103 protein-coding genes, 3 rRNA genes and 5 pseudogenes (1 of these 111 cut by a window edge) are annotated in these 113,417 nt (G+C 71.6%); 37 read left to right on the top strand and 74 right to left on the bottom strand.

All coding sequences use genetic code 11. The features are described 5' to 3' along the window. The 3 genes from N5I75_RS07150 to N5I75_RS07160 all read right to left on the bottom strand — a co-directional run. Positions 1–1,046, bottom strand: a 1,046-nt coding sequence (locus N5I75_RS07150; protein ID WP_476675467.1) for a glycosyltransferase family 4 protein, incomplete at its 3' end; no start/stop codon positions are given. A 194-nt stretch (positions 1,047–1,240) separates the two neighbouring features. After that, positions 1,241–2,548 carry an ABC transporter substrate-binding protein gene (locus tag N5I75_RS07155; protein ID WP_476675469.1) on the bottom strand — a complete coding sequence of 436 codons (1,308 nt, stop codon included), beginning with the start codon at positions 2,546–2,548 and terminating at the stop codon, positions 1,241–1,243. Then, the gene (locus N5I75_RS07160; RefSeq protein WP_476675471.1) at positions 2,523–3,083 is read right to left on the bottom strand and encodes an MTB12 C-terminal domain-containing protein; all 561 of its coding nucleotides are present in this window, start codon (positions 3,081–3,083) and stop codon (positions 2,523–2,525) included. The genes N5I75_RS07155 and N5I75_RS07160 overlap by 26 nt, the downstream gene beginning before the upstream one ends. A 141-nt stretch (positions 3,084–3,224) precedes the next feature. On the opposite strand from N5I75_RS07160, the gene N5I75_RS07165 reads away from it, so the two are divergent. The 3 genes from N5I75_RS07165 to N5I75_RS07175 are packed head-to-tail and all read left to right on the top strand — an operon-like array spanning position 3,225 to position 6,993. Further along, on the top strand, positions 3,225–3,686 hold the full coding sequence (locus N5I75_RS07165; RefSeq protein ID WP_476675473.1) for a hypothetical protein: 462 nt from the start codon (positions 3,225–3,227) through the stop codon (positions 3,684–3,686). A gap of 3 nt (positions 3,687–3,689) precedes the next feature. Further along, positions 3,690–6,317, top strand: coding sequence for an ABC transporter permease subunit (locus tag N5I75_RS07170; protein ID WP_476675475.1), 2,628 nt, complete (start codon positions 3,690–3,692; stop codon positions 6,315–6,317). 13 nt (positions 6,318–6,330) lie between these two features. After that, complete coding sequence (locus tag N5I75_RS07175; RefSeq protein ID WP_476675477.1) at positions 6,331–6,993, top strand: ATP-binding cassette domain-containing protein; 663 nt, start codon at positions 6,331–6,333, stop codon at positions 6,991–6,993. Here N5I75_RS07175 and N5I75_RS07180 read toward each other — a convergent pair. Together N5I75_RS07180 and N5I75_RS07185 are read right to left on the bottom strand one after the other, a co-directional pair. Further along, positions 6,980–7,522, bottom strand: coding sequence for a transglycosylase family protein (locus N5I75_RS07180; protein WP_476675479.1), 543 nt, complete (start codon positions 7,520–7,522; stop codon positions 6,980–6,982). The two genes, N5I75_RS07175 and N5I75_RS07180, sit on opposite strands and share 14 nt — an antisense overlap. Before the next feature lie 148 nt (positions 7,523–7,670). Continuing rightward, the gene (locus tag N5I75_RS07185; RefSeq protein ID WP_476675481.1) at positions 7,671–8,303 is read right to left on the bottom strand and encodes a LysM peptidoglycan-binding domain-containing protein; all 633 of its coding nucleotides are present in this window, start codon (positions 8,301–8,303) and stop codon (positions 7,671–7,673) included. A 408-nt stretch (positions 8,304–8,711) separates the two neighbouring features. Between N5I75_RS07185 and N5I75_RS07190 the strand changes: the two genes are divergently transcribed. Together N5I75_RS07190 and N5I75_RS07195 are read left to right on the top strand one after the other, a co-directional pair. Further along, on the top strand, positions 8,712–9,512 hold the full coding sequence (locus N5I75_RS07190) for a hypothetical protein (protein WP_476675483.1): 801 nt from the start codon (positions 8,712–8,714) through the stop codon (positions 9,510–9,512). 184 nt (positions 9,513–9,696) lie between these two features. Next, complete coding sequence (locus N5I75_RS07195; RefSeq protein WP_476675485.1) at positions 9,697–9,972, top strand: hypothetical protein; 276 nt, start codon at positions 9,697–9,699, stop codon at positions 9,970–9,972. Between the two features lie 27 nt (positions 9,973–9,999). Here the strand turns inward: N5I75_RS07195 and der are convergent, their stop codons facing one another. The 4 genes from der to N5I75_RS07215 all read right to left on the bottom strand — a co-directional run bounded on the left by der (position 10,000) and on the right by N5I75_RS07215 (position 14,135). After that, complete coding sequence (gene der / locus N5I75_RS07200; RefSeq protein ID WP_476675487.1) at positions 10,000–11,472, bottom strand: ribosome biogenesis GTPase Der; 1,473 nt, start codon at positions 11,470–11,472, stop codon at positions 10,000–10,002. Positions 11,473–11,554: 82 nt separating this feature from the next. Further along, positions 11,555–12,235, bottom strand: coding sequence for a lysophospholipid acyltransferase family protein (locus N5I75_RS07205; protein WP_476675489.1), 681 nt, complete (start codon positions 12,233–12,235; stop codon positions 11,555–11,557). Then, complete coding sequence (cmk, locus tag N5I75_RS07210) at positions 12,193–12,864, bottom strand: (d)CMP kinase (RefSeq protein ID WP_476676947.1); 672 nt, start codon at positions 12,862–12,864, stop codon at positions 12,193–12,195. Before cmk ends, N5I75_RS07205 begins: the two co-directional genes overlap by 43 nt. A 185-nt stretch (positions 12,865–13,049) precedes the next feature. Continuing rightward, entirely contained in the window at positions 13,050–14,135 is a 1,086-nt protein-coding gene (locus tag N5I75_RS07215; RefSeq protein WP_476675490.1) for a prephenate dehydrogenase, read from the bottom strand. A 142-nt stretch (positions 14,136–14,277) separates the two neighbouring features. Between N5I75_RS07215 and N5I75_RS07220 the strand changes: the two genes are divergently transcribed. From N5I75_RS07220 to N5I75_RS07235, 4 genes are read left to right on the top strand one after another with little or no spacing between them, the layout of a single operon-like run. Next, complete coding sequence (locus tag N5I75_RS07220; protein WP_476675492.1) at positions 14,278–14,934, top strand: hypothetical protein; 657 nt, start codon at positions 14,278–14,280, stop codon at positions 14,932–14,934. A gap of 21 nt (positions 14,935–14,955) precedes the next feature. Next, positions 14,956–15,537: a DUF6529 family protein gene (locus N5I75_RS07225; RefSeq protein WP_476675494.1), complete on the top strand. Its 582-nt coding sequence runs from the start codon at positions 14,956–14,958 to the stop codon at positions 15,535–15,537. Next, entirely contained in the window at positions 15,534–15,995 is a 462-nt protein-coding gene (locus N5I75_RS07230; RefSeq protein ID WP_476675496.1) for a Rieske (2Fe-2S) protein, read from the top strand. The genes N5I75_RS07225 and N5I75_RS07230 overlap by 4 nt, the downstream gene beginning before the upstream one ends. Before the next feature lie 22 nt (positions 15,996–16,017). Further along, the gene (locus tag N5I75_RS07235) at positions 16,018–16,722 is read left to right on the top strand and encodes a nucleotidyltransferase domain-containing protein (protein ID WP_476675497.1); all 705 of its coding nucleotides are present in this window, start codon (positions 16,018–16,020) and stop codon (positions 16,720–16,722) included. Here the strand turns inward: N5I75_RS07235 and N5I75_RS07240 are convergent. The 11 genes from N5I75_RS07240 to N5I75_RS07290 form a co-directional block, all read right to left on the bottom strand. Then, a complete protein-coding gene (locus N5I75_RS07240) occupies positions 16,719–17,750 on the bottom strand; it encodes an ADP-ribosylglycohydrolase family protein (protein ID WP_476675498.1) in 1,032 nt (343 codons plus the stop codon). The genes N5I75_RS07235 and N5I75_RS07240 overlap by 4 nt on opposite strands. Next, positions 17,747–18,496 carry an NUDIX hydrolase gene (locus tag N5I75_RS07245; protein ID WP_476675500.1) on the bottom strand — a complete coding sequence of 250 codons (750 nt, stop codon included), beginning with the start codon at positions 18,494–18,496 and terminating at the stop codon, positions 17,747–17,749. Before N5I75_RS07245 ends, N5I75_RS07240 begins: the two co-directional genes overlap by 4 nt. Before the next feature lie 79 nt (positions 18,497–18,575). After that, positions 18,576–19,733, bottom strand: coding sequence for a pseudouridine synthase (locus N5I75_RS07250; protein ID WP_476675502.1), 1,158 nt, complete (start codon positions 19,731–19,733; stop codon positions 18,576–18,578). Positions 19,734–19,745: 12 nt separating this feature from the next. After that, positions 19,746–20,432, bottom strand: a complete 687-nt coding sequence (gene scpB, locus N5I75_RS07255; RefSeq protein ID WP_476675503.1) for an SMC-Scp complex subunit ScpB — start codon at positions 20,430–20,432, stop codon at positions 19,746–19,748. Beyond that, on the bottom strand, positions 20,429–21,427 hold the full coding sequence (locus N5I75_RS07260) for a segregation and condensation protein A (RefSeq protein WP_476675505.1): 999 nt from the start codon (positions 21,425–21,427) through the stop codon (positions 20,429–20,431). The genes scpB and N5I75_RS07260 overlap by 4 nt, the downstream gene beginning before the upstream one ends. 27 nt (positions 21,428–21,454) lie before the next feature. After that, the gene (locus tag N5I75_RS07265; protein ID WP_476675507.1) at positions 21,455–22,042 is read right to left on the bottom strand and encodes a hypothetical protein; all 588 of its coding nucleotides are present in this window, start codon (positions 22,040–22,042) and stop codon (positions 21,455–21,457) included. Then, positions 22,027–23,229: a ParA family protein gene (locus N5I75_RS07270; RefSeq protein WP_476675509.1), complete on the bottom strand. Its 1,203-nt coding sequence runs from the start codon at positions 23,227–23,229 to the stop codon at positions 22,027–22,029. The genes N5I75_RS07265 and N5I75_RS07270 overlap by 16 nt, the downstream gene beginning before the upstream one ends. A gap of 355 nt (positions 23,230–23,584) precedes the next feature. After that, on the bottom strand, positions 23,585–24,700 hold the full coding sequence (gene ald / locus N5I75_RS07275; RefSeq protein ID WP_476675510.1) for an alanine dehydrogenase: 1,116 nt from the start codon (positions 24,698–24,700) through the stop codon (positions 23,585–23,587). 145 nt (positions 24,701–24,845) lie between these two features. Continuing rightward, positions 24,846–26,939 (bottom strand): tetratricopeptide repeat protein, encoded by a 2,094-nt coding sequence (locus N5I75_RS07280; RefSeq protein ID WP_476675512.1) that lies wholly within the window; start codon positions 26,937–26,939, stop codon positions 24,846–24,848. A 723-nt stretch (positions 26,940–27,662) separates the two neighbouring features. Next, on the bottom strand, positions 27,663–28,292 hold the full coding sequence (locus N5I75_RS07285) for an NUDIX domain-containing protein (protein WP_476675514.1): 630 nt from the start codon (positions 28,290–28,292) through the stop codon (positions 27,663–27,665). A gap of 97 nt (positions 28,293–28,389) precedes the next feature. Beyond that, a complete protein-coding gene (locus N5I75_RS07290; RefSeq protein ID WP_476675516.1) occupies positions 28,390–30,105 on the bottom strand; it encodes a CTP synthase in 1,716 nt (571 codons plus the stop codon). A gap of 580 nt (positions 30,106–30,685) precedes the next feature. Here N5I75_RS07290 and N5I75_RS07295 point away from each other — a divergent pair. Continuing rightward, positions 30,686–32,488 carry a glycoside hydrolase family 15 protein gene (locus tag N5I75_RS07295; protein ID WP_476676949.1) on the top strand — a complete coding sequence of 601 codons (1,803 nt, stop codon included), beginning with the start codon at positions 30,686–30,688 and terminating at the stop codon, positions 32,486–32,488. Between the two features lie 60 nt (positions 32,489–32,548). Then, positions 32,549–34,213: a PucR family transcriptional regulator gene (locus N5I75_RS07300; protein ID WP_476675518.1), complete on the top strand. Its 1,665-nt coding sequence runs from the start codon at positions 32,549–32,551 to the stop codon at positions 34,211–34,213. Positions 34,214–34,295: 82 nt separating this feature from the next. Here N5I75_RS07300 and N5I75_RS07305 read toward each other — a convergent pair whose 3' ends face one another. The 6 genes and pseudogenes from N5I75_RS07305 to N5I75_RS07330 form a co-directional block, all read right to left on the bottom strand. Then, complete coding sequence (locus N5I75_RS07305) at positions 34,296–35,426, bottom strand: glycosyltransferase family 4 protein (protein ID WP_476675520.1); 1,131 nt, start codon at positions 35,424–35,426, stop codon at positions 34,296–34,298. A 209-nt stretch (positions 35,427–35,635) separates the two neighbouring features. Further along, on the bottom strand, positions 35,636–36,397 hold the full coding sequence (locus N5I75_RS07310; protein ID WP_476675522.1) for a hypothetical protein: 762 nt from the start codon (positions 36,395–36,397) through the stop codon (positions 35,636–35,638). Then, positions 36,390–38,114, bottom strand: a complete 1,725-nt coding sequence (gene recN, locus N5I75_RS07315) for a DNA repair protein RecN (protein ID WP_476676951.1) — start codon at positions 38,112–38,114, stop codon at positions 36,390–36,392. The genes N5I75_RS07310 and recN overlap by 8 nt, the downstream gene beginning before the upstream one ends. A gap of 219 nt (positions 38,115–38,333) precedes the next feature. Beyond that, positions 38,334–39,238 (bottom strand): annotated as a pseudogene (locus tag N5I75_RS07320) (NAD kinase). After that, positions 39,235–40,050: a TlyA family RNA methyltransferase gene (locus N5I75_RS07325; protein ID WP_476675524.1), complete on the bottom strand. Its 816-nt coding sequence runs from the start codon at positions 40,048–40,050 to the stop codon at positions 39,235–39,237. Before N5I75_RS07325 ends, N5I75_RS07320 begins: the two are co-directional and overlap by 4 nt. A gap of 7 nt (positions 40,051–40,057) precedes the next feature. Next, positions 40,058–40,345, bottom strand: a complete 288-nt coding sequence (locus N5I75_RS07330; RefSeq protein ID WP_476675526.1) for a hypothetical protein — start codon at positions 40,343–40,345, stop codon at positions 40,058–40,060. A gap of 42 nt (positions 40,346–40,387) precedes the next feature. Here N5I75_RS07330 and N5I75_RS07335 point away from each other — a divergent pair, with 42 nt between their 5' ends. Beyond that, a complete protein-coding gene (locus N5I75_RS07335; protein WP_476675528.1) occupies positions 40,388–40,735 on the top strand; it encodes an SCP2 sterol-binding domain-containing protein in 348 nt (115 codons plus the stop codon). Here N5I75_RS07335 and N5I75_RS07340 read toward each other — a convergent pair. From N5I75_RS07340 to N5I75_RS07355, 4 genes and pseudogenes are all read right to left on the bottom strand, one after another. After that, complete coding sequence (locus N5I75_RS07340; protein ID WP_476675530.1) at positions 40,719–41,639, bottom strand: ABC transporter ATP-binding protein; 921 nt, start codon at positions 41,637–41,639, stop codon at positions 40,719–40,721. The genes N5I75_RS07335 and N5I75_RS07340 overlap by 17 nt on opposite strands. Then, positions 41,636–42,709, bottom strand: coding sequence for a FecCD family ABC transporter permease (locus tag N5I75_RS07345; protein ID WP_476675532.1), 1,074 nt, complete (start codon positions 42,707–42,709; stop codon positions 41,636–41,638). Before N5I75_RS07345 ends, N5I75_RS07340 begins: the two co-directional genes overlap by 4 nt. Continuing rightward, positions 42,706–43,747, bottom strand: a pseudogene (locus N5I75_RS07350) (FecCD family ABC transporter permease). The gene N5I75_RS07345 and the pseudogene N5I75_RS07350 overlap by 4 nt, the downstream one beginning before the upstream one ends. A gap of 230 nt (positions 43,748–43,977) precedes the next feature. After that, positions 43,978–44,976, bottom strand: a pseudogene (locus tag N5I75_RS07355) (HAD hydrolase-like protein). 71 nt (positions 44,977–45,047) lie between these two features. Between N5I75_RS07355 and N5I75_RS07360 the strand changes: the two are divergent. Further along, positions 45,048–46,769: a DUF1015 family protein gene (locus N5I75_RS07360; RefSeq protein ID WP_476675533.1), complete on the top strand. Its 1,722-nt coding sequence runs from the start codon at positions 45,048–45,050 to the stop codon at positions 46,767–46,769. Between the two features lie 72 nt (positions 46,770–46,841). Here the strand turns inward: N5I75_RS07360 and N5I75_RS07365 are convergent, their stop codons facing one another. The 6 genes and pseudogenes from N5I75_RS07365 to N5I75_RS07390 all read right to left on the bottom strand — a co-directional run bounded on the left by N5I75_RS07365 (position 46,842) and on the right by N5I75_RS07390 (position 55,156). Further along, positions 46,842–47,468, bottom strand: coding sequence for a tetratricopeptide repeat protein (locus N5I75_RS07365; RefSeq protein ID WP_476675535.1), 627 nt, complete (start codon positions 47,466–47,468; stop codon positions 46,842–46,844). Next, complete coding sequence (locus N5I75_RS07370) at positions 47,453–48,490, bottom strand: hypothetical protein (protein WP_476675537.1); 1,038 nt, start codon at positions 48,488–48,490, stop codon at positions 47,453–47,455. The genes N5I75_RS07365 and N5I75_RS07370 overlap by 16 nt, the downstream gene beginning before the upstream one ends. 260 nt (positions 48,491–48,750) lie before the next feature. Beyond that, positions 48,751–48,867: ribosomal RNA gene (gene rrf / locus N5I75_RS07375) — 5S ribosomal RNA — on the bottom strand. Between the two features lie 136 nt (positions 48,868–49,003). Then, a 23S ribosomal RNA gene (locus N5I75_RS07380) occupies positions 49,004–52,125 on the bottom strand. A 315-nt stretch (positions 52,126–52,440) separates the two neighbouring features. Then, positions 52,441–53,966: ribosomal RNA gene (locus N5I75_RS07385) — 16S ribosomal RNA — on the bottom strand. The 16S, 23S and 5S rRNA genes sit together here, the layout of an rRNA operon. Positions 53,967–54,515: 549 nt before the next feature. Continuing rightward, positions 54,516–55,156: pseudogene (locus tag N5I75_RS07390) on the bottom strand (DNA-3-methyladenine glycosylase). A 119-nt stretch (positions 55,157–55,275) separates the two neighbouring features. Here N5I75_RS07390 and N5I75_RS07395 point away from each other — a divergent pair. The 3 genes and pseudogenes from N5I75_RS07395 to N5I75_RS07405 all read left to right on the top strand — a co-directional run bounded on the left by N5I75_RS07395 (position 55,276) and on the right by N5I75_RS07405 (position 57,364). Continuing rightward, positions 55,276–56,057: pseudogene (locus N5I75_RS07395) on the top strand (sporulation protein). An 85-nt stretch (positions 56,058–56,142) separates the two neighbouring features. Then, positions 56,143–56,685, top strand: coding sequence for a YbhB/YbcL family Raf kinase inhibitor-like protein (locus N5I75_RS07400; RefSeq protein ID WP_476675539.1), 543 nt, complete (start codon positions 56,143–56,145; stop codon positions 56,683–56,685). 166 nt (positions 56,686–56,851) lie between these two features. Further along, positions 56,852–57,364, top strand: coding sequence for an HNH endonuclease (locus tag N5I75_RS07405; RefSeq protein WP_476675541.1), 513 nt, complete (start codon positions 56,852–56,854; stop codon positions 57,362–57,364). A 26-nt stretch (positions 57,365–57,390) separates the two neighbouring features. On the opposite strand, the gene N5I75_RS07410 is transcribed toward N5I75_RS07405, so the two are convergent. The 3 genes from N5I75_RS07410 to N5I75_RS07420 all read right to left on the bottom strand — a co-directional run bounded on the left by N5I75_RS07410 (position 57,391) and on the right by N5I75_RS07420 (position 59,808). Beyond that, positions 57,391–58,332: an SPFH domain-containing protein gene (locus tag N5I75_RS07410; RefSeq protein WP_476675543.1), complete on the bottom strand. Its 942-nt coding sequence runs from the start codon at positions 58,330–58,332 to the stop codon at positions 57,391–57,393. Between the two features lie 149 nt (positions 58,333–58,481). After that, positions 58,482–58,913, bottom strand: coding sequence for an NfeD family protein (locus tag N5I75_RS07415; RefSeq protein ID WP_476675545.1), 432 nt, complete (start codon positions 58,911–58,913; stop codon positions 58,482–58,484). A 70-nt stretch (positions 58,914–58,983) separates the two neighbouring features. Continuing rightward, a complete protein-coding gene (locus N5I75_RS07420; RefSeq protein WP_476675547.1) occupies positions 58,984–59,808 on the bottom strand; it encodes an ABC transporter ATP-binding protein in 825 nt (274 codons plus the stop codon). Between the two features lie 143 nt (positions 59,809–59,951). On the opposite strand from N5I75_RS07420, the gene N5I75_RS07425 reads away from it, so the two are divergent. After that, positions 59,952–60,734, top strand: coding sequence for a hypothetical protein (locus tag N5I75_RS07425; RefSeq protein ID WP_476675549.1), 783 nt, complete (start codon positions 59,952–59,954; stop codon positions 60,732–60,734). Positions 60,735–60,810: 76 nt separating this feature from the next. Here N5I75_RS07425 and N5I75_RS07430 read toward each other — a convergent pair whose 3' ends face one another. From N5I75_RS07430 to N5I75_RS07445, 4 genes are all read right to left on the bottom strand, one after another. Further along, positions 60,811–61,050, bottom strand: coding sequence for a chaplin (locus N5I75_RS07430; protein WP_476675551.1), 240 nt, complete (start codon positions 61,048–61,050; stop codon positions 60,811–60,813). A 199-nt stretch (positions 61,051–61,249) separates the two neighbouring features. Next, entirely contained in the window at positions 61,250–61,495 is a 246-nt protein-coding gene (locus N5I75_RS07435) for a chaplin (RefSeq protein ID WP_476675553.1), read from the bottom strand. A 175-nt stretch (positions 61,496–61,670) separates the two neighbouring features. Further along, on the bottom strand, positions 61,671–62,312 hold the full coding sequence (locus N5I75_RS07440; protein ID WP_476675555.1) for a response regulator: 642 nt from the start codon (positions 62,310–62,312) through the stop codon (positions 61,671–61,673). Further along, positions 62,305–63,450, bottom strand: coding sequence for a GAF domain-containing sensor histidine kinase (locus N5I75_RS07445; protein ID WP_476675557.1), 1,146 nt, complete (start codon positions 63,448–63,450; stop codon positions 62,305–62,307). The genes N5I75_RS07440 and N5I75_RS07445 overlap by 8 nt, the downstream gene beginning before the upstream one ends. A 188-nt stretch (positions 63,451–63,638) precedes the next feature. Here N5I75_RS07445 and N5I75_RS07450 point away from each other — a divergent pair, with 188 nt between their 5' ends. From N5I75_RS07450 to N5I75_RS07460, 3 genes are all read left to right on the top strand, one after another. Continuing rightward, complete coding sequence (locus N5I75_RS07450) at positions 63,639–64,337, top strand: SDR family NAD(P)-dependent oxidoreductase (RefSeq protein WP_476675559.1); 699 nt, start codon at positions 63,639–63,641, stop codon at positions 64,335–64,337. Next, positions 64,334–65,404, top strand: coding sequence for an S-adenosylmethionine:tRNA ribosyltransferase-isomerase (locus N5I75_RS07455; protein ID WP_476675560.1), 1,071 nt, complete (start codon positions 64,334–64,336; stop codon positions 65,402–65,404). The genes N5I75_RS07450 and N5I75_RS07455 overlap by 4 nt, the downstream gene beginning before the upstream one ends. A gap of 345 nt (positions 65,405–65,749) precedes the next feature. After that, positions 65,750–66,502, top strand: a complete 753-nt coding sequence (locus N5I75_RS07460) for a transglycosylase SLT domain-containing protein (protein WP_476675561.1) — start codon at positions 65,750–65,752, stop codon at positions 66,500–66,502. Positions 66,503–66,608: 106 nt separating this feature from the next. Here the strand turns inward: N5I75_RS07460 and N5I75_RS07465 are convergent, their stop codons facing one another. Then, entirely contained in the window at positions 66,609–69,143 is a 2,535-nt protein-coding gene (locus N5I75_RS07465; RefSeq protein ID WP_476675563.1) for an ABC transporter ATP-binding protein/permease, read from the bottom strand. A 289-nt stretch (positions 69,144–69,432) separates the two neighbouring features. Between N5I75_RS07465 and N5I75_RS07470 the strand changes: the two genes are divergently transcribed. Both N5I75_RS07470 and serB read left to right on the top strand, forming a co-directional pair. Next, positions 69,433–71,205, top strand: coding sequence for a streptophobe family protein (locus tag N5I75_RS07470; RefSeq protein WP_476675565.1), 1,773 nt, complete (start codon positions 69,433–69,435; stop codon positions 71,203–71,205). 89 nt (positions 71,206–71,294) lie between these two features. Further along, a complete protein-coding gene (gene serB, locus N5I75_RS07475) occupies positions 71,295–72,563 on the top strand; it encodes a phosphoserine phosphatase SerB (protein ID WP_476675567.1) in 1,269 nt (422 codons plus the stop codon). 89 nt (positions 72,564–72,652) lie between these two features. Here serB and N5I75_RS07480 read toward each other — a convergent pair whose 3' ends face one another. The 4 genes from N5I75_RS07480 to N5I75_RS07495 form a co-directional block, all read right to left on the bottom strand. Next, the gene (locus N5I75_RS07480; RefSeq protein WP_476675569.1) at positions 72,653–73,171 is read right to left on the bottom strand and encodes a SixA phosphatase family protein; all 519 of its coding nucleotides are present in this window, start codon (positions 73,169–73,171) and stop codon (positions 72,653–72,655) included. Positions 73,172–73,244: 73 nt separating this feature from the next. Then, entirely contained in the window at positions 73,245–73,451 is a 207-nt protein-coding gene (locus tag N5I75_RS07485; protein WP_476675571.1) for a hypothetical protein, read from the bottom strand. Positions 73,452–73,647: 196 nt separating this feature from the next. Beyond that, positions 73,648–73,767 (bottom strand): SGM_5486 family transporter-associated protein, encoded by a 120-nt coding sequence (locus tag N5I75_RS07490; protein ID WP_476675572.1) that lies wholly within the window; start codon positions 73,765–73,767, stop codon positions 73,648–73,650. A 29-nt stretch (positions 73,768–73,796) separates the two neighbouring features. Beyond that, a complete protein-coding gene (locus tag N5I75_RS07495) occupies positions 73,797–75,119 on the bottom strand; it encodes a CynX/NimT family MFS transporter (protein ID WP_476675574.1) in 1,323 nt (440 codons plus the stop codon). 115 nt (positions 75,120–75,234) lie between these two features. Between N5I75_RS07495 and N5I75_RS07500 the strand changes: the two genes are divergently transcribed. Further along, positions 75,235–75,927: a FadR/GntR family transcriptional regulator gene (locus N5I75_RS07500; RefSeq protein ID WP_476675575.1), complete on the top strand. Its 693-nt coding sequence runs from the start codon at positions 75,235–75,237 to the stop codon at positions 75,925–75,927. Here N5I75_RS07500 and N5I75_RS07505 read toward each other — a convergent pair. The 3 genes from N5I75_RS07505 to fabG form a co-directional block, all read right to left on the bottom strand. Next, complete coding sequence (locus N5I75_RS07505) at positions 75,876–76,304, bottom strand: hypothetical protein (protein ID WP_476675576.1); 429 nt, start codon at positions 76,302–76,304, stop codon at positions 75,876–75,878. The two genes, N5I75_RS07500 and N5I75_RS07505, sit on opposite strands and share 52 nt — an antisense overlap. A gap of 114 nt (positions 76,305–76,418) precedes the next feature. Next, complete coding sequence (gene fabI, locus N5I75_RS07510) at positions 76,419–77,204, bottom strand: enoyl-ACP reductase FabI (protein ID WP_476675578.1); 786 nt, start codon at positions 77,202–77,204, stop codon at positions 76,419–76,421. A gap of 5 nt (positions 77,205–77,209) precedes the next feature. Next, a complete protein-coding gene (fabG, locus tag N5I75_RS07515) occupies positions 77,210–77,929 on the bottom strand; it encodes a 3-oxoacyl-[acyl-carrier-protein] reductase (protein ID WP_476675579.1) in 720 nt (239 codons plus the stop codon). A gap of 224 nt (positions 77,930–78,153) precedes the next feature. Between fabG and N5I75_RS07520 the strand changes: the two genes are divergently transcribed. The 3 genes from N5I75_RS07520 to tyrS all read left to right on the top strand — a co-directional run bounded on the left by N5I75_RS07520 (position 78,154) and on the right by tyrS (position 82,404). Next, positions 78,154–79,677 (top strand): TldD/PmbA family protein, encoded by a 1,524-nt coding sequence (locus N5I75_RS07520; protein WP_476675581.1) that lies wholly within the window; start codon positions 78,154–78,156, stop codon positions 79,675–79,677. Beyond that, a complete protein-coding gene (locus tag N5I75_RS07525; RefSeq protein ID WP_476675583.1) occupies positions 79,674–81,068 on the top strand; it encodes a metallopeptidase TldD-related protein in 1,395 nt (464 codons plus the stop codon). Before N5I75_RS07520 ends, N5I75_RS07525 begins: the two co-directional genes overlap by 4 nt. A 64-nt stretch (positions 81,069–81,132) precedes the next feature. Then, a complete protein-coding gene (tyrS, locus tag N5I75_RS07530; RefSeq protein ID WP_476675585.1) occupies positions 81,133–82,404 on the top strand; it encodes a tyrosine--tRNA ligase in 1,272 nt (423 codons plus the stop codon). 60 nt (positions 82,405–82,464) lie between these two features. On the opposite strand, the gene N5I75_RS07535 is transcribed toward tyrS, so the two are convergent. Continuing rightward, a complete protein-coding gene (locus N5I75_RS07535) occupies positions 82,465–82,740 on the bottom strand; it encodes a GlsB/YeaQ/YmgE family stress response membrane protein (RefSeq protein WP_394435150.1) in 276 nt (91 codons plus the stop codon). Positions 82,741–82,966: 226 nt separating this feature from the next. On the opposite strand from N5I75_RS07535, the gene N5I75_RS07540 reads away from it, so the two are divergent. Together N5I75_RS07540 and N5I75_RS07545 are read left to right on the top strand one after the other, a co-directional pair. Next, positions 82,967–83,317 carry a DUF3099 domain-containing protein gene (locus N5I75_RS07540; protein ID WP_476675587.1) on the top strand — a complete coding sequence of 117 codons (351 nt, stop codon included), beginning with the start codon at positions 82,967–82,969 and terminating at the stop codon, positions 83,315–83,317. Between the two features lie 233 nt (positions 83,318–83,550). Next, positions 83,551–83,817, top strand: a complete 267-nt coding sequence (locus N5I75_RS07545; RefSeq protein ID WP_476675588.1) for a hypothetical protein — start codon at positions 83,551–83,553, stop codon at positions 83,815–83,817. 26 nt (positions 83,818–83,843) lie between these two features. Here the strand turns inward: N5I75_RS07545 and moaA are convergent, their stop codons facing one another. The 3 genes from moaA to N5I75_RS07560 all read right to left on the bottom strand — a co-directional run bounded on the left by moaA (position 83,844) and on the right by N5I75_RS07560 (position 87,012). Next, positions 83,844–84,851: a GTP 3',8-cyclase MoaA gene (gene moaA / locus N5I75_RS07550; protein WP_476675590.1), complete on the bottom strand. Its 1,008-nt coding sequence runs from the start codon at positions 84,849–84,851 to the stop codon at positions 83,844–83,846. Positions 84,852–85,018: 167 nt separating this feature from the next. Then, a complete protein-coding gene (locus tag N5I75_RS07555) occupies positions 85,019–86,644 on the bottom strand; it encodes a solute symporter family protein (protein WP_476675592.1) in 1,626 nt (541 codons plus the stop codon). After that, entirely contained in the window at positions 86,641–87,012 is a 372-nt protein-coding gene (locus N5I75_RS07560; RefSeq protein ID WP_476675594.1) for a DUF485 domain-containing protein, read from the bottom strand. Before N5I75_RS07560 ends, N5I75_RS07555 begins: the two co-directional genes overlap by 4 nt. A 297-nt stretch (positions 87,013–87,309) precedes the next feature. Here N5I75_RS07560 and N5I75_RS07565 point away from each other — a divergent pair, with 297 nt between their 5' ends. Then, positions 87,310–88,848 (top strand): S8 family serine peptidase, encoded by a 1,539-nt coding sequence (locus N5I75_RS07565; protein ID WP_476675596.1) that lies wholly within the window; start codon positions 87,310–87,312, stop codon positions 88,846–88,848. A gap of 59 nt (positions 88,849–88,907) precedes the next feature. Then, a complete protein-coding gene (locus tag N5I75_RS07570) occupies positions 88,908–90,365 on the top strand; it encodes a S8 family serine peptidase (protein WP_476676952.1) in 1,458 nt (485 codons plus the stop codon). Positions 90,366–90,438: 73 nt separating this feature from the next. Here N5I75_RS07570 and N5I75_RS07575 read toward each other — a convergent pair whose 3' ends face one another. The 7 genes from N5I75_RS07575 to N5I75_RS07605 form a co-directional block, all read right to left on the bottom strand. Next, positions 90,439–91,482 (bottom strand): zinc-dependent alcohol dehydrogenase family protein, encoded by a 1,044-nt coding sequence (locus N5I75_RS07575; protein ID WP_476675598.1) that lies wholly within the window; start codon positions 91,480–91,482, stop codon positions 90,439–90,441. 21 nt (positions 91,483–91,503) lie between these two features. Beyond that, positions 91,504–92,178: a lysoplasmalogenase gene (locus tag N5I75_RS07580; RefSeq protein WP_476675600.1), complete on the bottom strand. Its 675-nt coding sequence runs from the start codon at positions 92,176–92,178 to the stop codon at positions 91,504–91,506. Continuing rightward, on the bottom strand, positions 92,175–93,059 hold the full coding sequence (locus tag N5I75_RS07585; protein WP_476675602.1) for a sterol desaturase family protein: 885 nt from the start codon (positions 93,057–93,059) through the stop codon (positions 92,175–92,177). The genes N5I75_RS07580 and N5I75_RS07585 overlap by 4 nt, the downstream gene beginning before the upstream one ends. 102 nt (positions 93,060–93,161) lie before the next feature. Then, complete coding sequence (locus N5I75_RS07590; protein WP_476676954.1) at positions 93,162–94,415, bottom strand: amidohydrolase family protein; 1,254 nt, start codon at positions 94,413–94,415, stop codon at positions 93,162–93,164. An 11-nt stretch (positions 94,416–94,426) separates the two neighbouring features. Next, on the bottom strand, positions 94,427–95,719 hold the full coding sequence (locus N5I75_RS07595) for an amidohydrolase family protein (RefSeq protein ID WP_476675604.1): 1,293 nt from the start codon (positions 95,717–95,719) through the stop codon (positions 94,427–94,429). A 22-nt stretch (positions 95,720–95,741) separates the two neighbouring features. Next, positions 95,742–96,626 carry an SDR family NAD(P)-dependent oxidoreductase gene (locus N5I75_RS07600; protein WP_476675606.1) on the bottom strand — a complete coding sequence of 295 codons (885 nt, stop codon included), beginning with the start codon at positions 96,624–96,626 and terminating at the stop codon, positions 95,742–95,744. Then, a complete protein-coding gene (locus tag N5I75_RS07605) occupies positions 96,626–97,423 on the bottom strand; it encodes an acetoacetate decarboxylase family protein (protein ID WP_476675608.1) in 798 nt (265 codons plus the stop codon). The genes N5I75_RS07600 and N5I75_RS07605 overlap by 1 nt, the downstream gene beginning before the upstream one ends. A 165-nt stretch (positions 97,424–97,588) precedes the next feature. Between N5I75_RS07605 and N5I75_RS07610 the strand changes: the two genes are divergently transcribed. From N5I75_RS07610 to N5I75_RS07635, 6 genes are all read left to right on the top strand, one after another. Further along, positions 97,589–98,515, top strand: coding sequence for a TetR/AcrR family transcriptional regulator (locus N5I75_RS07610; protein ID WP_476675610.1), 927 nt, complete (start codon positions 97,589–97,591; stop codon positions 98,513–98,515). 201 nt (positions 98,516–98,716) lie between these two features. Beyond that, on the top strand, positions 98,717–99,208 hold the full coding sequence (locus tag N5I75_RS07615; protein WP_476675612.1) for a BRCT domain-containing protein: 492 nt from the start codon (positions 98,717–98,719) through the stop codon (positions 99,206–99,208). 63 nt (positions 99,209–99,271) lie between these two features. Continuing rightward, on the top strand, positions 99,272–99,505 hold the full coding sequence (locus tag N5I75_RS07620; RefSeq protein WP_476675614.1) for a hypothetical protein: 234 nt from the start codon (positions 99,272–99,274) through the stop codon (positions 99,503–99,505). Positions 99,506–99,589: 84 nt separating this feature from the next. After that, positions 99,590–100,387 carry an SURF1 family cytochrome oxidase biogenesis protein gene (locus N5I75_RS07625; RefSeq protein ID WP_476676955.1) on the top strand — a complete coding sequence of 266 codons (798 nt, stop codon included), beginning with the start codon at positions 99,590–99,592 and terminating at the stop codon, positions 100,385–100,387. Positions 100,388–100,460: 73 nt separating this feature from the next. Then, the gene (locus N5I75_RS07630) at positions 100,461–102,254 is read left to right on the top strand and encodes a glycoside hydrolase family 15 protein (protein WP_476675616.1); all 1,794 of its coding nucleotides are present in this window, start codon (positions 100,461–100,463) and stop codon (positions 102,252–102,254) included. A gap of 5 nt (positions 102,255–102,259) precedes the next feature. Beyond that, positions 102,260–103,015 carry an SDR family oxidoreductase gene (locus N5I75_RS07635; RefSeq protein ID WP_476675618.1) on the top strand — a complete coding sequence of 252 codons (756 nt, stop codon included), beginning with the start codon at positions 102,260–102,262 and terminating at the stop codon, positions 103,013–103,015. 77 nt (positions 103,016–103,092) lie between these two features. Here the strand turns inward: N5I75_RS07635 and amaP are convergent, their stop codons facing one another. Genes amaP through N5I75_RS07660 form a run of 5 tightly spaced genes read right to left on the bottom strand, consistent with a single transcriptional unit; the run spans position 103,093 to position 105,361 of the window. Beyond that, on the bottom strand, positions 103,093–103,671 hold the full coding sequence (amaP, locus tag N5I75_RS07640; protein ID WP_476675620.1) for an alkaline shock response membrane anchor protein AmaP: 579 nt from the start codon (positions 103,669–103,671) through the stop codon (positions 103,093–103,095). A gap of 4 nt (positions 103,672–103,675) precedes the next feature. Further along, positions 103,676–104,320, bottom strand: a complete 645-nt coding sequence (locus N5I75_RS07645) for a DUF6286 domain-containing protein (protein WP_476675622.1) — start codon at positions 104,318–104,320, stop codon at positions 103,676–103,678. Further along, entirely contained in the window at positions 104,317–104,658 is a 342-nt protein-coding gene (locus tag N5I75_RS07650) for an Asp23/Gls24 family envelope stress response protein (protein ID WP_476675624.1), read from the bottom strand. Before N5I75_RS07650 ends, N5I75_RS07645 begins: the two co-directional genes overlap by 4 nt. Positions 104,659–104,661: 3 nt before the next feature. After that, positions 104,662–104,847 (bottom strand): hypothetical protein, encoded by a 186-nt coding sequence (locus N5I75_RS07655; protein ID WP_476675626.1) that lies wholly within the window; start codon positions 104,845–104,847, stop codon positions 104,662–104,664. A 40-nt stretch (positions 104,848–104,887) separates the two neighbouring features. Continuing rightward, on the bottom strand, positions 104,888–105,361 hold the full coding sequence (locus tag N5I75_RS07660; RefSeq protein WP_476675628.1) for an Asp23/Gls24 family envelope stress response protein: 474 nt from the start codon (positions 105,359–105,361) through the stop codon (positions 104,888–104,890). A 112-nt stretch (positions 105,362–105,473) separates the two neighbouring features. Here N5I75_RS07660 and N5I75_RS07665 point away from each other — a divergent pair, with 112 nt between their 5' ends. Then, on the top strand, positions 105,474–106,205 hold the full coding sequence (locus N5I75_RS07665) for a nucleopolyhedrovirus P10 family protein (RefSeq protein WP_476675630.1): 732 nt from the start codon (positions 105,474–105,476) through the stop codon (positions 106,203–106,205). Positions 106,206–106,219: 14 nt separating this feature from the next. Here N5I75_RS07665 and N5I75_RS07670 read toward each other — a convergent pair whose 3' ends face one another. The 7 genes from N5I75_RS07670 to N5I75_RS07700 all read right to left on the bottom strand — a co-directional run. Then, complete coding sequence (locus N5I75_RS07670) at positions 106,220–107,011, bottom strand: enoyl-CoA hydratase/isomerase family protein (protein WP_476675632.1); 792 nt, start codon at positions 107,009–107,011, stop codon at positions 106,220–106,222. Between the two features lie 138 nt (positions 107,012–107,149). Continuing rightward, entirely contained in the window at positions 107,150–107,371 is a 222-nt protein-coding gene (locus N5I75_RS07675) for a helix-turn-helix domain-containing protein (RefSeq protein WP_361068014.1), read from the bottom strand. A gap of 372 nt (positions 107,372–107,743) precedes the next feature. Further along, complete coding sequence (locus N5I75_RS07680) at positions 107,744–109,342, bottom strand: ABC-F family ATP-binding cassette domain-containing protein (RefSeq protein ID WP_476675634.1); 1,599 nt, start codon at positions 109,340–109,342, stop codon at positions 107,744–107,746. 108 nt (positions 109,343–109,450) lie between these two features. Then, on the bottom strand, positions 109,451–110,305 hold the full coding sequence (locus tag N5I75_RS07685; protein WP_476675636.1) for a hypothetical protein: 855 nt from the start codon (positions 110,303–110,305) through the stop codon (positions 109,451–109,453). A gap of 135 nt (positions 110,306–110,440) precedes the next feature. Further along, entirely contained in the window at positions 110,441–111,829 is a 1,389-nt protein-coding gene (locus tag N5I75_RS07690) for a hypothetical protein (RefSeq protein ID WP_476675638.1), read from the bottom strand. Between the two features lie 101 nt (positions 111,830–111,930). Further along, positions 111,931–113,058 carry an alpha/beta hydrolase gene (locus N5I75_RS07695; protein WP_476675640.1) on the bottom strand — a complete coding sequence of 376 codons (1,128 nt, stop codon included), beginning with the start codon at positions 113,056–113,058 and terminating at the stop codon, positions 111,931–111,933. Between the two features lie 119 nt (positions 113,059–113,177). After that, positions 113,178–113,417, bottom strand: the end of a protein-coding gene (locus N5I75_RS07700; RefSeq protein WP_476675642.1) for a class II aldolase/adducin family protein. The gene runs 402 nt beyond the window's last position; the window shows 240 of its 642 coding nt (coding positions 403–642); the start codon falls outside the window, past its right edge; it ends in the stop codon at positions 113,178–113,180.

The following is a 113,417-nucleotide window of genomic DNA, read 5'->3' on the forward strand; positions in this document are numbered from 1 at the left end:
TTGCGCTTCTCGTCGTCGTTGATGAGTTCGAGCAGGCCGGCGGCGATCGCGTCGACGTTGCCGACCTCGACGAGGCGTCCGTCGACACCGTTGTCGATGATCTCGCCGGGGCCGTGCGGGCAGTCGGTGGAGACGACGGGCAGGCCGCACCGCATCGCCTCGACGATCGTCATGCCGAACGACTCGAACGTGGACGTCACCGCGGCGACGGAACCTTTCGCCCACTCCGGTTCGATGGGGTTGGCGGTGCCCATGAGGAAGACGTGGTTGTAGAGGCCGCGCTGGTCGATCAGGCGGCGCAGCTTGTCCTTCTGCTTGCCGTGGCCGTAGATCCGCAGCCGCCAGTCGGGGCGCTCGGCGCGCACCTTGTCGAAGGCCTTGATCAGCAGGTCGTACCGCTTGACCGGGGCGAGCCGGCCTGCGGCGACGACCCATTTGCCGCTGCCGTCGGCGGGCGCGACGCGGGGCGCGGGCACCGGGTTGGGCATGGCCTCGATCCGGACGCCGGGCAGCCGCATCCCGGCGCGGTAGGCGCGGGCGTCGGCCTCGGTGGTCGTCGTGAGCGCGTCGAGGCGCGGGTAGACGCTGCGCAGCTCGCGGCGGAGCCCCGCGGAGTGCGTGTCGAGCGTGAGGTGCTCCTGACCGACGCGGAGCGGGCCGCGCCGGGTCTGCCGCGCGAGGTGCACGTTGAGCCCGGGCCGGGTGCCGACCACGACGTCCGCCTCGACGCCCGCCAGATGCTCGGCGATGCGCCGGTCGGTAAGCGCGCTGTATTGCGCGAGGCGCCCCTCGTGCTTGGGGAAGTCCGCGGCGGGCTTCTTGTACTCGGGGTCGTCGCCCTCGTACGTCGGCGAGTCCTTGCGCAGGTCGACGAGGTGGCGCAGGCGCACGCGCGGGTCGGGCGCGAACGTCGGCTCCTCACGGTGCCGGAAGACGGAGACCACTTCCACGTCGTGGTGCTCGGCCAGTGTGTTGGCCAGGTTGTACGTGGTGCGAATCGTCCCTCCGATCCCGTACGCGTTGTGAATGAGGAAAGAAATCTGCATGCGTCCCCGTATCCCACCATTGCTCGCGGACAGTCCGGACGGTTGTGCTCCGTCCCGGGTGACCCCGCCTACCGATGGTTAGACAGGCGTCCCGTGGCGAGGGTTGTCCATCATCATCATGTTGTTCCTGAACAGTTGCCTTATCGGTACACAAGTCGGGGAACCAGTTGGCCATTTCGTCCATCAGGGTTACGTCATGGCTGGTAGGCGAGTTGCGGTACGTCAAAGCACGTACGGTTCATGTCCCCGTTCCGGGTGACCCAGCCCTGTTCGTCCGTCCACTTGGCGACCGAAAGGCACGTCTTTCGGGTCCTTGGCGGTTCGGGGAGCGTGCGGTATCTCACGGGTAGCAGCAGCCCGTCGGCCGTGTAAGGGGCGGGGCGGTTCATGAAGCGGTCCAGGCACGCGCGCGTGACGGCTCCCCCGGCGCGGGCGCAGGAGCGCGCGGCGTCCGTGAACCACAGGGCGGCGGCCCACCCCTCCAGCTGCCACTGCGCGTGCGTCCGCAGCCCCTTCGTCGCGTCGCGGAAGGCGCGTACGGCCGGGTGCCCGGTGTCCTCGAAGTTGCGGCTCGCCCCGGTCGCCCACAGGGAGGCACGGCAGTGCGGGGCGTCCTTGTAGTCGTCGGCGACGGCAGAGGTCCAGCTCTGCACGGTCATGACCTTCGCGGTGACGCGGGCGCCGACCTGGTCCATGGCCCGGCACAGCCGCGCGTTGCCGTGCGCGTCGATGGCGTCGAGGACGAGATCGGCGCCCTGGTCCTTCAGATCGGCGGCGGCCGCGCGGAAGTTCGGCAGCGCGAAGTCGACCTGCTCGGTGACCACCTTGTAGCCCTCGGCCCTCAGGCCCCGGACCACCAGGCGCGCGTACGCGGCGGAGGCGGCCTGGTTGTAGGAGACGACGGCGGCGGTGCGGGCGCCCTGCTCCCGCTTGAAGTAGCGGTAGACCTCGGTGCCGCCGTACAGCTTGCCGCCCCAGCCGGGCGTGCCGTCGCGGGGCGCGAGGCTGCCGTAGATCCCGTACAGATGCGGATAGGTGTCGTAGACGGCGCCGATCGGCTGGCCGCCGATGTCGGGCACGCCCGCGCGCGACACCTTTTCCGCGCCCGCGTAGTCGAGCGCCGTGGTGGCGACGAGGGCGACGACCTTCTTCTCGTCGATCAGCTCGTGCACGCACGCGTTGTTGCCGACGCCGCTGCCACCGTCGTCGCACAGGTGCACCTCGACGCGGCGCCCGTCGATGCCGCCCCTGCCGTTCAGGCTGCGGAAGTACGCCTGGGCGCCGTCGCGGGTGTCGGTGAAGGTGGCGCCGCCGACCGGGCTCGTGGCGCTGGTCAGGATGCCGACGTGGACCGGCGCGGCCGTGCGGACCGGCGTACGGCGCTGCGCCCCGTCCCCGAAGGCGCTCTCCGGCAGCCGCGAACCACAGCCGGAGAGCGCCAGCAGAGCGCTCAGGGCGAGCGCCGACGCCAGCGCCTCAGCAGCCCGGAGGCGCCGACGCATTGCCGCTCAGCTGCACCAGGGCGCACAGCGTCCGGACCGACACCTTCCACGCGCCGTCCTGCTCGACCGAGGTGCCCTTCGCGCCGGGCAGCACCGTGGCGCCCTTCAGGGCGAGGGAGTACGTGACCTCGGCGCCGGTCGGCGAGGTGAAGCGGACGGTGGCGACCTTCGCCTCGACCTGGCCGCCGCGCTTGTCCCCGTTGAAGCTGCGCAGCACCGGCCGCATCCTGACGCCGTCCTCCAGGAGCTGCTCCTTCTCCTTCTGCGGCACGGCCGGGTCGAAGAACTTCTGCCAGTTCTCCCTGATCTCCTTGCGCGCGGCGGCCGCGTCGGCGGGCGCCGAGCGGGTGGGCGCCGCGGAGGGCTCCTTCGAGGCGGGCTCCTGGCTCGACGGGGTCGGCGGATCGCTCTCGTCGCCGCCGCTGTCGTCGCTGCACGCCGTCGTCGCCGGGCCGAGCGCCAGGGCCGCGGCGAGGGCGAGCGCCGCGCCCCGCGTGCGGCCCGGCCGGACCCTGATCCTGCTCCCGAGAACCATCTGGCTCACCACCGGGTGTCGGTCCGGGCCTCGACTCCGCCCGGAGCTTTCGAGGTTGGCCTGCAGAAGGCATAGTGCAAGCGTTCGGCCGACAAGACCAGACGCGCGCAGGCACACTCCGTCATGACGTGGGGGTCACCGATGCGGACTGCCCGGCTCCGAACCGTGCGCCCCGCCCTGTGGGCCGGGCTCGCCGTCCTCACCGCGGGCGCCGTGCTCTGCGCGGCCGGCTGGTACGGCGTCTCCGGCGAGCGGTTCGCCGAGCGGCAACTGCCCTATCTCGCCTCGTGCACGGTGCCGGGCGCGGCGCTGATCGTCGCGGGCGCGGTCGTGCTCACGTACGGCAGGAGCGCGCTCGCGGCGTCGCGGGTGGAGGAGCTGTACGCGCTTCTGGTCGCCGATGAATCATCCGGGCCGGCGCCCCCGACCGGCCCGGTCGCCAGTGCCGAGGCCCTGCTGATGATCCCGGGCGGCACGCTGTGGCACCGCGCGGACTGCCCGCTCGTCGCGGGCAAGCCCGAGGCCGTGCCCGCCGACGCCCTGGCGCGGGCGGACGGCGGGCTCGGTCCGTGCCCCGTCTGCGAGCCGCTCGCGGAGGGCTGAGGCGTGGCCTCGCTCACGTACGACCTCACGCTCGCGGGGCTCTCGGTGGGCGCGGCGGCGGCGCTCACCGGGACCGGCCTCATCGTCACCCATCGCGCGACGGGCGTCCTCAACTTCGCCCACGGCGCGATCGCGATGGTCTGCGCGTATCTGCTGCGGCAGTGCGTGGTGGAGTGGTCCTGGCCGCTGTGGGCGGGGGCGGCGCTCGTGCTCCTGGTCGTGGCGCCAGGGCTCGGCCTCCTCCTGGAACGCGGCGTGTTCCGCCCGCTCGCGGTGGAGGGCGCGGACCCGGCCCGCACGCTGGTCGCCTCGATCGGGGTCTTCGTGCTCCTGGTCGGGGCGGCGGCGCTGCTCTGGGGCACGGGTGCGCGGGAGGACGCGCCGACGCTGATCGCGGCCGATCCGTGGGGGCAGCTCGTGGTGGCCTGCGCGGTCGCGGTGACGGTGTGGGCGGTGACGCGGTGGACGCGGTTCGGCGGGGAGTTGCGCGCCGTCGTCGACAACCGCCCGCTCGCCGTGCTCGGCGGCATCGACGCGGACCGGGTCGCGGCGGCGGGCTGGGCGTTCGGCTCGTTCACGGCGGGCCTGACGGGAGTGCTGCTCGCGCCGTACGTACGGCTGGACCCGTACGGGCTGCCCCTGCTGGTGATGGAGGTCGTGGCGGTGGCGGTCGCCGCGCGGATGCGGCTGCTCTCGGTGGCGGTGCTCGTCGCCCTCGGCATCGGGGTCGCGCAGAGCCAGCTGACCCGGGTGCACCCCGGGGGTTGGGCGGAGCCGCTGCTCCAGGCGGTCGGGGCGAACCTGTTCGTGGTCGCCCTGCTCGTCGCCGCGCTCGTCCTGCCCGGGGTCGGCGGACGCGGGGCGCTGCCGCGCGCGATGACGCGCCGGGGGCTGCCCGCGCCGCCGGGCGCGTGGCCGGTGGCGGCGGTGCTCTTCCTGCTGCCGCTCGGGTTCGCGGGCGCGGACCTGCACACGTCGGTCCAGGTACCGGCGCTCGCGCTGATCCTGCTGTCGCTGGTGGTGGTGACGGGCCGGGCGGGTCAGCTGGCGCTCGGGCAGGGTGCGTTCGCGGGCCTGGGCGCACTGTTCGCGACGCTGCTGACGCTGGGCCGCTTCCCGCTGCTGCCCGAGGTACCTGGCCTGGCGGCGCTGCTGCTCTCCGTGCTCCTGGTGGCCCCGCTCGGCCTGCTCACGGCGGTCCCCGCGATCGGACGGCACGGCCTGGCCCTGGCGCTCGCGACGTTCGCGGTCGGGGTGGGCGTGAGCCGGTTCGTGTTCGCGCAGCCGTACGCGGCGTCGGGCCTGGCGCCCGGCAGACCGGCGGGCTTCGACGACGACCGCGCGTACTACGTCCTTGAACTGGTGCTGCTGGCCGGGGCGCTGCTCTTCGTCTCCATCCTGCGACGGGGCAGGACCGGCCGGGCGCTCGCCGCGATGCGGGACCACGAGGCGGGCGCCGCGGCGGCCGGAGTACGGGTGCCCGCGCTCAAGGTGGCGGCGTTCGTGGCCGGCGCGGGGGTCGCTGCGCTCGGCGGCGGTCTCCTGGCACTCGGCGCCCGCTCCTTCGACCCCACCGCCTACGACCCGGTCCGCGGCCTCCTCTGGTTCGCGGCCCTGGTCGTCCTCGGCGCGGACAGCCTCCTGGCCGCACTGGCGGGCGCGGCCCTCCTGGTCGGCCTGGACGCGGGCACACGCGGCGGCGTCGCGGCGGCGACCATCGGAATCCTGGCCATCCTGATCGGCCGCTTTCCCGAGGGGCCGCGTGTACGGGGGTGGGGGCGGGGCCGGTTGACGGGGCTGGGGGTTGAAGTGAGGGAACGGGTGCGCCGGGGGGTCGTTCCCGGGGGTGCGGATGCGGTGCGGGGGGAGCGCCGGGGCGCGTCGGGCCGGGCCGCCGAAGGGGACCCCTCCCCTACCCCGCCGAGCGGATCTCCGGCCCCCGGCGCGGAGCCCCTGCTCGTCGCCTCCCGGCTCACCGTCACCTTCGCCGGGCGGCCCGTGCTGCGGAACGTCGACATCGGGGTGCCCGCAGGGCGGATCGTTGCCGTGGTGGGGCCCAACGGGGCCGGGAAGAGCACGCTGTTCCACTGTCTCGCCGGGGCGTTGCGGCCGGGGGCGGGGCGGGTGTGGCTGGGGCGGCGGGAGGTGACCGCGCTTTCCGCGCAGGCGCGGACCCGGCTCGGGGTGGCCCGGACGTTCCAGGAGCTGGCTGTCTTCCCGTCGTTGACCGTGGCCGAGAACGTTCGGGTCGGCGCCGAGCAGGGCCGCGTCATCGATCCGGACGCCGTCCCGCGACTGCTCGCACTGTTCGGGCTGCGCGGCGAGCAACGCACGTCGGAGCTGTCCACCGGCGCCCTGCGCCGCGTCGAGCTGGCCCGTGCGCTCGCGGGGAGCCCGCACGTCCTCCTGCTCGACGAACCCGCCGCCGGGCTCGACGACAGGGAGGTGCGGGACATGGCCCGGCTGCTGCGGGCCCTCGCCGCGGACGGGGCCGGGCTCCTCGTCGTCGAGCACGATCTGGACCTCGTCGCGGACCTGGCCGACATCGTGCACGTCATGAACGCGGGGCGCATCGTCGCGTCCGGGCCCCCGTCCAGCATCCTCGAACACGTCAGCGGGGCAGGCCCATGAGGCGGGCAGAACCGTGAGGCGCGGCATCGAGCTGCGCGGCGCCCGTGTGCGGTACGGCCCGCTGGAGGCCCTGCACGGCGTCGGCCTGGCCGCCCCCGCCGGGACGGTCACCGTGCTGCTCGGCCGCAACGGCTCGGGCCGTACGACCGTCCTGCGCGCCCTCGCCGGCACCGCGCGACTCAGCGCCGGAACGGTCATCTGGGACGGCGCCGACGTCACCCGGCACGCCCCGCACACCCGCGCCGCCGCGGGCCTGTGCTTCGTCCCCGACCGCCAGGCCGTGTTCGCCACCCTGCGGGTCGCCGAGCAGCTGCGGCTCGCCGCCCCGGACGGCGATCACCGCCCGGCCCTCCACGCCTACCCCGGGCTGCGCCCCCTCCTGGACCGGCGCGCGGGCACCCTGTCCGGCGGCGAGCAGCGCATGGTCGCCGTCTCCCGCGCCCTGCTCGCCCGCGCGCGTGTCGTCCTGGTCGACGAACCGGCCCAGGGCATGGCGCCCCGGACCGCCGCCCGTACGTACGCCCTGCTGCGCGAGCTGGACGCCGCCGTGGTCCTCGCCGAGCAACGGCTGCCGCCGGGGCTGCGCACGGGCGGCGCCCCCGTGCTCGTACACGAACTGCGCCGCGGCGCCGTCGTCTTCAGCGGTGAGGCGGGAGAGATCGCTACCTCGGGATGATCGACGTCGTACCGGCCTCCGACCGCGACGGGCGCCGCTCCTTCTCCGGCTTCCGCGGCTTCCGCGCCTCGCTCTGGATCACCCGTCCGGCCAGCCGGTACTGCTTCGAACAGGCGGGCCAGGCGCCCCACCCCTGCGCGTCGAGAACCTTCTCGGCGACCGCGATCTGCTCGGCGCGGGACGCGAGATCGGCGCGCGGCGCGTACTTCAGGCCGCCGTACGCCTCCCAGGTGGACTGCGTGAACTGGAGTCCGCCGTAGAAGGAGTTGCCGGTGTTGGCGTCCCAGCGTCCGCCGCTCTCGCACTCGGCGAGACAGGTCCACAGGCGCTGGTCGCGCGCGCAGTCGCGGGGTTTGGTGACGAGGCCCCCCGCGCCGGACACGGGCGCCGGGGCGGCGGACGCGGCGACCGGGGTGCAGGTCAGGGCGAGCAGCCCGCCGAGGACGACCGTCGCCCGGCCGAACGTCCTCCGCTGCGAAGACCTCAGGGGCTTGCTCGCCTTCACCGGGTTCAGGGGCTTCACTGGCATCAAGCGCTTCAGGTGCATCGCGCCACGCTAAGCACCGACACGCGGCACCCCTCCGATGCCGCGCCGCGCGGCCCGCGGCCCCACCCGGTCGGCTGATCGGACCGACCGGGCGGGGCCGCGCGGCACGTACCACCAACGGATCGGCCCGCTAGCCGATCAGCAGCCGCTGCCCCGGCATGATCAGGTTCGGGTCGGCGCCGATGACCGCCCGGTTGATCGTGTACAGGCGCTGCCAGCCGGTGCCGTGCGCCGCCGCGATCAGGCTGAGGGTGTCGCCGCCGCGGACGACGTAACCGCCGCTGCGGGCGGCACCGCGGTCGGCGCCCGAGGAGTTCCGCTGCGCGGGGGCGGACCTGGGCTGCGCCTGCTGCGGCTGGGCGGGCTTCGCCGCCCTGGGAGCGGACGGGGCGGCAGGTGCCGCCGGTGCGCTGCCGTAGGCGCCGGCCCGCGCCGAGCAGGTGGGCCAGGCGCCCCAGCCCTGGGCGCGCTGCACCCGGGAGGCGACGGCGATCTGCTGCTCTCTCGTCGCCCCGGCGGCCGTCGACGCGTAGGCCCCGCCGCCGTACGCGCGCCAGGTCCCGGCGGAGAACTGCAGTCCGCCGGAGTAGCCGTTGCCGGTGCTGATGTGCCAGTTGCCGCCGCTTTCGCAGCGCGCGATGCGGTCCCAGACGCCGCCGTCCGCGTGCGCGGAGCCGGCGGTGGCGAGGAGGCAGAGGGGGGCGAGCAGAGCCGCCCCGGCGATCACCACTGTCGTTCGAGCCGTACGAATCGGCACGGACATGAGATTCCCTCTCGTGGACCTCGTGGACTGCGGTGTGCAGACGGCGGTGGAATCTAGGCAGCGCACGGAGCCGCATCAACTGACGCCCCGTCACGCCAGGTCGATGTGCCGTTACCTGAAGTAGCGGCGAGTTCCGGCCACCCACTTCATTCACTGATTTCATGATTTGTCGACCTGTCACCACGACGATCTGTGACCCACCTCACCAACTCAACTTGCTTGCAATCCCAACAAGTTGGCGGGGAGTGACAGATTCCGGGCGGCTCTTCACGGTTTGCTGCGGATGGGTGGATTCCGTTCGGTTCCGGGCGTGACTCCGGCCACAGATCGCCCGTTGTCCCTTTATCAGTACGCATCCGCCCCACCCCGCATCGATCCACATCGATACATCGATACAGAGGAGCCCCCGTGCCGCGCTTGCTCGACGTGAGTGACGACGTACGCGCCGAGATCGGCGACGAAGAAGCAGACCGGCTGCTCGCCGGGGAGAACGCCCCCGGCGGGTACGACTGCACCTCCTGCCGCACCCCCGGCGACACCGGACAGGAGCGCACCAGCACGGTCCTGTTCGTCGGGGACGAGACCGCCGTGCTCGCCTTCGCCCACGCCGGCTGCCTGCCCTCGCAGGTCGTGCGGGTCGCGGAGGACCAGCTGCAGGGCGCCGTACAGGCCGTCGCCGCCACGGAGGCGGCGGGCGCGTCCGTGCCCGCGCAGAGCGGCGCGCCGCAGGCCGTGCTCGGTGTGACCAGCGGCCTGGTCCTGATCGAGGGCGAGCTGCACCCGGCCCTCGTCATCGAGCCGACCGGCCCCATCGCCCGCCCCGGGACCACCACCCCGGGCGAGGGCGGCGACGACTTCCTGCCGCTCCTGATCGAGCAGGGCTTCATGCCGGTCACCGCGCTGACCGAGCCGCCGCACGCCCTGCCCGGCTGGTCGGTGCTGCTCGCCATGGGCCAGCTGCACGCCGTGCTCCAGCCCGGTACCGGCGGCGCCCCCTCGCAGGTCGCCTGGTGGCAGGCGCACCAGCCGCTCGTGGTCACCGAGGGCTGGCGGACCGCCGCCAACAAGACGCACACGGTGCTCGTCTTCGCCGCCCCGGTCGGCTCGATCGGCCGTCAGCCCCGCGAGGACCTGCTGCGCGACGCGCTCGACAAGGCCGCGGCGAACGGGCGGCTCGTCGCCGCCGCCATGCCGCTCGCGGGCACCTGAGCCGGCACCACCCGCCCACCCGGACCCCCGCGGATGCGCCGGTCACACCGGCAACACGCAGCAAAAGCCCAGGCCAAGGGCGCATCCGTCGGGGGTCCGGGTCGTTGGCACGTATGTGCACCCATACGACCCCACCTCATCCCAGACCGGACGCCGCCAGACATACCCGAACTACATCCCGGCGATGCGTCCTCCGCAGGACTACTCGGCGGGCCGCTCGGCCACGCCGATCTACGACGCCCTCTACGCGGAGTACCGGCGCTCCTTCAGGACCCTGCCCGGTGACCGCAGCGGAGAGGAGCAGCTGGGCTTCGCGCCCTTCGGGACGGGGACGTACGTGGCCCGGCACCACACCCCGTACTACGCGACGGGCCAGCACTACCCCCAGCAGAACGGGCGGCAGCCCGGCCACGGAGGTCATCTCCCGGCCGCGCTGCCGCCCGCACCGCGTAGGCCCTGACTGTCCGCCAGGGCCAAAGAAGTATCGCTACTTCTTGCGCCCGCGCTTCTCCCGCACCCGCACCGAGATGTGGATCGGCGTGCCCTCGAAGCCGAACTCCTCGCGCAGCCGGCGCTCCACGAAGCGCCGGTAGCCGTGCTCGATGAAGCCGGAGGAGAAGAGCACGAACCGCGGCGGCTTGGTGCCGGCCTGCGTCCCGAAGAGGATGCGGGGCTGCTTGCCGCCGCGGATCGGGTGCGGGTGGGCGGCGACCAGCTCGCCGAGGAAGGCGTTGAGGCGGCCGGTCGGCACGCGGGTCTCCCAGCCGGCGAGGGCGGTCTCGATCGCCGGGACGAGCTTCTCCATGTGGCGGCCCGTGCGCGCTGACACGTTCACCCGGGGCGCCCACGCGATCTGGGCGAGCTCGGTCTCGATCTCGCGCTCCAGGTAGTAGCGGCGCTCCTCGTCGAGGGTGTCCCACTTGTTGAAGGCGACGACGATCGCGCGGCCCGCCTCGACCGCCATCGTCACGATCCGCTGGTCCTGCACCGAGATCGTCTCGGAGGAGTCGATCAGGATGACCGCGACCTCCGCCTTCTCGACGGCGGCGGCGGTGCGCAGCGAGGCGTAGTAGTCGGCGCCCTGCTGGAGGTGGACGCGCTTGCGGATGCCCGCCGTGTCGACGAACTTCCAGGTGACGCCGCCCAGCTCGATCAGCTCGTCGACCGGGTCGCGGGTGGTGCCCGCCAGCTCGTTGACGACGACGCGGTCCTCGTTCGCCACCTTGTTGAGCAGCGAGGACTTGCCGACGTTCGGACGGCCGATGAGCGCGATGCGGCGCGGGCCGCCGATGGCGGTGCCGAAGGTCTGCGGGGGCGCGTCGGGCAGCGCCTCGATGACGGCGTCCAGCATGTCGCCGGTGCCGCGGCCGTGCAGCGAGGAGACGGGGTGCGGCTCGCCGATGCCGAGGGACCACAGGGCGGTGGCGTCGGCCTCGCCGCTCGGACCGTCGACCTTGTTGGCGCACAGGACGACCGGCTTGCCCGCCTTGCGGAGCAGCCGGACGACGGCCTCGTCGGTGTCGGTGACGCCGACCGTGGAGTCGACGACGAAGACGACCGCGTCGGCCGTCTCGATCGCGTACTCGGCCTGCGCGGCCACCGACGCGTCGATGCCGAGCACGTCCTGCTCCCAGCCGCCGGTGTCGACGACCTTGAAGCGGCGGCCCGACCACTCGGCCTCGTAGGTGACGCGGTCGCGGGTGACGCCCGGCTTGTCCTCGACGACGGCTTCGCGGCGGCCGATGATGCGGTTCACCAGGGTCGACTTGCCGACATTCGGGCGGCCGACGACGGCGAGGACGGGCAGCGGGCCGTGGCCCGCCTCCTCGATGGCGCCCTCGACGTCCTCGACGTCGAAGCCCTCCTCGGCGGCGAGCTCCATGAACTCCGCGTACTCCGCGTCGCCGAGCGCCCCGTGCTCATGGTCGGAGCCGCCCTCGGGCTGGATCTGGTCGTTCATGAAGTCCGTACCTCGTCGTTCATTCGTGGTGATCGGTGGGCCGCCGCGTATCTGTACGGCGATCCACTACTGAAAGTCTCGCTCAGCGTCCGGTCAGACGCCTGGCATGGTCCAGGTGCGCGGTGAGCCGTCCCTGGATGCGCACCGTCGCCGCGTCGAGCGCCGTGCGCGTGCGCCGCCCGGTGCCGTCGCCCGCATCGAACGGGTCGCCGAAGACGACGTCGACGCGGCTGCGCAGCGGCGGCAGCTTCTTTATCAACCGTCCGCGCTTCTCCGTGCTTCCCAGTACGGCGACCGGGACGATCGGGGCGCCACTGCGCATCGCGAAGTACGCGAGCCCGGCCCGCAGCGAGGCGAAGTCGCCCTCGCCACGCGTGCCCTCGGGGAAGATGCCGAGCACTCCCCCGCCCGCCAGGACGTCGAGCGCCCGGGTGATGGCCGTGCGGTCCGTGCTGGTCCGGTCGACCTTCACCTGCCCGATGGATTCGAGGAAGGTGCCGAGCGGCCCGATGAACGCCTCCTGCTTGATCAGGAAGTGGGTCGGGCGCGGGGCGACGCCCATGACCATGGGCCCGTCCACGTTGTGCGAGTGGTTCACGGCGAAGATCACCGGGCCGCTCGCGGGGACCCGCCACGCGCCGAGGACGCGCGGCTTCCACAGCCCGTACATCAGCCCTACGCCGATGCGCCGGCCGACTTCGGCCCCGCGTTCCGAGGAACTCACTTCGAGGCCCGCTTCTCCCCGACGAGGGTGACGACGCACTCGATGACCTGCTGGAGCGTGAGGTCGGTGGTGTCCACCTCAACGGCGTCGCCGGCCTTGGCGAGCGGCGACGTCTTCCGGCTGGAGTCCGCCGCGTCCCGCTTGACCAGGGCCTCCTGCGTGGCCTTGACGTCGGCGCCCTTCAGCTCGCCGGAGCGGCGGGCGGCGCGGGCCTCGGGCGAGGCGGTGAGGAAGATCTTCAGGTCGGCGTCGGGCAGCACGGTCGTACCGATGTCGCGGCCCTCGACGACGATGCCCCTGCCGTCCGCGGCGGCCGAGGCGGCGATGGAGCGCTGCAGCTCGGTGATGCGGGCCCGCACCTCGGGGACCGCGCTGACGGCGCTGACCTTGGAGGTGACCTCGCCCGTGCGGATCGGGCCCGCGACGTCCGTGCCGTCGACGGTGATGGTGGGCGCCGCCGGGTCCGTGCCCGAGACGATGTCGGCCTTGCCCGCGACCGCCGCGATGGCGGACGGGTCGGTCAGGTCGATGCCGTTGTTCACCATCCACCAGGTGATCGCCCGGTACTGGGCGCCGGTGTCGAGGTAGCTCAGGCCGAGCTGGGCGGCGACGGCCTTCGAGGTGCTCGACTTGCCCGTACCGGAGGGTCCGTCGATGGCGACGATCACGGCTGCCGGGGCGGCGGTTTCCACGGTGACGGACACCTTTCTGAGTGCACGGGGCAGGAGGGCGGGGCGAGAGAGCGCCCCGCACAAGGTTACTGGCTCCTAGGGGCACCTCTTACGGCGCTCCTGGGGGCGCCTCTCGCGACGCTCCTGGGGGGCACCGCTCGCGGCCGCTCTCCCCGCCGTCTCTACTGCCGCATGGCCCAGCCCCGCTCGCGCAGCGACGCCGCCAGCCTCGGGGCGGCGGCGGGCTGCACCATGAGCTGTACGAAACCGGCCTGCTGCCCGGTGGCGTGCTCGATCCGTACGTCCTCGATGTTGACCCCCGCCGCGCCCGCGTCCGCGAAGATGCGGGCCAGCTCGCCGGGCTGGTCGGAGATGAGGACGGCGACGATCTCGTAGGCGGCCGGGGCCGCGCCGTGCTTGCCGGGGACCCGGCTCTGGCCCGCGTTCCCCCGGCGCAGCATCGTCTCGACGCCGTCGGCGCCCGCGCGGCGCTTGGCGTCGTCGCTGGACTGGAGGGAGCGCAGCGCCTGGACCGTCTCGTCGAGGTCGGCGGAGACGGCGGAGAGCAGGTCGGCGACCGGGCCCGGGTTCGCGGAGAGGATGTCGATCCACATGCCCGGCTCGGAGGCGGCGATCCGCGTCACGTCCCGGATGCCCTGCCCGCACAGCCGTACGGCGCTCTCCTCGGCGTTCTCCAGGCGGGCGGCGACCATGCTGGAGACCAGGTGGGGCATGTGCGAGACGAGCGCGACGGCCCGGTCGTGGGCGTCGGCGTCCATCACGACGGGCACCGCGCGGCACAGGGCGACCAGTTCCAGCGCGACGTTCAGGACCTCGGTGTCGGTGGCCGGGGTCGGGGTCAGCACCCAGGGGCGGCCCTCGAAGAGGTCGGCGGTCGCGGCGAGCGGGCCGCTGCGCTCTCGACCGCTCATCGGGTGCGTCCCGATGTACGCGGTGAGGTCGAGGCCGAGCGCTTCGAGGTCGCGGCGCGGGCCGCCCTTCACGCTGGCGACGTCGAGATAGGCGCGGGCCGCGCCCTTGCGCATCACGTCGGCCAGGGTCGTCGCGACGTGCGCGGGCGGTACGGCGACGACGCACAGGTCGACAGGGCCCTCGGGCGCCTCGTCCGTCCCGGCGCCGAGCGCGGCGGCGGTGCGGGCCTGCGCGGTGTCGTGGTCGGCGAGGTGCACGGTGACGCCGCGCGAGGCGAGGGCCAGGGCGGCGGAGGTGCCGATGAGGCCGGTTCCGATGACGAGTGCGGTTCTCACGGGGCGATGTCCTTGCGCGGGGCGGCGGCGGCAGCGGGGCGGTAAGGGGTCCAGCCTAGTTGGCCCGGACGAGACCCTGTCGCGCTCCCACCGGAGCTGCTTGCATGGAGGGCGGTACCTGCCGCCTCGGGGGAGGCTCGTGATGAAGCGCTCGGGACCGCTCTACACGCTGTACGCCGGGCTCGCCCTGGCCGTGATCATGCTTTCGCTCAACGCGACGACGGGCGAGAAGGGGTCCTCGTACGCGGGCACTCCCCGGGCCACGGTGTCGCCCTCGCCGAGCCTCTCGAAGGCGAGCCCGTCACCCAGTCCCAGCCCGTCGCGGACGGCGGCCCGCGCGAAGACCCAGTACGCGGGCCGCACCGACGACGACGTCGCGGCCGTCTCCGTCTCCGTACGGGGGCAGAAGGCGATCGCGTACTACTGCGACGGCCGCACCAAGGAGTCCTGGCTGAAGGGAGACGTCGCGGACGACGGCTCCATGAAGCTCACCGGGAAGAACGGCGCCACGCTGGCCGGCACCCTCGCCGACGAACGGATCCGGGGCACCGTCCGCGTCCAGGACGGGCCGCAGGACTTCACCGCGAGGAAGGCCGTCAAGGGGTCAGGCCTGTACCGCGCCACCACCGAGGTGCGCGGCGCGGAGATCGACGGCGGCTGGATCGTCCTGCCCGACGGCCGCCAGGTCGGCATCGTCCGCAAGAACGGTGCCCCGTCCGCCGCACCCCCCGTCGACCCGGAGACCGGTGCCGTCACGGTCGACGGCGAGCGGCTCACCGCGCGTCCCGTCGTGCCCTGACCACTGTCGCAAGGGGTAGTCATGACCATCGACCCGAACGCCCCGACCCAGAGCTTCCCGAGCCCCGAACCCGGCCGGGGCCCGGGCGCGGCCCGCTACCTGGTGCCCGCCGTCGTCGCGGCCGTGGTGGCGGTGGCGCTCGGCGTGTACGGCAAGGCCCACGATCCGGAGGGCACGGCGTTCAACCTGGCGGGCTTCTCCAGCACGAGCGCGGTGAAGTCCTGGCTGGCGACGGCGGCGTTCGCCTTCGCACTGGTGCAGGTGGTGTCGGCGTTCATGGTCTACGGGAAGCTGCGCGGCCCGGCGTGGGCGCCCGCGCTGCACCGCTGGTCGGGCCGGATCGCGTTCCTCCTCGCCGTGCCCGTGGCGGTGCACTGCCTGTACGCGCTGGGCTATCAGACGTACTCGACCCGCGTCATGTGGCACTCGTTCCTGGGCTGCTTCTTCTTCGGCGCGTTCAGCGCCAAGATGCTGCTGCTCCGCTCGGAGCGGCTGCCCGGCTGGCTGCTTCCGGTGGTCGGCGGTCTGGCCTTCGCGGTCCTGACGCTGCTCTGGTTCACCTCGGCGCTGTGGTTCTTCCGCACGGTGGGGGTGACGACGTGAAACCGGCGGCGACGCGGCGGAGCGTGCTCGTGGCGGGGGTCGCGGCGCTCGCGGCGGGGTGCAGCAAGTATGGGGAGGACGGCGGCGGGGGCGGCGCGCAGCCGGAGCCATCGGCCCCCGCCGCGTCCTCGGGGTCCGCGGGGTCCTCCGGCGCCGAGTCATCCGCGGCTCCGGACGAACTGGCGAAGACGTCCGACATCCCGGTGGGCGGCGGCAAGGTCTTCGCCGACAAGAAGGTGGTGGTGACACAGCCGTCGCAGGGCGACTTCAAGGCGTTCTCGGCGGTCTGCACGCACCAGGGCTGCACGGTGAACTCGGTGTCGGACGGCACGATCAACTGCCCGTGCCACGGCTCGAAATACAAGATCGCGGACGCGTCGGTGGCGGGCGGCCCGGCGCCGCGCCCGCTGCCGCCGCAGAAGATCACGGTCACCGGAAAATCGATCTCGCTGGGCTGAGCCGACCCCGTACGCTCCCGGAATGGAACGGGACGGGCTGGGACACGAGCTGGTGCGCGACCGCACGATCTACGCCTGCGTGATGGGCTCGCGCGCCTTCGGCCTGGCCACGGAGGCGAGCGACGTGGACCGCCGGGGCGTGTACCTGGCGCCGACCCCGCTGTTCTGGCGGTTCGACAAGCCGCCGGCGCACGTCGAGGGCCCGGCGCCGGAACAGTTCTCCTGGGAGCTGGAGCGCTTCTGCGAACTGGCCCTGCGGGCCAACCCCAACGTCCTGGAGTGCCTGCACTCCCCGCTCGTCGAGCACCTCACGGACACGGGCCGCGAGCTCCTCGCCCTGCGCGACGCGTTCCTCTCCCGGCAGGCCCATGACACGTTCGCCCGCTACGCGGTCGGCCAGCGCCGCAAACTGGAGTCCGACGTGCGCACCCACGGCGCCCCGCGCTGGAAACACGCCATGCACCTGCTCCGCCTCCTCACCTCCTGCCGCGACCTGCTCCGCACGGGTGAGCTGACGATCGACGTGGGCGCGGAGCGCGAGGCACTGCTCGCGGTGAAGCGCGGCGAGGTCCCGTGGCCGGAGATCGACCGCTGGATGACCCGCCTGTCGACACAAACAGAGGAGGCGGCCCACCGCAGCCCCCTCCCCAAGACCCCGGACCGCACCCGCGTCGAGGACTTCCTGATCCGTACGCGCCGCGCTTCAGCCCTCTCGGTACCTGCTTAGAGCGCGTCCCACTCCGCCCCGTACGCCCTCAGCTCGTCCCGGTGCTCGACGCGCCGCACCCACTCCTTCGGCCAGGCGTCCGCGCCGAGGTACGCGCCCGCGAACGCGCCGGTCAGGGCCGCGATCGAGTCGGAGTCGCCGGAGGTGCAGGCGGCGCGGCGCAGGGCGAGGACGGGTTCGTCGACGAAGAGGAGGAAGGAGAGGAGGGCGGTGGCGAGGGCCTCCTCGGCGATCCAGCCGGCGCCGGTGGCGAGGCAGGGGTCGGTCTCCGGGGACGGGGAGCGCAGGGCGTCCCGCAGGCGGTCGAGGACGGCGAGGCACTCGTCCCAGCCCGAGGCGATGAAGGTTTCGGGCGTCGGTGCGTCGCCCCGGCTCCACAGGTCGCCGAGCCAGCGCTCGTGGTACGTCGCGCGGTTCTCGTACGCGTACGAGCGCAGCAGCCCCACGAGGCCGGTCGGTTCGGCGCCCTCGGCGAGGAGGCGTACGGCGTGCGCGGTGAGGTCGGAGGCGGCGAGGGCGGTGGGGTGGCCGTGGGTGAGCCCGGCCTGCAACTGGGCGGCGCCCGCCCGCTGCTCGTCGCTCAGCCCCGGTACGAGGCCGATCGGGGTGACCCGCATGTTGGCGCCGCAGCCCTTGGAGTGGATCTGGCTCGCGTCCTGCCAGGCCCGGCTCTCGGTCTTGAGCCGCTCGCACGCGCGCAGGCAGGTGTTGCCGGGCGCGCGGTTGTTCTCCGGCGACTGGTACCAGTCCACGAACTCCTCGCGCAGCGGCCGCTCGAACCGCTTCGGCCCCAGCAGCCCCCGCCCCATGCCGGTCCGCAGCGCACGCGCGACGGCCAGCGCCATCTGCGTGTCGTCCGTGATGTACGCGACCGGCCCCGGCAGCTCCATCTCGCGCCAGGGGCCGCACTTGGCCAGGATCGCCGGTACGTCGTTGAACTCGGTCGGGAAGCCGAGCGCGTCCCCCAGCGCGAGCCCGAGCAGGGACCCGGTCGCGGGGCTCGTGGTCAGCGGGGTCGTCGCGGTCATGCGCGGGGTCCTTCCGTGGCGTCCGGCGCGGGCTTGAGCAGGGGCGGGAGCAGTGAGGTCGCGCCGCCGGCCCGGTAGAGCGCGGCGGGTTTGCCGCGGCCGCCGGTCAGCCGGGACGCGCCGGGGATCTGCTCGACGAACCCGGGCGTCGCGAGCACCTTGCGGCGGAAGTTCGCCGGGTCGAGCTCGGTCCCCCAGACCACCTCGTAGACCTGGCGCAGCTCGCCGAGCGTGAACTCGGGCGGGCAGAACGCCGTGGCCAGGCAGGTGTACTCGAGCTTGCCGCCGATCCGGTCGTGGGCGTCGGCGAGGATCCGGTCGTGGTCGAAGGCGAGCGGCCCGTACGCGCCGCGCGCCCCGGGCTCGTACGGCAGCCACGCCGCGCGGGCCGCGTCCCCGCCCCCGTGTGCCTGCGGCGCGTCCGGGACGAGCGCGGCGAACGCGACGGAGACGACCCGCATCCGGGGGTCGCGGTCCGGTTCGCTGTAGGTGCGCAACTGCTCCAGGTGCAGCCCGGCCACATCGCTCAGCCCCGTCTCCTCGGCCAGCTCGCGCCGCGCCGCGCTCTCCGCGGACTCGGCGGGCTCCAGGAACCCGCCCGGCAGCGCCCAGTGGCCCGCGTACGGCTCCTGGCCGCGCTCGACGAGCAGGATCTGCAGGCGGCCCGCGCGGAGCGTGAAGACGGCGAGGTCGACGGTGACGGCGAAGGGCTCATAGGCGTGCTTGTCGTAGCCGTGCATGGCCATGCGACAGCCCCCTCCCTTATTGGTCTAAGCGACTCTAAAGGGAGGGGGCTGTCGCGGACAAGCCCCAGGGCCGGGGTTCCTACAGGTCGACTTCCTTCATCAACATGCCGACCTCGGTGTTCGACAGCCGCCGCAGCCAGCCCGACTTCTGGTCGCCGAGCGTGATCGGGCCGAACGCGACCCGGACCAGCTTGTCGACCGGGAACCCGGCCTCCGCGAGCATCCGCCGCACGATGTGCTTGCGCCCCTCGTGCAGGGTCACCTCGACCAGGTAGTTCTTGCCGGTCTGCTCGACGACCCGGAAGTGGTCCGCCTTCGCGTACCCGTCCTCCAGCTGGATGCCGTCCTTGAGCTGCTTGCCCAGGTCACGCGGGATCGGGCCCACGATGTGCGCGAGGTAGACCTTCTTCACGCCGTACTTGGGGTGGGTCAGGCGGTGCGCCAGCTCGCCGTGGTTGGTGAGCAGGATGACGCCCTCGGTCTCGGTGTCGAGCCGCCCGACGTGGAACAGCCGCGTCTCACGGTTGTTCGTGTAGTCGCCGAGGCACTGCCGCCCCTCGTTGTCCTCCATGGTGGAGACGACACCGGCCGGCTTGTTCAGGGCGAAGAACTGGTACGACTGCGTGGCCACCGTCAGGCCGTCGACCTTGATCTCGTCCTTCTCCGGGTCGACGCGCAGGCCCTGCTCGAGCACGATCTCGCCGTTGACCTCGACACGGGCCTGCTCCACCAGCTCCTCGCAGGCGCGGCGCGAGCCGTAACCGGCGCGGGCGAGCACCTTCTGCAGCCGCTCGCCCTCCTGCTCGGCGCCGGGGAAGGTCTTGGGGAGGTTCACCTTCGGCTTGCCCGCGTACCGCTCGCGGTTGCGCTCCTCGGCCCGCGCCTCGTACTCGCGCGAGGTCGCCGGAACCCAGCGCCCGCGGCTCTGCGCGGGCTGCTGCCCGCGCTTCGGGCCACCCTTGGCGCCGCCGCGCGCGGACGCGCCGCGCCCCGACTTCGGGCCGTCCTGCGTGCCGCCGGGGCCCACGTCGTAACGCCGCTCCTCCGGACGCGGCTTCTTCGGACGGCCGGCGCCGCCCTGCTTGTCGTCGCGGTCGTTGCCGGCACCGCGGTAGTTGCCGCGGCCGGAGCCGCTCCCACCGCGCGGGCCGCCGCCGCTACCGCCGCGGCCGCCGCTGTTGCCACCACGGCTCCCGCCGTTGTTTCCGCTGCTGTTCCTGCCGCTGCTGCTTCGCATCAAAATTTCCGTCTAGTCGGCTGCGTGCTCGGTGTGACCGGTCCGATCGGTGTATCCGGTCCGATCACGGTGGTCGGGACCCGGCGCATCGGGTGCGTCCGGATCGAACGACGGAACCCCTTCCAGCGTCTCGGCCTCGATCGCGTCCGCCTCGGGGAGGAAGGGCGCGAGTTCCGGCAGCTCGTCCAGGCCGCGCAGGCCCATCCGCTCCAGAAAATAGTTCGTCGTCCTGTACAGGATCGCACCTGTTTCGGGTTCCGCGCCCGCCTCCTCCACCAGCCCCCTCTGCAACAGGGTCCGCATGACCCCGTCACAGTTGACCCCGCGCACGGCGGAGACCCGGGAACGGCTGACCGGCTGGCGGTACGCGACGACGGCCAGGGTCTCGAGCGCGGCCTGCGTCAACCGGGCGACCTGCCCGTCGAGCACGAACCCCTCGACGGCCTCCGCGTACGCGGGCCGCGTGTAGAACCGCCAGCCCCCGGCGACCAGGCGCAGCTCGAAACCGCGCCCCTGCACCGTGTACTCGTCGGCCAGCTCCCGCAACGCGTCGGCGACGGCCCGCTTCGGCCGCTGGAGGATCCTGGCCAGGTGCTCCTCGGTGGCGGGTTCGTCCACGACCATCAGGACGGCTTCGAGGGCGGGCCGCAGCGCGAGCCCGGCCACACCGCCCTCGGGGCTCTCGGTCTCCACACTCACTCCTTCTGCCCGGCCTCTTCTGCCGCAGGCACCTCGGGCGCCCGGTCGAACTCGTCGGTCACCACCGGCTCGGCCGCCTCCTCACCGGTCCAGCGCACGAGCAGCTCCCCGAGCGCGGTCTCCTGCTCCAGGGCGACGGCCTTCTCCCGGTACAGCTCCAGGAGCGCCAGGAAGCGCGCGACGACCGTCAGGGTGTCGTCGGTGTCGGCCACGAGCACCTGGAACGTCGCCTCGCCCATCTCCCGCAGCCGCGCCACGACGAGCCCGGCCTGCTCCTGGACGCTGACCAGCGGCGCGTGGATGTGGTCGACGTACACCTGCGGCTTCGGCCTGGGCTGCATCGCCTTCACGGCCAACTCGGCGAACCCCTCGGCACCGATCTTGATGACGACGTCGGGCAGCAGCTCGGCGTGGTGCGGTTCGAGCCCGACGGTACGCGGGTAACGCCGCGCCTCGTCGTCGAGCCGCTCGCTGAAGATGTCGGCGATCCTTTTGTACGCGCGGTACTGCAGAAGCCGCGCGAACAGCAGGTCACGGGCTTCGAGCAGCGCGAGATCGGCCTCGTCCTCGACCTCGGCGGCGGGCAGCAGCCGGGCGGCCTTCAGATCGAGCAGGGTCGCGGCGACGACGAGGAACTCGGTCGTCTGGTCGAGGTCCCAGTCGGGCCCCATGGCCCGGATGTGCGCCATGAACTCATCGGTGACCTTGGACAGGGCGACCTCGGTGACATCCAGCTTGTGCTTGCTGATGAGCTGGAGCAGCAGATCGAACGGCCCCTCGAAGTTGGCGAGCCGCACCGTGAAGCGCCCGTCATCGGCCTCGGCCTCCGCGGGCACCGCTTCCGGCTCCGCGCCGGACTCGGCCCCGGCCCCGGCGCTCTCCGGTTCCGCCACCGCTTCGTCCGGCTCGACCGGCGGAGCCACCGCTCCATGGCCCAGCGCACGCCGTCGGGCGCCCCGGCCGGGCACAGGAGAGGAGGAATCGTTCACGGGCATCACTGCCGGAGGCTACCGCCGAAGCGACTAACGCCCGCGCAGCCGGCGTACGAGGATGCTCGCGTCCCCGCGGGACTCCAGGTCGGCCAGGACCACGGCGACGGCCTCGCGCACGATGCGGCCGCGGTCGACGGCGAGGCCGTGCTCGCCGCGCAGCACCAGGCGGGCGTGCTCGAGGTCCATCAGCTCCTCGGCGGAGACGTACACGGTGATCTTCTCGTCGTGCCGCTCACGGCCGCTGGGGCGCCGGTTGGCAGCGCGGGAGCGGCGCCGGGCGGCGGCGGTCGACCCACGGCCACCGGTGGACTCCTGCGCGGCGCCGGCGCCACGCCGGGCCGGCTTCTCCCCGGCCTCGGCGGCGGCGCGATTGCGCGAGCCGGCCTCGGACTCGGCCTCCGCGGCCGTGTGCTCGGCGGCGGGTGCGGACGCGGACGCCGTCTCCGGGTCGCCCTCGTCGGCGGAGGGCGAGGCCGCTGCCTCGTCGCTCTCGCCGGCCGGGCCCGGGACCCGCGCCTCACCGTTCGCCGGGCGCCGTGGCGACGACGCCTGCAGTGCCATTCCCCCGGTCGTACGGAACAGTTCGTCGGCCCCCGGCAGACTCACTCGGCGTGACACCGGGCGAGCACCTCCCTGGCGAGCTGGCGGTAGGCCGCGGCACCGACCGAGTTCGAGGCGTACGTGGTGATCGGCTCACCGGCGACCGTGGTCTCCGGGAAGCGGACCGTGCGCCCGATGACCGTGTGGTAGACGTGGTCGTCGAAGGCCTCGACCACGCGCGCGAGCACCTCACGGCTGTGCACCGTGCGGGAGTCGTACATGGTGGCGAGGATGCCGTCGAGCTCGAGCTCGGGGTTGAGCCGCTCCTGGACCTTCTCGATGGTCTCGGTCAGCAGGGCCACACCGCGCAGCGCGAAGAACTCGCACTCCAGCGGCACTATGACCTTGTGCGCTGCGGTCAGCGCGTTGACCGTGAGCAGGCCGAGCGAGGGCTGACAGTCGATCACGATGTAGTCGTAGTCGGCCATGAGCGGTTTCAGGGCGCGCTGGAGCGTGGACTCGCGCGCGACCTCGCTGACGAGCTGCACCTCGGCGGCGGACAGGTCGATGTTGCTCGGCAGCAGGTCCATGTTGGGGACCGCCGTCTTGAGCAGGACCTCGTCGGCGGACATGCCCCGCTCCATGAGCAGGTTGTAGACCGTGAGGTCGAGCTCCATCGGGTTCACACCCAGGCCCACCGAGAGGGCGCCCTGCGGGTCGAAGTCGACGAGCAGGACCCGGCGGCCGTACTCGGCGAGCGCGGCACCCAGGTTGATGGTCGACGTGGTCTTGCCGACGCCGCCCTTCTGGTTGCACATCGCGATGATCTTCGCGGGGCCGTGGTCGGTCAGCGGTCCTGGAATCGGGAAGTACGGCAGCGGGCGCCCGGTGGGGCCGACGCGCTCACGGCGCTGCCGGGCAGCGTCCGGGGCAAGCGTGGCCGCGTACTCGGGGTCCGGCTCGTACTCGGCGTCGGGGTCGTAGAAGTGCCCCTCGGGGGACAGTTCGTCGTAGTCGGCGAAGTGGCTGTGTGTGTCGCCGCTTCGGTCGCCGGCCATGGCGTTCACGTGATGGCCATCCATGCTCTGGTGTGCTGTCTGCGTCGGCTGCTGCTGGGGGCTGCTCGGCTGCTGCGGGGGGCTGCCCCGGAAGCCGCTCTGTTGGGCCGCGAAGGTACGCACAGCTACGGAGCCGACAGCTTGAAGCCCCGCGGGTCCCTGTCCGCCTGGCTGGGCACCTCCGGGAGTAAATGTCGACTCATTCACAAGTCGTCTTACCTCCTTGGATGTGACCAGGAACAATTTATCGATAGGTCAGCGTGGCACCATGCCGACGGTTGGCGACTCTATGGCGTGTCACCGCTCCGCAGCAACACAATCCGCCGTACCCGGCACGATGTGTCGGCGCTTCAGCGACAAAGCAACACCCTCATGTCAAGGGCGTACGGCGGTTCTTCGGCGCGTTTCGCGGGGGCGCGAATCGGCTAAAGGGTTACGTTCAAGGCGAGTTGACCAAGTCCGTACCCATGCGCCTACGGCCGGACCCCTGGCAAGGTCCGGCCGTAAGCGTGAGATTGACGACTTTTGTTGACGCCGCCACTGGACGTCCCCTCGGTCGGTCCTAGCCGAGCAGCGTGTCCAGCTCGACGTGGTCCAGGCCGTGAGCCTCCGCGACCTCCTTGTAAACGACCTTGCCGTCATGCGTGTTGAGGCCCAGCGCGAGGGCGCGGTCGCGGCGCAGCGCCTCGGCCCAGCCGCGGTTGGCCAGCTCGACGATGTACGGGAGCGTGGCGTTGGTCAGCGCGTACGTCGACGTGTTGGGCACGGCGCCGGGCATGTTGGCGACGCAGTAGAAGACCGAGTTGTGGACCGGGAAGGTCGGCTCGGCGTGCGTGGTCGGGTGCGAGTCCTCGAAGCAGCCGCCCTGGTCGATCGCGATGTCGACAATGACACTTCCCGCCTTCATCCGCGAGACCAGCTCGTTGGTGACGAGCTTCGGCGCCTTGGCGCCGGGGATGAGAACGGCGCCGATGACGAGGTCGGCCTCCAGGCACGCCTTCTCCAGCTCGAAGGCGTTGGAGACGACGGTCTGGATCTTCGTGCCGAAGATCTTGTCGGCTTCCTTGAGCTTGTTGATGTCCTTGTCGAGCAGGGTCACGTGAAAGCCCATGCCGATGGCGATCTGCGCGGCGTTCCAGCCGGAGACGCCGCCGCCGATGACGACGGCCTTGCCGGCGAGGACGCCGGGGACGCCGCCGGGCAGCACACCGCGGCCGCCATTGGCCGCCATCAGGTGGTAGGCGCCGACCTGCGGGGCGAGCCGGCCCGCGACCTCGGACATCGGGGCGAGCAGCGGCAGCTGGCGGTTGGCCGTCTCGACCGTCTCGTACGCGATCGCGGTCGTGCCCGACTCCAGGAGCGCGTCGGTGCACTCCTTGGACGCGGCCAGGTGCAGGTAGGTGAAGAGCGTCTGGTCCTTGCGGAGGCGGTGGTACTCCTCCGCGATCGGCTCCTTGACCTTCAGGAGCAGGTCGGCGGTGGCCCACACCTCGTCGGCGGTGTCGAGGATCTGCGCACCCGCGGCGACGTACTCCGCGTCCGGGATCGAGGAACCCACACCGGCGTTCTGTTCGACGAAGACCTGGTGGCCGTGGCGCACGAGCTCGTGCACACCGGCGGGGGTGATGGCCACCCGGAACTCGTTGTTCTTGACCTCGCGGGGGATGCCGACCTTCATCGTCGATCACGGTCCTTGGCTCAGGGGATATACCGGTCATTGCACTGCATACCAGTGCGCCGAAGGACACACCGGGAGACGCCACGGAAGCACGCGGCGGAGCCAGTCTAATGAAGGTTTTCGAGCTGTCTAGCCTTTCGATACATCAATCTTCCGGTGAAGCACTACGGATTTCGCAGGTGTTAGCCGCATGTTCCGAAGGGTTTGCTTCCGGAGCACCGCCTACGGCGGGCCCGGCCGCCTCCTCTCCCAGCATGCGCTCGGCCGCACCCCGGTGCAGCTTGGCGGCGGCCGGGTCGCCGAGCCGTTCGAGGGTGTCGGCGAGCCGCAGTTGGAGCGCCGCCTGCAGCCGTACGTCCTTGGCCCGCCGCGCCCAGTCGGCCGCCTCCTGGCAGGTGCGCAGCGACTCCTCGGGCCGCCCGGCGTACTCCTGCACCCGGGCCAGTTCGCTGAGCGCCCGTGCCTGCGCGGGCACGTCGCCCTCCTTGCGGTACCCGGCGACCGCCGAACGCCAGCCCCGCAGCGCCTCGCCGTAGCGCCCCGCGTACGTGTGGACGGTGGCGATCCGCCCGTGCAGCCGCGCGGCGTCGCCCCGCTCACCCCGCGCGAGCCGCTGCGCGAGGGCCCGCCCGTACCAGTCGGCGGCCCGGTGCCAGTCCTCCAGCTGCTGGTACGCACCGCCTACGGATTCCATCGCGCGGCCGGTGGCGTACGGGTCCTGCGCGGCGCGCCCGGCGTCGAGCGCGGTCCGGTAGCGGGCGAGCGCCTCCCGCGTCCGGCCGGTCCCGGCGTCCAGGTCGCCGAGGTTGAGCAGCGCGGCGGCCTTCTCCCTCGGCAGGTTCCGCCGCTCGGCGACATCGAGGACAAGGCCGTGGATCGCGTACAGCTCGGGGGCGGCGGCCTCGGTGCCCCGGTGCGCGACCAGGGCGCGCACCAGCGCCGCCATCAGCCGCCGGGCCAGGGTGTCGAGGTCGCCGTCGGCCACGGCGAGCCGGGCCGCGGCGAGCAGCGCGGGCAGCCTGGCGTGCAGCCACTCCGCCGCCGCCCCCGGGTCGGGGAAGCGCAGGGCGCTGGGCAGCCCGGCGAGCTTCTTGCGGGCCGGGCTGTCGGCGGGCTCGGTGACGGCGCGGCACGAGGTCAGCAGGCGGACGGTGCGTTCCAGCATGCGGGCGCGGGCCAGCTGGAGTTCGCCGGGCCTGTCCTGGGTCTCGGTGAGCCCGCGCAGCAGCGGGATCAGGCAGACCGGCAGCTCGTACTGCGGCAGCCGGGTGCCGACGGCCCGGACGAGCCCGAGGGCGGTGAAGTCGTCCAGCGTGGCGCGGGCGGCGGAGACCGAGCAGCCCGCGAGCGCGGACGCGGTGTGCGGGTCGACGTAGCCCTCGGGCGCCAGGGACAGGTACCGCAGTATGCGGGCGGCGGGTCCGGGCAGGCCGGCGTAGGCGTGCCGGAAGACGCGGACGAGGGCGGGTCCCTCCCCGGCGTCGTCGGCGGCGTGCAGCTGCCTGGCGAGGTCGGCGACGGACTCCTTGGGCCGCCGGGCGAGCCATCCGCCGGCGATCTGCAGGGCGGCGGGTTCCCCGGCGCACAGCTCCACCAGGGCCTCGGCCGAGCGCGGGTCGCAGGTGACGCGGACGGAGCCGATGTGCGCCGTGAGCAGTTCGAGCGCGGACTTGGTGTCGAGCCCGCCGACCGTGCAGGGCCGTACGTCCGGGATCCCGGTGAGCGGGCCCTCGGCGACGGCGACAACCAGACAGTCCGGTGTGTCCGGGAGCAGGGGGTCCACGTGCTCCGCGTCGCCCGCGTCGTCGAGCAGCAGCACGACACGGCGCACCGAGAGGCCCTCGCGCAGCCGCTCCGCCAGGTCGTCGGCCGACTCTCCCGCGGGGGCGGGCAGTTCGAGCGCGTTCAGCAGGTCGCGGGCGACGCGTTCGGTCGGTACGGGGGTGCCGTCCGGCGCGGTCAGGCGGGTGCGCAGCGCGCCGTCCGGGTACCGGTCGGCGACCTGGCGCAGCAGCTCCTCCGCGAGTGCGGTGCGGCCCGTGCCGGGGCGGCCCGCGATGAGCAGCACTCTTGCGCGGGGTGCTTTTCGGCCGGACAGGGTGTCCAGTCCGGCCCGCTCGATGTCGGCGCGGAGCTCCTTCAATTCCCTGCGGCGCCCCAAGAACTGACGGCCCGTCACGCCACGAGGGGACGGCCCGACCGCCGTCTCGTCGTCCGATTCGACCGCCTGATCCGTCACGGGCCACGCTCCGTCTCACCCTGCCCCTCCGGGGGTCGGCGGGGGCGGTCCCGAGCCTAGTTCAGGGTGCGGGTCCGTCTCCGGCGAGCGCCGCGCCAAGATCGCCCGATCGGATCAGCGGATGGTCGCACTTAGCGGTGGGCTCCGCCGGGTGGGGGGTATGAGGTGTGCGCCGGGCGGGGCGAGCGCGGCGGGTCGTGCCGGGCGGGGCGAACGCGGGTCCGTGGCGGGGTGCGCCGGGGGGGGCGAATGCGGCGGGTCGTGCCGGGCGGGGCGAACGCGGGTACGTGGCGGAGGGCGCCGGGCGGGGGCGAATGCGGGTATGCCGTGGGCTTCATCGCGAGTGGCTGCGTGCGGGTGCGCCGTGGCTGGTCGCGCAGTTCCCCGCGCCCCTGGAATGCGCACTCCGTGCGCCATTCCGTCCGGCCGTCCGCCACGTGCCGCACCATCGTGGTTGCTCGCGCAGTTCCCCGCGCCCCTGAGATGCGCACTCCGTGCGCCATCTCAAGGCGCGTCGCTCGGGGTGCGTCGCTCGGGGAAAGGCGCGGCGTAGCCGCAGGCCTTTCAGGGGCGCGGGGAACTGCGCGAGCAACCACGACGAGAGCCGCACCCGCGAAACCGCAGAAGCCCTACGGCGGCCAGGCGTCGTCAGGGGCGCGGGGAACTGCGCGATCAGCCACGACGAGAGCCGCGCTCGCGAGGCCGCAGAGGCCCCCGCGGCGCCTACACCTCGAACGGCCGGGCAGGCCACTCCGCCTCGGCCGGCCGCAACCCCTCCACCAACCCCTCCGCCCGCGCCGCGCTGAGCGAAAGCACGCCCACCACAAGGCAGTTATTGTGCAGCTCCCCCCGGAGCACCCCGGAGACCAGGTCGGCCAGAGGCACCCGCGCGAGCTCCATGTCCGCCTCCTCGTCCTCCACCTCGAAGCGGGCGCCCTCCGCCTCGGAGAGACCCCGCGCGAGGAAGACGCGGACCGCTTCGGAACAGCCGCCCGGGGTGGTGTACACGTCGGTGAGGACGCGCCAGTCCTCGGCCTTGACGTGCGCCTCCTCGTACAGCTCGCGCTGCGCCGCATGGAGCGGGTTCTCGCCGGGGACGTCAAGCAGACCCGCCGGGATCTCCCACAGCTTCATGCTCACAGGGTGGCGGTACTGCTTCAGGATCAGGACCCGGTCCTCGTCGTCGAGGGCGAGGACGGCGACGGAGCCGGGGTGCACCTGGTAGTCGCGGCGGGCGACCGACCCGTCGGGCATGACCACGTCGTCCGTGCGCACGGAGGTCTTGTTCCCGACGAAGGGGGTCTCGGTGGCCCGGACCTCCCACTGCTCAGGGGTGTCTTCGATCGCAGTCATTCGCCACGTCCTCCCACGTACGCACACAAAAGAAACCGGGGCACGTGCCGCAAATGGCACGCACCCCGGTAACCGTACATCGCTGCTGCGACAGGCCTTACTTGCCCTTCTTGGCCCCCGCAGAACCCGCGGAACCAACGGAACCCGCAGAACCGGCGGAGCCCTGCGCAGCCACCTTGCGCTCCACCGCCGCCTTCACCAGACCGGCGAAGAGCGGGTGCGGACGCGTCGGGCGCGAGCGCAGCTCCGGGTGGGCCTGGGTGGCGACCAGGTAGGGGTGGACCTCGCGCGGGTACTCGACGTACTCGACGAGCTTGCCGTCCGGGGAGAGCCCGGAGAACTGCAGACCGGCCTTCTTCTCCAGTTCGGCGCGGTAGGCGTTGTTCACCTCGTAGCGGTGGCGGTGGCGCTCCTCGACGTACTCCTTGCCGTCGTACACCTCGCGCGCGATGGAACCCTCGGCGAGCTTGGCCGGGTACATGCCCAGGCGCATCGTTCCGCCCATGTCGCCCTCGCCCGCGACGATGTCGAGCTGCTCGGCCATCGTGGCGATGACCGGGTGGCCGGTGGCGGGGTCGAACTCGGTGGAGTTGGCGTCCGGCACGTCGGCCAGGTTGCGCGCGGCCTCGATGACGATGCACTGCAGGCCGAGGCAGAGGCCGAGCAGCGGCACCTTGTTCTCGCGGGCGAACTGGATCGCGCCGACCTTGCCGGACACGCCGCGCTCGCCGAAGCCGCCGGGGATGCAGATGGCGTCGACATCGCCGAGCTGCTTCGCGGCCCCGGCCGGGGTCTTGCAGTCGTCGGACGTGACCCACTTGATCTTGACGCGGGCCTTGTTGGCGAAGCCGCCCGCGCGCAGCGCCTCGGTCACCGAGAGGTAGGCGTCGGGCAGGTCGATGTACTTGCCGACCAGGGCCATGACGATCTCGTGGTCGGGGTTGTGGACGCGGTCGAGCAGGTCGTCCCAGGTCGTCCAGTCCACGTCGCGGAACGGCAGGTCCAGCTTGCGGACGACATAGGCGTCCAGGCCCTCGCCATGCACGGTCTTCGGGATGTCGTAGATCGAGCGCGCGTCGGGGCAGGCCACGACGGCGTCCTCGTCGACGTCGCACATCAGCGAGATCTTGCGCTTGATGGCGGTCGGGACCTCGCGGTCGCAGCGCAGCACGATGGCGTCCGGCTGGATGCCGATGTTGCGCAGGGCGGCGACCGAGTGCTGGGTGGGCTTGGTCTTCAGCTCGCCGGAGGGGCCGATGTAGGGCAGCAGCGAGATGTGCACGACGAAGACGTTGTCGCGGCCGACCTCGTGGCGGACCTGGCGGACGGTCTCCAGGAACGGCAGCGACTCGATGTCACCGACGGTGCCGCCGACCTCGGTGATGACGACGTCGACCTCGTCCGTCGCCATGCGGCGGATGCGGTGCTTGATCTCGTTGGTGATGTGCGGGATGACCTGGACGGTGTCGCCGAGGTACTCGCCGCGCCGCTCCTTGGCGATGACCTGCGAGTAGACCTGGCCGGTGGTGACGTTGGCCGAGCCGTCGAGGTCGACGTCGAGGAAGCGCTCGTAGTGGCCGATGTCCAGGTCGGTCTCGGCGCCGTCGTTGGTGACGAACACCTCACCGTGCTGGAACGGGTTCATCGTCCCGGGGTCGACGTTGAGGTACGGGTCGAGCTTCTGCATGACGACGCGGAGGCCCCGTGCCTTGAGCAGCATCCCGAGGCTGGAGGCGGTGAGGCCCTTGCCGAGGGAGGAAGCGACACCCCCGGTGACGAAGATGTGCTTGGTCGTCGTGGATTTGGGCGTCATGGCCAAGAGGGGGCTCCCGTGGTCGCGGTCTGGAGGTGCGTACCGGCGCGGACTCCGGACTCGTCGAGACGTGTCGGGGAGGGGAGGCGCCGTCGCTGCGGTTCGGGGGTTCGATGACCACCGGCTCACGGGCTACCAGGGTATCAGCGACGCGGGCAGGGTGCTTCCGGCCACGCTCCGCGCACGCGTCACCACGGGTCCACGACATCGTCACCCGGTGGTCACTCTTTCGGCTCAGGCGCGTTGTCGGGAGCGGCAAGCGGATCACTTGGGTGCGTCGTATCCTGCTCGCGACAGTCGGCTTGGCGAGTCACACGAGAAACGGCAGCACAACGGCGCCACCCCCGTCCGTGAAGCAGGTGCCGTCGCCGGAACAACCGGCTGGTCGGTTCGTTTGCGACGACGTGCCCCGACGACGTATCAAGACGATTCGTTGACTTCCGTTTGTGAACCGTTGACCGTTTACCGTTGACCGATCATCTAGACCTATGACCGCTGACCGCTGAGACCGCATTGCGATCGCCCCTCGACCCACTGTCGCGGCCTTGGGGCGTACGTGGCCGTTCGACTGGAGACGCACGTGGCCGGGCGCATCGAGGATTACGCACTTATCGGAGACATGCAGACCGCCGCCCTGGTCTGCCGGGACGGCACAGTCGACTGGCTGTGCCTGCCCCGCTTCGACTCGCATGCCATTTTCGCCGGGTTGCTCGGCACCGAGGATCACGGCTTCTGGCGCCTTGGCCCCGCGCACGCGGCCGACTCCGAACCGCCGGCGGCGACGCGCCGCGGCTACCTCGGGGACTCCCTGATCCTCCAGTCCGAGTGGGACACCCCGCGCGGCACGGTCCGTGTGACCGACTTCATGCCGCCGCGTGACGGCGCGCCGCAGCTCACCCGCATCGTGGAGGGCGTCACCGGGCGCGTCCAGGTGCGGTCGGCGCTGCGGATGCGGTTCTCGTACGGGCGGATCACGCCGTGGGTGCACAAGATCGACGGCCGTACGGTCGCCGTCGCCGGCCCCGACTCCGTGTGGCTGGACTCCGAGGCGGAGACGTACGGCAAGGACCTGACGACGTACTCCGACTTCACGGTGGCGCCCGGCGAGCAGGTCGCGTTCACCATCCAGTGGCAGCCCTCGCACCAGAAGCCGCCGTCGCTGCCGGACCCGCAGGGCGCGCTCACGGCGACCCAGGAGTTCTGGCAGGAGTGGGTCGAGCACTGTACGTACCACGGCCCGTACCGCGAGGCCGTCGTGCGCTCCCTCATCACGCTGAAGGCGCTCACCTACGCGCCGACCGGCGGCATCGTCGCCGCGCCCACCACCTCCCTGCCGGAGGAGATCGGCGGCGTACGCAACTGGGACTACCGCTACACCTGGCTGCGGGACGCGGCGATCACCCTGTCCTCGCTGCTGCGCACCGGTTACCGCGAGGAGGCCCGCGCCTGGCGCGAATGGCTGCTCCGCGCGGTCGCGGGCGACCCGGAGAACCTGCAGATCATGTACGGCATCGCGGGCGAGCGCGAGCTGGGCGAGGCCGAGCTGGACTGGCTCCCCGGCTACGAGAACTCGACGCCCGTACGCGTCGGGAACGGGGCGGCGCACCAGCTCCAGCTCGACGTGTACGGCGAGGTCACCGAGGCGCTGCACCTGGCGCACATGACGGGCCTGGCCCGCAACGACTACGCCTCGCTGCTCCAGCTCAAGCTCATCCAGTACCTGGAGAAGCACTGGGACGAGCCGGACGAGGGCATCTGGGAGGTGCGCGGGCCGCGCCGCCACTTCGTGCACTCCAAGGTGATGGCGTGGGTCGCGGTCGACCGGACCATCAAGCTCCTGGAGTCGGGCGAGGCGGACGGGCCCCTGGAGAGGTGGCGCGAGCTGCGCGACGACATCCACCGGGACGTGTGCGCGCGCGGCTACGACGCCGAGCGCAACACCTTCACGCAGTCCTACGGCTCCAAGGAGCTGGACGCATCGCTGCTGCTCATCCCGCAGATGGGCTTCCTGCCGCCGGACGACAAGCGCGTCATCGGCACCATCGAGGCGATCCAGCGGGAGCTGTCCACGCCGGACGGCTTCATCCTGCGCTACCCGACAGACGGCGACAACGCCGGGCTCGATGGGCTCCCCGGCGACGAGGGCGCGTTCCTGGCCTGCTCGTTCTGGATGGCGGACGACCTCGCGATGATCGGCCGGGTCGACGAGGCCCGCAAGCTCTTCGAGAAGCTGCTCGCCCTCCGCAACGACCTGGGCCTGCTCGCCGAGGAGTGGGACCCGCACCTGCAGCGCCAGGTCGGCAACTTCCCGCAGGCGTTCAGCCACGTGCCCCTGATCGACACGGCGCTGCGCCTCACCTCGTCCGGCGCGTACAGCGGCTGAGCAGCCCTTTTTCCCCATCCGGGATGTCCATGGGGCGGACACGCAGGTAGCGTCCGCCTCATGGACAGCTCCCGCACCCCGCAGAACGCCCCGGCGGGCATCACCGTGCAGCGCGCCCTTGAGCTGCCGGGCCTGCGCAGCGGGCTGCCCGAGGTGGTGGCGGGGCAGGACCGGCTCCAGCGGACCGTGCGCTGGGTCCACGCGGGCGAGGTGCCCAACATCGCCTCCCTGCTCAAGGGCGGCGAACTGCTTCTGAGCACGGGCTACGGGATCGGGACCCGCCCCGCCGAACAGCGGGCCTTCGTCCGCAGGCTGGCCGACCGGGGCATCGCGGCGCTCGTCATAGAGCTGGGCCAGCGCTTCGAGCGGCTGCCCGCCGCGCTCGTCGAGACGGCGCGGGCCGCGAACCTCCCGCTGGTGCAGCTGCACCGCGAGGTGCCGTTCGTGACGGTCACCGAGGAGATCCACACCGAGATCGTCAACGGGCACTACGCGCTCCTCCGCCGCGCCGAGGACGTGCACCGCCGCTGCACCGAGGCCCTGCTCGGCGGCGGCGGTGTCCCGCAAGTCCTCCGCGTCCTGGCCGGGTTCAGCGGCAACCCCGTCTTCCTGGAGACCGTCGACGGACAGCTCCTGTACGCGGCGGGCGCGGCCGGTGACGTCGCCGACCCGCTCCAGGTGTGGGAGGGCATGCGCGCCACCCACCAGGACGAGCCGCCCGGCGGAGCCGTGCTCGTGGACGTGCCGGGCGGCGGGCCCGGCGCCGGTTCCGTGCGGGCGCGGCTCGTGCTCCTGCCGGTCGCGGCGCCGCTCGCGCCGGTCCACCGGATCGCCGCCGAACGGGCCGCGGGCTCCCTCGCCGTGGTGCTCATGCAGGCGCGGCAGGAGGAGGAGCTGGCGGCACGCGGGCGCGGCGACTTCCTCACCGACCTCGCGGAGGGGCGGATCGCCCCGGAGGACGCCCCGGCGCAGGCCCGCGTCCTCGGCTTCAGGCCCACGGGGCAGGGGCCGCTGCTTCCGGTGGTGATGCGGCTGCCGGAGACCCCGGTCGGCTCCTCGCCGGGCGGCGGCTGGGCGGTCCTCGCGCGTGCCGTGGCGGAGGAGCTGGCGTCGGTCGGCGTGCCCGTGCTGCTCGGCGTACGGCCCGTCGAGGGGCGGGTGCCGCTCCTGCTCGGCCTGCGCGCGGAGTCGGAGCGCCCGGCGGTCGCGGAGCGCGTCGCGGCGGCGCTGCGGGCCGGGGTCGAACGGTCCGGGATGCGGCGGGCGGGCGCCCAGGCCCCGGTCGTCGTGGTCGGCGGCGCGGGCGGCTGGGCCGCGGCCGCGGCGGGCCTGCGCCACGCGGCGGAGACGGCGACGGCGGCGCAGGGCCTGGACGGCAAGGCGTGGCACGACGCCCGGCGCCTCGACATCGACCTGCTGCTCTGGCGGCTGCACCGCCACGACGAAGGCGCCCTCGCCGCGTTCGTCGAGCGGGCGATCGGCCCGCTCCAGGACCACGACAAGCGGGCGAAGCCGCCGCTGTTGCCGACGCTCCAGATCTACCTCGCGCACGCGGGCCGCAAGGCGGAGACCGCCCGTGAGCTGCATCTGAACCGGCAGACGCTCTACAACCGCCTGGCCCGGATCGGCGAGTTGCTCGGCACCGACCTGGACGATCCGCAGACGGTGCTCGCGCTGAGCCTGGCGCTGCGGGCTCGCCGCCACGTGCAGCAGCCCGTGCGGTAGAAGCCGCCGGTCGACCGTGCGGCCCGTTCGTCGTACGGCGCAGGTCAACTCGTGTGGCAGAACCCGTAAGTCAGCCCGCGCGTCAGAAGGCGCCGGTCAACTCGTCGTACACGCTGAGGACCTGGGCGATCGTCGCGTCCTCGGTCGGCCAGGACGCGGCCTGCGCCCTCCCCCGGTGCCGGAGTTCGGCGCGGCGCGCGGGGTCGGAGAGCAGCCGCTCGACGGCCCGGGCGAGCGCCGGGGCGTCCCCGTACGGCACCAGTTCCGCGGCCTCTCCGACCAGTTCGGGGATGCCGCCGACCCGGGTCGCCACCAGCGGCACGCCCGCGTGCAGCGCCTCCTGCGCGAGCAGCGAGCGCGACTCCCAGCTGCTGGGCAGCAGCGCGACATCGGCGGCGGGCAGCAGCTCGGCGACGTCGTCACGGCGCCCGGCGAGCCGGACGGGCAGCCCCTCGGTCTCGATCCGCCGCTGCAGCGCGGCCCGTTCGGGCCCCTCGCCCGCGATGACGAGGAGCGGCGCCGGGTCGAGGTCGAGCCAGGCGTGCGCGGCGTCGAGCAGCACGTCGTAGCCGCGGTGCCGCTCCAGGCTGCCGACGGCCATGAGCAACGGGCGGTCGGTGGCGCCCAGTTCGGCCCGTGTCTTGTTGCGGGCCCGCTCGGCGTCCTCCGCGTCGACCCGTTCGGCGCGGCGCGCGGGGAAGGAGACGGCCGCGAGCCGCGCGTCCCGGGCGCCGCGCTCCCGCGCCCGGTCGACCAGCTCCGACGAGGTGCCGAGGACGACGGACGCGGCGCGGGCGACGCGGCGCTCAAGGATGCGCAGCAGATGGGCCCGGGCCCCTTCCGCGTAGCCGCGGGTGTGCCAGGTGACGACGAGCGGGACGCGGCGGCCGTGCAGCGCGAGGGAGGCGCGCAGGGCGGCGTGCAGGCCGTGCGCGTGCACCAGGTCGGCGTCGGCGCAGGCCACGCGGAGCGCGGCGACGGACGCCGGGTCGCTGGAGCGCGGCACCGCGAGGTGGTGGGCGCCGACGTCCCCGAACCCGTAGGCGCGCTCGGCCTCGGACGGGGCGCAGACCGTGACGCGCACGCCCCGGGCCACGAGCCCGGCGGCGAGCGAGCGGACGTGGGCGCTGCTGCCCGCGCTGCCGCCACCCAGTACCTGCACGGTGCGCAGCGGCGACTGTCCGTGCGCTGAGTGGCTGCTCACGTGGCTCACGCGGCGGGGCTCCTGATGCGGTGGTTCGGGTGGTTCCGGGCCGGGGGGTGGTGCGGCCCGGAAGTGGTCCAGGGTGTGGTCCAGGGGTGTGGTCCAGGCCAAGGATGCCAGTCCGTACGGAGTTCCGGCACCGGCCACGGTCCCCCACCCGGCCGTCCCGGGCAACCCGGCGCACCGGACCACTCACACGGGTGAAGTCGGGGCGGGCCTCAGTCGCGTGTTCCCCGGGCCCGAGCGCTCACGTGTTCGCCGCCCGCGACGGCGGCCACGAGGCCGGCGGCGTGCGCGACGAGCCCGGCCCGTCCGTTGCCCGCGACGATGGCGACGCCGAGCGCGGCGCCCAGGGCGTGCGCGCCCGCGTCGCCGAGCACGCCGCGCTCGGCGAGGTCGTCCGGGAGCGCCACGGCGGCGGCGCCCATGGACGCTGCGGCGAGCGATCCGCGCAGCAGCCCGGCGCTGCCGAGCGCGAGTGCCGCCTGGGCCGCGCGTCCGGGCCGTACGTCGACGAGGTTGACGACGTGCGCGGTGCTCGCGACGACGACCCCGGCCAGGGCCTTGTCGGCCCACCGCTCCTTGAGCAGCGCGCCCGCGACGAGCCCGGCCGCCGAGATGCCGAGCAGTTTCACGGCGCCGCTGGTGACTTCGCCGTGGAGCAGGGCGCCGAGGTGGGCGCGGAAGCCGCGCCGCGGGTCGTCCGCGCCCGCCACGTCGTCGTAGGCGCCGCAGGCCCCGGCCGCGAGCGTGGCGATCAGGGCGGCGCCGCGCGTCCCCGGGTCCGAGACGAGCACGCCCGCCGCGGTGCCGAGGGTGACGGCGGGCCCGGCGCACAGATCGACGCCGCGGCCCGCGTAGTTCTTCCGGTCCCACAGCCGCGCGCCGCCCGGCTTCGTACGGCGCAGGGCGCTGCGGGCGACCAGGGTGACGCCCGCGGCGACAGCGGCGGCGCGGAGGCTGCGGGCGGCCTCAGGCATCGGCGCGGGCCGCCTCTAGGAGTTCCTCGGCGTGCGCGCGCGCCGTCTCGGAGTCCTCCTGGCCCGCGAGCATCCGCGACAACTCCCGTACGCGGTCCTCGCCTTCGAGCACGGTGACGCCCGAGCGCGTGACGGTCCCGTCGTTCGTCTTCTCGACGAGGAGCTGGCGGTCGGCGAAGGCCGCGACCTGCGGCAGATGCGTGACCACCACGACCTGCGCGGTCTTCGCGAGCTTCGCGAGGCGCCGGCCGATCTCGACGGCCGCCTTGCCGCCGACACCGGCGTCGACCTCGTCGAAGAGGTAGGTCGGCACGGGGTCGGTGCCCGCGAAGACGACCTCGACCGCCAGCATCACGCGGGACAGCTCACCGCCGGACGCACCCTTGGCGATGGGCCGGGGCGGGGCGCCCGGGTGCGGCGCGAGCAGAAGTTCGACCTCGTCGACACCGCTGGGCCCGCACACCACGGTCCGCCCGCCGACCTCGACGCCGTCGCCCGCCTCGGTCTCGTTCTGCCGGATGTCGAAGGACACGCGCGCGTGCGGCATGGCGAGCGAGGCCAGTTCCTCGGTGACGGCGGCGGCGAACCGCGAGGCGGCCTCGGTACGGGCGCTGGTCAGCTCCTGGGCCAGCGCGCCCAGCTCACCTCGAAGCGACTCGCGCTCGGCGGCCAGCTCCTCGATCCGCTCGTCGTCGCCGTCCAGTTCGAGCAGCCGGGCGGCGCTTCCCTCGGCCCAGGCGAGCACGCCCGCGACGTCCTCGCCGTACTTGCGGGTCAGCTGGGTCAGCGCGGCGCGGCGCTCCTCGACGGCCGAGAGCCGCAGCGGGTCGGCGTCGAGGTCGTCGGCGTACCCGGCGAGTTCGGCGGCGACATCGGTGAGCAGGATCTGCACCTCACCGATCCGCTCGGCGAGCGTGGCGAGGGCCGGATCATGGGCCCGTACGGCGTCCAGGGCGCGGGCGGCGCCCCCGACCAGCGTGGTGGCGTCGACGCCCTCCGGGTCCTCGGGGTTCCCGGCGAGCGCGGCGTGCGCGGCGGCGGCGGCCGAGGCGAGCGCCTCGGCGTGCCCGAGCCGCGAGGCCTCGTCCGCCAGCTCGACGTCCTCACCGGCGCGCGGCTCCACGGCGGCGATCTCGTCGAGCCCGAACCGCAGAAGATCGGCTTCCTGCGCCCGCTCGCGCGCACGCGTGGTGATCTCGTCGAGCTCACCGCTCACGGCCTTGAGCCGCTTGTAGACGGTCGCGTACTTGGCCAGCGGAACAGCGACGGCGTCCCCGGCGTACCGGTCGAGCGCCTGCCGCTGCCGCCCGAGCTTGAGCAGCCCCTGCTGATCGGTCTGCCCGTGCACGGCCACCAGCTCGTCGGCCAGCTCGGCGAGCACGCCCACCGGCACGGATCTCCCGCCCAGATGCGCCCGCGAACGCCCCTCGGCGGAGACGGTACGGCTGACGAGCAGCACCCCGTCCTCCAGCTCGGCCCCGGCCTCCTCGGCCCGCGCCACGGCACCCGAACCGGGGGGCACGGCGACGCGCCCCTCCACCACGGCGTTCTTCGCGCCGATCCGCACGAGCGCGGGGTCGGCCCGCCCGCCGAGCAGCAGCCCGAGGCTGGTGACGACCATGGTCTTGCCCGCGCCGGTCTCGCCGGTCACCGCCGTGAATCCGGGTGACAGCTCGACCACCGCGTCGTCGATGACTCCGAGCGACCGTATCCGCATCTCCTCCAACACGAACACGACCTTACGAGGTGACAGGCAGTCCGTGCGACGGCCCCCTCAACGAGTGCCCCGAAAGGGGCGCGACGAACGACACGACGAGCCCCGCCAGGGGCACGACGAACGGCACGACCAGCCCCGCCAGGGGCGCGGGGAACTGCGCGACCAGCCACGACGAGACGGGCACCCGGCAAATGACGGCCACCCGGCAGCCGGGACCCGTCAGTGAGGCGCCCCGCGCCACCCCGCGACGGGCAACGCGAACTTGGCCACGAGCCGGTCAGTGAACACCGCATGATGCAGCCGAGCCAGCCGCACAGGCACAGCCCCCCGCCGAACCTCCACCCGAGCCCCGGCAGGCAACCCCACCGTCCGCCGCCCGTCACACCACAACACCCCATGCGGCGTATGCGGCTGCACCTCAACCGCCAGCACCGAGTTCGGCGACGTAACCAGCGGCTTGGCGAAAAGCGCATGCGCGCTGATGGGCACCATCAACAACGCCTCCACCTCAGGCCACACCACAGGCCCACCCGCCGAGAACGCATACGCCGTGGACCCCGTAGGAGTCGCACAGACGATCCCGTCACACCCGAACCCGGTCACGGGCCGCCCGTCGATCTCCAGAACGACCTCGAGCATCCGCTCAGGCTCGGTCTTCTGCACGGCGGCCTCATTGAGCGCCCAGTCCCGATGAACCACGTCACCGTTGCGATGCACGACGACGTCGATCGTCATGCGCTCCTCGACCTCGTACTCCTTGGTGACGACCCGGTCGACGACCTTGTCGAGGTCATCGCGCTCGGCCTCCGCGAGGAACCCGACCCGCCCGAGGTTCACCCCGAGCATCGGCACGCCGGACGCCCGCGCGAACTCGGCGCCACGCAGCAGCGTCCCGTCACCCCGAGGACGATCAGCAGCTCGCACCCGTCGAGGCAGGCCGGAGTGGCCTCCTGCACGAGCTGCACGGAGGAGGGCAGCGGCAGATCGGCCGCCTCGGAGGCGAGCACCCGCACCCCGAGGCCGCTCTTCAGCAACCCCTCCACGACGCGCTCGGCACTGCGAATGGCCGCCGGCCGCCCGGTGTGCGCGAGCAGGAAAACAGTACGAGCTCGGGTCTGAGTCAACGCGGCCCCTCCGCCACTGCACGGTCAACGTCGGCCGGGTCCAGTTCGGGCGCCCCGGCACGCAGCCACAGAAAGTACTCGACATTTCCGGAAGGCCCGGGCAGGGGGCTCGCGGTGACGCCCCGCACGCCGAGCCCGAGCGCGTACGCCTGGGCGGCCACACCGCGTACGGCCTCGGCCCGCAGCTCGGGGCTGCGCACGACGCCACCGCTGCCGAGCCGCTCCTTGCCCACCTCGAACTGCGGCTTCACCATGAGGACGAGGTCCGCGCCGGGCGCCGCGCACCGCGCGAGCGCGGGCAGCACGAGCCCGAGCGGGATGAAGGAAAGATCCCCGACCACCACGTCCACCGGCACTCCGTCGATCGCCTCCAGCGTCAATTCGCGTACGTTCGTACGGTCCTTGACGGTGACGCGTTCATCGCTCTGGAGCGACCAGGCGAGCTGCCCGTACCCGACGTCGACGGCGACGACGTGCGCGACCCCGGCCCGCAGCAGGACATCGGTGAACCCGCCCGTCGACGCCCCGGCGTCGAGCGCCCGCCGTCCCTTGACGTCAAGTCCCTGCGGCCCGAACGCGGCGAGCGCGCCCGCGAGCTTGTGCCCGCCGCGCGAGACGTAGTCGGGGTCGCTGTCGTCCGAGGCGACGACGATCGACACCCCGGCCTGCACCTGGGTCGCGGGCTTGGTCGCGACGATCTTGGCCACACTCACCCGCCCGGCGGCGATCAGCTGGCTGGCGTGCTCCCGGGAGCGGGCCAGCTTGCGGTGGACGAGTTCGGCGTCGAGGCGGCGACGTGCCACACCTGCCACGGTCGGTTCAGCTCCTGTGCTCGTACGTCGATGAGGGCGACGCTGGATACGTGGGTGACGGCTGGGGCCTGGCGTCGAGCGCGGTCAGCGCGTTCCGGAGGCCCTGGTGTACATCCTCGTACACCTCGACGTGTCCGTCCGCCGCGAGGTGGTCCACATCGCCGAGCCGCTCGATCTCGGCGTCCACGGCGGCGTTGCCGGTGGGGGTGCGCACGATGCCGAGGGGCGCCGGGGCCGCGGGCTCGAACGGCGCGTTCGGCTGTTCGGCGGGGTGCTCGGCGGGAGTGTCACTCATGCCCAGACGCTACCTCGGAAGCCCGGTGTACCGTCGATCACGATGGCCACTACGGAGGAGTGCCGCGCGGCACTCGACAAACTCTCGGACAGCATGGCGGGCGCGGACGGGGACGTGCGGGCCGCCGCCGCGCTCGACCGCACCCTGAGCTGCCGCATCACGGACCTGGACATGACGTTCTCCGGCCGTCTGCGGGACGGCCGGATCGAGGTCCTCTCCACGTATCCCGGGCCGCCCGCCGAGAAGGCGCAGATCCGCCTCGCGATGACGGGCGACGACCTGGTGGCCCTGGTGGACGGCCGGCTGAACTTCGCGAAGGCGTGGGCCGCGGGCCGGGTCAAGCTGGAGGCCTCGTTCCGCGACCTGCTGCGCCTCAGGACGCTGCTTTAGCCACCTCGGAGTCCACGTCCGCGGCCGCTTCCGGTGCCTTGGGGTGCGCGGGCCTGCGCGCCTTGCGGGCAGCCGGCACGACCAGCGGCGTCCCCGTCTCCGGGTCGTCGATGACCTGGCACTTCATCCCGAACAGCCGCTCGACGAGATCGGCGGTGACGATGTCCTTCGGCGCGCCCTCGGCGATCACCTCACCGCCGCGCAGGGCGATGAGGTGGGTCGCGTACCGGGCGGCGTGGTTGAGGTCGTGCAGGACGGCGACGAGCGTGCGCCCCTGCTCCTCGTGCAGCTCGGCGCAGAGGTCGAGCACGTCGATCTGGTGCTGGATGTCGAGGTACGTCGTCGGCTCGTCGAGGAGGAGCAGCGGCGTCTGCTGGGCGAGCGCCATGGCGATCCACACGCGCTGGCGCTGACCGCCGGACAGCTCGTCCACGTACCGGTCGGCGAGCTCGGCGACGCCGGTCGACTCCATCGACTCCCGTACGACCCGCTCGTCCTCCGGCGACCACTGGCGCAGCAGGCCCTGGTGCGGGTAGCGGCCGCGCGCGACGAGGTCGCCGACGGTGATCCCGTCGGGCGCCACGGACGACTGCGGAAGGAGGCCGAGCGTCTTGGCGACCTTCTTCGCGGGCATCGACTGGATCACGCTGCCGTCGAGCAGGACGCGGCCCGCGCTCGGCTTGAGCATCCGCGACAGGGCGCGCAGCAGGGTGGACTTGCCGCAGGCGTTCGGGCCGACGATCACCGTGAAGGAGTGGTCGGGGATCTCCACGGAGAGCTTCTCGGCGATGACGCGCTGGTCGTAGCCGAGGGTCACGTCGTCGGCTATCAGCCTGTTCACAGCGGTGCTCCTTTGGGGGTGGTGCGGCTGGTCCGCCTGAGGAGTGGGGCGAAGGCGGCTCATATCCGGCCCGCCTTGCGCTCGGTGACGAGGAGCCACAGCAGGTACGCGCCGCCGACGACGCCGGTGACGACGCCGACGGGCAGCTGGTCCGCGCCGAACATCCGCTGCGAGACGAGGTCGGCGACGATGAGCAGCGTCGCGCCCATCCAGGTGGCGGCCAGCAGGTTCGGGCCCGGCGACTTGGTCAGGCGCCGGACGATCTGCGGGGCGGTGAGCGCCACGAAGGTCACCGGTCCCGCGGCGGCGGTCGCGGCGGCGGTGAGGAAGACGGAAGCGGTGAGCAGCAGCAGCCGGGTCCGTTCGACGCGGATGCCGAGCGCGCCGGCCGAGTCGTCGCCCATCTCCAGCATCCGCAGCGGCCGCGCGAACACGGCGACGAGCGGCACGAGGACCGCGAACAGGATGAGCAGCGGCCACACCTGCTCCCAGCCGCGCCCGTTGAGCGAGCCGGTCATCCACACGGTGGCGCGGGCCGCGTCCACGAAGTCGGCCTTGGTCAGCAGATAGCCGTTGACGGCGGTGACGAACGCGGAGACGCCGATGCCGACCAGGACGAGCCGGTACCCGTGCACGCCCCGCTTCCAGGCGAGGAGGTAGATCGCGAGGCCGGTGACGAGCCCGCCGACGAGCGCGCCGATCGCGACCTGCCCGGCGCTGCCGCCGAAGATCACGATCATGACGAGGGCGCCCGCGGTCGAGCCCTGGCCGAGGCCGAGCACGTCGGGGCTGCCGAGCGGGTTGCGCGAGATGGACTGGAAGAGCGCGCCGGACAGCCCGAGCGCGCCGCCGACCAGGAGGCCGACGAGGACCCGCGGAAGGCGCAGGTCGTTGATGATGAACTCCTGCCCGGCGTTGCCGTGCCCGGCGAGGGTGCGCAGGACGTCGAGGGCCGGGATCGGGAAGTCGCCGGTGCCGATGAGGACGACGCTCGCGGCGAGCGCGGCCACGACGAGCAAGGCCACGACGACGGCCGAGCGGACGTCGAGCCGCAGGGAGAGCCCGCCCGGAGTGCGTATCGCCTTCGGGGTACGGAGGGCCTTGGAGGTCCGGGGCGCCTTGGTGGTCTTCACAGCTGGGCCAGCCTCCGGCGTCGTACGAGAAGGATGAAGACCGGGGCGCCGATGACCGCGGTGACGACGCCGACCTGGAGCTCGGCGGGGCGGGCGACGATGCGGCCGACCACATCGGCCCCGAGCAGCAGCACGGGCGAGAGGACCGCCGCGTACGGCAGGATCCAGCGCATGTCGGGCCCGGTGAACGAGCGCACGATGTGCGGCACCATCAGGCCGACGAAGACGATGGGCCCGCAGGCGGCGGTGGCGGCGCCGCAGAGCAGCGTCGCGGCGGCCATGCTGAGGGCGCGGGTGCGGCCGAGGTGGGCGCCGAGGGCGCGGGCGGTGTCGTCGCCCATGGCCATCGCGTTGAGCGGCCGGGCGAGTCCCAGGGCCAGCACGGCACCGACGGCGATGAACGGCAGCACCTGCTCGATCGTGTCCATCTTGGCGCTGGCAAGCGAGCCGACCTGCCAGAACCGCATCCGGTTCAGCGCCACGTCGTCGGTGATCATCACGGCGTAGAGGTAGCCGGAGAGCGCGGCGGTGATCGCGGTACCGGCGAGCGCGAGCCGCACGGGCGTCGCACTGCGCGTGCCGCCGAGCACATACACGAGCACACCCACAGCGGCGGACCCGGCGAACGCGAACCACACATAGCCGCTGAACGAGGCCACGCCGAAGAAGCTGATCGCGGTGACGACGGCGGCGGAGGCGCCCATGTTGATGCCCAGGATGCCGGGGTCGGCGAGCGGATTGCGGGTCAGCGCCTGCAGCACCGCTCCGGCGAGGCCGAGCGCGAGCCCGGCGAGCAGACCGAGCAGCGTCCGGGAGACGCGCTCCCCGACAACAATGTCGGCGTAGTTCCCCGAATCGTGGAACAGCCCGTGCCAGACCTGATCGAGCGAGAGCGGTTTGGCGCCGACGGCGATGCTCGCCACACACACGGCGATCAACACGACGACCGAGGCGAGCACCCGGCCTACGGATCGCCGTACGGCGGCCTGGTGGCGCGGGAGCGGTGTCCGCGCTCGTTTCTGGGGGACTGTCGACCAACACGAGGTTAGGTTAGCCTACCCTCCAATTCGGCCCAATTCCGCTGGCCCGCTGCCCGCTGCCCGCTGCCCGCTGCCCGCTGCCCGCTGCCGCTGCCCGCTGCCCGCGAAAAGCATCCCTCATGCCCGCGCCCTGTCACGCCTCGCGCTCCTGACGACAGAGACGGCTTGCAGTCTCGGGCGAGGAGGCGGCCCGAGGACACTCGTCACCTGCCTGCCCCCCCCGGCGACCTAAAGCTCCAGCCGCCCCAGCGCCTTCTCCGCGTCCAGCTCACACACCCGTCCCCCGCGACCGTCCAGGCCGCCGCGCACAGCGCCCGCAGCCCGTCCATCGCGTCACCGTCCCCCTCGAGCTCCAGCCGCTCCTGCCCCGCGAGGCGGTCCACCCGCCGCACCGGAACCCGTCCCCTCGACCGTCACCTCGGGCTGCCGGTGAGCACTCCGCAGCTGCGCCGCGTCCGTCACCCCGGTGAGCACGAGCAGCGAATCGACCCCCCCGTTGAACGCCCCCTCGATGTCCGTGTCCAGCCGGTCCCCGACCACCAGCGGCGTCCTCGCCCCCGTACGCAGAATGGTCTCCCGGTGCATCGGCGGCAACGGCTCCCGCGACCTGCGGCTCCGCCCCCGTCGCGATCCGGACGACCTCCACGCCGCCCGTTCCCCGGGGCGATGCCGCGCGCCGGCTCGGGATCGTCAGGTCGGTGTTGGACGCGAACCAGGGCACGCCACCACCCGCGATGGCATAACAGGCCTCGGCGAACCGCCCCCACGCCATGTCGGGCCCCCGTACCCCTGCACGACGGCGACCGGCTCATCCTCCGCCGACTCGACCGGCACAAGCCCCCGCTCCCGCAGCGCGACCCGCAGCCCCTCCCCGCCGACGACAAGCACGCGCGCCCCCTCCGGCAACTGCTCACTCACCAGCCGCGCGACAGCCTGCGCCGACGTGATCACGTCATCGGCCTCGGTAGGAATCCCCAGCTCCACGAGGTGCTCGGCAACGGCGTCCGGCGTGCGCAACGCGTTGTTGGTGACGTACGCGAGCCGCATCCCCGCCTCCCGCGCATCCGCCAGCGAGTCCACGGCATGTGCGATGGCGTGCCCACCCGCGTACACCACCCCGTCCAGGTCGAGCAGCGCGGTGTCGTACGCCTCGCTCAGCGCCCGCGCACTGCTCCCCGGCCGCACCCGCGGCTCCGCGCCGGCCGCACCGCTCGCACTCTGGCTCATTCCGTTCCGCCCTTCCTCGATCCCACTCCCCCGATCATCCCCCACGCCACTGACACTCGTACGATGCCCGCATGAACACTGCAGGTGACGGCCTGGATCTGCGCCCCTTCCGCGGGGTGCGCTACGACCCCGAGCGCATCGGCAGCCTCGCGGCCGTCACCTCACCCCCGTACGACGTCGTCGTCCGCCCGGACGGCCTGCTCCACCTGGAGAGCGCGGACCCGCACAACATCGTCCGCCTGATCCTCCCGCAGGCCACGTCCCCGCAGTCCCGCAACGACCAGGCGGCCGCCACCCTGCACCGCTGGCTGGCCGAAGGCATCCTGGCCGCCGACACGGAACCGGCCCTCTACGTCTACGAGCAGCGCAACGGCGAACTCCTCCAGCGCGGCCTCATCGGCGCCCTGCGCCTGTCCGACGCGGCGGAGGGCGTGGTCCTGCCGCACGAGGACGTCATGCCGCACATCGTCGAGGACCGAGCGGGCCTGATGCGCACAACACAGGCAAACTTCGAGCCACTCCTCCTGACCTACCGCGGCACAGACCGGCCCGCCGACGCACTGACTGATGCCACCCCGGCCACCGACGGCCTGCCGGGCGACGCCCCGTCCACGGACGAGACACTCGGCACCAATACGGCGACCGACAGGACACCCGCCACCGGCCCGACGGACGACAGCGCACCCGGCGCCGGCCCGACGGACGACAGGACACCCGGCGCCGGCCCGACGGACGACAGGACACCCGGCGCCGGCCCGACGGACGACAGGACACCCGGCGCCGGCCCGACGGACGACAGGACACCCGGCGCCGGCCCGACGGACGACAGGGCGCCCGCTGCCGGCCCGACCGCCGACCAGACTCCCGACACCAGCCCGACGGACGACAGGACACCCGACACCGGCCCGACGGACGACAGCGCGCCCGCCGCCAGCCCGACGGACGACAGGACACCCGACGCCGCCCCGGCCACGGACGAGGCCCCCGGCGCCGCGGCAGCCCTCATCGAGCGAACCACCCGCCACACCAGGCCCCTCCTCTCCACAACCACCGAGGACGGCTACAGCCACCGCCTGTGGGCGATCACGGACCCGTCGGACATCCGCACGATCCAGGAGGACCTCTCCCACCGCCAGGCCCTCATCGCCGACGGCCACCACCGCTGGGCCACCTACCTGCGGCTGCGCGCCGAGCACCCGTCACCGTCCCCCTGGGACCACGGCCTGGTCCTCCTCGTGGACACGGCCAGCTACCCGCTGCGCGTCCGCGCGATCCACCGCCTCCTGAACAACCTCCCCCTGGACGAGGCCCTGGCAGCGGCGTCCCCCCACTTCCGCATCCGGGAAGTCCCGGGCCCGCTCCCCCGCGCGATGGACGCCCTCGCGGAGGCGGCCCGCGAGGGCAACGCGTTCCTCCTCACCGGCACGGCCGACAGCTACCACCTGCTCGACCGCCCCGACCCGGCCCTCCTCGACCGCACGGTCCCGAAGGACCGCCCCGAGCCCTGGCGCACCCTGGACGCGACGGTCCTGCACTCCACCCTCCTCGCCCACCTGTGGGGCATCGCCGAGGACTCCCCCGCCGACGTCACGTACATCCACGCCACGGACGCGACAGTCGAGAAGGCCCGCCGCGACGGCGGCACAGCGGTCCTGATGCACCCGGTCCGCGAAGAAGTCGTCCGCGACCTGGCCCGCCAAGGCGTGACGATGCCCCGCAAGTCGACATCGTTCGGCCCGAAGCCGGCCACGGGCCTGGTCATGCGCACACTCACGACGGACGGCAACGGCTAACCGCAGAAACGACTGACGGGCGAACCCGAAGGCCCGCCCGTCAGTCGTCACCACACATCCCGCCGCGAACAACTACTTCGCGTCGTCACCGTCACCGGCGTCGGTCTCGGCGTCGCCGTCCTCATCCCCGTCGAACGCGTCGACGAACTCGACCCCGTCCAGTTCGGCAAGCCGGTCCGACGCGTCGGTGCTGCCGTCCTTGTCGGACTCAACAGCCTTGGCGAACCATTCGCGCGCCTCACCCTCACGCCCGACGGCCAGCAGCGCGTCGGCGTACGCGTACCGAAGCCGCGCCGTCCACGGCTGCACGGAGTTCGACGCCAGTTCGGGGCTCTGCAGCGTCACGATGGCGGCGTCCAGCTGCCCCATGTCACGCCGAGCACCGGCCGCGACGAGCCGCATCTCGACCTGCCCGGCCTTGTCGAGCTTCTGCACCTCGGGCGCCCCGGCCATGTCGAGCGCCTTCTCCGGCCGCCCGAGCCCCCGCTCGCAGTCGGCCATGACGGGCCACAGCTCCACACGCCCGGTCATCCGCCGCGCGGCCCGGAACTCGGCGAGGGCATCGCCGTACTCCTGGTTCGCGTACGCGGCGAACCCGGCGGCCTCGCGCACAGCGGCCACACGTGACGCGAGCCGCAGCGCGACCTTCGCGTACCCGTACGCCTTCTCCGGGTCCTCGTCGATCAGCCGAGCGACCATGACGAGGTTCTTGGAGACATCCTCCGCGAGCCCCTTCGGCAGCGACTGAAGCTCCTGCTGCACGTCCCTGTCGAGCTCGAACCCGGAGACGTCCTCCGGAATCGGCAGCCGCTTGATCGGCTCACGATCCCGATCCCGCTCATCCCGGAACCGCCCGCCACCACGCCGGTCGTCCCGCCGGTCATCGCGACGATCGTCCCGCCCACGGTAGCCACCACCGGGCCGCCCACCACGGTCGTCCCGCCCCCGGAACCCACCACCACGGCTGTCATCCCGCCGGAACCCACCACCGCGACTGTCGTCACGCCGGTCATCCCGCCGGTACGAGGGCCGGTCCCCCTCACGACGAGGCCCACGATCCCGATCACGGTCCCGGTCATCACGACGGTACGAGGGCCGGTCGTCCCGCCCCCGGAAGCCACCACCGCGATTGTCGTCGCGCCGCTCATCACGCCGGTCATCGCGACGCTCGTCCCGCCGGAAGGACGGCCGGTCACCATCACGACGAGGCCCGCGATCCCGGTCACGGTCCCGGTCGCCACCACCGTACGAGGGCCGATCATCGCGCCCACGGAACCCACCACCACGGCTGTCGTCCCGCCGGAACCCACCACCGCGACTGTCGTCACGCCGATCGTCCCGCCGGTCATCGCGCCGGTACGAGGGCCGGTCCCCGTCACGACGAGGCCCACGATCCCGGTCACGATCGCCACCGCCGTACGAGGGCCGGTCGTCCCGCCCACGGAAGCCACCACCGCGATTGTCGTCGCGCCGGTCGTCCCGACGCTCGTCCCGCCGGAAGGACGGCCGGTCACCATCACGACGCGGCCCGCGATCCCGGTCGCGGTCCCGGTCGCCACCGCCGTACGAGGGCCGATCATCGCGCCCACGGAACCCACCACCACGGCTGTCATCCCGCCGGAACCCACCACCGCGATTGTCGTCACGCCGATCGTCCCGCCGGTCATCGCGCCGGTACGAGGGCCGGTCCCCCTCACGACGAGGCCCACGATCCCGGTCACCCTGCGGACGCTCACCACGCCGGTCACCGCGCGGAGCGCCCCCGCGGTAACCGCCCCGGTCGCCACTGTCCCGGCGGCGCTGGTCGCGCTCCGGGCGATCGTCGGGAGAGTTGGGGGACATGGGGGGACTCCTGTCTTCGGTACCGCAGTCATTCTCGCGCAGCCGGGGTGCCGGCGCGCTCCGAGAAAAAGCTCTGGAAAAACAAAAAGGACCTTCGGTCCCAGCATGTGTGCCGGGACCGAAGGTCCTCTCAATAATAGTTCGGCGGCGTCCTACTCTCCCACAGGGTCCCCCCTGCAGTACCATCGGCGCTGTGAGGCTTAGCTTCCGGGTTCGGAATGTAACCGGGCGTTTCCCTCACGCTATGACCACCGAAACCCTTTCAGACGCCCCTCATGGAGGGGCATAAGAACAGGGCGGCGAACTAGCACACTCTTCAATTGATAGGTGCAACTGTTCAGCCAGCACAGCCTGTTCGTTGTCTGGGAACAACACAGTGGACGCGAGCAACTGAGGACAAGCCCTCGGCCTATTAGTACCAGTCACCTCCACCCGTTACCGGGCTTCCAGATCTGGCCTATCAACCCAGTCGTCTACTGGGAGCCTTAACCCCTCATGGGGGTGGGAGTCCTCATCTCGAAGCAGGCTTCCCGCTTAGATGCTTTCAGCGGTTATCCTTTCCGAACGTAGCCAACCAGCCATGCCCTTGGCAGGACAACTGGCACACCAGAGGTTCGTCCGTCCCGGTCCTCTCGTACTAGGGACAGCCCTTCTCAAGACTCCTACGCGCACAGCGGATAGGGACCGAACTGTCTCACGACGTTCTAAACCCAGCTCGCGTACCGCTTTAATGGGCGAACAGCCCAACCCTTGGGACCGACTCCAGCCCCAGGATGCGACGAGCCGACATCGAGGTGCCAAACCATCCCGTCGATATGGACTCTTGGGGAAGATCAGCCTGTTATCCCCGGGGTACCTTTTATCCGTTGAGCGACGGCGCTTCCACAAGCCACCGCCGGATCACTAGTCCCGACTTTCGTCCCTGCTCGACCCGTCGGTCTCACAGTCAAGCTCCCTTGTGCACTTACACTCAACACCTGATTACCAACCAGGCTGAGGGAACCTTTGGGCGCCTCCGTTACTCTTTAGGAGGCAACCGCCCCAGTTAAACTACCCATCAGACACTGTCCCTGATCCGGATCACGGACCCAGGTTAGACATCCAGCACGACCAGAGTGGTATTTCAACGACGACTCCCCCTGAACTGGCGTCCAGAGTTCACAGTCTCCCACCTATCCTACACAAGCCGAACCGAACACCAATATCAAACTGTAGTAAAGGTCCCGGGGTCTTTCCGTCCTGCTGCGCGAAACGAGCATCTTTACTCGTAGTGCAATTTCACCGGGCCTATGGTTGAGACAGTCGAGAAGTCGTTACGCCATTCGTGCAGGTCGGAACTTACCCGACAAGGAATTTCGCTACCTTAGGATGGTTATAGTTACCACCGCCGTTTACTGGCGCTTAAGTTCTCAGCTTCGCACACCCGAAAGTGCACTAACCGGTCCCCTTAACGTTCCAGCACCGGGCAGGCGTCAGTCCGTATACATCGCCTTACGGCTTCGCACGGACCTGTGTTTTTAGTAAACAGTCGCTTCTCGCTGGTCTCTGCGGCCACCCCCAGCTCAGACAGTAAATGTCATCACCGGTGATGGCCCCCCTTCTCCCGAAGTTACGGGGGCATTTTGCCGAGTTCCTTAACCATAGTTCACCCGAACGCCTCGGTATTCTCTACCTGACCACCTGAGTCGGTTTAGGGTACGGGCCGCCATGAAACTCGCTAGAGGCTTTTCTCGACAGCATAGGATCATCCACTTCACCACAATCGGCTCGGCATCAGGTCTCACCCTCATGTCATCCGGATTTGCCTAGATGACGGGCTACACCCTTACCCCGGGACAACCACCGCCCGGGCTGGACTACCTTCCTGCGTCACCCCATCACTCACCTACTACCAGATCGGGCCGGCGGCTCCACCACTTTCCATTCCCCGAAGGGTCCGGAACGGCTTCACGGCCTTAGCATCACTGGATTCGATGTTTGACGCTTCACAGCGGGTACCGGAATATCAACCGGTTATCCATCGACTACGCCTGTCGGCCTCGCCTTAGGTCCCGACTTACCCTGGGCAGATCAGCTTGACCCAGGAACCCTTAGTCAATCGGCGCACACGTTTCTCACGTGTGTATCGCTACTCATGCCTGCATTCTCACTCGTGAACCGTCCACCACTAGCTTCCGCTGCGGCTTCACCCGGCACACGACGCTCCCCTACCCATCCATACACCCGTTGGGGCTGTTGCATGAATGACACGACTTCGGCGGTACGCTTGAGCCCCGCTACATTGTCGGCGCGGAATCACTAGACCAGTGAGCTATTACGCACTCTTTCAAGGGTGGCTGCTTCTAAGCCAACCTCCTGGTTGTCTGTGCGACTCCACATCCTTTCCCACTTAGCGTACGCTTAGGGGCCTTAGTCGATGCTCTGGGCTGTTTCCCTCTCGACCATGGAGCTTATCCCCCACAGTCTCACTGCCGCGCTCTCACTTACCGGCATTCGGAGTTTGGCTAAGGTCAGTAACCCGGTAGGGCCCATCGCCTATCCAGTGCTCTACCTCCGGCAAGAAACACACGACGCTGCACCTAAATGCATTTCGGGGAGAACCAGCTATCACGGAGTTTGATTGGCCTTTCACCCCTAACCACAGGTCATCCCCCAGGTTTTCAACCCTGGTGGGTTCGGTCCTCCACGAAGTCTTACCTCCGCTTCAACCTGCCCATGGCTAGATCACTCCGCTTCGGGTCTTGAGCGCGCTACTATGTCGCCCTATTCGGACTCGCTTTCGCTACGGCTTCCCCACACGGGTTAACCTCGCAACACACCGCAAACTCGCAGGCTCATTCTTCAAAAGGCACGCAGTCACGACGCAAGGAACAAGTTCCTTGCGCGACGCTCCCACGGCTTGTAGGCACACGGTTTCAGGTACTATTTCACTCCGCTCCCGCGGTACTTTTCACCATTCCCTCACGGTACTATCCGCTATCGGTCACCAGGGAATATTTAGGCTTAACGGGTGGTCCCGCCAGATTCACACGGGATTTCTCGGGCCCCGTGCTACTTGGGTGTCTCTCAAACGAGCCGCTGACGTTTCGACTACGGGGGTCTTACCCTCTACGCCGGACCTTTCGCATGTCCTTCGCCTACATCAACGGTTTCTGACTCGTCTCACAGCCGGCAGACTGTGAAAGAGAGATCCCACAACCCCCACGACGCAACCCCTGCCGGGTCTCACACGTCGTAGGTTTGGCCTCATCCAGTTTCGCTCGCCACTACTCCCGGAATCACGGTTGTTTTCTCTTCCTGCGGGTACTGAGATGTTTCACTTCCCCGCGTTCCCTCCACACTGCCTATGTGTTCAGCAGCGGGTGACAGCCCATGACGACTGCCGGGTTTCCCCATTCGGAAACCCCCGGATCAAAGCCTGGTTGACGACTCCCCGGGGACTATCGTGGCCTCCCACGTCCTTCATCGGTTCCTGGTGCCAAGGCATCCACCGTGCGCCCTTAAAAACTTGGCCACAGATGCTCGCGTCCACTGTGCAGTTCTCAAACAACGACCAACCACCCGTCACAACCCGCTCACGCAGATCTTCACCGGGGCCGGCATTGAGGTCAGGAACAAGTCCGTACCCTCAGATACCCAACAGCGTGCCCGACCCGGTCCCGTCCGGAGATCATGCTTTCCACGCCCCGAGGGCAGTACTCACAGCCTCCGACCCGACAACCAGGTCGAATAGTCAACGTTCCACCCATGAGCAACCAGCATCGAACGTGCGCCGATGTACTGGCCTCTGGCCTCACCCCGAAGGGTGTCGGTAAGAAGTGCTCCTTAGAAAGGAGGTGATCCAGCCGCACCTTCCGGTACGGCTACCTTGTTACGACTTCGTCCCAATCGCCAGTCCCACCTTCGACAGCTCCCTCCCACAAGGGGTTGGGCCACCGGCTTCGGGTGTTACCGACTTTCGTGACGTGACGGGCGGTGTGTACAAGGCCCGGGAACGTATTCACCGCAGCAATGCTGATCTGCGATTACTAGCAACTCCAACTTCATGGGGTCGAGTTGCAGACCCCAATCCGAACTGAGACCGACTTTTTGAGATTCGCTCCACCTTGCGGTATCGCAGCTCATTGTATCGGCCATTGTAGCACGTGTGCAGCCCAAGACATAAGGGGCATGATGACTTGACGTCGTCCCCACCTTCCTCCGAGTTGACCCCGGCGGTCTCCTGTGAGTCCCCATCACCCCGAAGGGCATGCTGGCAACACAGAACAAGGGTTGCGCTCGTTGCGGGACTTAACCCAACATCTCACGACACGAGCTGACGACAGCCATGCACCACCTGTACACCGACCACAAGGGGGACCCTGTCTCCAGGGTTTTCCGGTGTATGTCAAGCCTTGGTAAGGTTCTTCGCGTTGCGTCGAATTAAGCCACATGCTCCGCTGCTTGTGCGGGCCCCCGTCAATTCCTTTGAGTTTTAGCCTTGCGGCCGTACTCCCCAGGCGGGGAACTTAATGCGTTAGCTGCGGCACCGACGACGTGGAATGTCGCCAACACCTAGTTCCCACCGTTTACGGCGTGGACTACCAGGGTATCTAATCCTGTTCGCTCCCCACGCTTTCGCTCCTCAGCGTCAGTAATGGCCCAGAGATCCGCCTTCGCCACCGGTGTTCCTCCTGATATCTGCGCATTTCACCGCTACACCAGGAATTCCGATCTCCCCTACCACACTCTAGCCTGCCCGTATCGACTGCAGACCCGGGGTTAAGCCCCGGGCTTTCACAACCGACGTGACAAGCCGCCTACGAGCTCTTTACGCCCAATAATTCCGGACAACGCTTGCGCCCTACGTATTACCGCGGCTGCTGGCACGTAGTTAGCCGGCGCTTCTTCTGCAGGTACCGTCACTTTCGCTTCTTCCCTGCTGAAAGAGGTTTACAACCCGAAGGCCGTCATCCCTCACGCGGCGTCGCTGCATCAGGCTTTCGCCCATTGTGCAATATTCCCCACTGCTGCCTCCCGTAGGAGTCTGGGCCGTGTCTCAGTCCCAGTGTGGCCGGTCGCCCTCTCAGGCCGGCTACCCGTCGTCGCCTTGGTGAGCCATTACCTCACCAACAAGCTGATAGGCCGCGGGCTCATCCTTCACCGCCGGAGCTTTTAACCACCGTCCAGGAGGACGGAAGTGTTATCCGGTATTAGACCCCGTTTCCAGGGCTTGTCCCAGAGTGAAGGGCAGATTGCCCACGTGTTACTCACCCGTTCGCCACTAATCCCCACCGAAGTGGTTCATCGTTCGACTTGCATGTGTTAAGCACGCCGCCAGCGTTCGTCCTGAGCCAGGATCAAACTCTCCGTGAATGTTTCCGGGATATCCCGGTGACACCACGAGAGCGGACCGGGCGGGAGGAATAGTCCCGTCCGGTCACAGCGTCCTCGCTGTGTTTTGTTTCAAAGGAACCTCGTCCCAACCATCAGATGACGGCCGGAGACGGGGTAATCAACATATCTGGCGTTGACTTTTGGCACGCTGTTGAGTTCTCAAGGAACGGACGCTTCCTTTGTACTTACCCGAGAGACTCTCTCGTGGCTTTCCTCCGGGCGCTTCCCTTCGGTCTTGCTGTCTTGCGTTTCCAACCTTACCAGATCCGTTTTCCGTTCCGTTTCCGGTTCTGAATTCATTTCCGGTGGCCGTTGGAGGGCCTTTGCCTTTCGGCGCTTCCACTACGTTAACCCATTCCCGCCGCAACTCATAATTGAGTTTCGCGGGTTCGAATTCCGGCGTGCGAGCACGCAGAAAAGTCCCCGTGAAGGAGATCGTAGGTGTGGTTTGGCCGCATCCGGTTGTCGGCTGAACGCCATACCCGGGTCAAGCGGCTCGGACTACCTTACGGATCGCGCAAGAGTGCGTCAAGTTCGGCGGCGGCGCGGCGTATGGGCCCGGTAGGGGCTCACCGTCGGGTCGTCGGCGATCCAGAAGCGCCACGGGTGGACGCCGCCGTCACCGGCGACCCCGGTCCGTGGACCGCTGCGTACCTGGTCAGCGGCGACCGGTGTGCCGTGCAGGACCTCGAAGGGCGCGTCGCCTGGGGCGCAGGCGTCCGCGCCGTCGAGGTCGCGGCCCACCGCCAGCGCCGTGGCGAGGCGTGCCGGGCCTTTGGCCAGTTCTCTGTCGTTCCGGGCCGAAAGTCGACGTTTGCGGGCGAACTCGGCGCCCTCGACGATCTCGCCGGCGCGCAGCAGGACCCCGCTCGCGGTGCCCTCCGGGCCGCACACGAGATTCATGCAGTGCCACATGCCGTAGGTGAAGTAGACGTACACATGTCCGGGCGGGCCGAACATCACGCGGTTGCGGGCGGTCTGTCCTTTGTAGCGTGGGAGCCCGGGTCGTTGGCGCCGTCGTACGCCTCGACCTCGGTGAGGCGGAGTTCGACGGGGCCGTCCGCGGTGTGGTGCACCAGGACGCGTCCCAGGAGGTCAGGGGCGACGTCGAGGACCGGCCGGTCGAAGAACGAGCGGGTCAGGGGCGTACGGTCAGGGGCCGCGATCATGCCGTCCGAGGGTAACGGAACGTGTGGTCGCGGCACGCGCGAACCGGGGGCCCGCCTGATCCTGGTGCCGGTTCTGACGGTGGTTCTGGTTGTGGTTCACCTACGGAGGAGATCGAGTCATGGGCTTCAAGCGACTGCTGGCGAGTCTGGGTGCGGGCGGGGCGTCCGTCGAGACGGTGCTGACCGAGGCCAATGTCGTGCCCGGCGGTGTGGTCCAGGCGAGGTCCGGATCCAGGGCGGCTCCGTGGACCAGGAGATCGAGGGGCTGTCCGTCGGTCTGCAGGCCCGGGTCGAGGTCGAGGGCGGTGACCAGGAGGTCAAGCAGGACATCGAGTTCACGAAGGTGCGGCTCGGCGGCGCCTTCTCCCTCCAGGCGAACGCGGTGCACGCGGTGCCCTTCGGGCTGGAGATCCCGTGGGAGACGCCGGTCACCACGATCGACGGGCAGCAGCTGCGCGGGATGAACATCGGCGTGACGACCGAGCTGGAGATCGCGCGGGCCGTGGACTCCGGGGACCTGGACCCGATCAGCGTGCACCCGCTGCCGTCGCAGCAGGCGATCCTGGACGCCTTCATCCGGCTCGGGTTCCGCTTCAAGAGCGCGGACATGGAGCGGGGGCACATCCGGGGCACGCGCCAGAAGCTGCCGTTCTACCAGGAGATCGAGTTCTTCCCGCCGCAGCAGTACCGCGGGCTGAACCAGGTGGAGCTGAGCTTCGTGGCCGACGACCGGGAGATGGACGTCGTCCTGGAGATGGACAAGAAGGCGGGCCTGTTCAGCGAGGGCAGCGACACGTTCCGCTCGTTCGTCGTCGGGCACCACGACTTCCAGTCCACGGACTGGTCGGCGTATCTGCACCAGTGGCTGTCGGAGGTCGGCAGCCGGAAGAACTGGTTCTAGGGTTTCAGCGTCCGCGTTCCGTAGAACCCGGGACTCTGAGGAGCCTGTGCGCTCCCCGGAACCCGTGAACTCAGGAGGTGTCCCAGTGACCGAGCAGCCCGATCGAGCGCCGCTGCCGCACGACTTCCATCCGCAGGTGCCCTCGTTCACCGTCGTGAGCGAGGACTTCGAGGCGGGCGGGGTGCTCGGCGACGCGCAGGTGCACGCGGCCGGGAACACCTCGCCGCACCTGCGGTGGGAGGGCTTCCCGGCGGAGACCAAGAGCTTCGCCGTCTCGTGCTTCGACCCGGACGCGCCGACGGGCAGCGGGTTCTGGCACTGGTCCGTGTTCGACATCCCGGCCTCGGTGACCGAGCTGCCGACGGGTGCGGGCAGCGGCAAGTTCGAGGGCCTGCCCGAGGGCGCCGTCCAGGTGCGCAACGACTACGGGACGAAGGAGTTCGGCGGCGCGGCGCCGCCGGCCGGTGACCCCGCCCACCGCTACGTCTTCACCGTGTACGCGGTGGACCAGGAGAAGCTCGGGGTCGACTCGGACACCTCGCCCGCCGCCGTCGGGTTCAACCTGCGGTTCCACACGCTGGCGCGCGCCCAGGTCGTCGCCGAGTACGCGGCTCCCGCGGAGCAGTAACCACGGCCGGCCCCCGCCGTAACGTTCATGGAACGTTTGCCCACCTCCAGTCTTGAAAGTGACCGGAGGTGGGCATTTTTTATTGCGTTGTCCATCTCGGCGCGCGCGGCCAGAGTTGACGCACGGACGCCGAGGGGTGATCCGCTGCGTACGGGAGGTGGGCAGGGTGCGGGACACATTGGTGCTGAACGCGAGCTTCGAGCCGCTCTCGACGGTGACGCTGAACCGAGCCGTCGTGCTGGTGCTGCAGGACAAGGCCGTCGTCGAGCAGGCCCATCCCGATCTGCGCATGCGCGGAGCCGCCCTCGACATTCCGGTGCCGCGGGTCATCAGGCTCTGCAGGTACGTACGGGTGCCGTTCCGAAGACGCGCCCCGTGGTCGAGGCGGGGTGTGCTCGTGCGGGACCAGCACCGGTGCGCGTACTGCGGGCGGCGGGCGACGACCGTGGACCACGTGGTGCCGCGCTCGCAGGGCGGGCAGGACACGTGGCTGAACACGGTGGCGTCCTGCGCCGAGGACAATCACCGCAAGGCCGACCGGACACCGGAGCAGGCGGGGATGCCGCTGCTCGTGCAGCCGTTCGAGCCGACGCCCGCCGACGCGATGCTGGCGTCCCTGGCGACGGCCGACCGGGCCGCTCTCCCGGAGTGGCTGGGCGAGCAGATGGCGGCCGCGTAGGCCGCCCTGCCCGCGTACCCGCCCGGCTAGTCGATCGGCGGCTGCTCCCGGCGCTCCTTGCCCACGGCGGACGGGCTGGGGGCGCCGCCGCCCATTCCGCCGAAGTTGCCCATGGCGCCGCTGAGGCCCTTGAGGGCGTCGCCGATCTCGCTGGGGACGATCCAGAGCTTGTTGGCGTCGCCCTCGGCGATCTTCGGGAGCATCTGGAGGTACTGGTAGGAAAGCAGCTTCTGGTCCGGGTCTCCGGCGTGGATCGCCTCGAAGACCGTACGGACGGCCTGGGCCTCGCCCTCGGCCTTCAGGGCCGCGGCCTTGGCCTCACCCTCGGCGCGCAGGATCGCGGACTGCTTCTCACCCTCGGCGGTGAGGATCTGGGACTGGCGGATGCCTTCCGCGGTGAGGATCGCGGCGCGCTTGTCACGGTCGGCGCGCATCTGCTTCTCCATCGAGTCCTGGATGGAGGTGGGCGGCTCGATCGCCTTGAGCTCGACGCGGTTGACGCGGATGCCCCACTTGCCGGTGGCCTCGTCGAGGACGCCGCGCAGCGCCGCGTTGATCTCCTCGCGGGAGGTCAGGGTCCGCTCCAGGTCCATGCCGCCGATGATGTTGCGCAGGGTCGTGACGGTGAGCTGCTCGATGGCCTGGATGTAGCTGGCGACCTCGTAGGTCGCGGCCCTCGCGTCGGTCACCTGGTAGTAGATGACGGTGTCGATGTTGACGACGAGGTTGTCCTGGGTGATCACCGGCTGCGGCGGGAACGGGACGACCTGTTCGCGCAGGTCGATGCGGTTGCGGATGGAGTCGATGAAGGGGACGACGATGTTCAGGCCCGCGTTGAGTGTGCGGGTGTAGCGGCCGAAGCGTTCGACGATCGCCGCGCTCGCCTGCGGGATGACCTGGATGGTCTTGATCAGGGCGATGAAGACCAACACCACCAGAATGATCAGGACGATGATGATCGCTGACATCGCGTCTCCTGTGCTCCTTCGTGCCGTTGTCCCCCGGCGCCGCCCGCCGGAAGGATCATGGGTTCCTGCTGGTCGAGTCTGTCAGAACCACCCATGTGGCGGGGGCAGTTCAGGTCACCCGCGGATACTGACCGAGTGCCCGGCCGGGATCAGATGACGATCGCGGTGGCTCCCTCGATGTCGACCACGTCGACCTGGCGGCCCGGTTCGTACACCGCCTCGCCGTCGAGTGTGCGGGCCGACCAGATCTCGCCGCCGAGCTTGATCCGGCCGCCGCTCGCGTCGACGCGCTCGACGACCACGGCCTGTCTGCCCTTCAGGGCGTCGATGTTGGTGGCCAGCACCGGTTTCTGCGCGCGTTGCCGTACGGCTATGGGGCGTACGACGGCGATCAGCGCGCAGGAGACGACGGCGAAGACCAGGACCTGGAGGACCGGGCCGCCGCCGAGGCCGGCGGTCGCGGCGCCCGCGCAGGCGCCGACGGAGAGCATGCCCAGCTCGGGCATGGCGGTGATGACGAGCGGGATTCCGAGTGCGGCCGCCCCTATCAGCCACCACACCCATGCGTCGATGTCTGCCACCCGGTCATGGTAGATCCGCGGACGGCCGCGCCGACAGGGGACGACCGGTCCGCGGGCGCGCGGCGGGGGATCAGCTCAGCGGGAGGCCGGTCGCGGTCCAGCGGTCGCCGCGCTGCTCGACGACGAGCGGGAGGCCGAAGCAGTGCGACAGGTTGCGGGAGGTCAGCTCCAGCTCCAGCGGGCCCGCGGCGAGCACCTTGCCCTGGCGGATCATCAGGACGTGGGTGAAGCCCGGGGCGATCTCCTCGACGTGGTGCGTCACCATGATCATCGAGGGGGCGATCGGGTCGCGGGCGAGGCGGCCGAGGCGCCGGACGAGGTCCTCGCGGCCGCCCAGGTCGAGACCCGCGGCGGGCTCGTCGAGGAGGAGCAGCTCGGGGTCGGTCATCAGGGCGCGGGCGATCAGGGTGCGCTTGCGCTCGCCCTCGGAGAGCGTGCCGAACTTGCGGTCCAGGTAGCCGCTCATGCCGAGGCGGTCGAGGAAGGCGCGGGCGCGCTGCTCGTCGATGTCCTCGTAGGACTCCTGCCAGCCGGCGGTCATGCCGTACGCGGCGGTGAGCACCGTCTGCAGGACGGTCTGGCGCTTGGGCAGCTTCTCGGCGAGGCCGATGCCGGCGATGCCGATGCGCGGGCGCAGCTCGAAGACGTCCGTGCCGGGCCTGCCCAGCGTCTCGCCGAGGATCGTGGCGGTGCCGCTGCTCGGGAAGAGGTAGCTCGAGGCGATGTTCAGGAGGGTGGTCTTGCCCGCGCCGTTGGGTCCGAGGATGACCCAGCGCTCGCCCTCCTTCACCGACCAGGAGACCTGGTCCACCAGAGCCCGGCCCTCGCGGACCACGGATACGTCCTCCAGCTCCAGTACATCGCTCATGAGCGCGTTGTCTCCCATTGCAGTCATCGGCCGTCTCGCATGCGTCCGTGGAGAGGTTCGGCTTGTTCGGCACTGGACGCAGCCCCCGGGTAAAACCTACGCCACTGCCCAGGTGGCCCATTCCCTCGGTCGGGGTTTTGGCACCGTGCCGGGCTCCTATGGTGGGGCGCATGCTCACAGAACCACGCTCCGGACGCCTCGCCGCATGGGGAAATGCCCTTTTGACCGGTTTTATTGCTCCTGATGACGCGGTGCTCGCGATCGTCGGGGACGACGCGGTGCACCGCGTCGAGGGGATTCCCGGGGAACCGGGACCTGTCGGGCTCTCGCTGGCGCTCGGGCGGCTGCGGGCGCTCGGCGTGAGCGGCCTGCGGGTCGCGCTGCCCGCGCCGGGCCATCCGCTGGGCCTGAGCGGGCCGCCGGAGTTCAACGCGCGGGCGGTCGCCGCCGAGGAGGCCGTCCTCTGCTTCGGCGCGGCGCTCGGGCTGATCCCCGAGGTGTACGAGGCCGGGCCCGAGGGTGATGTCCATGTCCAGGTGATGTGGCACTGCCTGCCGGTGCGGGAGGCCCCGCCGGCCGACGTGCCCTCCCTGGGCGAGGCCGAGCGGGAGCTGGCGGAGGCCCTGCGGGAGGCGACAGAGGTGCTGACCCGGCTCGACGTGGCGGGCTCCGGGCCCGTCGCGGAGGCGGCCGTCGAGGCGTACCGGGCCCGCGCCGAGCGGGGCCGCGAGGTCCTCGCCCCCGGCTATCCCCCGCGGGCCGTACGCGTGCTCGAACTGGCGCAGCGCGTCGGGCTCCTGGTGGAGACGGCGTACGAGAGCGGCCACGGCGGCGCGGTGAGCGCCTCGGAGATGGCGGCCCGCTCGGTGGCGCTGCGGCCGGTGGAGCGTACGGCGCGGCGGGCGCAGGTGGCGGCGTACAACGCGTTCGTGGAGGAGCGGAACCGGGGCTGAGCCGCACGCGGGGCCGCAGGACGTGCCGGAGCCCCGCGCGTGGTGCTGCGCGGGGCTCCGGGGGTGGGGCCGGGCGTCAGTCGTTCTCCGCCGTGTCGCCGAAGGTGGGGTTCAGCAGGCCGATCACGTTGATGCTGTTCGCCACGGCGTTGACCGGGACGTGGATCGGCGCCTCGACCTGGTTGCCCGAGATGACACCCGGGGACGCCGTGGCCGCACCCTGGACCTCCGCGTCGGCGGCGGCGGAGCCGGCCGAGACACCGGCGGCGACACCGGCGACGGCGACGGCCAGGGCGGCCTTCTTGGCGATGTTCATGAGAAGTGTTCCTCCAGATGGTGCGTTTCGGCCCCATGGGCGGGCCGCACCCGGGGCAACGTGACCACCTGTCGGAGGGAACGGTTCGGCACCGCGATACGCCCGAAAGGATCACTCGCGCCGCACACGGGCCGGAAACGCTGTCGGCCTCCCGGGTGCGCCCGGGAGGCCGATCGTCTCGCGGTGAGCCGAGTGTGTGTCAGCCGTTGTAGCTGTCGTTGCCGAAGACCGGGTTCAGCACGCCGATGACGCTCACGCTGTTGCCCGAGGCGTTGACCGGGATGTGGACCGGCGCCTGGACCAGGTTGCCCGAGCCGACGCCCGGCGAGTGGACGGCGTTGCCGTTCGCGTGCGCGCCGTCGGTGGCGGAGGCGAGACCGGCACCGGCCGCGACCAGGCCACCGGCGACGAGGGTGACAGCCGCGGCCTTCTTCAGGTTCTTCACTTCGGGATCCTCCTAGCGATTGCCGCGGCCAGCCGCCGCGGCACGCACTGGAGAACGCGCCCCGGTCCGGAGGGATACGCCGAACGGGGGACGAATACACGACAGTATGAATCTCTCACCGGGCGGGAACCGGCCCCGGCGGGGTGCAGTAGTGCGCCGTCCGTGAGGGGACGTGTCAGCCCGCGGCGCCGTGCCGGACGGCCCACAAGGCGGCCTGGGTCCGGTCGGCGAGGTCGAGCTTCATGAGGATGTTCGAGACGTGGGTCTTCACCGTCTTCTCGGAGAGGACGAGGGCGCGGGCGATCTCCCGGTTGGAGCGGCCGTCGGCGATCAGGCCGAGGACCTCGCGCTCCCGCTCGGTGAGCGAACCGCCTCTGCCCTGCCCGCCGTTCGTCTCCTCCTGGGAGAGCAGCGCGCCCGCCACCTCGGGCTGCAGCAGGATGTGGCCCGCGTGGACGGAGCGGATGGCACCGGCGAGCGCGTCCGGGTCGATGTCCTTGTAGACGTAGCCGGCGGCCCCGGCGCGCAGGGCCGGGACCACGGTGCGCTGCTCGGTGAAGCTGGTGACGATCAGCACGCGCGCGGGGTTGGCGAGTTCGCGGAGCTTGCGCAGCGCGTCGACGCCGTCCATGCCCGGCATCTTGACGTCCATCAGGACGACGTCGGGGCGCAGCTCCTCGGCGCGGGCGACGCCTTCGGCCCCGTCCGCCGCCTCGCCGACGACCTCGATGTCGTCCTGCACCTCCAGGAACGTACGCAGTCCGCGGCGGACGACCTGGTGGTCGTCGACCAGGAGCACCTTGATCGGTTCAACCACCGGGGACCTCCATGTCGATCGTGGTGCCCTTGCCGGGCGCGGATTCCACTGTGAGGCGGCCGCCGACGCCGCTGGTCCGGTCCCGCATGGAGACCAGGCCGAGGTGGCGGCCCGCGCGGCGCACGGTCCTCGGGTCGAAGCCCGTGCCGTCGTCGGTGACGCGCAGTGCGGCGCCCGTGCCCCGCTTCTCGACGGTGACCTGGACGTGCTCCGCGCCGGAGTGGCGCAGCGCGTTGTGCAGCGCTTCCTGGGCGACGCGCAGCATCGCCTCCTCCTGCGCCGCGGGCAGCGCTCTGATGCCGCCGGTCCCGAAGGTGACGTGGGCCGTGTGGGCGCGGTCGAGGACCTGGATCTGCGTACGGAGCGTGGCGACGAGGCCGTCCTCGTCGAGGGCGGCGGGGCGCAGCTCGACGACGGCGGCGCGCAGCTCCTCGGCGGCTTCGGCGGCCAGCTCGACGACGTGGCTCAGCTCGCCCTTCGCGCGCGCGGGGTCGCGGTCGACGAGCTTGGCGGCGGCCTGGGCGGTCAGGCGCAGGGAGAAGAGTTTCTGGCTGACGGCGTCGTGCAGTTCGTGGGCGAGGCGTGAGCGCTCCTCGGCGATGGTGAGTTCGCGGCTGCGCTCGTAGAGCCGGGCGTTGGTGAGGGCGATCGCGGCGTGCTGGGCGAGGATGCCGAGCAGGTCCTCGTCCTCCTCGGTGAAGCCGCAGCCGCCTTGCGGCTTGGGGCACCTCTTGTTGGCGAGGAAGAGCGCGCCGATCGTCTCGTCGCCGTCCTTGATGGGCAGGCCGAGGAAGTCGGACATGTCGGGGTGGGCGGCGGGCCAGCCCTCGAAGCGGGGGTCCTCGCGGACGTCGGCGAGCCGTTCCGTACGGGCTTCGCGCAGCATCGCGGCGAGGATGCCGTGCTGGCGCGGGAGCGGGCCGATGGCCTTCCACTGCTCGTCGCTGACGCCGTCGACGACGAACTGGGCGAAGCCGCCGTGGTCGTCGGGGACCCCGAGCGCCGCGTACTCGGCGTCGAGCAGTTCGCGCGCCGAGGCGACGATCGTCTTGAGGACGTCGCGCACCTCGAGGTGCCTGCTCATGGCCAGCAACGCGGCGCTCACCGCGGCCAGCCCCGTCCGTGGGCCGTGACTCATGATCTCACCGTACCGGCGGGGTGTGACAGTCCGTATCCGCCTTGTGGCGGCGGCCGCGTAGGGCGGTGGGCGTAGGCCGAAGGGCCCTGCGAGGTCGCGACCCGCGTACGAGGTGGCGGGCGTCGTCGCCTTCCTACGGTGGGGGCAGCCGGCTCGCACGGTGCCGGCACGACAAGGGGACGGTCGGCATGGCAGTAGCGATCATCACGGGGGCGTCGCGGGGGTTCGGGCGGGCGCTGGCCACGGCGCTCGCGGGGCGCGGCTGGGATCTCGTCCTGGACGCGCGGTCGGCGGGGCCGCTGGAGGAGGTCGCCGCCGCGCTGCGCGAGCGGGGCGGGGCGGTGACGGCCCTGGCGGGTGACGTGGCGGACGGCGGGCACCGGGCGGAGCTGATCGGGGCGGCCTGGGACCTGGGCGGGCTCGATCTGCTGGTGAACAACGCGGGGGTGCTCGGGGCCGCCCCGCTGGTGCCCCTGGAGCGGCACGCGCTCAACGACTTCCGGGCGGCCCTTGAGGTCAATGTGGTGGCGCCGCTCGGGCTGCTTCAGGAGGCGCTGCCCTTGTTGCGGGAGGCGCCTGCCGGGGCGGTGATCAATCTGAGTTCGGACGCGGGGTCGGAGGCGTACCCCACCTGGGGCGGCTACGGGGCGACGAAGGCGGCGCTCGACCAGCTGTCGGCGGTCCTCGCGGTGGAGGAGCCGGGGCTGCGGGTGTGGGCGGTGGACCCGGGCGGGATGCGGACGGAGATGCTCGCGGCCGCCGAGCCGGACGAGGACCTGAGCGGGGTGCCGCGCCCGGAGGACGTGGTCCCCGCCTTCCTGAGCCTGCTCGACCGGCGGCCCGCGAGCGGGCGGTACGCGGCGCCCTCACTGCTGGTGTCGCGGTGACGCTCGCGCTGCGGATCCCGGAGGACCGGTCGGCGCGGGTGCCGGCCGAGCAGCGGGGTCCTGGCCGGGACAGGTCGTCGGTGCGGCTCCTTGTGTCGCGCGGCATGGACGTGGTCCACCGCGGGTTCGCCGAGCTGCCTGGTGAGCTGCGGGCCGGGGACGTGCTCGTCGTGAACACCTCCCCCACGCTGGCCGCCGCCGTGGACGGAAGGCTCGGGCACGCGCGCGTGGTCGTCCATTTCTCGACGCGGGGCGACGACGGCCGCTGGGCGGTGGAGCTGCGGGAACCGGACGGGCGGGGCACCACGCGCCCGCGCGCGGGCGGGCCCGAGGGGACGGTCGTGTCGCTTCCCGGCGGCATGGAGCTCGTCCATGACGAGCCGGTCGCGGCGGGTTCCGGGCGGCTGTGGTGGGGGCGGACGAGCGGCGACGTTCCCGGGCTGCTGCGGCGGCACGGGCGGCCGATCCGGTACGCGTACACGGAACGGGACCAGCCGCTGTCCGCCTACCAGACCGTGTTCGCGCTGCCGTACGCGGACGGGGCGGGCAGCGCGGAGATGCCGAGTGCGGCGCGGCCGTTCACGGCGCGGATGGTGGCGCGGCTGGTGAGCCGGGGTGTGCAGTTCGCGCCGGTCACGCTGCATACGGGGGTGGCGTCGGCGGAGGCGCACGAGCCGCCCTACCCGGAGCGGTACGAGGTGTCGGACGCCTCGGCGCGGCTCGTCAACGCGGCGCGGGCGGGCGGCGGCCGGGTCGTCGCCGTGGGGACGACCGCCGTACGGGCCGTCGAGTCGGCGGCCGGTGCGGACGGGGTGGTGCGGGCGGCGGGCGGCTGGACCGGTCTGGTCGTGACGCCGGAGCGCGGGGTGCGGGTGGTGGACGGGCTGCTCACCGGGCTGCACGAGCCCGCGGCGTCGCACCTGCTGATGCTGGAGGCGGTCGCGGGGCGGGCCGCGGTGGGCCGTGCGTACGAGGCGGCGGTGCGGGAGCTCTACCTGTGGCACGAGTTCGGCGACGTGCACCTCATCCTTCCGGAGGAGCCACCGGGGAGAACCCTCACGCTGTGAGTTGCAGTGGCAACCTGCTGTGAGATCCGCAGTGAGGTGATGTGACGCCGCGCATAGGGTGCGCGTCACGTACGAAGGTCCGTAGTGGGTCGATGCGGGGGCGGTTTGCCGAGGCGGGGCGGGGGCTGGAGGTCGAATGTCGACTTTCGGCCCCCTTTGGCGTGCCCGTCTCCCACTAGGCGGCTTCGTACGTCACACCTTTGCCACAGATTTTTGCGCCCGCTAACAATGGCCTCCGTCGCTCAACGCCGACCGGTTCTACCCACGGCGTCCGTGTTCGAAACACAAGCCCGTCCGGTTCGGTCGGCGAGCGGCTTCCCGTCCTTCGAGAGGTCCCCGTCTCCCATGCGCAAGTTCACCCTTCCCGGCCATAGTCAGCTGTCCCGCCCCCACAAGGTCTCGATGGCCGGTGTCGCCGCTCTCGGTGCCGCCGCTCTCGCCGTGACCCTCGTGCCGGGTCAGGACACGCAGGCGCAGGCGTCCGAGACGGTCGCCGCCGCCCCCGTCGCGTTCACCACGGACGCCGGTGCGCAGCAGATCAAGGACGTGCAGGCCAGCGTCACCAACCAGCAGGCCACCGCCTCCGAGAAGGCCAAGCAGATCGCCGCGAAGCTGAAGGCGCAGCAGGAGGCCGAGGCCAAGAAGAAGGCCGACGCCGAGGCGAAGGCGAAGGCCGACGCGGACGCCAAGGCGAAGGCCGAGGCCGAGGCGAAGGCGAAGCAGGAGCGCGAGGCCAAGGAGGCCGCCTCCCGTGCCGCCGCCCGCAAGCCGGTCTACGCGAACAACCTGGACGGCTGGATCAGGCAGTCCCTGGACATCATGAAGGCCAAGGGCATCCCGGGCTCCTACGACGGGCTCTACCGCAACATCATGCGGGAGTCCACGGGCAACCCGAACGCCATCAACGGCTGGGACATCAACGCCCAGAACGGCACGCCGTCGATCGGCCTGCTCCAGGTCATCCAGCCGACGTTCGACGCGTACCACGTCGAGGGCACCTCGACGAACATCTACGACCCGGTCGCCAACATCACCGCCGCCGCGAACTACGCGGCCGACAAGTACGGCTCGATGGACAACGTGAACAGCGCGTACTGACACTCATTGACGGGACCTCTGGGTCCGGAACACGCTGAACCCCCATGCCAGTGAAGGGCGGCACCCCGACGAGGGTGCCGCCCTTCACTGGTTCACGGATACACCGCTACTTGCGCATGACCTCGGGCTCGTGGCGGCGCAGCAGGCGGGCGACCGCGAAGCCGCAGGCCACACCGAGCAGGATCAGGATGGTGAGGTTGATGCCCCACTGGCTGACCGAGTGCTCCCACAGCGGGTCGAGGTCGTTCGGCTTCTTCGGGTCCCACGGCGGCATCAGGTGGGAGAGGTCGAGCGTGGCACCGGCCGCGCCGACCGCCCAGCGGGACGGCATCAGCCAGGCGAACTGCTCCAGGCCGATCGATCCGTAGATCTGGAAGAGGACGCCGGTGAAGACCACCTGGACGATCGCGAACATGACCAGCAGCGGCATCGTCTTCTCACTGGTCTTCACCAGCGAGGAGATGACCAGGCCGAACATCATCGACGTGAAACCGAGCGCGATGATCGAGATGCACAGCTCCGCCGCCGGCGGCATGAGCAGGCCCTCCTTGGGCAGCTCACGCGGGGCGAAGCCGATGGCGCAGATGATGACGCCCTGGATGGCCGTGATGAAGCCGAGGACGATGACCTTGGACATCAGGTACGCGGAGCGGGAGAGGCCGGTGGCGCGCTCCCGCTCGTAGATCACCCGCTCCTTGATCAGCTCACGGACCGAGTTGGCCGCCGCCGAGAAGCACATGCCGACCGCGATGATCAGCATGATCGTGCCCGCGTCGCCGTTGAACTTGACCGGCGGTTTGGGCGGAGCAAGACCGAAATCAGCCGGAATGACGACGGAGACGATGCCCAGGACCGCGGGCAGGATCACCATCAGGCCCATGAAGCCCTTGTCCGAGGCGATCACCGAGACGTAGCGGCGCATCAGCGTGATGAGCTGGGCGCCCCACGGCTGCGGCTTGGGCGGTTTGATCGCGGCGGGCGGTGGCATCTGCACCGACTGCGCGGCCACGGCGTCGATGTCGGCCGCGTACATCTGGTAGTGCTGCGAGCCCTTCCAGCGGCCCGCCCAGTCGTAGTCGCGGTAGTTCTCGAACGCGGAGAAGACGTCGGCCCAGGTCTCGTAGCCGAAGAAGTTGAGGGCTTCCTCGGGCGGGCCGAAGTACGCCACCGAACCGCCCGGCGCCATGACGAGCAGCTTGTCGCAGATCGCCAGCTCGGCCACGGAGTGGGTGACGACGAGGACGGTGCGGCCGTCGTCGGCGAGGCCGCGCAGGAGCTGCATGACGTCGCGGTCCATGCCCGGGTCGAGGCCCGAGGTCGGCTCGTCGAGGAATATCAGCGACGGCTTGGTGAGCAGCTCCAGGGCGACGGAGACGCGCTTGCGCTGGCCACCGGAGAGGGAGGTGACCTTCTTCTCCTTGTGGATGTCCAGCTTCAGCTCGCGCAGGACCTCGTCGATGCGCTGCTGGCGCTCCTGCTCGCTGGTGTCCGCCGGGAAGCGGAGCTTGGCGGCGTACTTGAGCGCCTTCTTGACGGTCAGCTCCTTGTGCAGGATGTCGTCCTGCGGGACCAGACCGATGCGCTGGCGCAGCTCGGCGAACTGCTTGTAGAGGTTGCGGTTGTCGTAGAGGACGTCGCCCTCGTTGGCCGGGCGGTAGCCGGTGAGCGCCTTCAGGAGCGTCGACTTGCCGGAGCCCGACGGGCCGATGACGGCGATCAGCGACTTCTCGGGGACGCCGAAGGAGACGTCCTTGAGGATCTGCTTGCCGCCGTCGACGGTGACCGTGAGGTGGCGTGCGGAGAAGGAGACCTCACCGGTGTCGACGAACTCTTCGAGGCGGTCGCCGACGAGGCGGAACGTGGAGTGGCCGACGCCGACGATGTCGTTCGGGCCGAGCAGCGCCGTGCCGCCCTTGGCGATCGGCTGGCCGTTGACGTATGTGCCGTTGTGCGAGCCGAGGTCGCGGATCTCGAAGCGGCCGTCGGGCGTCGCGTGGAACTCCGCGTGCAGGCGCGAGACCTGGAGGTCGGAGACGACCAGCTCGTTCTCCAGGGCGCGGCCGATGCGCATGACGCGGCCGAGCGCGAGCTGGTGGAACGTGGTCGGGCTGCGGTCGCCGTAGACCGGCGGGGCCCCCGCGACGCCGCCGGGTCCCTGCGGTCCTTGCTGGCTCGGCACCTTCCGCACGGACGGCTGCTGCTGTTGCTGCCAGGCCTGCTGCTGCGGTTGCTGCTGGGGCGCCTGTTGCTGCCAAGCGGGCGCGCCGCCCTGCTGCGGCGGCTGCTGCTGCGTGAGCCCCGCGGCCTGCTGCTGCGCCTGGTGCGGGGTGGCGACGGCGGCGGCCTGGGCGCTGCCCTGCACGTTCACCCGCGGGCCGTCGGTCGCGTTGCCGAGGTGCACCGACGAGCCCGGGCCGATCTCCATCTGATGGATCCGCTGGCCCTGGACGTAGGTGCCGTTGGTCGAGCCGTGGTCCTGGATCACCCAGCTCCGGCCGGACCAGCTGATCGTGGCGTGGCGCCAGGACACCCTGGCGTCGTCGAGCACCACGTCTCCCCCCGGATCACGGCCGAGGGTGTACGGCCTGGACGGGTCGAGCGTCCAGGTCCTGCCATTCAGTTCCAGTACGAGTTCAGGCACTCCATGCCCCACTGAGTTGTCCCCCGAAGTTGTGCCCCGTCATGGGGAGTCTAGGGATGTCGAACATCGTGAGGAACTATTTCAGGAACGGCCCCGTGACCGAAAGTCGGGCCTTGCGTCGGAGCTTGTGAAGACTCCCGGGCGCTCCCGGTGCCCGCGCCCGTTGACGTGACTGATGCGGCCCGGAAGGCTGGGAGGCGTCCACAACTCCCTACGGATCATGCCGATCGTGCTGATCATGCACATAAGGGGGCGTCCGGGGCGAGGCGGTGCGGATCGGGGGGTCCTGATGGTGTCCGGCCACGACACGGAGCGGCGCGGCGGCATCCCCGTCGGCGATGTGCTGCTCTCCGCCGTAGCGGCGGTGAGCTGGGCTTTCATCGGGATGACGGGGGTCGCGGCGCTCGGTCTGCACCTCCTCGACGCCGATTCCGCGAGTTCGCTCGGCCCGATGACGGCCGCCGTGGTGGCGCTCGGCGTCGGCGGGCGCGTGACGCCGTCCGGCGACGTGTCGGCGTTCGGTCTGGACAGCGCGCAGGCGAACACCGCCATCGATGTCGCGCCACTGGGCGTGGGGCTCGTGGGCGCGCTCCTGTTGAGCTGGTTCTTCCTACGGGGCCTGCGCGCGCGGGGAGTTGAGGTCTCGCCCGGGGAACTGCTCGCGCGCGCGGGGGCGGTGGTCGTGCTCTTCGTGGCGCTCCTCGGCGGGCTCGTGTGGGCCGGTCACGACATCATCACGATTGACGGTTCGAAGCTCGGGGTGAACGACATTCCGGGCGCCGGGGGGCTGCCCGGCGACATCAAGGACAAGCTGCCCGGCGGGGTCGGGGGGCTGCTGCCGGACCGGCTGAACGACCTGGTGAACGCGGAGGCGTCCGTCGGGTTCACGGTGCGGACGGGGGCGACGCTGCTCGGTGGGGCCGCGTTCGTGATCGGGGTGCTGCTGATCGCGTTGCTCGCGTCCCGGCGCACTCCCCTGCCGCGCGCGCTCGCGCCGGTGCACCGGGTGGTGCGGCCCGCCGTTTCGGCGCTCGTGACGGTGCTCCTGGTGGCTGTTCTCGCGGGGCTCGCGGCGGCGGCGTACGCCATGATCGGCGACGACCATCCGCGCCGGATCGCGGGCGCGGCCCTGCTCGGGGCGCCGAACGGGGTGTGGCTCGGGGTGCCGATCGGGCTGTTCGTGCCCTGGGACGGCAAGGCGACGGGTGAACTGTCGAAGCTGCTCCCCGACCCGCTGGACGATTTGCTGCGGGCGGACGCGGGGCCCGTGACGCTCGGCCGCCTCGCCGAACTGGACGGCCGGGTCTGGCTGTTGGCTGTGGCGATGGCCCTGATGATGCTGTTCGCCGGGGTCCTGACGGCGGCGCGCACGCCCTTCGTCCGGGGCAAGCGCCCGGGCCTGCTCAGTTTCGTGGGGACCTGCGCGTCGCGCCTGGGCGTCGTGACGGCGCTGGCCCTCCCCCTCCTGGTCTGGCTGACGGACGTCTCGGCGAACGCGTCCCTGACGGTGCTCGGCTTCGACGCGTTCGGCGCGGGCATCGAGCTGCACGGGCGGGTGGGCATGGCGCTGCTCCTCGGGGCGGCGTGGGGCTCGGGCGCGGGTGCGCTCGGAGCGGCGCTCGCGTACGTGTCCGGGGCCGCGGGCAGCCGCGCGGCTCCGCTCGCGCCGGCCTCCGGCGCCGCCGCCTCCGGGGACCCGGCCCCGGCGGCGACGCCCTCGGCCGGCCCGTACCGGGAGAGCCGTCCGTACCGCCCGTCCAACGCGGACACGAACCCGTACATGCGGCCGTACGACTACGACTACGACTACGCGGGTGAGCCGGATGCCTCTGGGGGCGAGCGGACCGGGTGGGGCCCCGGCGGCGATCCGGCCCAGGGCGACGACATGACCGGCGCCCCCACGGTCGCGAGCCCGGTCCACCCCGAACCGGACCCCCGCCGCCCCCGGAACAGCGGCGACACCGGCTTGCCGCCCCCTCCCCCACCGGCGCCCCCGCCTCCCCCGGCGCCGGGCCGGACCCGGGACGGACGATGGCGCCGGGGGGACCGGGACGAACCCTGAGCCGCTCGGGCCGGGGTGCCGGGCGGGGGCTGTCCGGTGGTTGGACCCGGGCCGCGATACGTACACGCGCCCGATAACGTAAGGGCATCATGAGCGCCTCGCAGCCCACGCACCCCGCTGATGCCCAGCACGTCGACTCGGACGCGTACGTACCGGCCGACGTCCCGACCCTCCTGGTCAAGATATTCGGCAAGGACCGGCCCGGTATCACCGCCGGGCTCTTCGACACCCTCGCCGCCTACTCCGTCGACGTCGTCGACATCGAGCAGGTCGTCACGCGGGGCCGCATCGTCCTGTGCGCCCTGGTCACCGAGCCTCCGGCCGGTCTGGAGGGCGATCTGCGGGCCACCGTCCACAGCTGGGCGGAGTCCATGCGGATGCAGGCCGAGATCATCTCGGGCATCGGGGACAACCGGCCGCGCGGCGTGGGCCGCTCCCTGGTCACCGTGCTCGGGCACCCGCTCACGGCCGAGTCGACCGCCGCGATCGCCGCGACCATCACCAGGACCGGCGGCAACATCGACCGTATCTTCCGGCTCGCCAAGTACCCGGTGACAGCGGTGGAGTTCGCGGTGTCCGGCACCGGCACGGAGGAGCTGCGCACGGCGCTCGCCATAGAGGCCACGCGGCAGAGCCTGGACGTGGCCGTCGTCGGCTCGGGGCTGCACCGGCGCGCGCAGCGCCTCGTCGTGATGGACGTCGACTCGACGCTCATCCAGGACGAGGTGATCGAGCTGTTCGCGGCGCACGCGGGCTGCGAGGAGGAGGTCGCCGAGGTGACGGCGGCGGCGATGCGCGGCGAGCTGGACTTCGAGCAGTCGCTGCACGCGCGCGTGGCGCTGCTCGCGGGCCTGGACGCGTCGGTCGTGGACAAGGTCAGGAGCGAGGTGCGGCTCACGCCGGGCGCCCGCACCCTGATCCGTACGCTGAAGCGCCTGGGGTACCAAGTGGGCGTCGTCTCGGGCGGGTTCACCCAGGTCACCGATGACCTTCAGGAGCGGCTCGGCCTCGACTTCGCGCAGGCCAACACCCTGGAGATCGTCGACGGCAAGCTGACCGGCAAGGTCACCGGCGAGATCGTGGACCGCGCGGGCAAGGCGCGCCTCCTGCGCCGGTTCGCGGCGGAGGCCGGGGTCCCGCTCGCCCAGACCGTCGCGATCGGCGACGGCGCCAACGACCTGGACATGCTGAACGCGGCCGGTCTCGGCGTCGCCTTCAACGCCAAGCCCCTGGTCCGCGCGGCGGCGCACACCGCGGTGAACGTGCCGTTCCTCGACACGGTCCTGTACCTGCTCGGCATCACGCGCGAGGAGGTCGAGGCGGCCGACGCCCAGGAGGAGGCGGCGAGCACCCGCTGAGAGCACCACGTCGGAGGGCCCGGTACCGGTGATCATCGGTACCGGGCCCTTTCACGTGGGGCGGTCTTCGCGTGGGGCGGTCGCGCGTCTCAGGCGTTCGGCGACCAGTAGTCGACGAGCTTGGCCGCGCCCGGCTCCAGGGACTTCCACGGTCCGGTGAAGGTCAGCACGGCGAACGCCGCGGTGGAGAAGCCCGAGCGGCTCAGGCGCTGGGCCGCGTCCGCCTCGGAGTCGCCGGCGAGGACCTCGGCGAGGCCCTGCATGCCGGGGTTGTGGCCGACCATGACGGCGTTGGTCACGTCGTCCGGCACCTCGTTGAGCACGGCGATCAGTTCGCCGGGGGACGCCTCGTAGACGCGCTCCTCGTAGACGGTCCTGGGGCGCTCGGGCAGCTCGGAGACGGCCAGTTTCCACGTCTCGCGGGTGCGGGTGGCGGTCGAGCAGAGAGCCAGGTCGAGGGCGATGCCGGAGTCGGCGAGCTTGCGGCCGGCGACCGGGGCGTCCTTGCGCCCGCGCTCGGCGAGCGGCCGCTCATGATCGGAGACCTGAGGCCAGTCCGCCTTGGCGTGCCGGAAAAGGACAATCCTGCGGGGTTCTGCGACGCTCATACGTCCCAGCTTCGCACGAAACCGGCCACGGGGCGCAGGGAGTTGGCGGTCCGGCCCGACGGCGGGGTCTGTCCTAGCGGGACACCAGTTCCCTGGCGCGTTCGAGGAGGTGGCCGAGGGTCGGGTCGCCCGCCGCGGCCTGGGCGTCGGCGGGGTTGAGGATCAGCAGCAGGAGCGTCACGAAGGCGACGGCCGGCAGCGCGATCGCCCACCAGGGCAGCCGGATGTCGACGCCGCCCGTGGCTGCCGGGTGGGTCCGGGGGTGCGTGGGGGCCGACATGGTGTCCTCCGTGGTCCGCGGGGCCGTGGTGCCCGTCCGTGCGCCGACGCTGTCGGCGACACTTCGAACCTACGGATCCGGCGGCCCCGGACCCATCCGGTGATCCACCCACTTGACCCTGACACTGGCCCCCTAGGGGATGGTGGTGTTAACCCCACCCCCGGCCGTGGCCGCGGCTCTCAGGCCGCGACGGGTGTCAGGGCGAGGCGATCGTCGCGATGATCGCCACGACCACGGTGACGGCGAGCATCGCGCCGACCACCAGCAAAAGCTTCTTCTGGCCGTTCTGGGGGTTCGGCTCGAGCACAGGCGACATGCGGCAAGTGTCGCACCTGTCCGCGGGCGTCAGGACGCCGGGGCGGCCACGGGCGCGGCGGCCTCGTCCTCGACCGTGCGGTTGCGGCCCGCGAGGACGCCGACGACGATCTGCGGCACCATCAGCGCGGCCATGAGCGCGATCGGTACGCCCCAGCCGCCGCTGCTCTGGTAGAGGACGCCGACGAGCAGCGGCCCGGGGATCGAGATCAGGTAGCCGGTGGACTGCGCGAACGCGGAGAGCTTGGCGACGCCCGCGCCGGTGCGGGCCCGCATGCCGACCATGGTCAGGGCGAGCGGGAAGGCGCAGTTGGAGATGCCGAGCAGGATCGCCCAGGCCCACGCGCCGGAGGAGGGCGCGAAGTACAGGCCCGCGTACCCGGTGAGGCCGCAGACGCCGAGGACGATCACGATGGGGCCCTGCCTCGGCAGCCGGGCGGCGACGCGCGGGATGACGAAGGCGAGCGGGATGCCCATGGCCATGGTGACGGCGAGGAGGACGCCCGCGGTCGACGCGGAGACCCCGGCGTCGCGGAAGATCTGCGCCATCCACCCCATGGTGATGTAGGCGGCGGTGGCCTGGAGCCCGAAGAAGACGGCGAGGGCCCACGCGGTGCGGCTGCGGGTGATGCGCAGCTCGTCGCCCTTGCCGGCCGCGGTGGAACGCGCCGGTTCGGCGGGGCCCGCGCCCTTGGCCCGCACGAGCGGCACCCAGGGCACGACGGCGGCGACGCCGAGGGCGGCCCAGACGGCGAGGCCGGTCTGCCAGCTGCCGCCCAGCGCGTCGGTGACGGGGACGGTCGCGGCGGCCGCGAGGGACGTGCCCATGGCGAGGGCCATCGAGTACAGGCCGGTCATGGAGCCGACGCGGTCGGGGAACCAGCGCTTGACGATCACCGGCATCAGCACGTTGCTGACCGCGATGCCCATGAGCGCGAGGGCGCTGGCGACGAGGAAGCCGACGGTGTTGCCCGCGTAGGGCCGGATGATCAGGCCCGCGGCGATCGCGACCATGCCCGCGCAGACGACCGCGCTCGCGCCGAACCGCCTGGCGAGGCGCGGCGCCATCACGCCGAAGACCGCGAAGCAGAGCGGGGGTACGGAGGTGAGGAGCCCGGCGACGCTGCCGCTCATGCCGAGCCCGTCGCGGACCTCCTCCAGGAGGGCGCCGAGGCTGGTGATCGCGGGGCGGAGGTTGAGGGCGGCAAGGACGATGCCGACGGTGACGAGACGTACGGCCCACGCGCGCGGGGCGGCACGTTCCTCGTCGCGCGGGGTGGATATCGGCGTCTCGGGGGTCGACGGCGGCGGTGCCATCGTCGGGGTCGTCGTCGGGGTTTCCTCACTAGCCATGGGGCCTATCTTAGAATCATGGGATGATTGGCTGTCCAGTCGGCAGTGTGCGGTCGGTACAGTCCGCTCGTCGAGACCGCGCAGCCGGACCGCCGCGACAAGGGATGAAACGTCGATGCCACTGACCTCTCCGCGCCGCTCGGCCCTCTCCGAGCAGGTCATCTCCGCTCTGCGGGCCCAGATCTCCTCGGGCGAGTGGCCGGTGGGCTCCCGCATCCCGACCGAGCCGGAGCTGGTCGAGCAGCTGGGGGTCGCCAGGAACACGGTGCGGGAGGCGGTCCGCGCCCTCGCGCACAACGGGCTGCTCGACATCCGGCAGGGCTCGGGCACGTACGTCGTGGCAACGAGCGAGCTGGCCGGGGTCATGCAGCGGCGGTTCGCGGACGCCGATCCGCGCCACATCGCCGAGCTCCGCTCCACGCTGGAGTCGAGCGCGGCGCGCCTCGCGGCCGAGCGGCGCACCGAGCGCGACCTGAAGCAGCTCGACGCCCTCCACGTACGGCGTGAGGAGGCGTGGGAGGCCGGGGACGCGGAGGCGTTCGTGGCGGCGGACGCGACGTTCCACCTGGCCGTGGTGGCCGCGTCGCACAACGACGTGATGACGGCGATGTACGCGGACCTCGGTGAGGTTTTGCGGGACTGGCTGCGCGAGGACGTGGGCGGGCGGCTCACCGCCGAGAACCACATGGACCACGCCCGTCTGGTCGACGCGATCCGGGCGGGCGACGCGGAGACCGCGGGCGCGGAGGCGGCGTCCTATCCGTTCCTGTGCCGCCCGGGCAGGCTGGAGAGGCCCTCGTCGGACTGACGGGCCTGGTCCGCCTTCTCGTGGCTGACCCACGCCCGCCGCACGCTCTTCCAGCACCGCCCGCTCAGGTGGACCGACTCCGCCGGGCCCACGTCCTTCGCGGCCGTGTCGGTGTCGATGTCCCACCACGGGTCGCACTCGATGTGCAGGGCCACCCGGTCGACGCCGGGGTACGGGTTGTGGCAGTCGGCGCTCACGCGTACGCCCTCGACGAGGGTGCGGCAGCCCGCGCCGAACCGTTCGGGCTTCTTCGCCGCCACGCGCGCGTGGCCGGGGTCGTGGCGGTGGGCGGCGGTGTCGGACACCGCGTCGTAGGGCAGCGCGGCCAGCAGGGCCGCGGCCGCGAGGGCGGGGGCTATGCGAGAGGGCAGACGCACAAAAGGGACCTCCTCACACCAGGGTGCGGGGAGGTCCCTCCACCCCGCCCGGCCGGTGGGCCGAACGGGGGACGCCGGGTTTCGGACGCCGAAGCGGCGTCGGTCAGGCGATGATCAGGCGCCGATGGCGTGCAGGCCGCCGTCCACGTGGACGATCTCGCCCGTCGTCTTCGGGAACCAGTCCGAGAGCAGCGCGACGATGCCCTTGCCGGCCGGCTCCGGGTCCTCGAGCTTCCACTCCAGCGGGGAGCGGCTGTCCCAGACCGAGGCCAGCTCGCTGAAGCCGGGGATCGACTTAGCGGCCATGGAGCCGATCGGGCCCGCCGAGATCAGGTTGCAGCGGATGTTCTGCTTGCCCAGGTCACGCGCCATGTAGCGGCTGGTGGCCTCCAGGGCGGCCTTGGCCGGGCCCATCCAGTCGTACTGCGGCCAGGCGAACTGCGCGTCGAAGGTGAGGCCGACGACGGAGCCGCCCTCGGTCATCAGCGGCAGCAGCGCCATGGTCAGCGACTTCAGGGAGAAGGCGGAGACGTTCATGGCGGTGGCCACGGACTCGAACGGCGTGTTCAGGAAGTTGCCGCCGAGGGCGTCCTGCGGGGCGAAGCCGATGGAGTGCACGATGCCGTCGAGCCGGTCGCCGAGGTGCTCGCGGACCTGGCCCTCCAGGCGGGCGAGGTGCTCGTCGTTGGAGACGTCGAGTTCGAGGACCTTGACCTTGTCGGGGTCGGGCAGCTTCTTGGCGATGCGCTCGGTGAGCGTCGGCCGCGGCCAGGCGGTGAGGATGATCTCCGCGCCCTGCTCCTGCGCCAGCTTCGCGGCGTGGAAGGCGATGGAGGACTCCATCAGCACACCGGTGATGAGGATCTTCTTGCCCTCGAGAATTCCAGCCGTGTTCGTCATCGTGTTCAGTGACCCATTCCCAGTCCGCCGTCAACGGGAATGACGGCACCAGTGATGTACGAAGCGTCGTCGGAGGCGAGGAACCTCACGGCGGAGGCGATCTCGCCGACCTGCGCGTAGCGGCCGAGCGGGACCTGCGACACGATGTTCGCGCGCTGCTCGTCCGTGAGCGCCTGGGTCATGTCGGTGTCGACAAAACCGGGCGCGACGACGTTGAAGGTGATGTTGCGCGACCCCAGCTCACGGGCGAGGGAGCGCGCGAAGCCGACAAGGCCCGCCTTGGACGCGGCGTAGTTCGCCTGTCCCGCCGAACCGAGCAGACCGACGACGGAGGAGATCAGCACGACGCGGCCCTTCTTGGCGCGCAGCATGCCGCGGTTGGCGCGCTTCACGACCCGGAAGGTGCCGGTGAGGTTGGTGTCGAGGACGGACGTGAAGTCCTCCTCCGACATGCGCATGAGGAGCTGGTCCTTGGTGACGCCGGCGTTGGCGACGAGGACCTCGACGTTGCCGTGCTTCTCCTCGATCTCCTTGTAGGCCTGCTCCACCTGCTCCGTGTCCGTGATGTCGCACTTGACGGCCAGGGCGCCGGCGTCGGTGAGCTCCTTGGGGGGCTCTCCGGAGCGGTAGGTGAACGCGACCTTGTCGCCCTGCTCCAGGAAACTGCGGGCGATGGCGAGGCCGATGCCCCGGTTGCCTCCGGTGACGAGAACCGAGCGGCTCAACGGATCACCCTTTCGATCGGCGGTCAGGTACCCGTCGAAACTATCCCGGCCCGGTACCGGGCGCCGAATCCGGGGGTGACAGGGCGATGCGGTGGGAACTGTGGGATCCCCACAGTTCCCACCGCGTACCAGGCGGGTGCGTGGCGCCGGTGGGGCTCTTGGAAAACCCCCGCGGCGCGGCATACGTTGGCTGGCCCGTAGGCGACGACAAGGGAAGGCCGCCCATGGCCCATAACATCGACCCGTCCTTCACCGCACTGCCGCTGCGCGCCCTGGCGGACGCCGCGCTCGCCCGCGCCCGCGCCCTCGGCGCCGACCACGCCGACTTCCGTCTGGAGCGCGTGCGCAACGGCGCGGTGCGGCTGCGGGACGCCAGGCCCGCCGGGTCGTCGGACACCACCGACCTCGGGTACGCGGTGCGTGTCGTGCACGGCGGGACGTGGGGGTTCGCGGCCGGGGTCGATCTGACGATGGACGCGGCGGCGAAGGTGGCGTCGCAGGCCGTCGCGATGGCCAAGCTGAGCGCGCAGGTGATCGAGGCAGCGGGCAGCGACGAGCGCGTCGAACTCGCGGACGAGCCCGTCCACGCCGACCGGACCTGGGTCTCCGCCTACGAGACCGACCCGTTCTCGGTGCCGGAGGAGGAGCGCGCCGGGCTGCTCGCCGACTGGAGCGCACGGCTGCTCGCGGCCCCCGGGGTCAGCCACGTCGACGCGTCCCTCCTGGTCGTGCACGAGAACAAGTTCTACGCGGACACGGCCGGGACCACGACGACGCAGCAGCGCGTCCGGCTGCACCCCTCCCTCAACGCCGTCGCCGTGGACGAGACGAGCGGTGAGTTCGACTCCATGCGCACGCTCGCGCCGCCGGCCGGGCGCGGCTGGGAGTACCTGACCGGGACCGGCTGGGACTGGCAGCGGGAGCTCGACGAGATCCCCGAGCTGCTCGCCGAGAAGATGCGGGCGCCGAGCGTCAGGGCGGGCTCGTACGACCTGGTCGTGGACCCGTCCAACCTGTGGCTGACCATCCACGAGTCCATCGGGCACGCCACCGAGCTGGACCGCGCCCTCGGCTACGAGGCCGCCTACGCGGGCACCTCCTTCGCCACCTTCGACCAGCTCGGCAAGCTCAAGTACGGCTCCGAGCTGATGAACGTCACCGGCGACCGCACCGCCGAGCACGGCCTCGCCACCATCGGCTACGACGACGAGGGCGTGGCCGGGCAGTCCTGGGACCTCGTGAAGGACGGCACGCTCGTCGGCTACCAACTCGACCGGCGCATCGCCAAGCTGACCGGGTTCGAGCGGTCCAACGGCTGCGCCTACGCCGACTCCCCCGGCCATGTACCCGTGCAGCGGATGGCCAACGTGTCGCTGCAGCCCGACCCGGGCGGCCTGTCCACCGAGGACCTCATCGGCGGCGTCGACCACGGGCTCTATCTCGTCGGGGACCGGTCGTGGTCCATCGACATGCAGCGCTACAACTTCCAGTTCACGGCGCAACGCGCGTACGAGATCCGGAACGGGCGGCTCGCCGGGCAGGTGCGGGACTTCGCCTACCAGGCGACCACGACCGACTTCTGGGGTTCGATGGCCGCCGTCGGCGGGCCGCAGACCTATGTGCTCGGTGGCGCCTTCAACTGCGGCAAGGCCCAGCCGGGCCAGGTCGCGGCCGTCTCGCACGGCTGTCCCTCGGCCCTCTTCAAGGGCGTCAACATCCTCAACACGACGCAGGAGGCCGGTCGATGAGCCCGCGCACCACCAAGCCGCACGAGATCGTCGAGCGCGCTCTCGCACTGTCGCGGGCCGACGGCTGTGTCGTGATCGCCGACGAGACGTCCACCGCCAATCTGCGCTGGGCGGGCAACGCGCTGACGACGAACGGGGTCACGCGCGGGCGCAGACTCACCGTCGTCGCCACCGTCGACGGCAAGGAGGGCACCGCCACCGGCGTCGTCTCCCGGTCCGCCGTCACCGCCGACGACCTCGAACCGCTGGTGCGGGCCGCCGAGGAGGCCGCCGCGAAGGCCGGGCCCGCCGAGGACGCGCAGCCGCTCGTCGACGGCGTGCCGCACTCCCCCGCGTTCACGGAGGCGCCCGCCGAGACCTCGTCGGCCGTGTTCGCGGACTTCGCGCCCGCGCTGGGCGAGGCGTTCGCACGGGCCAGGTCCGGCCGGCGCGAGCTGTACGGCTTCGCCAACCACGAGCTGACCAGCACGTATCTCGGTACGTCGACGGGTCTGCGGCTGCGTCACGACCAGCCCGACGGCACGCTTGAGCTGAACGCCAAGTCCACCGACCGCACGCGCTCGGCCTGGGCGGGCCACTCCACCCGGGACTTCAAGGACGTCGACCCGGCGGCGCTCGACGCCGACCTCGCGACCCGGCTCGGCTGGGCCGGGCGCCGCGTGGACCTGCCCGCGGGCCGGTATGAGACGTTGCTGCCGGCGACCGCCGTCGCCGACCTGCTGATCTACATGCTCTGGTCCGCCGGGGCGCGGGACGCCGCCGAGGGCCGGACCGTGTTCTCCAAGGCGGGCGGCGGCACGCGCGTCGGCGACCGGCTGAGCGAGCTGCCGCTGACGCTGCGCAGTGATCCGTACGAGCCGGGGATCGAGTCCGCCCCGTTCGTGATCGCGCACGCCTCCGGGGACGACGCCTCGGTGTTCGACAACGGGCTGCCGGTGGGCGCCACCGAGTGGATCTCCCGGGGTGAGCTGCGCCACCTGTCGACGACCCGGCACAGCGCGGGTCTGACCGGGCTGCCGGTCGCGCCCGCCGCCGACAACCTCGTCCTGGACGGAGGCTCCGGGAAATCCCTGGACGAGATGGTCGCCGCGACGGAGCGCGGGCTGCTCCTCACCTGCCTCTGGTACATCCGCGAGGTCGACCCGGCCACGCTGCTGCTCACCGGGCTCACCCGGGACGGCGTCTACCTGGTGGAGAACGGCGAGGTCGTCGGCGAGGTCAACAACTTCCGGTTCAACGAGTCGCCGGTGGACCTGCTCGGGCGGGCCACCGAGGCCGGGCGCACGGAAAAGACGCTGCCGAGGGAGTGGGGCGACTGGTTCACTAAGGCGGCGATGCCCGCGCTGCGCGTGCCCGACTTCAACATGAGCTCGGTCAGCCAGGGCGTCTGACCCGCGGGATTTCGCCCATAGACTGGGCGGGACCCATCAGGACCGTTCAAGGAGACACAGAACCGTGACGGACATCGTCGACGAGCTGAAGTGGCGCGGGCTCTTCGCCCAGTCCACCGACGAGGACGCTTTGCGCAAGGCTCTCGCGGACGGTCCTGTCACGTTCTATATCGGGTTCGACCCGACCGCGGCCTCGCTGCACGTCGGGCACCTGGTGCAGGTCCTGACCATGCGCCGCCTCCAGCAGGCGGGCCTGCGCCCGCTGGCCCTGGTCGGCGGCGCGACGGGCCAGATCGGCGACCCGCGCCCGACGGCGGAGCGCACGCTGAACGACCCGGAGACGGTCGCGAACTGGGTGTTCCGGCTGCGCTCGCAGATCGAGCCGTTCCTGTCCTTCGAGGGCGAGAACGCGGCGGTCATGGTGAACAACCTGGACTGGACGGCCGGCATGTCGGCCATCGAGTTCCTCCGGGACATCGGCAAGCACTTCCGCGTCAACAAGATGCTGACCAAGGACTCGGTCGCCCGGCGTCTGGAGTCGCAGGAGGGCATCAGCTACACGGAGTTCAGCTACCAGCTGCTCCAGGGCATGGACTTCCTGGAGCTGTACCGGCGCCACGACTGCACGCTGCAGCTCGGCGGCTCCGACCAGTGGGGCAACCTCACGGCGGGTCTTGACCTGATCCACCGCCTGGAGCCGGAGGCGTCGGCGCACTGCATCGCGACGCCGCTGATGGTGAAGGCGGACGGCACCAAGTTCGGCAAGACCGAGGGCGGCGCCATCTGGCTCGACCCCGAGATGACGACCCCGTACGCCTTCTACCAGTTCTGGCTGAACGTGGACGACCGGGACGTCTCGACGTACCTGCGCATCCTGTCGTTCAGGTCGCGGGAGGAGCTGGCGGAGCTTGAGCAGCAGACGCAGGAGCGGCCGCAGGCGCGCGCCGCGCAGCGGGCGCTCGCCGAGGAGCTGACGACGCTGGTGCACGGCGCCGACCAGACGGCGGCCGTGATCTCCGCGTCGAAGGCGCTGTTCGGGCAGGGCGACGGCAATCTGGCGGACCTCGACGAGGCGACGCTCGCCGCCGCGCTCTCCGAGCTGCCGAAGGTGCAGGTCACCGAGGTGGGCCCGGTCGTCGACCTGTTCGCCGAGGTCGGTCTCGTCGCGAGCAAGTCGGCCGCGCGCCGGACCGTGAAGGAGGGCGGCGCGTACGTGAACAACGTCAAGGTCGCCGCCGAGGACCACGTCCCGGGCGCCGACGAGCTGCTGCACGGGCGCTGGCTGGTGCTGCGGCGCGGCAAGAAGAACCTGGCCGCGGTCGAGGTCACGGCCTAGTACGTAGTGCATCGAGGGGCCGGATCCGCGTCGTGCGGGTCCGGCCCCTTCCGCGTGCGGTCAGGCCCGCCTGCGGTTGCCGCGGATCGCCGACCAGGCCGCGTCACCGACACCGACGACGATCACCGCGCCGATCAGCTGCAGCAGGTGGCGGATCCAGTCGATGCCCTTGGTGTCGTTGACCCCGAGGCCCGTGGCCGCCCAGTTGCCCAGGACGCTGCCGAGGATGCCGAAGATCACCGTCAGCCACAGCGGGATCTGCTGCTTGCCCGGCAGGATCGCCTTCGCGATCAGACCGAGCACGAGACCCACGATGATTGCCCACAACCAGTTCATGCCGTCGCCTCCTCATGCGGCGTGCGCATACGCGCGTGCGCACCGTCACATCAGTCTCTGTCCGTACCCCGTACGGCGCATGTCGGGCGGGGCCGTACGCGGTACGGCGCAGGCCACACGCCCGGCTCCGGGCGCCCCCGGTCTCGTAGCGGGCGCACCCCGGGCGTACCGTGGAGGCAGTCCGGTCCGGGGAGAGTCCGGCGAAACGGTCGGGTGGTGGAGTGTGATGCGGAAGCGCAGCGGTAACGGCGGAGCACAGGTTTTCCGCATCACCGGGGCCCGGCAGGGGCTCGCGGAGGACGTGCGCGGCCGGCAGCGCCGGTACGTCATCTCGATGGTGATCCGCACGGTGTCGGTGGTCCTCACGGCCGTGCTGTGGAACGTCGAACGGCCGGTCGCCATCGTGACGCTGGTGTTCGGAGCCCTGCTCCCCTATGTCGCGGTGGTCATCGCCAACGCGGGCCGGGAGAACGCGCCGGGCCTGCCGTCGACCTTCGTGCCCGCCGCGACCCGGCCCATGATCGCGCCGGGTCCCGCGGTCGCCCCGGCGGAACCGGGTCCGGAGGACCGCGTCTGAGCACGCGCGGACGCCCGTCCACGACAGCCGGTCCGGACCGCCCGTACCCGAAGCTCAAGAAAAGCTCAGATCAATCATGTAGTTCAGGTGCCGGGCGACGGGTCCCGCGTGACATACTGCGTACGCGCTCCGCATCCCCCGTCGGAGCGACGGACCGACGCCGGGCAGCTCCCCCCGTGGCTGCTCGGCGTCGCCATTTCCGGGCCGTTTTCCGGTGCCTTTAGGCTGGGGGCGTGAACCTCGCGAACCTCTCCGGACTGTCCGGCCCGTCCGACTCGTCGGGTCCGGACCCCGCTTCCCCGCAGTGCTCGGCCAAGGGCTGTCGCGCCGACGCCGTGTGGGTGCTCGCGTGGAACAACCCGAAGCTGCACACGCCGGAGCGGCGCAAGACGTGGCTCGCCTGCGAGGAGCACCGGGAGCACCTCGCCCAGTTCCTCGGTGTGCGCGGCTTCCTCAAGGATGTGGTGAGCCTGAAGGAGTGGGACGCGCCCGGGGAGTGACGCGGCGGCCCTGACAAGCCGGGCCGTCAGCCGCCGATCGCCGACATCGGGCGGTCGGGCTGGAGGAACGACGGGTCGTCGAGGCCCGAGCCCGCCTTCTTGCCCCACATCGCCAGCCTCCATATGCGGGCGATGTTCTCGTCGGCGCTCTCGGAACTCTCCGGGCCCTCCGCCCTGAGTGCCGCGCGCAGGTCCGTCTCCTCCGTGGCGAACAGGCACGTACGGACCTGGCCGTCGGCGGTGAGCCGGGTGCGGTCGCAGGCGGAGCAGAACGGGCGGGTCACCGAGGCGATGACGCCGACGCGGTGCGGGCCGCCGTCGACGACCCAGCGCTCGGCCGGTGCGGAGCCCCGCTCCTCGGAGCCTTCGGCGGTCAGCTCGAAGCGCGTCCGCAGCGAGGCGAGGATGTCGCCCGCGGTGATCATGCCGTCGCGCTTCCAGCCGTGCTGGGCGTCGAGCGGCATCTGCTCGATGAAGCGCAGCTCGTAGCTGTGCTCGACGGCCCAGGCGAGGAGGTCGGGGGCCTCGTCCTCGTTGAGCCCCGGCATCAGGACCGAGTTGATCTTCACGGGGGTGAGGCCCGCCTCGTGGGCGGCGGCCAGGCCCTCGATGACGTCCTTGTGGCGGTCGCGGCGGGTGAGGGTCTTGAAGACGTCGGGGCGCAGCGTGTCAAGCGAGACGTTGACCCGGTCGAGACCGGCTTCCTTCAGGGCTTTCGCGGTGCGCTTGAGCCCGATCCCGTTCGTCGTCAGGGACATCCTGGGGCGGTTGGGCAGCGCGGCGACCCGCTCGACGATGCCGACGAGCCCGGGGCGCAGGAGCGGCTCGCCGCCGGTGAAGCGGACCTCGGTGATGCCGAGCCGGCCGGTGGCGATGCGGATCAGGCGGACGATCTCGTCGTCCGTGAGCAGGTCCGGCTTGGCCAGCCATTGCAGGCCCTCTTCGGGCATGCAGTACGTGCACCGCAGATTGCACCGGTCCGTCAGCGAGACCCGCAGGTCGGTGGCGGTTCGGCCGTAGGTGTCGATGAGCACGTGGGCCCCCTCCCTGGTACGTGGTCCTGCCTTGTACCGAACGAGCCTACGTGACGGGTCCGACAGAGGCAGGACGGTGATCCCACGAGCGTGCCCGGGTCCCGTCGTAGCTCTCTACGACCGGCCGCGACGGTTCGCGGCGGGACCCGGGCACGGACGGGGACGGTTCAGTGGGCGCCGGTGCCGGTGAGGGAACGGACCTCCAGTTCGGCGTACTTGCCCTTGTCGGCCTTCTCCTTGCCGAGGTAGGTGCCGATGATGCCGAGGGCGAAGCCGACCGGGATCGAGATGATGCCGGGGTTCTCCAGGGGGAACCAGTGGAAGTCGACGCCCTTGAACATGGACGTCTTCTCGTTGCCGGAGACGACCGGGGAGAAGAGGACGAGGAAGACGGCGGTGAAGAGGCCGCCGTAGATCGACCAGAGCGCCCCGCTGGTGTTGAACCGCTTCCAGAAGAGGCTGTAGAGGATCGTCGGCAGGTTCGCGGACGCGGCGACGGCGAACGCGAGGGCGACCAGGCCCGCCACGTTGAGGTCGCGGGCGAGCGCGCCGAGGGCGATGGAGATGATGCCGATGAAGACGGTGGCCCAGCGCGCGGCCCGCATCTCCTGCTTCTCGTCGGCCTTGCCCTTCTTGATGACGTTCGCGTAGATGTCGTGCGCGAAGGAGGAGGACGAGGCCAGGGTGAGGCCCGCGACCACCGCCAGGATCGTGGCGAACGCGACGGCGGAGATCGACGCGAGCAGGATCGCGCCCCAGCTGGAGTCGACGCCGCCCAGATGGAGTGCGAGCAGGGGTGCCGCCGTGTTGCCCGCCGGGTTGGAGGCGATGATCTCGTCCGGCTTGATGAGGGCCGCCGCGCCGAAGCCGAGGGCGATCGTCATGAGGTAGAAGGCGCCGATGATGCCGATGGCCCAGTTGACCGACTTCCGGGCGGCCTTGGCGGTCGGCACCGTGTAGAAGCGGATCAGGATGTGCGGCAGTCCGGCGGTGCCGAGCACGAGGGCGATGCCGAGCGAGAGGAAGTCGAGCTTGGAGGTGGCGGTGGCGCCGTACTTGAGGCCCGGCTCCAGGAACGGCGAGCCCTTGCCGCTGTTCTCGGCGGCGGTGCCGAGCAGGTCCGAGATGTTGAAGTCGAACTTCAGCATGACGAGGAAGGTCAGCAGGATCGTGCCCGCGATGAGGAGCACGGCCTTGACCATCTGCACCCAGGTGGTGCCCTTCATGCCGCCGATGGTCACGTAGACGATCATCAGGACGCCGACCAGGGCGACGATGCCGATCTTGCCCGCGTCCGAGGTGATGCCGAGCAGCAGCGAGACGAGGACGCCGGCGCCCGCCATCTGCGCGAGCAGGTAGAAGATCGAGACGACGATGGTCGAGGTGCCCGCCGCCGTGCGGACCGGGCGCTGGCGCATCCGGTAGGCGAGGACGTCGCCCATCGTGTAGCGCCCGGAGTTGCGCAGCGGTTCGGCGACCAGGAGGAGCGCGACGAGCCAGGCGACCAGGAAGCCGATGGAGTACAGGAAGCCGTCGTAGCCGAAGAGGGCGATGGCTCCGGCGATGCCGAGGAAGGACGCGGCGGACATGTAGTCGCCGGAGACGGCGAGCCCGTTCTGGAAGGCGGTGAACTGGCGCCCGCCCGCGTAGAAGTCGGAGGCGCTCTTGGTCTGCCGCCCCGCCCATACGGTGATGACGAGGGTCGCGGCGACGAACACGGCGAACAGGGTGATGATCAGCGGCCGGTGCTCACTGGCCTCGGCGGCGGCGAGTACGTGCACTGCGGGGCTCATGCGCCGCCCTCCATACGGGACTTGATGGCTTCGGCCTTCGGGTCGAGCTTCGCGGCGGAGTACCGGGAGTACCACCAGGCGATGAGGAACGTGGTGAGGAACTGGGCGAGGCCGAGCACGAAGGCGACGTTGATGTTGCCGAACAGCTTGGTGCCCATGAAGTCGCCCGCGTAGTTGGAGAGCAGGACGTAGACCAGGTACCAGGCGACGAACGCGATGGTGAGCGGGAAGGCGAACGAGCGGTGCGCCTTGCGCAGTTCGCCGAACTCCGCGCTCTCCTGCGCCGCGACGAACTCCTCGGTCGAGGGCAGGACCGGACCGCCGGTGTCGGGGCCGCCCTTCTGGGGTGGTGGTGCGTCGGTGGCCACGGAGTCTCCTCGTGATGCGAATACCTAGGGTGACGTGGATCACGTCAGCCGGGTCGCGATGGTAGGGCTCTCCGGCGTGATCCAACAGGGGGCCGGTTTCGGCCAGTGCCCCCTGCCCAACGGCACGGAGGCGCGGGCGCGGCGGTTCAACTCCGTTGCTTTCTTTCGGAAGCCGTTGCTGACCTGCGCCGACCGGGATACGTTCGCACCGCAACACGCGTCATGTACCTGCCCGAGCACCACTTGTGTTCGGGCTTTCCGTATTCGCCGAATACGCCCGGATGATGTGGAGACCCCATGGCTCATCTGCCCGCCAGACGCCGCCGCCTCGCTCTCGCCCTGCCGATCGGCATCGCGCTGACGGCCTCTTTCGGCTTCATGCCGTCCGCGTCCGCCGCGCCCGCCGACGCCCCGACGGCGTCGGTCGCTTCGGCGGACGAGGCGGCGTCGCTCGCGTACGTGGTGAACACGCGCGCCACCGACGGCCGCACCCTCGCCTCCGTCGGCAAGGCGATCCGCGCGGCAGGCGGCTCCATAGTCGAGACGTACGGGAAGATAGGCGTCTTCGTCGTCCACTCCTCGAACCCCGACTTCGGCAAGCAGATACGCAGGGCCAAGGGTGTGGCTACGGCGGGCGCGACCCGCACGGCACCGCTCACCCCGGCCGGCACCACCGACGAGGGCGCCGTCCAGAAGCTCTCGAAGGCCGAGGCCAAGGCGCTGGCAGGCAAGGCCGCCGCCGCGCAGGAGCCCCTTGAGGCCGACCAGTGGGACCTGCGGGCGATCGGCGCCGACAAGGCCGCGCAGATCAACCCGGGCAGCCGCAAGGTCACCGTCGGCGTCATCGACACCGGCGTGGACGACACCCACCCCGACCTGGCCGCGAACTTCTCCGCGTCCCAGTCGGCGAGCTGTGTCGGCGGCAAGGCGGACACGTCGCCGGGCGCCTGGCGCCCCGCCACCCCGGACCACTACCACGGCACCCACGTCGCCGGTGAGATCGCCGCCGCGCGCAACGGGATCGGCGTCGCGGGCGTCGCGCCCGGCGTGAAGGTCGCGGGCATCAAGGTGGCCGACCCGGTCAGCGAGCTGTTCTACCCGGAGAGCGTCGTCTGCGCCTTCGTGTTCGCCGCCGACCACGGCATCGAGGTCACCAACAACAGCTACTACGTCGACCCGTGGCTCTACAACTGCCTCGGCGACCCCGACCAGCGGGCCATCGTCGACGCGGTGAACCGGGCCCAGCTCTACGCCACCAAGAAGGGCACCCTGAGCTTCGCCTCGGCGGGCAACTCCAACCACGACCTGGACGCCGACGCGATCCTGGACGACTCCAGCCCGGACGACTCGACGCCGGTGCCCCGCACGATCGACCCGCACACCTGCCTCGACATCCCGACGCAGCTCCCGGGTGTCGTCACGGTCAGCTCGACGGGCATCACCAAGGCCAAGGCGTACTACTCCTCGTACGGCAACGGCGTCATCGACATCGCGGCCCCCGGCGGCGACAAGTACCAGATCCCGGCGGACACCCCGTCGAAGAACGGCCGCATCCTCTCCACGCTGCCCGGCGGCGAGTACGGCTGGCTGCAGGGCACGTCGATGGCGTCGCCGCACGCCGCCGGTGTCGCCGCGCTCCTGAAGTCGACGCACCCGAAGGCGTCCCCCGCGCAGCTCCAGGCGCTGATGAAGGCCCAGGCCGACGAGGAGGTCTGCCCGGCGTCGTACGACGGTGACGGCGACGGTGTCGTCGACGCGGTCTGCGAGGGCGGCAAGCAGCGCAACGGCTTCTACGGCTATGGCATCGTCGACGCGCTCAAGGCGGTGAAGAAGTGAGCGGTCCGCGCCTGAGCAGGCGTCTCGTCCGCACCCTCGCGGTCCCCGCGGGGCTCGCCATGGCGTCCGCCCTCGCGGTCGTGCCGAACGCGGGCGCCGCTGAGGCGACCGTCACGGCGGACGGCCCCGAACTCAGCTATGTCGTCAACGTCAAGGCGGGGCACGGGAACGCGGTCCGCGCCGAGCGGGCGGTGAACAAGGCGGGCGGCAGCGTCGTCATCGCCTACGACAAGATCGGCGTCCTCGTCGTCCACTCGAAGAACCCGGACTTCGCGAAGACGATCCGTACCGTGAAGGGCGTCCAGTCGGCCGGGGCCACGCGCACCGCGCCGCTGGCCGCGCAGTCCAGCGACGACCTCGCCACCGAGCAGGTCCTGACCGCCGCCGAGGCGAAGAAGGCGGCCGGAGAGGCCACTTCGGCGCAGGACCCGCTGGAGCCGCTGCAGTGGGACCTGCCCGCCATGAAGGCGGACCGCGCCCACGAGAAGTCGCTCGGCAGCCCGAAGGTGACCGTCGGCGTCCTCGACTCGGGCGTGGACGACACCCACCCGGACATCGCGCCGAACTTCGACCGGCAGGCGTCGGCGAGCTGCCTGGGCGGCGTGCCCGTGCAGAAGGACAACGCGTGGCGTCCGGTCGCCGGCGAGTCCGACCACGGCATGCACGTGGCGGGCACCATCGCCGCCGCGAAGAACGGCGTCGGCGTCACCGGTGTCGCGCCGGGCGTGAAGGTGGCGAGCCTGAAGGTGGCCGAGCCGGCGACCGGCATGTACTACACGGAGGCCGTCGTCTGCGGCTTCGTGTGGGCGGCCGACCACGGCGTCGACGTCACCAACTCCAGCTACTACACGGACCCGTGGCTGTTCAACTGCAAGACGGACGCCGACCAGAAGGCGCTCGTCACGGCGGTCGAGCGGGCCTCGCGATACGCGGAGCGCAAGGGCGCGGTGAACGTCGCCGCGGCCGGGAACGCCTCGACCGACCTCGCGCAGGACGAGATCGTCGACGACTCCTCGCCGGACGACTCGACGCCCGTACCGCGCACGGTGAGGACGAAGGACTGCATCGACATCCCGTCGCAGCTGCCCGGCGTCGTCACCGTCTCGGCGACCGGCGCCAAGGGGATCAAGGCGTCCTACTCGAACTGGGGCAGGAACGTCGTCGACATCGCGGCGCCCGGCGGCGACAGCACCGGCTACCAGACGCCCGCTCCCCCGGCGACCAGCGGCCTGATCCTGTCGACGCTGCCGGGCGGCAAGTACGGCTACAAGGCCGGTACGTCGATGGCGTCGCCGCACGTCGCGGGCGTCGCGGCCCTGATCAAGTCGACGCACCTGAAGGCGTCGGCGGCCCAGGTGAAGGCGCTGCTCTACCGGCAGGCCGACGCGACGGCGTGCACCAACCCGTACGACATCGACGGCGACGGCACGGTCGACGCGGTGTGCGAGGGCGGCAAGCACAAGAACAGCTTCTACGGAGCGGGGACGGCGGACGCGCTGGACGCCGTGACCAAGTAGGACCGAGCAGGGCCTGCTGTACGACAGGGCGGGGAGGGGCCGTGCGGCCCCTCCCCGCCCTCTCGTGTCGGCGCTAGTTGGTGACCATGACCTTGAGGGCGGTGCGCTCGTCCATCGCCTTGTAGCCGCCGGGCACGCCTTCGACGTCGACCGTCATGTCGAAGACCGGTGAGGGGTCGATCGTGCCGTCCAGGACGTCGGGCAGCAGCTCGGGGATGTAGGCGCGGACGGGGGCGACGCCGCCGCGCAGGGCGATGTTCCGGCCGAACATGACACCGAGGTCGAGGCCGGTGGAGCTGCCGTGCGGGACGCCGACGTAGCCGATGGCGCCGCCGGGGCGGGTGATGTCCACGGCCGTCCGCATCGACTGCTCGGTGCCGACGGCCTCGATCACGGAGTGCGCGCCGCGGCCACCGGTCAGCTCACGGACCGCCTCGACGGCGGCCTCGCCGCGTTCGGCGACGACGTCGGTGGCGCCGAAGCGGCGCGCGATGTCCGTCCGTGCCTCGTGGCGGCCGAGCGCGATGATCCGCTCGGCGCCGAGCCGCTTGGCCGCGAGCACGCCGCACAGGCCGACCGCGCCGTCCCCGACGACGGCGACGGTGCCGCCCGCGCGGACGCCCGCGCCGACGGCCGCGTGGTGGCCCGTGCCCATCACGTCGGAGAGCGTGAGCAGGGCGGCGAGGAGCCGGTCGTCGGAGGCCGCGTCGGCGGGCAGGCCGACCAGGGTGCCGTCGGCGAACGGGACGCGCACGGCCTCGCCCTGGCCGCCGTCGTAGCCGACCGCGCCCCAGAAGCCGCCGTGCTCGCACGACGTGGTCAGGCCCTCGCGGCAGAAGTCGCACACACCGTCCGACCACATGAAGGGCGCGACGACGAGGTCACCGCGGCGGACCGTGGACACCTCCGAGCCGGTCTCCTCCACGACCCCGAGGAACTCGTGCCCGATCCGCTGCCCCGGCTGCCGCGCCGCCTCGCCCCGGTAGGCCCACAGGTCGCTGCCGCAGATGCAGGCGCGCAGCACGCGCACGACGGCGTCGGTGGGCAGCTTCACGACGGGGTCCGGGACGTCCTCCACCCGCATGTCGAACGGGGCGTGGATGGTGGTGGCGCGCATGAGGTGTTTCCTTTGTGCAGGTCAAAGCGGGGTGCGCCGGGTCTCGGCACTCTTTTCACGGTACGCCCCCGCATGCTCGGCGCGCTCGCCGAGCACCCCCCTCACCAGCAGGTACTGCGCGGCCGCATAGGTGGCCATCACCCAGAAGTCGGCCGGCGGCAGGCGCGGCCAGTCCGCGACGCCCATGGCGATCAGCGAGTCGGAGAGCAGGAAGAGCGCGCCGCCCGCCGCCGCGACCGGCCCGAGCCGCGAGGCGCCGTACGCCATCGCGGTGAGCAGCACGCTGTACGCGGCGACGGGCCCGCGCATGTCCGCGGGCAGGCCGGGCCAGAGCGCGGCGACCATGGCGACGAGCGCGACACCGTAGAGGGCGGCGAGCAGGCCGCCCCGCGCGCGTGGAGCCCCGTACCGCCTGAAGAGCACGAGGTAGCAGACGTGCCCGGCGGCGAAGCAGCCCATCCCGGCGAGGAACGCGGCGTCCTGGTCGAACAGGAGCAGCACGTCGCCGCCCCAGCCGCACAGCAGCGCGGCGCACAGCAGCCGGGGCCCGCCGGACGCGACGACGTACGCCACGAGCAGGGGCATGAGAAGCGGTTTGGCGACGGTGTGCGCCGCGTCGGATCCGGCGAGGAGCGCGCCGAGGTCGACGGCGCAGACGACGAGGAAGGCGGTGCGCAGGGCCCGCGGCAGGGTCACGCGGCGCCCTCGGGCACCTTCTGGACCGGGCTCGGCGCGTTCACCGGCGCGGGCTGCCAGCCGGGCCCGCGGAAGACCCGTCCGGCGCGCTCGCGCCAGCTGGTCGCCGCCCTCAGGTCCCTGGCGATCGCCGCGTACTCGTGGGTGGCGACGCGCAGCGGGTTGTACGTGTCGATGTTCTTGGTCAGCCCGAACACCGGCCGCTCCTCCTCCGCGACCCACGAGCCGAAGAGGCGGTCCCAGACGATGAGGATGCCGCCGAAGTTGCGGTCCAGGTAGCCGCCTTGCGAGGCGTGGTGGACGCGGTGGTGGGAGGGCGTGTTGAAGACGAACTCGAAGGGCCGCCACAGCTTGCCGATGCGCTCGGTGTGGATCCAGAACTGGTAGACGAGGTTGGCCGACGAGCAGAACGCGAGCGCCGCCGGGTGCACACCGCACGCGATGAGCGGCAGGTAGAACGGCCACACGGTGAGGCTCGTCCAGGGCTGGCGCAGCGCGGTCGACAGGTTGAACTTGCGGCTGGAGTGGTGCACGACGTGGCACGCCCACAGGATGCGGATGACGTGGTGCCCGCGGTGCGACCAGTAGTAGAAGAAGTCCTGCCCGAGGAGCATCAGCGGGACCGTCCACCACAGGACGGGCACGCGCAGCGGTGTCAGTTCGTAGACCGCCGCGTAGATCGCGACGATCGGGATCTTCCACAGGAAGTCGAAGACCAGGCTCCCCAGGCCCATGGTGATGCTGGTGGCCGCGTCCTTGGTCTCGTATCCGGCGGTGTCCTCGTCGGGATGGATCCGCACGCTCACGATCTCGACGATCGTGAGCAGCACGAAGGCGGGTATCGACCACAGCACGACATCGGGCAGGTTCGGCGACGACATGCGTGCACCGTACGGGCGGGTGCCGGGCCCCGGCTAGGGGTTGTTACCGACAAGTATTACCGGCGGTACCCCTTGGCCCTGTTGAAGTCCGGCACCCGCGGTTCACCACACCCGGACCGAACCCCCCGTCGCGAACACCGGGCTCGTCGCGTCCTCCGGCACCTCCTTCAGCGGCTCCGCGATCTCCGCGACCGTCGGTCCCACGCGCGCGGCGATCGGGTCGAGGAGGGCGAGGTCGAAGCCGTAGACGCGGGCGGTGTTGCCGCCGATCATCGCGGCGACCTCCTCGCGCGGCAGGCCCGCGTAGGCGATGCGCAGTCCTTCGCGGCTGTAGGGGTACGTGCCTTCGTCGTGCGGGTAGTCGCTGCCCCACATGATCTTGTCGAGGCCGATGCGGTCGCGCAGCGGGACCTCATGGGGGCGCATGAAGCTGGCGCCGACGTAGCAGTTCTCGCGCCAGACGGTGGAGGGTCCCTTGCCCATCGAGTCGGCGAGGCCCGCGCCGAACTTGGACTCCGCCGTGCTCGCCGTGCTCGTCCTGCTCGCCTTCGACGCCGCCGCGACGAGGCGGCCGTGGTAGTAGTCCAGCATGTCGAGCACGCCGGGGATCCACCCGGAGCCCTGCTCGGTGAGGACCAGCTTGAGATCGGGGTGCTTGCGGAAGGCCCCGCCGAACACCAGGTGCCACAGGGCGCGGTGCGAGAACCACGTCGTCTCGACCATGAAGACGGCGCGGGCGGCCGGTTCGTCCCCGAGCGGCGGGGAGGCCGAGCCCGCGTGGTGGTTGACCGGGACACCGAGTTCGGCGCAGACCCTCCAGATGGGGTCGTACGTGGCCGAGTAGAGCTCGGGGAGGCCCGAGCCCGGGGGCGTGCCGGGCAGCAACAGGCCGCCTTTCAGGCCCGCTTCGGCCGCCCAGCGGATCTCCTTCACCGCCTCGTCCACGTCGTTGAGGAGGATCTGGAAGACGCCCGCCCTGCGGCCCGGCGCGGCGGCGCAGAAGTCCGCGAGCCACCGGTTGTGGGCGCGCAGGCCCGCCCAGCGCTGGACGAACTCCGCGCGCGTGGGCGCCGGTGCCATGAGCGAGGCCGACGGGAAGAACGGCGGGATGGTGTTGGGGAAGACGACCTCGGCGACGATGCCGTCCCGCTCCAGCTCCTCGACGCGGCGCGCGGAGTTCCAGTTGCGGTCGGCGGTGTCGGCGAGCAGGTCCTCGTAGGGGTTCACGTAGGTCGCGGCCCAGGCGTCGAAGTCGTCGTGGTGGGCGCGGGCCAGGTACGGCCTGTAGTCGAGGAGGTCGGCGCCGGCGTGGCAGTCGGCGGAGATCACCGTGTACCGGTCGTCGGACGCTGCCATGGGGTCGGCGTTCACGGGGTCACCCCCAGGGTCGGGAAATCGTGGTCGGTCAGCCAGTGCCTGCCCACCTCGCGCGAGCGCGCCCAGGACGCCTCCACGGCGCGTCGGTCGGTGTCCTGGCCGAGGTCGGCCGGGGTCGGGCCGATCCGGGCCGCGAGCGGGGCGAGCGCGGCGGTGTCGAAGCCGAAGACCTCGGCGGCGGCGAGGCCGAGCATCCGGCGGGTCTCGGCGACGGGGATGTCGTGGAACGTTCTGCGCAGCCACGCGCGCGTGTCGGGCCAGGTGCCCTCGGGGTGCGGGAAGTCGCTGCCCCAGAGGATGTTGTCGACGCCGATCTCGTAGCGCTGGGCCAGTTCGCGGCGTTTGGTGTTGGTGGCGCAGATGAAGACCTGCCGGTCCAGGTACTCGTGCGGAGGCCGTTTCAGCTCGGCGAACGGGGAGAGCTTCTTGCCGCCGTGGGCGCCCAGGTAGAGGCGGTCCATGAACCAGAGCAGGTTCGGCAGCCACCAGCAGCCGGACTCGGCGACGCCGAACCTGAGCCCCGGGTGGCGTTCGAAGACGCCGGACCACAGCAGGAACCAGAGCGGGCGCGCGGGCCACCAGGTGACCTCGCTGACGTAGATGCCGAGGTGGTCGCCGTACTCGTGGCGCGGGGCCGCCCCCGAGTGGGTCACGACCGGCATCCCGCACTCGGCCGCCGCCGCCCACACGGGGTCGTAACGGCTCGCGTGGTAGGGGTCCTTGTCGACCCACATGGACGGGATCATCAGCGCGCCGAGACCGGACTCCTTGGCGCGGTGCACCTCGGCGACGACCTTGTCCGGCTCTGCCGTGATGGGCAGGAGCGCGACGCCGCAGTGGCGCTCCGGGTGCTGCCCGACGAAGTCGGCGAGCCAGCGGTTGTGGGCCTGCGCGCCCGCCATGCCGAGGTCGGGGTCCTGGTCGCCGGAGAGGCCGAGCCCGACGCCGAAGGGCGCCGCCGTCCGGCTGTCCACGGCGTCCGCGTCGGGGAAGACGACCTCGGCGGCGACCCCGTCGCCGTCCAGTTCCTTGAGGCGCTGGGCCGCGTCCCAGCCGCCGCGCAGGCCCTCCTCGTTGTCGGCGAACCACTTCGCCGCGAAGGCGTCGTTGCGGATGCCGAGCCGGGTCGCCTCCTCGCGGCGGGCGTCCCGCTCGCCGAGGAAGTCGTCGAAGGCGCGGTGGAAACTGCTGTCCAGGTAGGGCCGGTACTCCTCGGTGGGGAGTCCGGCGTGGCAGTCGGAGGAAATGATCAGGTACGGGTCGTCGTTCCGCTGAGCCGTCATCGGAAGTCACCCCTCGGTCGGGTCAGTCGAGAATGAAGCTCTCCAGGTACGCCGGGTCCGCCCGGTCCAGCATCGACCGCGCCCTGGCCCTGATCTGCCGGTCGCTGTGCTCGCTCGCGGGGAGCAGCCAGAACCGGTCCGCCGCGATGCCCTCGGCGACGAGGTCCGCCACCTCCTCGACCGGCGTGAACGCGACCTCCTTCCCCGCCTCCTTCATCGCCGCCTCCCACTGGTCGAGGCTGCGGTAGGGCGTCCTGCGGGGGCGCTCCTTGGCGTACCGGCCGGGCCGGTTGCGGTGCGACTCCCACAGGCCCGTGCGGAGCATGTGGGGTCCCGGGAAGAGCACCGACGCGCCCACGCGCGCGTGCTCCGCCTTCAGATGCGCGTACAGCGACTCGGTCATGGTCACGACGGCCGCCTTCGTGACGGCGTACACGGACGCGGTCGGCAGCGGCGCGATCCCGCCGTCCCCGGAGGACGTGTTGACGACGTGGCCCGGCTCGCCGGACTCGATCATGCGCGGCACGAACGCCTGGATGCCGTGGAAGACGCCCCACACGTTGACGGCGAACGCCCATTTCCAGTCGTTGGGTTCGTGCTCCCACATGCGGCCCTCGGCGCCCGAGCCGACGCCCGCGTTGTTGCACAGCACATGGCAGTGGCCGAACGTCGCGTACGTGTCCTCGGCGAGCGCCATGACCTCTTCGCGTTCGCCGACGTCGACCACGCGCGCGTGCACCGTCGCCCCGTCCGCCCGCAACCCCTCGGCGGCGCTCTCCAGGGCGCGCTTCTCGACATCGGCGAGGACGACCCTCAGGCCGTCAGCCGCGAACCGCCGCGCCATGGCGAGCCCTATGCCGCTCGCCGCGCCCGTGACGACGGCGACCTGCCCCGCCTCCAGGCGCATCAGACGCTTCCCTCGGGCGGCCCGTCGAGGATCTGCTGGGGGTCGTCGTAGCGCTGGTGGATGTACTGCAGGAGGGCCTGGCCGTCGACGCGTTCGACGACCCTGCCCTTCTGGTCGGTGGTCTTCTCGCCGACGGTGATCTCCACCAGGGTGCGTACCGGGAGGTCGGCGACCGGGTCGTACATGGACTCGCGCAGGACCACGTCGCCGGTGATCCGCTCCAGCTTCCTGACCTTCTCGTTGCGTACGCAGTGCACGAGGACGGGGTCGGCGTCGAACCCCGAACCGTCCACCGCGGGCAGGAACTTGAAGTAGAAGTCGGTCTTCTGTGTCGGCTCGGGCACCGGCAGGGTCCCGCTGACCGCGCCGCGCACCTCCACGAACGCGATGCCGTGCCGGGCGAGGGCGGCCCGCACCACGAGGCCGTCGCGCTCCACGGTGACGTCGCCGAGCTTCTTCGGCTCGCCGAACACCTCGCGGCCGCCGGTCAGGGCCCGCTCGTGCGTCATCGGCATGACGAGCGGATACCAGCCCGCGACCCCGGCGTGCTCGGCGGCGACCGCGACGGACCCCGCGCCAAGCGGGTAGCCCGGCAGCTCGACCTTGCTGATGGTGACCCGCACGAGCGGCCGCGCTGCGGGCTTCAGCGGGGGCGGGAGCACCGCCGCCACCGTGTCCGGGTCGGACTCCCACACGGCGACCACGCCGGTGGACCAGATGTCGGGGAGCCTGCTGCTCGCCGCGCGCGCGGCGGCGATCTCCGCCTCGGTGCGCGCTCCGTACCGTACGCGTGCCATGTCGTACCGCCCTTCGTCCGTGACGTGCGGGGGTCGTCCGGGTGGCGCATCGAGCACCTGCCGGCCCTGGGGCCGCCGGTTGTGTAACACAGTTACACCGGCGGCGATGAAGGGTAAAGAGACGTGCGCCGGCCACCAGGCGCACGGACGCGAAGGGGGCGCTCCATGGCCCGCTCACCCCTCACCCGCGACGAGGTGCTCACCGTCGCCGCGGACCTGGTCAAGCAGCACGGCCCGGACGCGCTGACCATGCGCAAGCTCGCGGCCGAGCTGGGCACGGCGGTCACATCGATCTACTGGCACGTCGGCAACCGCGAGTCGCTGCTCGACGCGCTGGTGGAGCGGACGGTCGCCGACCTCGGCGAGATCCGGCCGCGCGGTGCGACCCCGCACCCGCGGCGCCCGGGCCGGGCGGCTGCCGCCGTCAGCGCGGGCCCATCCCTCAGGGCCATGGCCACGAGCGCGCCCGAGCGCATGTTCCGCCCGTACAACAGGCCCCTGGTGCCCGAGGGTACGCGGCGTCACGTCAGACCCCGGCCTTCCGGGCGCCGGGTCCGGCCGCCGCAGGCGTCGCGCGCGGGGCATTCGGTCGCGGACACGTCCTGGTCGAGCGGAACCGGGAGCGTCCCCCGTTCCACGGCGGGCGAAGGGACTTGTGGGGCGCCCGCGCGTTCCCGGAACAGGATCAGGCGCTCGCCTGGCGGCCGCGTCCGGTCGGACCCGGCGGTCTTCCGACCTGTCGTGAGCGCGCCGGTGAAGTACCTGCACTGGGGGAGCGACGCGCCCCGGCCGCAGCGGCCGTGCGCCTGCGCGCTTCAGGTCGCCGGCCGTTCCTCAACCATGCTCGAGCCGCCCGCACTTCGGCGCCGACGGCCGACCGCGTACCCGAAGGATACGCTCGTCGAGTCGGACACCGGCCTGTCCAGGGACGACGATAATCTCGCCGCGTCTACCGCTCGACGCGCGGGCACGGTCGAGGACACTGGACACGCTGGTCAACCCGAGCGCGATCGGGCCCGTGTGATCCCGTTGACGAGCGACGGCTGTCGGGCCCCCGCTGTTCCGGAGATCGCCGAGAGTCGCGCGGCCTGACGCCGCGTCTGGTCGCGCACAACGCGCTTCGACTGGTCGAGATCGCCCGCGAGTACCGCGCGCGAAGCGACCGCCCCGGCGCCAGCGGCGTGCACCATCGCGCTCCAAGGAGCTGGCCTGCCGCTGCCCACCACAACTGAGTCGCTCGCCGCCACTTCGGTCGTCCAGGAGCGCGCCCACCATGCGCTCGACGACGCGCGCGTGCTCGCGGAGGCGTTCCTGCCGAGCCTGCGCGCGGCGGCGGCGGGGAACGTACGGCTGCCGCTGTTGGAGTGCCGTCCGCTCACGGAGTGGTCGGAGCCCGCGGTGCCGCGCCAGTCGAGCGCCTCGTACGGCTCGCCGTACCGGGGCGGCGGCGCGGGCAGTTGGCGTCCGTCCCGGAAGCGGCCCGCGTGCCCGTATCCGAACCCCGGCCGGTACGAACCGGGCAAACCGCTCAAGCAGGGCATGAGAGTGGCGTTCTCCGGGGACACCTCGGTCGACCGGGAACTCCTTGAGGACCGGGCGGTCGAGGCGGGGCTCCATGTGGCGACGAGCCTGTCGCGGCTGACGAGTCTCCTGGTGACCAATGACCCGGACTCGTACACCTCGAAGGCCGTGAAGGCGAAGCAGTACGGGACGCCGGTCATGGACGAGGCCGCTTTCGGCCAGCTGCTGCAGTCGGTGGAGCCCGCGGACGCGACAGACGGGTGATTGCGGGGCGACTCGCCCGGCAACCACTCGCCCGGCGCCACCGCGCGGCCCACCCTGTGGCGCATGGCACGTTGTGAAGTATGCGGAAACGACTACGGCATGACCTTCGAGGTGCACGCCCAGGGGGCGGTGCACGTCTTCGACTGCTTCTCCTGCGCCATCCACCGCATGGCGCCGATCTGCGAGCACTGCCGGTGCCGCATCATCGGGCAGGGCGTCGAGGTCGACGGGCACTGGTTCTGCGGGGCGCACTGCTCCCGCGCGGAGGGGATGGTGGGCATCGTCGACAACGTCTGACCCGTTCCGCGCCGGCGAGGGGCCCCGCCCCATCAGGTGCACCCCGGGCCAAATCACCCCATGACCGAGCGGTACCGTCATGGGGTGTACCGCTTCCTGTTGACCCGGCAGTGGGTGATCCTCACCCTGGTCGCCCTCGTCCTCATCCCCACGATGATCCGGCTGGGCATCTGGCAGATGCACCGCCACGACGAGCGTGCCCACCGGAACCAGCTGGTCACGGACGCGCTGGCGGCCGACCCCGTGCCCGTGCAGAGCCTGACCTCGCCCGGCCACACCGTCACCAGCGCCGAGCGGTACCACGCGGTGACGGCGAAGGGCCGCTTCGACACCGACGACGAGGTCGTCGTGCGCCGCCGCGTCAACTCCGACGACGAGGTCGGCTACCACGTCCTCACCCCGTTCAAGCTGACCGACGGCAAGATCGTGCTGGTCAACCGCGGCTGGATCCCGGGGGACCGGACGAGCCAGACCGCCTTCCCGAAGATCCCCGCCCCGCCGCGCGGCGAGATCACCGTCACCGGCCGTCTGATGCCCGACGAGACGACCGAGGCCAGCGGCATCAAGGACCTCAAGGGGCTGCCCGACCGGCAGATCATGCTGGTCAACAGCGCGGAGCAGGCCGAGCGGCTGCATGCCGAGGTGCTCGGCGGCTACCTCGCGCAGACCGCCCCCGAGCCCAAGGGCGACACTCCCGAGCTGATCGGCAAGCCCGGTCAGGAGGACGCCGCGCTGAACTTCGCGTACGCCTACCAGTGGTGGCTGTTCGCCGCGGCCGTGCCGGTCGGCTGGGTGGTGCTGCTCCGCCGCGAGCTGCGCGACCGCCGCAAGAAGGCGGAGTCCGGGCAGGAGACGCAGGAGACGACGCCCGCGGCGGTCTGAGCCGCTCCGGGTCCGATCACTCCCCCGGTCGCGTCCTGGATTGCCGGACCGGGGCGCCGGGAACGCGGACCGCGTGCACCCACTTATCGAGGACTACGCCCTCATCGGCGACGAACAGACCGCGGCCCTCGTCGGCAAGGACGGCTCCGTCGACTGGCTCTGTCTGCCCCGCTTCGACTCCCCCGCCTGCTTCGCCGCGCTCCTCGGCGACGAGGAGAACGGCCACTGGCGCCTGGCCCCGAAGGGCGCCGGCGACTGCACGCGCCGCTCCTACCGGCCCGGCACCCTCGTCCTGGACACCGAGTGGGAGACGGACGAGGGCCACATCCGGATCACCGACTTCATGCCGCAGCGCGACAAGGCGCCGGATCTCGTCCGGATCGTCGAGGGTCTGAGCGGCCGTGTCACCGTCCGCGGCACCCTGCGGCTCCGGTTCGACTACGGCAACGTCGTGCCCTGGGTGCGGCGCTGCGACGGGCACCGGGTGGCCGTCGCCGGACCGGACGCGGCCTGGCTGCGCAGCGAGCCCGAGGTGCACACCTGGGGCGAGGAGTTCGGCACCCACTCCGAGTTCACCGTCGAGGAGGGCGAGACGGTCGCCTTCGTGCTGACCTGGCACCCTTCGCACCACCACCGCCCCAAGCTGATCGACCCGCACAAGGCGCTGCGGCACAGCCTCAAGGACTGGCAGGCGTGGGCGGACCGGTGCCGCTACGACGGACCGCACCGCGAGGCCGTGCTCCGCTCCCTGCTCACCCTGAAGGCGCTGACGTACGCGCCGACCGGCGGCATGGTCGCGGCCCCCACCACCTCGCTCCCCGAGGAGATCGGCGGCGTACGGAACTGGGACTACCGCTACTGCTGGCTGCGCGACTCCACCATGACCCTGAACGCGCTCGTCAGGGCCGGCTACCTCGACGAGGCCGAGGCGTGGCGCGACTGGCTCGTCCGCGCCGCCGCCGGTGACCCCGCCAAGCTGCAGATCATGTACGGGCTCGCGGGCGAGCGGCGGCTGCCCGAGGAGGAGCTGACCTGGCTGGACGGGTTCCGCGCCTCACGCCCCGTACGCACAGGGAACGACGCCGTGCAGCAGTTGCAGCTCGACGTGTACGGGGAGGTCGTCGACTCGCTCGACCTCGCACGGCGGTACGGGCTCCGGGACAAGCCGCACGTGTGGCGGCTGCAACTGGCGCTGCTCGACTTCCTCCAGGAAGCGTGGCGCGAGCCCGACGAGGGGCTGTGGGAGGTGCGCGGGCCGCGCCGCCACTTCGTCCACTCCAAGGTCATGACCTGGGTCGCCGTCGACCGCACGGTGCGCGCCATGGAGGACGACCCGAGCCTGCCCGGCGACCTCGACCGGCTGCGCACCCTGCGGGACACCATCCACGCGGAGGTGTGCGAACGCGGCTACGACGCCGAGCGGGGCACCTTCACCCAGTCCTACGGCTCGACGGAGCTGGACGCGGCGACCCTGCTGATCCCCCGCGTCGGGTTCCTGCCCGCGGACGACCCGCGCGTGATCGGCACCGTCGACGCGGTCCGCACGGAACTGGCCAAGGACGGCTTCGTCCGCCGCTACAGCACCGACCGCACCGCCGTCGACGGCCTGCCGGGCGACGAGGGCGCCTTCCTCGTCTGCTCGTTCTGGCTCGCGGACGCGCTGCACATGACGGGCCGCACGAAGGAGGCGGTCGAGCTGTTCGAGCGGCTGTGCGCGCTCCGCAACGACGTGGGCCTGCTCGCCGAGGAGTACGACGCGGTGGCGGGCCACCAGCTCGGCAACTTCCCGCAGGCGTTCAGCCACATCGGTCTGGTGACCACCGCGCTGACCCTATTCGGCACCGGCGACGCCGGAGAGGCAGGATAGGGGCCATGGATCTTGGACTGAAGGACCGTGTCTACGTAGTCACCGGCGCCACCCGTGGCCTCGGCAACGCCGCCGCCCGGGAGCTCGTCGCCGACGGCGCGAAGGTCGTCGTCACCGGGCGCGACGAGCGGAAGGCAAAGGACGCGGCGGCCGACCTCGGCCCGAACGCGGTCGGTATCGCCGTCGACAACGCCGATCCGCACGTCGCCGAACGGGTGATCGCCGCCGCGCGGGAGCACTTCGGCTCCTTCGACGGCATCCTCGTCAGCGTCGGCGGGCCCACGCCCGGCTTCGTCGCGGACAACACGGACGAGCAGTGGCAGTCCGCGTTCGAGTCGGTGTTCCTCGGCGCGGTGCGGCTCGCGCGCGGCGCGGCGGCCGAGCTGGGCGAGGGCGGCGTCATCGGCTTCGTCCTCTCCGGCTCCGTGCACGAGCCGATCCCGGGCCTGACCATCTCCAACGGCCTGCGGCCCGGGCTCGCCGGGTTCGCCAAGTCCCTCTCCGACGAGCTGGGCCCGCGCGGCATCCGCGTCGTCGGCCTGCTCCCGGCCCGTATCGACACCGACCGGGTGCGCGAGCTGGACGGCATGTCGGCCGACCCGCAGGCGACGCGGGTGGCCAACGAGTCGCGCATCCCGCTGCGCCGCTACGGCACCCCGGCCGAGTTCGGCAAGGCCGCCGCGTTCTTCCTGTCACCGGCCGCCTCGTACCTGACGGGCGTCATGCTGCCGGTGGACGGCGGGGCCAGGCACGGGTTCTGATCTTGTAGGTGCGCATCGTGTACGTGCGCGAAGGCGCGGGGCGACCGGTCGTCGCCCCGCGCCTTCGCTGTGCACCTCTAACTGACGCGCTCCGCCCGGTGCTTGACCGCCCGTAGCCGGACCTCCGCCGGGAGCGAGTCGAGCCCCGCCGACCGCTTGGCCTGCGCGAGCGTGTCGTCGCCGAGCTGCCGCAGCGCCTCGCCGGGTGTGGCGTGCGGCGCCAGGGTGAGGGTGGCGCGGGCCCGCGGCGAGGAGCGGCGGCCGGTGAGGACGGCGCCCGCCTGCTCCACGCCGTCGAGCGACTCGGCCCCGTCGACGAGGACACCCTCCAGGGCGCGTCCGCGCAGCCGCGCGCCCTCGCCGTCCCCGGTGTCGACGAACACCTCGGAGAGCCGGTGCCGCCGCAACTGCGCCACCAGCCACCACAGCGCGAGCAGCAGCAGGACGGCGAGCGCGGCGATCACCACCGGCCACCACCAGCCCTCGTCGCGCCAGCGGTCGCGGTCGGCGGTGCTGAGCAGCACGTCCTTGCGCCCGTCGTGGATCCACCAGGACGGCGGCTTCACACCGAGGCCGACGGCGAGCACCGAGCCGCCGACGATGACCAGGACGATGCCGAGCAGCGCGAGCACGATCCGGTTCACTGTTCTCAGCACGCCGTCATCCCTTCTTGCCGGGGCGCGCCACGCGCACGGACAGGCGCGGGTCGCGGCTGAGCCCGAGGCCCCGGACGCTGTCGCCCAGCGTGGAGCCCAGGTCGCCCCGTACGTCGTCGAGTTCGCGGAAGTGCGAGACGGCCCGCACCTTCGCCTTGGCGCGCTTGACGCGGACCTTGACGGACTGCACGCCCGGCACTTCCATGGCCCGGTCGCGCAGCACCATCGCGGCGGCGTCCCGGTGCAGCCCCGCCCGTACGCCGGGGTGGACGCGGCGCATCGGCAGCACCCGGCGCAGGCCCGGAGTGAGCGCGAGCAGGAGCAGCCAGAGCCCGAGCGCGGCGGCGACGCCCGCGCCGATCAGGACGGGGGTGTCGTCCAGCGGGCGTTCGGCCAGCTCACGGGCGAGGGTGCGGCGCCACTCCATGCCCGGACGCCCGGCCCGTACGGACGCGATGTCGTAGAGCAGGATGCCGAGGGAGCCGAGGAGCACGAGGGCGGCGAGGGCCGACGGGACGCGGCGGGCCGACCACCAGCGGCCGGTCTTCTTGCCGCGCTCCGCCGGCCGTTCCTCCGTGGCCTCCGGCCGCTCGCCGGGGTCGTCCCCGGCGCGCTCGGCGACGGGCAGCCGCTGGGTGGGTTCGCTCACCGGATCCTCCCGCGGTCACTGCCCTTGCCCTCCGGATGCAGCCGTTCGACCTGCACAGCCACCTCCGGTACCTCCATGCCCGCCAGCGTCTTCACTCGATGGGCGACGTGACGGCGGACGGCGCCGCACTGGCCGCCGATGTCCGCGGGGTAGCCCAGTTCCAGGCTGATGCGGACCCGGGCGGTGCCGTGGTGCACCGCGACCGTGGCGTGCGGCGGCGATCCGTCGGCCGGGACGGTGTCCAGCGCCTCTCGTGCCGCGTACGCGGCGATCTTCGCGACGACCCGGTCGGCGATCCGGGTCGCGCCGCGTTCGGCGGACGCGACCTGTGTCGCCACGGGTCACCTCCGCCGGTCGCCGCGCGTGCGGAAGAGATCGCCGGGCTGCATGTCCCCCTCGAGGAACCGCCCGGCGACGAAGCCGATGGCGCCGAGCGCCGCCACCAGCAGAAAGGCCCCGAAACCACCGAAGTATCCGGCGAATGCGAGGGCCATGCCGGCGATCATGCCGACCACGGCCAGATTCATCCTGCGCTCCTCTTGCCTGTGTCGCGGGCGGGTGCGGGTCTCACTGGAGCTTCGACTCCGGCTCGTCGTCCTCCTCGTCCGGCAGCTTCACGTCGCTGACGGCGATGTTCACCTCGACGACCTCGAGCCCGGTCATCCGCTCCACGGCCACGACGACGTTCTCCCGCACGGCGCGCGCGGTGTCCGCGATCGACACGCCGTACTCGACGACGATCTCCAGATCGAGGGCCGTCTGCACCTCGCCGACCTCGGCCTTGACGCCGCGCGTCACGGACTTGCCGCCGCCCGGCACCCGGTCGCGCACGGCGCCGAAGGTGCGGGAGAGGCCGCTGCCCATCGCGTGGACGCCGTCCACGTCACGCGCCGCGAGACCGGCGATCTTCTCGACGACACCGTCCGCGATGGTGGTCTTGCCCCGGCTGCCCGGGTCGCCGCCGCCCCGCTTGGTCACGTTCGTCCGCGCGGCGCCGGCCTGCGTCGCTCCGCCCGGCTGCTGGTGCGTGGTCTCGCTCATCGAGGCGTCCCCTCTTCTTCTTTGAGGTGTGATCTCGGTGGAGTGTGCCTTCTTTTGCCCACATTAAGTGCGGTTACCCCGCTCCGCGCCCGGGATGGGGCAGCCTGGGGGAATGACGGTAGAACGATGGGCACGCGCGGTACAGCACCAACTCGGAATCGGCAGGCTCGTACCTTTGGGCGGGCCGGGCGACGGGGCGTGGATCGCGGAGTCCGCGGCACGGGACGTACTGCGCCTGGCGGTGGGCCCGTTGCGCGGGGTGCGCCTGGGTTCGCTGCGGCTGGAGCAGGCCGACCCGGACGCCACGTACGAGGCCGCGGTGCCGGCCCCGCCGGGTGCGCTGCCGCCGGGGCCGCTGCGGATCGTGGCGGACTGCGCGGCGGCGGCCGACGAGCCGTTGCCGGTGGTCACGACGCGGCTGCGGATGACGCTCGCGCGGGTCGCGGGTGACGAACTCGGCCTGGTGGTCGAGGCGGTGGACCTTCAGGTCACGGAGTTGCTGACGGCCGGTGCCGAGGCGCCCGCCGCACCGGCGCCGGCCCCTGACGAGCCGTCGGAGCCGCGCCCGCTGTCCGGGGACGAGGCGCGCGCGGCCCAGGCGGCGCGGTCCGTGCCGGGCGTGGCCGCGCTGACGGGTGCCCTGAGCGGGATGAGCCGCCCGGTCCACATCGAGGAGGTGGAGAGCGCGGGGGCGCTGCCGCGCCGGCACGTCCGGGTGGAGCTGGCCGTGTCGGCGCGGGCCCGCGCCCTGGACGTGGCCCGTCAGGTCCGGCGGGCGGTGACGACGGCGCTGCCGGACGCACCGACGGTCGCGGTGCTCGTGACGGCGGTCCAGCGGCCCTGATCCGTGACGCCGTGTCAGTCGCCGAGACCCGCCAGGTCGCGGAGGCGGCGGCCCTGCGCGGCCCGTTCGGCCGTGCGCTGCTCGTCCAGGGTGCGGCCGGCCGCGCCCTGGAGGAGGGCCTTGGTCTCGATGACGGCGTCGCGCGGGGCGGCGAGGAGGGCGGCGACCAGGTCGTCGGTGGCGGCGGTCAGCTGGTCGCCGGGCACGGCGACGTTGGCCAGGCCCGCGGCGACCGCCTCGTCGGCATGCACGTAGCGGCCGGTGACACAGATCTCCAGGGCGCGCCCGTACCCGACGAGGCCGACCAGCGGGTGCGTGCCCGTGAGGTCGGGGACGAGGCCGAGGCTGGTCTCGCGCATGGAGAACTGCACGTCGTCGGCGACGACGCGCAGATCGCAGGAGAGCGCGAGCTGGAACCCGGCGCCGATCGCGTGCCCCTGCACGGCGGCGACGGACAGCAGGTCGCTGCGGCGCAGCCAGGTGAAGGCGGACTGGTACTCGGCGATCGTGGCGTCGAGGTACTCCTCACCGCCGCGCGCCATGTCGATGAAGGACGGCTCGCCGTCGAACCCCTCGGGCGTGAACGCCTTGCGGTCCAGGCCCGCGGAGAAGGACTTGCCCTCGCCGCGCACCACGACGACGCGCACGGAGCCCGGCAGCGAGCGCCCGGCCTCGGTCAACGCCCGCCACAGCGCGGGACTCTGGGCGTTGCGCTTGTCCGGGTTGCTCAGGGTCACCGTGGCGATCGCGTCGTCGACGGTGAGCCGGACGCCGTCCTTGTCGAGGAGCGGTGCGGGCTGAGTCATCGGGGCCTCCGAGTCTGCGCGGTCATAAGTGACTGCACAGTAACCACCCGGCCGGTCAGTCGACCGACCGGGTGGTCACCGAAGGAACCAGTGAGCCGAACGGACCCGTTGCCAGGCCGTGAGAGCAGGTCGGACGCGTCAGTTCGCCGCGGCCTTCTTGCCTCGTGTGGCCCCGCCGCGACCTCGCAGCGTGACCCCGGACTCGCTCAGCATCCGGTGCACGAAGCCATACGAGCGGCCGGTCTCCTCGGCCAGCGCCCGGATGCTCGCACCGGAGTCGTACTTTCTCTTCAGGTCTGCCGCGAGCTTGTCGCGCGCGGCGCCGGTCACCCGGCTGCCCTTCTTCAGAGTCTCGGCCACCCGTGCCTCCTCATGGGAAGTGCGCTCTGGAATTCCCATGATCACCCCTTGCGGCCTTCCTGGCCACCCATTCGGCAAGGTCCGTGGCCGCACAATTCCTGTTCGGAAGGCGATCCACGCGACCGGAACAGGGAATTCCGGATGCCTTTTTTGCTGCCCCCTACCGCCTTTTCTGGAGAACCGGCAGGTCAGCGGCGGGCCCGCGGGACAAGGGCTGTGCGGCTCGATGGGCGGCGAAATCCGTGTATGACACACCGCAGTACGAGGCGATCTCACTCAGATGATGGATCACGGATCGGCCGAATGATCCATACTCAGGGGATCAGCCATTCGATCAAGCGGCGCTGACGCTCCCGCGGGGCCCGCTCGGGGTCACGCGAGGGCGACGAGGTCCGCGTACCCCTGGCCCCACAGGTCCTCGACACCGTCCGGGAGCAGGATGATGCGCTCGGGCTGCAGCGCGTCCACGGCGCCCTCGTCGTGCGTGACCAGGACGACCGCGCCCTTGTACGTGCGCAGCGCGCCGAGGATCTCCTCGCGGCTCGCCGGGTCGAGGTTGTTCGTGGGCTCGTCGAGGAGCAGGACGTTCGCCGACGAGACGACCAGGGTCGCGAGCGCCAGACGGGTCTTCTCGCCGCCGGAGAGGACCCCGGCCGGCTTGTCGACGTCGTCGCCGGAGAAGAGGAACGAGCCGAGCACCTTGCGGACCTCGACCAGGTCGAGGTCGGGCGCGGCGGAGCGCATGTTCTCCAGGACGCTGCGCTCGGGGTCGAGGGTCTCGTGCTCCTGCGCGTAATAGCCCAGCTTGAGGCCGTGGCCCTCGACGACCCGGCCGGTGTCGGGCTTCTCCGCGCCGCCGAGGAGGCGGAGCAGGGTGGTCTTGCCCGCGCCGTTGAGGCCGAGGATGACGACCCTGGACCCCTTGTCGATGGCCAGGTCGACGTCGGTGAAGATCTCCAGCGAGCCGTACGACTTCGACAGGCCCTCGGCCATCAGCGGCGTCTTGCCGCAGGGCGAGGGCTCGGGGAAGCGCAGCTTCGCGACCTTGTCGGCGCGGCGCACCTCCTCCAGGCCCGCAAGGAGCTTGTCGGCGCGCTTGGCCATGTTCTGCGCGGCGACGGTCTTGGTCGCCTTGGCGCGCATCTTGTCGGCCTGCGCGTTCAGCGCGGACGCCTTCTTCTCGGCGTTCTGGCGCTCGCGCTTGCGGCGCTTCTCGTCGGCCTCGCGCTGCTGCTGGTAGAGCTTCCAGCCCATGTTGTAGACGTCGATGCGGGAGCGGTTCGCGTCCAGGTAGAAGACCTTGTTGACGACCGTCTCGACCAGTTCGACGTCGTGGGAGATCACGATGAAGCCGCCGCTGTACGTCTTCAGGTAGTCCCGCAGCCAGACGATGGAGTCGGCGTCGAGGTGGTTGGTCGGCTCGTCCAGGAGCAGGGTGTCCGCGTCCGAGAAGAGGATGCGGGCCAGCTCGATACGGCGGCGCTGACCGCCGGAGAGCGTGTGCAGCGGCTGGCCGAGGACCCGGTCCGGGAGGTTCAGCGCGGCGGCGATCGTGGCGGCCTCGGCCTCGGCGGCGTACCCGCCCTTGGTGAGGAACTCCGTCTCCTGGCGCTCGTACTGCTTGAGCGCCTTGGCCTGGGTGGCGCCCGAGCCGTTGGCGATGCGCTGCTCGTTCTCGCGCATCTTGCGCATCAGGACGTCGAGGCCGCGGGCGGAGAGGATGCGGTCGCGGGCCAGGACGTCGAGGTCGCCGGTGCGCGGGTCCTGCGGCAGATAGCCGACCTCGCCCGAGCGCGAGATGGTGCCGCCCGCCGGGATGCCCTCACCGGCGAGGCACTTGGTCAGGGTGGTCTTGCCCGCGCCATTGCGGCCGACCAGGCCGATGCGGTCGCCCTTGGCGACACGGAACGAGGCGTTCTCGATGAGGATGCGGGCGCCGGCGCGCAGTTCGATACCGGATGCGGTGATCACGGGGGTGCTCCAGGACAGGGTTCACGGCTGGTTGACAGTACGAGGGCCAGGGTGAGGGCCGGTCGGCGCCGCTAAACCACCCAGAGAAGAAACGTCATACGAGCCAGTTTAACGGGGTGATGCAAGCGGATTTGCCCGGGCGTCCGCGTGCGGGCCGCCCGGCAGGTCGTTGCCCAGGGGCGTCCGTCCCGGGGCGATCCTGCCCAGGCCGTCGAGGGCCACGATCCGCTCGCTCCAGGCCACGGCGGGGTCCGCGCAGGGCTGGGCGATGAGCAGCGCGCCGCCGCGCCGGACCGCCGTGGCCGGTGCGAAGAGGCAGCCCACGCGCGCGGGCAGCACCCAGCGCAGGTCGCCGTCGGCCATGCGGTACGCGGTGACGCGGTGCGGGGTGACGACGGCGAGCATGCGGGCGTCCGCGCCGAGCGGCTGCAGCACGCCTCGCCCCTGGCGGGCGCCCGGCGTCCGCAGCCAGGCGGCGGCGCCCGGCAGTGCCCGGTGCCAGCGCACGCCCCCGGCGCCGTCGGTGTCGGTGACCATGCCGTCGCTCCACACCACGAGCGCCTCCCCGGCGATCCGCCGCACGACGACCGGCCGCTGCCCCTCCCGCCCGTACCGCCAGCGCGGGGCACCGCCCTCGCCGTACGCCTCGACGGCGCCGCCACCCACCCGCAGCTGAACGCCGCCACCGCCGGCGGACCCGTACCGGGTGAGGTGGTCCCCGTAGGGCGCGGGGCGGACGTGCTGGGCACCGACGACGAGAAGCAGGCCGGCCAGGGCCAGGAGCGGGGCCTTCCAGGGGCGACGGGGGGCGGAACGTGTGGGGGCCGCGCCGCTCCCAGGGAACGGCTCCCGGGGCGGTGCCCCGGCCCCGTCCGTCTGTGTCCGTGTCCCCGGGCCGCCGCCCGCCTCGCCCGTCGCGCCCCGCGCACCCGTCGTCCCCACCGTCAGCGGGCCCACCGCCATCCCCGTACCCCTTGTGCCGCTGTTCGTCGTGAATAGGGCGCAGAGTGCAGGGGCGCGGGGCGGGGGCCAAGCAGCGGGGCCGGGGTGGGGGCGCCGTGTCGCCCGTTCGGGCGCTTGGGGGGTCGGGTGGAACGGTTATGCGCCGCCGGTGTGGACCTGGAACGCCGCCCTGCGGACCGCCTTCGCCAGGGCCGGGTCCGGGTGGGCGGCTGCCAGGGCCACCAGGACCTGGACCGTGCGGGGGTGGTCGACGGCGCGGATCTCGTCGAGGAGGGCCGGGATCGTGGGCTGGACCGCGGACTCCAGGTGGCGGACGAGCAGCGGCGCCTCGCCGTGGTCGGCGACGGCCGCAGCCGTGTCGACCCAGAGCCAGGTGGCCTCCTCGCGGGTGAGGACCGTGTGGACGTCCTCGGGGTCGGCGCCCTCGTACTCGGCGAGCCAGAGCAGGGCGTAGGCGCGCAGGCCGGGCTCCTCCGCGCAGCGGCGTACCTCCGGCTCGGCGGGGGCCCCGACGACACGGAGCGCCTCGAAGGCCAGGCCGCGCAGGAGGGCGTCCTCGCCGCGGGCCGCCGCGAGGAGCTCGGTGACAGCGGTGCCGATGTCGCGGGCGGCGAGCCAGGCGCGGTACTCGGCACGTGCCGCGTTGGGCCGCAGGCGGGCGCAGCCGCGCAGCATGTCCTCGGCGGAGACCTCGATGTTCCCGGCCGGGGACTGGGCGGCGACGCAGATCTGCTCCAGCTTGACCCAGACCGCCCAACTGCCCAGCGGCGTCAGGGTCGCGTGCCCGTCGGCGCAGGTGAGGGCGCCGACGGCGGTGAGGCCCGCGAGGGCCCAGTCGAGGAGCGGGAGGAGCGGGGTGTCCTGCGGCGGCACCGGTTCGGGCTGCGGGCCGTAGGGGATCTCGCAGCGTTCGGTGCGCAGTTCGGCGACGCGCTGGTCGAGGAGGTCGAGGAGTTGCGCCGACGGCACCGGGCCCGCCATCAGCTGGCAGAACGAGAGCAACTGCGGGACGGCTTCGACCACTTCGGCGACCGCGGCCGGTTCCAAGGTGTCCGGTGCCGGGTGGACCAGGGACCAGGCGTCGAAGAGGGCGACCCAGCCGCGCAGCACGGCGGTGTCGTCGCGGTCCCAGACGCGCAGCCGCCAGCCGGGCCGGGCGACGTCGCCGTGGACCTCGACGAGCCCTGCGAGGCGCGCGGTGTCCCAGTCGGCGCGGACCTGCGCGACGGTGAGCCCCAGATCGCCGGCCGCGCGGCGCGCGGTGGCGTCCGCGAGCGTGCCCTTGCCGTCGCGCGCCCCCGTGCCGTTGCCGGGGCTCAGCGTGGTGTCCGCCCAGCGCGCCACGCGCACGGCGGCGGCCAGGCCCTGCCGGGCGGCGCGGGCGAGTTCGGCGGGGGGCGGGGTGCCCTCCGGGGGGCGCGGCGCGGGCCTTCGGACCGCAGCGCGTGGGGCTGCTGCGGCGAGGGGCCGGTGGCGCGGGCTGACGAGTCGGAGCCTGGAGTCGCGCGGGGTACGGGACGTCACTGGAGCAGTGTCCAGGGTGACCCCGCGAATTCCCAAACGGGAGCCCGTGTTCGGAGTTCGCGTCGCCATTCGCAGCGTCCGGACGGTGCGCCGCCCGCGCCTCACATCAGGGGGGTGAGGAAGCGCCGCAGCGTCTCCTCGTACGCCTTCGGGTCGGCGTTCCACATCGCGTTGTGCGGGGCGTCGTCGACCGTGTGGAGGGTGACGAGGTCGGGGCGGCGGTCGGCGAGGCGGCGGGACAGCTCCCAGGGCGCCACCTCGTCGTCGGGGCCGTGCACGAGGAGCGTGGGGACGGCGAGCGTGCCCGGCACGGCCACCTCGCCGAACCGGTCGCCGGTCAGCCCGGTGCGGCCCTGCGCGGCGCGGACCGCGAGCGGCAGGAGCGCGGACGGGGTGTGCCGGGCGCGGGCCAGGGCGCGCACGGTCGCCTCCCAGCTGAGCACCGGGGAGTCGAGGACAAGGCCGCTGACGCGGTCGCGCAGCGCGGAGTACGTGGCGGCGCGCAGGGCCATGGCGGCGCCGGTGGACCAGCCGTGGAGGATGACGTCGCGGGCGCCGTTGCGCACGGCGAAGCGGATCGCGGCGTCCAGGTCGCGCCACTCCGTCGTGCCGAAGTGGTTCAGGCCGTCCGGGGAGAGGGGTGCGCCGGGGTCGCCGCGGTGGGCGGGGGCGAGCACCGGGAACTGCTGGTGGCGCAGGAACCCCATGAGGTTCATGGCGTGGGCGCGGGTGGTGCCGAGCCCGTGCACGGTGATGACCCAGGTCTCGCGGACGCCGGGCAGGAACCAGGCGGGCAGCGTGCCGAGTTCGCCGGGCACGTCGACGTCGGCGTGGTCGAGGCCGAGCGCGGTCTTGGGGTCGCCGGTGTGCACCTGCGGCGTGAGCCAGGCCTTCGCGCCGGGTTCGGGCGCGCCGTGGGTGACGCGCTCCAGGCGGCGTACGACGGTGTCCGCGGGGTGCGCCGCCGACTCGATCACGGGCCCGACGACCGCGTGCCAGTCGTCACCGGCCAGCCCGTACGTGCCGGGGCGCAGGGACGCCAGGTCGCGGGTCAGGGTGATGTGCCCGGCCGCGGTCGTGTGGACGGTGAGCCGGGGTTCGGTGGGCAGCGGACGGCCCGCGGGCGCCTTGAGCGCGGCGTCGCTGGCCAGCCGGCCGGCGGCGATCGCGGCTGCGGAGGCCCCGAGGGCGGCGGTGACGGCAGCGGCCGTCGCTCTGGCGATACGCACCCGTCCAGTGTCCGCGTCCGGACGCGCGCGGGCCAGTGGGGTGGGGGGTCGGGGTGACGCGGCCCGCCCCCTTGTCTTGACGTGTCGGCATTTGTCACCCCCAGCGCGCGGCCGGTTCGTCAGGGCTGCCCGTACCCGCTCAGCCGCTCCCCCGCCTCCCGGAGCTGCGCGTCGGACAGGAGCGAGGGGGCGCGGCCGGGGACGGAGTGGGCGGTGAGCCAGAGGCGGCACATCCACTCCAGCTGCGCGGTGCGGTCGTAGGCGGCGGCGAGCGTGTCCCCGTAGGTGAGGGTGCCGTGGTTGCGCAGGAGGCAGCCGGTGCGGCCGGTCAGGGCGGTGAGCACGTTGTCGGCCAGTTC

This window comes from Streptomyces sp. R818 (genome assembly GCF_056172735.1).

Bases quoted from the DNA above. Each gene is read 5' to 3' on its own strand.
- N5I75_RS07155 (WP_476675469.1), bottom strand. From the start codon at position 2,548: ATGCGTCGGCGCCTCCGGGCTGCTGAGGCGCTGGCGTCGGCGCTCGCC.
- N5I75_RS07160 (WP_476675471.1), bottom strand. From the start codon at position 3,083: ATGGTTCTCGGGAGCAGGATCAGGGTCCGGCCGGGCCGCACGCGGGGC.
- N5I75_RS07165 (WP_476675473.1), top strand. From the start codon at position 3,225: ATGCGGACTGCCCGGCTCCGAACCGTGCGCCCCGCCCTGTGGGCCGGG.
- N5I75_RS07180 (WP_476675479.1), bottom strand. From the start codon at position 7,522: ATGCCAGTGAAGCCCCTGAACCCGGTGAAGGCGAGCAAGCCCCTGAGG.
- N5I75_RS07185 (WP_476675481.1), bottom strand. From the start codon at position 8,303: ATGTCCGTGCCGATTCGTACGGCTCGAACGACAGTGGTGATCGCCGGG.
- N5I75_RS07195 (WP_476675485.1), top strand. From the start codon at position 9,697: ATGCGTCCTCCGCAGGACTACTCGGCGGGCCGCTCGGCCACGCCGATC.
- der (WP_476675487.1), bottom strand. From the start codon at position 11,472: ATGAACGACCAGATCCAGCCCGAGGGCGGCTCCGACCATGAGCACGGG.
- N5I75_RS07220 (WP_476675492.1), top strand. From the start codon at position 14,278: ATGAAGCGCTCGGGACCGCTCTACACGCTGTACGCCGGGCTCGCCCTG.
- N5I75_RS07225 (WP_476675494.1), top strand. From the start codon at position 14,956: ATGACCATCGACCCGAACGCCCCGACCCAGAGCTTCCCGAGCCCCGAA.
- N5I75_RS07235 (WP_476675497.1), top strand. From the start codon at position 16,018: ATGGAACGGGACGGGCTGGGACACGAGCTGGTGCGCGACCGCACGATC.
- N5I75_RS07240 (WP_476675498.1), bottom strand. From the start codon at position 17,750: ATGACCGCGACGACCCCGCTGACCACGAGCCCCGCGACCGGGTCCCTG.
- N5I75_RS07245 (WP_476675500.1), bottom strand. From the start codon at position 18,496: ATGGCCATGCACGGCTACGACAAGCACGCCTATGAGCCCTTCGCCGTC.
- N5I75_RS07250 (WP_476675502.1), bottom strand. From the start codon at position 19,733: ATGCGAAGCAGCAGCGGCAGGAACAGCAGCGGAAACAACGGCGGGAGC.
- N5I75_RS07260 (WP_476675505.1), bottom strand. From the start codon at position 21,427: ATGCCCGTGAACGATTCCTCCTCTCCTGTGCCCGGCCGGGGCGCCCGA.
- ald (WP_476675510.1), bottom strand. From the start codon at position 24,700: ATGAAGGTCGGCATCCCCCGCGAGGTCAAGAACAACGAGTTCCGGGTG.
- N5I75_RS07285 (WP_476675514.1), bottom strand. From the start codon at position 28,292: ATGACTGCGATCGAAGACACCCCTGAGCAGTGGGAGGTCCGGGCCACC.
- N5I75_RS07290 (WP_476675516.1), bottom strand. From the start codon at position 30,105: ATGACGCCCAAATCCACGACGACCAAGCACATCTTCGTCACCGGGGGT.
- N5I75_RS07300 (WP_476675518.1), top strand. From the start codon at position 32,549: ATGGACAGCTCCCGCACCCCGCAGAACGCCCCGGCGGGCATCACCGTG.
- N5I75_RS07310 (WP_476675522.1), bottom strand. From the start codon at position 36,397: ATGCCTGAGGCCGCCCGCAGCCTCCGCGCCGCCGCTGTCGCCGCGGGC.
- recN (WP_476676951.1), bottom strand. From the start codon at position 38,114: ATGCGGATACGGTCGCTCGGAGTCATCGACGACGCGGTGGTCGAGCTG.
- N5I75_RS07330 (WP_476675526.1), bottom strand. From the start codon at position 40,345: ATGAGTGACACTCCCGCCGAGCACCCCGCCGAACAGCCGAACGCGCCG.
- N5I75_RS07335 (WP_476675528.1), top strand. From the start codon at position 40,388: ATGGCCACTACGGAGGAGTGCCGCGCGGCACTCGACAAACTCTCGGAC.
- N5I75_RS07340 (WP_476675530.1), bottom strand. From the start codon at position 41,639: ATGAGCCGCCTTCGCCCCACTCCTCAGGCGGACCAGCCGCACCACCCC.
- N5I75_RS07360 (WP_476675533.1), top strand. From the start codon at position 45,048: ATGAACACTGCAGGTGACGGCCTGGATCTGCGCCCCTTCCGCGGGGTG.
- N5I75_RS07365 (WP_476675535.1), bottom strand. From the start codon at position 47,468: ATGGTCGCTCGGCTGATCGACGAGGACCCGGAGAAGGCGTACGGGTAC.
- N5I75_RS07410 (WP_476675543.1), bottom strand. From the start codon at position 58,332: ATGTCAGCGATCATCATCGTCCTGATCATTCTGGTGGTGTTGGTCTTC.
- N5I75_RS07420 (WP_476675547.1), bottom strand. From the start codon at position 59,808: ATGACTGCAATGGGAGACAACGCGCTCATGAGCGATGTACTGGAGCTG.
- N5I75_RS07425 (WP_476675549.1), top strand. From the start codon at position 59,952: ATGCTCACAGAACCACGCTCCGGACGCCTCGCCGCATGGGGAAATGCC.
- N5I75_RS07430 (WP_476675551.1), bottom strand. From the start codon at position 61,050: ATGAACATCGCCAAGAAGGCCGCCCTGGCCGTCGCCGTCGCCGGTGTC.
- N5I75_RS07445 (WP_476675557.1), bottom strand. From the start codon at position 63,450: ATGAGTCACGGCCCACGGACGGGGCTGGCCGCGGTGAGCGCCGCGTTG.
- N5I75_RS07450 (WP_476675559.1), top strand. From the start codon at position 63,639: ATGGCAGTAGCGATCATCACGGGGGCGTCGCGGGGGTTCGGGCGGGCG.
- N5I75_RS07460 (WP_476675561.1), top strand. From the start codon at position 65,750: ATGCGCAAGTTCACCCTTCCCGGCCATAGTCAGCTGTCCCGCCCCCAC.
- N5I75_RS07470 (WP_476675565.1), top strand. From the start codon at position 69,433: ATGGTGTCCGGCCACGACACGGAGCGGCGCGGCGGCATCCCCGTCGGC.
- serB (WP_476675567.1), top strand. From the start codon at position 71,295: ATGAGCGCCTCGCAGCCCACGCACCCCGCTGATGCCCAGCACGTCGAC.
- N5I75_RS07480 (WP_476675569.1), bottom strand. From the start codon at position 73,171: ATGAGCGTCGCAGAACCCCGCAGGATTGTCCTTTTCCGGCACGCCAAG.
- N5I75_RS07485 (WP_476675571.1), bottom strand. From the start codon at position 73,451: ATGTCGGCCCCCACGCACCCCCGGACCCACCCGGCAGCCACGGGCGGC.
- N5I75_RS07490 (WP_476675572.1), bottom strand. From the start codon at position 73,767: ATGTCGCCTGTGCTCGAGCCGAACCCCCAGAACGGCCAGAAGAAGCTT.
- N5I75_RS07495 (WP_476675574.1), bottom strand. From the start codon at position 75,119: ATGGCTAGTGAGGAAACCCCGACGACGACCCCGACGATGGCACCGCCG.
- N5I75_RS07500 (WP_476675575.1), top strand. From the start codon at position 75,235: ATGCCACTGACCTCTCCGCGCCGCTCGGCCCTCTCCGAGCAGGTCATC.
- fabI (WP_476675578.1), bottom strand. From the start codon at position 77,204: ATGACGAACACGGCTGGAATTCTCGAGGGCAAGAAGATCCTCATCACC.
- N5I75_RS07520 (WP_476675581.1), top strand. From the start codon at position 78,154: ATGGCCCATAACATCGACCCGTCCTTCACCGCACTGCCGCTGCGCGCC.
- N5I75_RS07525 (WP_476675583.1), top strand. From the start codon at position 79,674: ATGAGCCCGCGCACCACCAAGCCGCACGAGATCGTCGAGCGCGCTCTC.
- N5I75_RS07535 (WP_394435150.1), bottom strand. From the start codon at position 82,740: ATGAACTGGTTGTGGGCAATCATCGTGGGTCTCGTGCTCGGTCTGATC.
- N5I75_RS07540 (WP_476675587.1), top strand. From the start codon at position 82,967: ATGCGGAAGCGCAGCGGTAACGGCGGAGCACAGGTTTTCCGCATCACC.
- N5I75_RS07555 (WP_476675592.1), bottom strand. From the start codon at position 86,644: ATGAGCCCCGCAGTGCACGTACTCGCCGCCGCCGAGGCCAGTGAGCAC.
- N5I75_RS07565 (WP_476675596.1), top strand. From the start codon at position 87,310: ATGGCTCATCTGCCCGCCAGACGCCGCCGCCTCGCTCTCGCCCTGCCG.
- N5I75_RS07570 (WP_476676952.1), top strand. From the start codon at position 88,908: ATGGCGTCCGCCCTCGCGGTCGTGCCGAACGCGGGCGCCGCTGAGGCG.
- N5I75_RS07575 (WP_476675598.1), bottom strand. From the start codon at position 91,482: ATGCGCGCCACCACCATCCACGCCCCGTTCGACATGCGGGTGGAGGAC.
- N5I75_RS07585 (WP_476675602.1), bottom strand. From the start codon at position 93,059: ATGTCGTCGCCGAACCTGCCCGATGTCGTGCTGTGGTCGATACCCGCC.
- N5I75_RS07590 (WP_476676954.1), bottom strand. From the start codon at position 94,415: ATGGCAGCGTCCGACGACCGGTACACGGTGATCTCCGCCGACTGCCAC.
- N5I75_RS07595 (WP_476675604.1), bottom strand. From the start codon at position 95,719: ATGACGGCTCAGCGGAACGACGACCCGTACCTGATCATTTCCTCCGAC.
- N5I75_RS07600 (WP_476675606.1), bottom strand. From the start codon at position 96,626: ATGCGCCTGGAGGCGGGGCAGGTCGCCGTCGTCACGGGCGCGGCGAGC.
- N5I75_RS07605 (WP_476675608.1), bottom strand. From the start codon at position 97,423: ATGGCACGCGTACGGTACGGAGCGCGCACCGAGGCGGAGATCGCCGCC.
- N5I75_RS07610 (WP_476675610.1), top strand. From the start codon at position 97,589: ATGGCCCGCTCACCCCTCACCCGCGACGAGGTGCTCACCGTCGCCGCG.
- N5I75_RS07620 (WP_476675614.1), top strand. From the start codon at position 99,272: ATGGCACGTTGTGAAGTATGCGGAAACGACTACGGCATGACCTTCGAG.
- N5I75_RS07635 (WP_476675618.1), top strand. From the start codon at position 102,260: ATGGATCTTGGACTGAAGGACCGTGTCTACGTAGTCACCGGCGCCACC.
- N5I75_RS07655 (WP_476675626.1), bottom strand. From the start codon at position 104,847: ATGAATCTGGCCGTGGTCGGCATGATCGCCGGCATGGCCCTCGCATTC.
- N5I75_RS07660 (WP_476675628.1), bottom strand. From the start codon at position 105,361: ATGAGCGAGACCACGCACCAGCAGCCGGGCGGAGCGACGCAGGCCGGC.
- N5I75_RS07665 (WP_476675630.1), top strand. From the start codon at position 105,474: ATGACGGTAGAACGATGGGCACGCGCGGTACAGCACCAACTCGGAATC.
- N5I75_RS07670 (WP_476675632.1), bottom strand. From the start codon at position 107,011: ATGACTCAGCCCGCACCGCTCCTCGACAAGGACGGCGTCCGGCTCACC.
- N5I75_RS07685 (WP_476675636.1), bottom strand. From the start codon at position 110,305: ATGGCGGTGGGCCCGCTGACGGTGGGGACGACGGGTGCGCGGGGCGCG.